This is a genomic window from Bordetella ansorpii (assembly GCF_900078705.1).
Taxonomy (GTDB): Bacteria; Pseudomonadota; Gammaproteobacteria; order Burkholderiales; family Burkholderiaceae_B; genus Bordetella; species Bordetella ansorpii_A.
This window is the reverse complement of sequence record NZ_FKIF01000010.1, coordinates 113,618-228,960: the sequence shown is the minus strand read 5'-3', so window position 1 is coordinate 228,960 and position 115,343 is coordinate 113,618. Positions and strand designations below refer to the sequence as shown.

91 protein-coding genes, 4 tRNA genes, 3 pseudogenes and 1 other annotated feature (2 of these 99 running past the window's edge) are annotated in these 115,343 nt (G+C 67.9%); of the genes and pseudogenes, 33 read left to right on the top strand and 65 right to left on the bottom strand.

The features are described from left to right. Window positions 1-11, bottom strand: partial view of a hypothetical protein gene (locus A6745_RS25505; protein ID WP_066133736.1) — the 5' end (the start) only. Its footprint begins 247 nt before the window's first position; the window shows 11 of its 258 coding nt (coding positions 1-11); it begins with the start codon at window positions 9-11; its stop codon lies beyond the left edge, outside the window. A gap of 158 nt (window positions 12-169) precedes the next feature. Continuing rightward, window positions 170-1,543, bottom strand: a complete 1,374-nt coding sequence (locus tag A6745_RS25500; RefSeq protein ID WP_066133733.1) for an MmgE/PrpD family protein — start codon at window positions 1,541-1,543, stop codon at window positions 170-172. A 172-nt stretch (window positions 1,544-1,715) separates the two neighbouring features. On the opposite strand from A6745_RS25500, the gene A6745_RS25495 reads away from it, so the two are divergent. Next, complete coding sequence (locus A6745_RS25495) at window positions 1,716-2,702, top strand: Bug family tripartite tricarboxylate transporter substrate binding protein (RefSeq protein ID WP_066133728.1); 987 nt, start codon at window positions 1,716-1,718, stop codon at window positions 2,700-2,702. Between the two features lie 605 nt (window positions 2,703-3,307). Here the strand turns inward: A6745_RS25495 and A6745_RS28445 are convergent. From A6745_RS28445 to clpS, 25 genes and pseudogenes are all read right to left on the bottom strand, one after another. Then, a pseudogene (locus A6745_RS28445) lies at window positions 3,308-3,837 on the bottom strand (transposase); the annotation flags it as partial. Next, window positions 3,440-3,554, bottom strand: a sequence feature (AL1L pseudoknot). Its footprint overlaps the pseudogene before it by 115 nt. A gap of 71 nt (window positions 3,838-3,908) precedes the next feature. Then, window positions 3,909-4,082 (bottom strand): annotated as a pseudogene (locus A6745_RS28440) (IS3 family transposase); the annotation flags it as partial. Window positions 4,083-4,743: 661 nt separating this feature from the next. Further along, entirely contained in the window at window positions 4,744-5,025 is a 282-nt protein-coding gene (locus tag A6745_RS25485) for a BrnA antitoxin family protein (RefSeq protein WP_066133725.1), read from the bottom strand. Beyond that, window positions 5,018-5,329: a transcriptional regulator gene (locus tag A6745_RS25480; protein WP_066133723.1), complete on the bottom strand. Its 312-nt coding sequence runs from the start codon at window positions 5,327-5,329 to the stop codon at window positions 5,018-5,020. The genes A6745_RS25485 and A6745_RS25480 overlap by 8 nt, the downstream gene beginning before the upstream one ends. Before the next feature lie 85 nt (window positions 5,330-5,414). After that, a complete protein-coding gene (locus tag A6745_RS29730) occupies window positions 5,415-6,197 on the bottom strand; it encodes an AAA family ATPase (protein ID WP_156513542.1) in 783 nt (260 codons plus the stop codon). 173 nt (window positions 6,198-6,370) lie between these two features. After that, window positions 6,371-7,075: an ABC transporter ATP-binding protein gene (locus A6745_RS25470; protein ID WP_231886108.1), complete on the bottom strand. Its 705-nt coding sequence runs from the start codon at window positions 7,073-7,075 to the stop codon at window positions 6,371-6,373. A gap of 176 nt (window positions 7,076-7,251) precedes the next feature. Further along, window positions 7,252-8,016, bottom strand: a pseudogene (locus tag A6745_RS25465) (ABC transporter ATP-binding protein); the annotation flags it as partial. Between the two features lie 43 nt (window positions 8,017-8,059). Beyond that, window positions 8,060-9,139, bottom strand: coding sequence for an ABC transporter permease subunit (locus A6745_RS25460; protein WP_066133717.1), 1,080 nt, complete (start codon window positions 9,137-9,139; stop codon window positions 8,060-8,062). Continuing rightward, the gene (locus A6745_RS25455) at window positions 9,136-9,987 is read right to left on the bottom strand and encodes a branched-chain amino acid ABC transporter permease (protein WP_407922755.1); all 852 of its coding nucleotides are present in this window, start codon (window positions 9,985-9,987) and stop codon (window positions 9,136-9,138) included. The genes A6745_RS25460 and A6745_RS25455 overlap by 4 nt, the downstream gene beginning before the upstream one ends. 265 nt (window positions 9,988-10,252) lie before the next feature. Beyond that, a complete protein-coding gene (locus tag A6745_RS25450; RefSeq protein WP_066133711.1) occupies window positions 10,253-11,401 on the bottom strand; it encodes a branched-chain amino acid ABC transporter substrate-binding protein in 1,149 nt (382 codons plus the stop codon). Between the two features lie 445 nt (window positions 11,402-11,846). Beyond that, window positions 11,847-12,911 carry an extracellular solute-binding protein gene (locus A6745_RS25445; RefSeq protein WP_066133710.1) on the bottom strand — a complete coding sequence of 355 codons (1,065 nt, stop codon included), beginning with the start codon at window positions 12,909-12,911 and terminating at the stop codon, window positions 11,847-11,849. 164 nt (window positions 12,912-13,075) lie between these two features. Beyond that, window positions 13,076-14,074 (bottom strand): CobW family GTP-binding protein, encoded by a 999-nt coding sequence (locus tag A6745_RS25440; protein ID WP_066133708.1) that lies wholly within the window; start codon window positions 14,072-14,074, stop codon window positions 13,076-13,078. Further along, the gene (locus tag A6745_RS25435) at window positions 14,052-15,665 is read right to left on the bottom strand and encodes an amidohydrolase family protein (protein ID WP_066133705.1); all 1,614 of its coding nucleotides are present in this window, start codon (window positions 15,663-15,665) and stop codon (window positions 14,052-14,054) included. The genes A6745_RS25440 and A6745_RS25435 overlap by 23 nt, the downstream gene beginning before the upstream one ends. 15 nt (window positions 15,666-15,680) lie before the next feature. Then, window positions 15,681-19,499: a trifunctional transcriptional regulator/proline dehydrogenase/L-glutamate gamma-semialdehyde dehydrogenase gene (putA, locus tag A6745_RS25430; protein ID WP_066133701.1), complete on the bottom strand. Its 3,819-nt coding sequence runs from the start codon at window positions 19,497-19,499 to the stop codon at window positions 15,681-15,683. Between the two features lie 7 nt (window positions 19,500-19,506). Next, window positions 19,507-20,754, bottom strand: coding sequence for a metal-dependent hydrolase family protein (locus A6745_RS25425; RefSeq protein WP_066133696.1), 1,248 nt, complete (start codon window positions 20,752-20,754; stop codon window positions 19,507-19,509). A 485-nt stretch (window positions 20,755-21,239) separates the two neighbouring features. Then, window positions 21,240-22,127, bottom strand: a complete 888-nt coding sequence (locus A6745_RS25420; RefSeq protein WP_066133693.1) for an ABC transporter permease — start codon at window positions 22,125-22,127, stop codon at window positions 21,240-21,242. Between the two features lie 10 nt (window positions 22,128-22,137). Further along, window positions 22,138-23,187 (bottom strand): ABC transporter ATP-binding protein, encoded by a 1,050-nt coding sequence (locus A6745_RS25415; protein ID WP_066133690.1) that lies wholly within the window; start codon window positions 23,185-23,187, stop codon window positions 22,138-22,140. A 6-nt stretch (window positions 23,188-23,193) separates the two neighbouring features. Then, the gene (locus tag A6745_RS25410) at window positions 23,194-23,952 is read right to left on the bottom strand and encodes an ABC transporter permease (protein WP_082853339.1); all 759 of its coding nucleotides are present in this window, start codon (window positions 23,950-23,952) and stop codon (window positions 23,194-23,196) included. Window positions 23,953-24,222: 270 nt separating this feature from the next. After that, a complete protein-coding gene (locus A6745_RS25405; protein ID WP_066133687.1) occupies window positions 24,223-24,930 on the bottom strand; it encodes a PqiC family protein in 708 nt (235 codons plus the stop codon). After that, on the bottom strand, window positions 24,931-26,604 hold the full coding sequence (locus tag A6745_RS25400) for a PqiB family protein (protein ID WP_066133685.1): 1,674 nt from the start codon (window positions 26,602-26,604) through the stop codon (window positions 24,931-24,933). A 30-nt stretch (window positions 26,605-26,634) separates the two neighbouring features. Beyond that, window positions 26,635-27,996, bottom strand: a complete 1,362-nt coding sequence (locus tag A6745_RS25395) for a paraquat-inducible protein A (RefSeq protein WP_082853287.1) — start codon at window positions 27,994-27,996, stop codon at window positions 26,635-26,637. Between the two features lie 9 nt (window positions 27,997-28,005). Beyond that, window positions 28,006-30,309 carry an ATP-dependent Clp protease ATP-binding subunit ClpA gene (gene clpA / locus A6745_RS25390; protein WP_066134830.1) on the bottom strand — a complete coding sequence of 768 codons (2,304 nt, stop codon included), beginning with the start codon at window positions 30,307-30,309 and terminating at the stop codon, window positions 28,006-28,008. Window positions 30,310-30,364: 55 nt separating this feature from the next. Then, entirely contained in the window at window positions 30,365-32,476 is a 2,112-nt protein-coding gene (pbpC, locus tag A6745_RS25385; protein ID WP_066134833.1) for a penicillin-binding protein 1C, read from the bottom strand. A gap of 77 nt (window positions 32,477-32,553) precedes the next feature. After that, window positions 32,554-37,818, bottom strand: coding sequence for an alpha-2-macroglobulin family protein (locus A6745_RS25380; protein WP_082853286.1), 5,265 nt, complete (start codon window positions 37,816-37,818; stop codon window positions 32,554-32,556). Between the two features lie 134 nt (window positions 37,819-37,952). Beyond that, window positions 37,953-38,267 carry an ATP-dependent Clp protease adapter ClpS gene (gene clpS, locus A6745_RS25375; RefSeq protein ID WP_066133681.1) on the bottom strand — a complete coding sequence of 105 codons (315 nt, stop codon included), beginning with the start codon at window positions 38,265-38,267 and terminating at the stop codon, window positions 37,953-37,955. A 220-nt stretch (window positions 38,268-38,487) separates the two neighbouring features. Between clpS and A6745_RS25370 the strand changes: the two genes are divergently transcribed. Both A6745_RS25370 and A6745_RS25365 read left to right on the top strand, forming a co-directional pair. After that, window positions 38,488-38,733: a cold-shock protein gene (locus A6745_RS25370; protein WP_066133678.1), complete on the top strand. Its 246-nt coding sequence runs from the start codon at window positions 38,488-38,490 to the stop codon at window positions 38,731-38,733. 207 nt (window positions 38,734-38,940) lie between these two features. Then, window positions 38,941-39,423, top strand: a complete 483-nt coding sequence (locus A6745_RS25365; RefSeq protein WP_066133675.1) for a DUF192 domain-containing protein — start codon at window positions 38,941-38,943, stop codon at window positions 39,421-39,423. 175 nt (window positions 39,424-39,598) lie between these two features. Here the strand turns inward: A6745_RS25365 and pcaF are convergent, their stop codons facing one another. The 4 genes from pcaF to xseA form a co-directional block, all read right to left on the bottom strand. Further along, window positions 39,599-40,804 carry a 3-oxoadipyl-CoA thiolase gene (pcaF, locus tag A6745_RS25360; RefSeq protein ID WP_066133672.1) on the bottom strand — a complete coding sequence of 402 codons (1,206 nt, stop codon included), beginning with the start codon at window positions 40,802-40,804 and terminating at the stop codon, window positions 39,599-39,601. 134 nt (window positions 40,805-40,938) lie between these two features. Next, complete coding sequence (locus A6745_RS25355; RefSeq protein WP_066133669.1) at window positions 40,939-42,348, bottom strand: chloride channel protein; 1,410 nt, start codon at window positions 42,346-42,348, stop codon at window positions 40,939-40,941. A gap of 155 nt (window positions 42,349-42,503) precedes the next feature. Then, window positions 42,504-43,082 carry a superoxide dismutase [Fe] gene (gene sodB / locus A6745_RS25350; RefSeq protein WP_066133666.1) on the bottom strand — a complete coding sequence of 193 codons (579 nt, stop codon included), beginning with the start codon at window positions 43,080-43,082 and terminating at the stop codon, window positions 42,504-42,506. Window positions 43,083-43,236: 154 nt separating this feature from the next. After that, window positions 43,237-44,598, bottom strand: coding sequence for an exodeoxyribonuclease VII large subunit (gene xseA / locus A6745_RS25345; RefSeq protein ID WP_066133662.1), 1,362 nt, complete (start codon window positions 44,596-44,598; stop codon window positions 43,237-43,239). 328 nt (window positions 44,599-44,926) lie between these two features. Here xseA and A6745_RS25340 point away from each other — a divergent pair, with 328 nt between their 5' ends. The 12 genes from A6745_RS25340 (at window position 44,927) to rpsT (ending at window position 54,539) form a co-directional block, all read left to right on the top strand. After that, entirely contained in the window at window positions 44,927-45,556 is a 630-nt protein-coding gene (locus A6745_RS25340) for a MotA/TolQ/ExbB proton channel family protein (protein WP_066133659.1), read from the top strand. After that, entirely contained in the window at window positions 45,553-45,969 is a 417-nt protein-coding gene (locus tag A6745_RS25335) for an ExbD/TolR family protein (RefSeq protein WP_066133656.1), read from the top strand. Before A6745_RS25340 ends, A6745_RS25335 begins: the two co-directional genes overlap by 4 nt. Then, window positions 45,966-47,009 carry a tetraacyldisaccharide 4'-kinase gene (gene lpxK, locus A6745_RS25330; protein WP_066133653.1) on the top strand — a complete coding sequence of 348 codons (1,044 nt, stop codon included), beginning with the start codon at window positions 45,966-45,968 and terminating at the stop codon, window positions 47,007-47,009. The genes A6745_RS25335 and lpxK overlap by 4 nt, the downstream gene beginning before the upstream one ends. A gap of 261 nt (window positions 47,010-47,270) precedes the next feature. Then, window positions 47,271-47,924, top strand: coding sequence for a TetR/AcrR family transcriptional regulator (locus A6745_RS25325; protein WP_066133650.1), 654 nt, complete (start codon window positions 47,271-47,273; stop codon window positions 47,922-47,924). A gap of 190 nt (window positions 47,925-48,114) precedes the next feature. Further along, window positions 48,115-48,444: a hypothetical protein gene (locus A6745_RS25320; RefSeq protein ID WP_066133647.1), complete on the top strand. Its 330-nt coding sequence runs from the start codon at window positions 48,115-48,117 to the stop codon at window positions 48,442-48,444. Window positions 48,445-48,592: 148 nt separating this feature from the next. Further along, the gene (locus tag A6745_RS25315) at window positions 48,593-48,778 is read left to right on the top strand and encodes a Trm112 family protein (protein ID WP_066133644.1); all 186 of its coding nucleotides are present in this window, start codon (window positions 48,593-48,595) and stop codon (window positions 48,776-48,778) included. Between the two features lie 3 nt (window positions 48,779-48,781). Then, on the top strand, window positions 48,782-49,549 hold the full coding sequence (gene kdsB / locus A6745_RS25310; protein WP_066133643.1) for a 3-deoxy-manno-octulosonate cytidylyltransferase: 768 nt from the start codon (window positions 48,782-48,784) through the stop codon (window positions 49,547-49,549). 89 nt (window positions 49,550-49,638) lie between these two features. Next, the gene (gene adk, locus A6745_RS25305) at window positions 49,639-50,295 is read left to right on the top strand and encodes an adenylate kinase (protein ID WP_066133640.1); all 657 of its coding nucleotides are present in this window, start codon (window positions 49,639-49,641) and stop codon (window positions 50,293-50,295) included. Between the two features lie 79 nt (window positions 50,296-50,374). Then, complete coding sequence (locus A6745_RS25300; RefSeq protein ID WP_066133637.1) at window positions 50,375-51,133, top strand: 3-hydroxyacyl-CoA dehydrogenase; 759 nt, start codon at window positions 50,375-50,377, stop codon at window positions 51,131-51,133. 54 nt (window positions 51,134-51,187) lie between these two features. Then, the gene (gene murJ, locus A6745_RS25295; protein WP_066133635.1) at window positions 51,188-52,744 is read left to right on the top strand and encodes a murein biosynthesis integral membrane protein MurJ; all 1,557 of its coding nucleotides are present in this window, start codon (window positions 51,188-51,190) and stop codon (window positions 52,742-52,744) included. A gap of 188 nt (window positions 52,745-52,932) precedes the next feature. Next, a complete protein-coding gene (locus A6745_RS25290) occupies window positions 52,933-53,961 on the top strand; it encodes a FecR domain-containing protein (RefSeq protein WP_231886089.1) in 1,029 nt (342 codons plus the stop codon). 314 nt (window positions 53,962-54,275) lie between these two features. Beyond that, window positions 54,276-54,539 (top strand): 30S ribosomal protein S20, encoded by a 264-nt coding sequence (gene rpsT, locus A6745_RS25285; RefSeq protein ID WP_066133630.1) that lies wholly within the window; start codon window positions 54,276-54,278, stop codon window positions 54,537-54,539. Between the two features lie 190 nt (window positions 54,540-54,729). Here the strand turns inward: rpsT and garL are convergent, their stop codons facing one another. From garL to A6745_RS25260, 5 genes are all read right to left on the bottom strand, one after another. Next, a complete protein-coding gene (garL, locus tag A6745_RS25280; protein ID WP_066133627.1) occupies window positions 54,730-55,497 on the bottom strand; it encodes a 2-dehydro-3-deoxyglucarate aldolase in 768 nt (255 codons plus the stop codon). Window positions 55,498-55,632: 135 nt separating this feature from the next. Continuing rightward, entirely contained in the window at window positions 55,633-56,757 is a 1,125-nt protein-coding gene (locus A6745_RS25275; protein WP_066134828.1) for an Ldh family oxidoreductase, read from the bottom strand. Window positions 56,758-56,837: 80 nt separating this feature from the next. Then, window positions 56,838-57,548 carry a FadR/GntR family transcriptional regulator gene (locus tag A6745_RS25270; protein WP_066134826.1) on the bottom strand — a complete coding sequence of 237 codons (711 nt, stop codon included), beginning with the start codon at window positions 57,546-57,548 and terminating at the stop codon, window positions 56,838-56,840. 163 nt (window positions 57,549-57,711) lie between these two features. Beyond that, the gene (locus A6745_RS25265) at window positions 57,712-58,821 is read right to left on the bottom strand and encodes an SMP-30/gluconolactonase/LRE family protein (RefSeq protein ID WP_082853284.1); all 1,110 of its coding nucleotides are present in this window, start codon (window positions 58,819-58,821) and stop codon (window positions 57,712-57,714) included. Window positions 58,822-58,967: 146 nt separating this feature from the next. Then, window positions 58,968-59,891, bottom strand: coding sequence for a dihydrodipicolinate synthase family protein (locus A6745_RS25260; protein WP_066133624.1), 924 nt, complete (start codon window positions 59,889-59,891; stop codon window positions 58,968-58,970). 209 nt (window positions 59,892-60,100) lie between these two features. Here A6745_RS25260 and A6745_RS25255 point away from each other — a divergent pair, with 209 nt between their 5' ends. The 3 genes from A6745_RS25255 (at window position 60,101) to A6745_RS25245 (ending at window position 63,217) form a co-directional block, all read left to right on the top strand. After that, entirely contained in the window at window positions 60,101-61,105 is a 1,005-nt protein-coding gene (locus A6745_RS25255; protein ID WP_066133620.1) for a Bug family tripartite tricarboxylate transporter substrate binding protein, read from the top strand. 101 nt (window positions 61,106-61,206) lie between these two features. Next, a complete protein-coding gene (locus tag A6745_RS25250; RefSeq protein ID WP_066133617.1) occupies window positions 61,207-62,172 on the top strand; it encodes a Bug family tripartite tricarboxylate transporter substrate binding protein in 966 nt (321 codons plus the stop codon). A 91-nt stretch (window positions 62,173-62,263) separates the two neighbouring features. Beyond that, the gene (locus tag A6745_RS25245) at window positions 62,264-63,217 is read left to right on the top strand and encodes a 2-hydroxyacid dehydrogenase (protein ID WP_066133614.1); all 954 of its coding nucleotides are present in this window, start codon (window positions 62,264-62,266) and stop codon (window positions 63,215-63,217) included. Window positions 63,218-63,254: 37 nt separating this feature from the next. Here the strand turns inward: A6745_RS25245 and A6745_RS25240 are convergent, their stop codons facing one another. Beyond that, window positions 63,255-63,545: a DUF3579 domain-containing protein gene (locus A6745_RS25240; protein ID WP_066133611.1), complete on the bottom strand. Its 291-nt coding sequence runs from the start codon at window positions 63,543-63,545 to the stop codon at window positions 63,255-63,257. Between the two features lie 326 nt (window positions 63,546-63,871). Here A6745_RS25240 and A6745_RS25235 point away from each other — a divergent pair, with 326 nt between their 5' ends. Next, complete coding sequence (locus A6745_RS25235; RefSeq protein ID WP_066133608.1) at window positions 63,872-65,053, top strand: aspartate aminotransferase family protein; 1,182 nt, start codon at window positions 63,872-63,874, stop codon at window positions 65,051-65,053. 59 nt (window positions 65,054-65,112) lie between these two features. Continuing rightward, complete coding sequence (gene argF / locus A6745_RS25230; RefSeq protein ID WP_066133607.1) at window positions 65,113-66,057, top strand: ornithine carbamoyltransferase; 945 nt, start codon at window positions 65,113-65,115, stop codon at window positions 66,055-66,057. Between the two features lie 67 nt (window positions 66,058-66,124). On the opposite strand, the gene A6745_RS25225 is transcribed toward argF, so the two are convergent. After that, window positions 66,125-66,694, bottom strand: a complete 570-nt coding sequence (locus A6745_RS25225) for a DUF4286 family protein (protein WP_066133606.1) — start codon at window positions 66,692-66,694, stop codon at window positions 66,125-66,127. Between the two features lie 319 nt (window positions 66,695-67,013). Here A6745_RS25225 and argG point away from each other — a divergent pair, with 319 nt between their 5' ends. Both argG and A6745_RS25215 read left to right on the top strand, forming a co-directional pair. After that, window positions 67,014-68,366 carry an argininosuccinate synthase gene (argG, locus tag A6745_RS25220; protein WP_066133603.1) on the top strand — a complete coding sequence of 451 codons (1,353 nt, stop codon included), beginning with the start codon at window positions 67,014-67,016 and terminating at the stop codon, window positions 68,364-68,366. Between the two features lie 23 nt (window positions 68,367-68,389). Next, the gene (locus tag A6745_RS25215; protein WP_066133599.1) at window positions 68,390-68,752 is read left to right on the top strand and encodes a response regulator; all 363 of its coding nucleotides are present in this window, start codon (window positions 68,390-68,392) and stop codon (window positions 68,750-68,752) included. A gap of 382 nt (window positions 68,753-69,134) precedes the next feature. On the opposite strand, the gene A6745_RS25210 is transcribed toward A6745_RS25215, so the two are convergent. The 11 genes from A6745_RS25210 to A6745_RS25160 all read right to left on the bottom strand — a co-directional run bounded on the left by A6745_RS25210 (window position 69,135) and on the right by A6745_RS25160 (window position 79,251). Then, window positions 69,135-71,021 carry a potassium transporter Kup gene (locus tag A6745_RS25210; protein ID WP_066133596.1) on the bottom strand — a complete coding sequence of 629 codons (1,887 nt, stop codon included), beginning with the start codon at window positions 71,019-71,021 and terminating at the stop codon, window positions 69,135-69,137. Further along, entirely contained in the window at window positions 71,018-72,142 is a 1,125-nt protein-coding gene (locus tag A6745_RS25205; protein WP_082853283.1) for a sensor histidine kinase, read from the bottom strand. The genes A6745_RS25210 and A6745_RS25205 overlap by 4 nt, the downstream gene beginning before the upstream one ends. A gap of 67 nt (window positions 72,143-72,209) precedes the next feature. Then, window positions 72,210-72,881 (bottom strand): response regulator transcription factor, encoded by a 672-nt coding sequence (locus A6745_RS25200; RefSeq protein WP_066133595.1) that lies wholly within the window; start codon window positions 72,879-72,881, stop codon window positions 72,210-72,212. Between the two features lie 61 nt (window positions 72,882-72,942). Continuing rightward, window positions 72,943-73,425 (bottom strand): ExbD/TolR family protein, encoded by a 483-nt coding sequence (locus tag A6745_RS25195; protein WP_066133592.1) that lies wholly within the window; start codon window positions 73,423-73,425, stop codon window positions 72,943-72,945. Then, window positions 73,425-74,288 carry a MotA/TolQ/ExbB proton channel family protein gene (locus A6745_RS25190; protein WP_066133589.1) on the bottom strand — a complete coding sequence of 288 codons (864 nt, stop codon included), beginning with the start codon at window positions 74,286-74,288 and terminating at the stop codon, window positions 73,425-73,427. The genes A6745_RS25195 and A6745_RS25190 overlap by 1 nt, the downstream gene beginning before the upstream one ends. Before the next feature lies 1 nt (window position 74,289). Beyond that, complete coding sequence (locus A6745_RS25185; RefSeq protein WP_066133586.1) at window positions 74,290-75,099, bottom strand: energy transducer TonB; 810 nt, start codon at window positions 75,097-75,099, stop codon at window positions 74,290-74,292. Between the two features lie 355 nt (window positions 75,100-75,454). Then, a tRNA-Val gene (locus A6745_RS25180) sits at window positions 75,455-75,530 on the bottom strand. 110 nt (window positions 75,531-75,640) lie between these two features. Next, the gene (locus tag A6745_RS25175) at window positions 75,641-75,913 is read right to left on the bottom strand and encodes an HU family DNA-binding protein (RefSeq protein WP_003812968.1); all 273 of its coding nucleotides are present in this window, start codon (window positions 75,911-75,913) and stop codon (window positions 75,641-75,643) included. Window positions 75,914-76,224: 311 nt separating this feature from the next. Beyond that, window positions 76,225-77,469, bottom strand: a complete 1,245-nt coding sequence (locus tag A6745_RS25170; protein WP_066133583.1) for a cystathionine gamma-synthase family protein — start codon at window positions 77,467-77,469, stop codon at window positions 76,225-76,227. Window positions 77,470-77,505: 36 nt separating this feature from the next. Continuing rightward, window positions 77,506-78,243, bottom strand: a complete 738-nt coding sequence (rlmB, locus tag A6745_RS25165) for a 23S rRNA (guanosine(2251)-2'-O)-methyltransferase RlmB (RefSeq protein ID WP_066133580.1) — start codon at window positions 78,241-78,243, stop codon at window positions 77,506-77,508. A 159-nt stretch (window positions 78,244-78,402) separates the two neighbouring features. After that, window positions 78,403-79,251 carry an SDR family oxidoreductase gene (locus tag A6745_RS25160; protein ID WP_066133578.1) on the bottom strand — a complete coding sequence of 283 codons (849 nt, stop codon included), beginning with the start codon at window positions 79,249-79,251 and terminating at the stop codon, window positions 78,403-78,405. A gap of 97 nt (window positions 79,252-79,348) precedes the next feature. Between A6745_RS25160 and A6745_RS25155 the strand changes: the two genes are divergently transcribed. Further along, a complete protein-coding gene (locus A6745_RS25155; protein ID WP_066133576.1) occupies window positions 79,349-79,807 on the top strand; it encodes a winged helix-turn-helix transcriptional regulator in 459 nt (152 codons plus the stop codon). Window positions 79,808-79,900: 93 nt separating this feature from the next. Here A6745_RS25155 and rnr read toward each other — a convergent pair whose 3' ends face one another. Beyond that, window positions 79,901-82,360, bottom strand: a complete 2,460-nt coding sequence (gene rnr, locus A6745_RS25150) for a ribonuclease R (protein WP_156513540.1) — start codon at window positions 82,358-82,360, stop codon at window positions 79,901-79,903. Window positions 82,361-82,548: 188 nt separating this feature from the next. Between rnr and A6745_RS25145 the strand changes: the two genes are divergently transcribed. Then, window positions 82,549-82,633: transfer RNA gene (locus tag A6745_RS25145), tRNA-Leu, on the top strand. A gap of 155 nt (window positions 82,634-82,788) precedes the next feature. Here the strand turns inward: A6745_RS25145 and A6745_RS25140 are convergent. The 4 genes from A6745_RS25140 to A6745_RS25125 form a co-directional block, all read right to left on the bottom strand. Continuing rightward, the gene (locus A6745_RS25140; RefSeq protein ID WP_066133571.1) at window positions 82,789-83,718 is read right to left on the bottom strand and encodes a phosphatidate cytidylyltransferase; all 930 of its coding nucleotides are present in this window, start codon (window positions 83,716-83,718) and stop codon (window positions 82,789-82,791) included. Window positions 83,719-83,734: 16 nt separating this feature from the next. Continuing rightward, window positions 83,735-84,358, bottom strand: coding sequence for a lysophospholipid acyltransferase family protein (locus tag A6745_RS25135; protein ID WP_066133568.1), 624 nt, complete (start codon window positions 84,356-84,358; stop codon window positions 83,735-83,737). Then, window positions 84,355-84,531 carry a hypothetical protein gene (locus A6745_RS25130; protein WP_156513539.1) on the bottom strand — a complete coding sequence of 59 codons (177 nt, stop codon included), beginning with the start codon at window positions 84,529-84,531 and terminating at the stop codon, window positions 84,355-84,357. Before A6745_RS25130 ends, A6745_RS25135 begins: the two co-directional genes overlap by 4 nt. Window positions 84,532-84,597: 66 nt before the next feature. Then, window positions 84,598-85,224, bottom strand: coding sequence for a tRNA-uridine aminocarboxypropyltransferase (locus A6745_RS25125; RefSeq protein WP_066133562.1), 627 nt, complete (start codon window positions 85,222-85,224; stop codon window positions 84,598-84,600). A 130-nt stretch (window positions 85,225-85,354) separates the two neighbouring features. Here A6745_RS25125 and A6745_RS25120 point away from each other — a divergent pair. From A6745_RS25120 to A6745_RS25110, 3 genes are all read left to right on the top strand, one after another. Next, window positions 85,355-85,439: transfer RNA gene (locus tag A6745_RS25120), tRNA-Leu, on the top strand. 371 nt (window positions 85,440-85,810) lie between these two features. Then, window positions 85,811-86,440: a c-type cytochrome gene (locus tag A6745_RS25115; RefSeq protein ID WP_231886105.1), complete on the top strand. Its 630-nt coding sequence runs from the start codon at window positions 85,811-85,813 to the stop codon at window positions 86,438-86,440. A gap of 12 nt (window positions 86,441-86,452) precedes the next feature. Beyond that, window positions 86,453-87,721 (top strand): c-type cytochrome, encoded by a 1,269-nt coding sequence (locus A6745_RS25110; protein ID WP_066133559.1) that lies wholly within the window; start codon window positions 86,453-86,455, stop codon window positions 87,719-87,721. A gap of 33 nt (window positions 87,722-87,754) precedes the next feature. Here A6745_RS25110 and A6745_RS25105 read toward each other — a convergent pair whose 3' ends face one another. Next, the gene (locus A6745_RS25105) at window positions 87,755-87,937 is read right to left on the bottom strand and encodes a hypothetical protein (protein WP_066133556.1); all 183 of its coding nucleotides are present in this window, start codon (window positions 87,935-87,937) and stop codon (window positions 87,755-87,757) included. A 31-nt stretch (window positions 87,938-87,968) separates the two neighbouring features. Here A6745_RS25105 and A6745_RS25100 point away from each other — a divergent pair, with 31 nt between their 5' ends. The 3 genes from A6745_RS25100 (at window position 87,969) to A6745_RS25090 (ending at window position 92,372) form a co-directional block, all read left to right on the top strand. Beyond that, window positions 87,969-89,249 (top strand): arsenic transporter, encoded by a 1,281-nt coding sequence (locus tag A6745_RS25100; protein ID WP_066134814.1) that lies wholly within the window; start codon window positions 87,969-87,971, stop codon window positions 89,247-89,249. A gap of 77 nt (window positions 89,250-89,326) precedes the next feature. Beyond that, a complete protein-coding gene (locus tag A6745_RS25095) occupies window positions 89,327-90,553 on the top strand; it encodes a YeeE/YedE family protein (RefSeq protein ID WP_066133552.1) in 1,227 nt (408 codons plus the stop codon). A 139-nt stretch (window positions 90,554-90,692) separates the two neighbouring features. Next, on the top strand, window positions 90,693-92,372 hold the full coding sequence (locus A6745_RS25090) for an FMN-binding glutamate synthase family protein (RefSeq protein WP_066133550.1): 1,680 nt from the start codon (window positions 90,693-90,695) through the stop codon (window positions 92,370-92,372). Window positions 92,373-92,399: 27 nt separating this feature from the next. Here the strand turns inward: A6745_RS25090 and A6745_RS25085 are convergent, their stop codons facing one another. Further along, on the bottom strand, window positions 92,400-93,788 hold the full coding sequence (locus tag A6745_RS25085; RefSeq protein ID WP_066134811.1) for a phospholipase D-like domain-containing protein: 1,389 nt from the start codon (window positions 93,786-93,788) through the stop codon (window positions 92,400-92,402). A 5-nt stretch (window positions 93,789-93,793) separates the two neighbouring features. Beyond that, window positions 93,794-94,423, bottom strand: a complete 630-nt coding sequence (locus A6745_RS25080) for a hypothetical protein (protein ID WP_066133547.1) — start codon at window positions 94,421-94,423, stop codon at window positions 93,794-93,796. 339 nt (window positions 94,424-94,762) lie between these two features. Between A6745_RS25080 and egtD the strand changes: the two genes are divergently transcribed. The 3 genes from egtD to A6745_RS25065 all read left to right on the top strand — a co-directional run bounded on the left by egtD (window position 94,763) and on the right by A6745_RS25065 (window position 97,341). Next, window positions 94,763-95,728: an L-histidine N(alpha)-methyltransferase gene (gene egtD / locus A6745_RS25075; RefSeq protein WP_066133546.1), complete on the top strand. Its 966-nt coding sequence runs from the start codon at window positions 94,763-94,765 to the stop codon at window positions 95,726-95,728. Between the two features lie 29 nt (window positions 95,729-95,757). Then, the gene (gene egtB, locus A6745_RS25070) at window positions 95,758-97,101 is read left to right on the top strand and encodes an ergothioneine biosynthesis protein EgtB (RefSeq protein ID WP_082853281.1); all 1,344 of its coding nucleotides are present in this window, start codon (window positions 95,758-95,760) and stop codon (window positions 97,099-97,101) included. A gap of 163 nt (window positions 97,102-97,264) precedes the next feature. After that, window positions 97,265-97,341, top strand: a tRNA-Met gene (locus A6745_RS25065). Between the two features lie 56 nt (window positions 97,342-97,397). Here A6745_RS25065 and A6745_RS28855 read toward each other — a convergent pair. From A6745_RS28855 to blaOXA, 8 genes are all read right to left on the bottom strand, one after another. Next, window positions 97,398-97,610: a hypothetical protein gene (locus A6745_RS28855; protein ID WP_156513538.1), complete on the bottom strand. Its 213-nt coding sequence runs from the start codon at window positions 97,608-97,610 to the stop codon at window positions 97,398-97,400. A gap of 19 nt (window positions 97,611-97,629) precedes the next feature. Continuing rightward, window positions 97,630-98,235, bottom strand: a complete 606-nt coding sequence (locus A6745_RS25060; protein ID WP_082853280.1) for an RNA polymerase sigma factor — start codon at window positions 98,233-98,235, stop codon at window positions 97,630-97,632. Window positions 98,236-98,335: 100 nt separating this feature from the next. After that, a complete protein-coding gene (locus tag A6745_RS25055) occupies window positions 98,336-110,953 on the bottom strand; it encodes a filamentous haemagglutinin family protein (protein WP_197488230.1) in 12,618 nt (4,205 codons plus the stop codon). A 249-nt stretch (window positions 110,954-111,202) separates the two neighbouring features. Further along, window positions 111,203-112,192, bottom strand: coding sequence for a FecR family protein (locus tag A6745_RS25050; RefSeq protein ID WP_066134808.1), 990 nt, complete (start codon window positions 112,190-112,192; stop codon window positions 111,203-111,205). 84 nt (window positions 112,193-112,276) lie between these two features. Beyond that, entirely contained in the window at window positions 112,277-112,783 is a 507-nt protein-coding gene (locus A6745_RS25045) for an RNA polymerase sigma factor (RefSeq protein ID WP_066133537.1), read from the bottom strand. Then, a complete protein-coding gene (locus A6745_RS25040; RefSeq protein WP_066133534.1) occupies window positions 112,780-113,484 on the bottom strand; it encodes a secretin and TonB N-terminal domain-containing protein in 705 nt (234 codons plus the stop codon). Before A6745_RS25040 ends, A6745_RS25045 begins: the two co-directional genes overlap by 4 nt. Before the next feature lie 428 nt (window positions 113,485-113,912). Further along, on the bottom strand, window positions 113,913-114,695 hold the full coding sequence (locus A6745_RS25035) for a DNA/RNA non-specific endonuclease (RefSeq protein WP_231886088.1): 783 nt from the start codon (window positions 114,693-114,695) through the stop codon (window positions 113,913-113,915). A gap of 137 nt (window positions 114,696-114,832) precedes the next feature. After that, window positions 114,833-115,343: the 3' portion of a class D beta-lactamase gene (gene blaOXA / locus A6745_RS25030; protein WP_066134802.1), read on the bottom strand. It continues 323 nt past the right edge of the window; 511 of the gene's 834 nt are visible here — the last part of the coding sequence; the start codon falls outside the window, past its right edge; its stop codon occupies window positions 114,833-114,835.

Below are 115,343 nucleotides of genomic sequence, written 5' to 3'. Positions count from 1 at the left end.
TCTTGGTACACGGTGCCTCCTAATCGGTTATCTGATGTGCCCGGCCGAACCCTAGCCGCGCCTTTTTAATTATAGGTGCTATGGTCATACCTTTAGGTTGGTGTTACCTACACTGGCCTGGGACGGAAGTTTGTGTTATTCGAACCCGCGGCCGTCGCGGGCCGCTTGCTCAATCGCGTGCGACCCGTGGAAATGCACGCACGATCCAGCCGGTGTCCTCTGCCGCCGCCAAGCCCTTCAGGCGCTCGGCATAGGTCCCCACGTCGAAGCGCGGAAAGACCGGCGCACATAGCCGATGCAGTTTCCGCCACACCTCTTCGGGCGTGATGGGGTTCCGCGGCGACCCCTTCGGCGTCTGGTTCTCCCTCTGCGCGAGCAGCCTGCCGTCGTGGTCGAAAAGCTCGACCCTGGATTGGTGATAGTGGCTGTATTCCGGCGCCTCGCGCAGTTCTATTCCCGGCATCAGCGCGCTGACGCGACCCGTCAGAAAGCGCTGGTAATCGTCGCTGTGGACGGGCTGAATGACGTCGTCGCCCAGCAATGCCAGGGCAAGACAGTACTGGCTGTGAAAGCGCGCTTCGTTGGCGGTCGCGGGGGGCCTGGATTTCGACACCGCGGGAATGATGTAGGACGCCATGTGCACCTGTATCCTCGCGACCCGGTCGACAAGAAGGCCTTCCTGCCGTAACGCGATGAGCGAATCGATCGCGGAATGCATATAGCCGCAGCATGCGTGCAATTTGCGCCTGGCCGACTCCAGATACCACCTGTCCTTGCGGGTCAGCGGCTTGGTGTCGTAGGAAAGGGCGACGGTTCGCAGATAGCCCATGGGCCCCTCCAGGATCCGCACAGGTCCGGTGATGCCGTGCAGCGCCTGCAGGGCGCCCGCCGTGCCGGCCGCCGCCGGCATGGAGCCGAACAACAGGGGTTTCGCGCTGCCGCCATCGCCGAAGATCACTTCCGCGGGACACCAGCCGGCCTGGGCGAAGGCGTTCGCCATGGCATGCAAGGTATGCGTGGCGTCCATCCCCAACAGCTTCGCGCACGCCGCCGCCGCGCCGGCCGAGCCCGCCGGCCCAACCGAAACCATTCCTACCTCGGTATAGGGTTTCATCGTCGGGTAGAACGCGGAATAGATACGGGACGTGACCTCGATGCCCGTGACCAGAGCGGAGATCAACGCTCGCCCGCTGGCACCCACCGATTCGGCCATTGCAAGGACGGCGGCCACATTGCCTATGCCCGAATGGCCGCACGTCAGGTCGTTGAGCTCGTGGATATCGCCCATATAGGCATTGACGCGCGCGGCCCCTTCGGCCGGCAAGTCCACCGCGCTGCCGATCACGCCGATGTTTCCAGCCCCCGCGCGTTGCCGCTCCGACCGTATCAGCGCCTCGGCTTCCGGCGCGTGCGCGCCGCTCGTCATGCAGGCGACGGTATCCGCCACAGTAAGGACAGCCTGCTCGACCACGGGCTGCGGAATCTGCTCGTAATCGATGCCGTGAGCGTAATCCGCCAGTTCTTCCAGCAACGCGCGGGTCATCCGTGTCTGCCATTGTGTATAGGACCTATGGTTATACCAAATACGATAATACGCAAGTGGTAACTGCGTGTCGGGAATTCCCTAGCCGCTTTCACCTATAGGTAAAATGGTATGATGTTATTGCCTTACTCAAGGATCGCTCATAGACGATCCTCAATCCATTGGAGACACGATGAGATCCCGACATTTACTCAAGTCGCTGTGCCTGGGCTTGGCGATGATTTCGACCGCTTTCACATCCGTGGCCTCAGCCGCGTTCCCGGACAAGCCGATAAAAATCGTCCTGCCCTTCCCGCCAGGGGGTTCCACGGACATCGTCGGCCGTTTGCTGGCCAAACAGATGAGTGAGCGATTGCATCAGTCGGTCATCGTGGAGAACATGCCCGGCGCGGCGGGAACGATAGGCGTACAGAACGTCGTCCGTTCGCCGCCCGAAGGGTATACCCTGGTCTTCACAATCTCGGGCCCCATCACGCTACTGCCGCAGGTCAACAAGAATGTCCGGTACACGATGGACGATCTGCAGCCTGTGGGCATCGTCTTGAAGACCCCATTCCTGCTCGTCGTCCCAGCCGCTTCGCCGTTCAAAACCTTGGGGGACCTGCTCGCAGCGGGCAAGGGCAGCCAGAAGACAGTACCGGCTTTCGGCTCGTCTGGCGTAGGGGCGATATCGCATGTGGCCAGCGAGATGGTAAACATCAAGGCGGGCACCCGGTTCCTGAACATCCCGTACAAGGGAACCGCCGAGACCCTTCAAGCCCTGTATTCCGGCGACGTGCAGTGGGCGCTCATCACCGGCGTCGACGGCAAAGGGCCCATCGGCGATGGACGCCTGCGGCCGCTTGCGTCCTTGAGCCAGGCGCGCTCGCCGACCTACCCGGCCATTCCGACGATGCAGGAACTGGGTGTACCAGGCATGAATATCGATACCTGGTACGGTCTTTTCGCGCCCCGGAATATCCCGCCCGCGAATCTCGAGCTGCTCAGCCAAACGCTGACCGCCATAATCAACCATAAGACGTTCGCGGCGGCTATCGTGCATCTGGGTGGAGATGTACCGTCAACAGACCCATCGCCCAACGCAACCAAATCCATGCTCGCCAAGGAGCACGACCAGTATGCCGCCACTGTCAAATCCCTCAATCTGACGCTCGAGTGACGGCGGGCGTCACCTCCAGCCGAGACGGCCTTTGAGGCCGTATCCGTGAAAAGGCTGGTGGTCGCCTATCTCGCGCCGCAACGGGTCGAGCGGGCTCAAGCATGCATGCGGTTGCAGGGAACTGAAATCCCTGCCCAATTCAGGATTCCTAGGCTTCCCGGTCGCGGTAGGGACGGGGATCACTCCCCGCCCCCTCGCACAGATCCGTACGAGCGGCACTACCGCATACGGCTCCTGCCTCGAGTCATAACGCAAAGCGTTGATGCGGGCACGGAGCGCTCTACCAGCCGTCCGAATCGCGACCAAGGCATACGTCCATGCTGACCACGTCGCCGCAGCATGTGCAGCCATGCCCGTGACACATCTTAGCGGAAGCTGCCCAGGCGGCCCACATTGCCGGGGACAGCGAGGTAGTTGAAGTAGACCTGAACCACGCGCCGCAGCCAGCGACCGACTACGGGGATCGCTTCGTGCATACGGCGCATTAGCGCCTGTCAAATCGCCCTGAGGCGGGCACGCATTCGCTTCGCCGAGGTCAGCCGCTTCAGTTGGAACCACCCGTTCAACCGGGACTTCCCACAGATGTGGCTGAACCCCAAGAAGTTGTCCGCACCGTACACGCGATGGTTCTCCTGCCAGACCCGATGGATTTGTGGCTTCAGATGTTCGTCACGCCGAGCACGGTCGCTGCGCCGCGACGGTTCGCGCAGCCGCGCGGCGTGGCGCCGATAGGCCGACGAGGCAACCTGCAACACCTTGCAGATCGCCTCGACCCCGTAGACACCCGGTGCCGGTCGATGTAGGTGTTTACGACTCAGCTTGCGGTCGAGCTCCGCCTGCGCGAAAAAAGCGCTGGCCGTGCGCAGGATGTCGTTGGCACGGCGAAGCTCGCAGTTCTCCCGCTCCAGCTCCTTGATCCGTTCGCGCTCGCTGGTGGTCATGCCTTCGCGCTGCCCGCTGTCGACTTCATGCCGCTCGACCCAGGTCAACAGCGTCTGAGCCGAGCAGCCGATCTTGGGCGCGATCGACTCGACCGCCATTCACAACATGGATACTCGCTGCGAGACTCCTGCACCAGGCGCACTGCGCGCTCGCGCACTTCAGGGGAAAACTTGTTCGCGTTGTTCTTGCTCATGGCTCACATTCTCTCAAGAGTTGGAGCCTCCGCGAAACTGAACTGACCCCCAAGAGTTGGACGTTGAATCGTTAGTTTTTTCCCGCCCGCATTCGATATGCCGCGGGACTTAGTCCACCAAGTTTCGATTTGATGCGGTGCCGGTTGTAGTAGTCAATGTAGCCCTTCAGTCCTGCCTTCAATGCGTCGACGTCTTCGAACTCGGTGAGATGGAAGTACTCGGCCTTCAGCGTGCCAAAGAAGCTGTACTTGTTCAGCGTTTCAAACTGTCACGATTGAGCCTCGCGCCGACAAATCGAAGTGAAGATCTCCCAAGTTGGCGATCCAGACAATTAGGCTGCGGTTTTCAAGACGAAAGGGTTTCACACAGCCTCGGTCGAAAGCGGCCTTTCACAATCGTCTGTTTTCGTCTCCATGCTGTCCCGCGCATGTCCCGTCTACTTCGCACCGGTGTCCCGCCCTGTCCCCGCTATGTCCCGGCGGCTTCAGAAGATGCAGTACGACCGCTGTATTTTCGCGTCTTGCACGTCAAGTGTATACGCACTGGCGGCCCGGAAAACCCTATGCGGCGCGGGCAGCCTGCCTATACGGTGTTTTTTTGTCTGACGGAGACGGTAAATCGATCGACAAGAAAGCCTATCAAAATCAGAGACATACTGAACCCGCCAGGGTGCGTCATGTGTGAGGCCCTTAAGGGGGGCGGCGATGGCCACGTCGACGGCGACCTTAAGGGCCTGGTGAACGTCCGGGGGACGTTCACAGCGTCATCAGGACGGCCCCGCCGGCGAAGCCGGTGGGGTTGGCCGCCACAACCCACACTGCCCTTTCATCCCAAAGCAAAGGCCGCCCAAAAGGCGGCCTTTGCTTTGGTGCAGGTTTATCTGCGCAGGGGCACATAAAAGGCGATCAGCTCATCTGGTGAGACTTCAGCCAGTCCTTCAACGCATTGTTCATACGGGTCTGCCACCCCTGGCCAGTTGCCTTGAACGCCGCCAAGACCTCTTCATCCAGGCGGATGGTCGTAGCGGACTTACGCACGGCGGCGGTACTACCGACGGGCCGACCACGCCGCCGCACGATCTCATCAGGCGTATGCACTCGGGCATATTGACCGTCAACAGCCTGCTTGGCGCTACGCAACAGGGCTGCTTCAAACTCGGCCATCTCGGCATCTGGTTTCTTAGGCATCAAAGCACTCCTTGAGTTTGGCGAGAAACGACGCGGGCAGGTTATCGAACTTGGCTTTGGCGTACACGATCAGCAGCACCACTTCGCCGCTGGCCAGCCGAAGGTAATAGATCACGCGGGCGCCGCCTCGCTTCCCCATACCGGCGCGGGACCACCGCACCTTTCTGCACCCGCCCGAGCCAGGGATAACATCCCCGGCTTCAGGGTTCGCCGCGATCCAGTCTACGAATGCCTCCCGTTCGGAGTCGCTCCACACCTTCGCGGCCCAGGTGGTGAATTCATCGGTTTCGATAACGGTTAGCATGAATTAATTGTACTAACACTTTATTGGTAGGGCAAGGTGCTTTTTTAGACGGTCGGCCTGGGATGCCCCGACCGGCTCCGCGCGTTTACTGCATTGCGTCGTCCGCGCCTTCTGGCTCGGGATCGGTCAGCAGAGACGCGCCACGCATCAGCTCAGGCACCCATCCCTTGCCGTCGAGCAGCCGCTCGGCAGCGGCAGCGGCTTCCCCCTTCTTCATCGCCAGCAGCGGCTTGGCTTCACCATCGCCCACCACCTCGGCCACGACGGCGGCGATGCGGTCCTTGGACACATGGCTCAGATACGTCTGTGCCGTGGGCGACCACCACTTGGCCATGTCCAGGCCGACCACACCCGCAAGACGGTCCAGGTGTCGGGTATCGGGCGATTGGTTGTAGCCTCGAACGCGATAGACGGTCGCGGCCAGCAACGCGGCCAACAGGCCGAGGTTGTCCGCCTGCGCACGTTCCAGCAACCAGGGCAATACCGCGTCCCGGTCGCCGGGCACGTCCCGCGTGTGCAGCTCCATTTCCTTTTGGACCGCCTGCCAGGCCGTTGCGCTTTCCATGGCGGCATCGGTGCGCTGCTGCGTAGGCTGAACCGTCAAGGGCGTGTTCGGCAGGCGCTTACCCGCCGCCAGCAGCGCGGGCACGTGGTCCGCCATCGCGTGCCGCAACCGGGCCGCGCGGTGCAGGTAATCCGGCAACGCGGCGATCTCGCCGGGATAGAGCGCTGCCAGCCAGGCATCCTCGCTGATCAGCACCGTATGCGGTTGTCCGGCCAGATGCGCGGCCAGCGTGGACTTGCCCGAGCCGATCTTGCCGCACAGCAGGTGCAGCATGGGCGTGGGAAACGAGGTTGACGATGGCATGGTCATCTCCGATGAGTGGGGAAAAACGCCCTCGGAGATGGAAAAACCCGCCTCGTCGGGCGGGTTTGTGCTGGCAATACGGACGCGCGCTAACCCACCAGCGATGGTTGGGTTCGAATAATTCGGGCGATGCGCGCGTGGGCCATGAGAGACAAGATACCACGCACGCGGCGCTACTCGCCCAGATAGGCCGCGCGGACCTTCGGATCGTCCAGCAGTTGCGCGGCGGGGCCGGACAGCGTCAGCTCGCCCGACTCCATCACATAGCCCCGGTCGCTGTGTTCCAGGGCCAGGCGCGCGTTCTGCTCGATCAGCAGGATGGTCACGCCCTCGGCGGCGATCATGCGCACCGCCTCGAAGACCTTTTCCACCATGAGCGGCGCCAGGCCCATCGAGGGCTCGTCCAGCAGCAGCAGGCGCGGCCGGGCCAGCATCGCGCGGCCCATGGCCACCATCTGCTGCTCGCCGCCCGACAGCGTGCCGGCCGCCTGGCGGCGGCGTTCCGCCAGGCGCGGGAACAGCTCGAACACGCGCTCGACGTCGCGCTTGATCTGCTCGGTATCGCGGCGCACGTAGGCGCCCATGGACAGGTTCTCCTCGATGGTGAGCTGGCCGAAGATGCCGCGGCCCTCGGGCACCATCACCAGCCCCTGGCGCACCAGCTCGAACGGCGGGCCGCCGCCGATGGACTGGCCGTCGTAGCGCACCGCGCCGCCGGCCAGCGGCACCAGGCCGCAGATGGCGCGCAGCGTGGTGCTCTTGCCCGCGCCGTTGGCGCCGATCAGGCAGACGCGTTCGCCGGGATCCACGTGCAGCGATACGCCGCGCACGGCGCGGATGCCGCCGTAGGCCACCTGGACGTCGTCCAGGGCCAGCATGGCGTGGGCGGCCCCGGGCCCGGTGGCGGCAGGCGCGGCCGTATTCATCGTTGCCTGGGTCATCGTGCCCCCTCCCGCCGCGATGTCCCGCCGGCGGGAGGAGGCACGGCTGCTGCCGCTGCGCCCGCCGCTGCGCCCGCCGTGGCACCCGCCGCTGCGCCCGCCGTTGCACCCGCCGCCGCGCCCGCCCCCAGATACGCCTCGATCACCCTTGGGTCCTTCTGCACCTCGGCGGGCCGGCCCATCGCCAGCACCTTGCCGTATTCCAGCACCAGCACGCGGTCGCACAGGCCCATCACGAGTTTCATGTCGTGTTCGATCAGCAGCACCGTGACGCCATCGTCGCGGATCTTCTCGATCAGTCCCCTGAGCACGCGCGTCTCGGACGCATTCATGCCGGCGGCCGGCTCGTCCAGCGCCAGCAGCTTGGGATCGGTGGCCAGGGCCCGCGCGATCTCCAGGCGACGCTGGTCGCCATAGGACAGCGAGCGCGCCACGTCGTTGGCCCGCGCGCCGATGCCCACGTAATCCAGCAGCCTGTGCGCATGGGCCTCGATGGCCGCCTCTTCCTCGCGCTGCGCGCGGGTGCGGAACACGGCGCCCAGCACGCCCGCATGCGTGCGCACGTGGCGGCCGATCATCACGTTCTCGATGGCGCTGAGATTGGCGAACAGGCGGATGTTCTGGAAGGTGCGCGCCAGCCCCGCATGCGCCACCTCGTGCGGCTTGCGGCCCAGCAGGATCTCGCCGTCGAACACGCAGCGTCCCGACTCGGGCACGTACAGGCCGGTCAGCACGTTGAACAGCGTGGTCTTGCCCGCGCCGTTCGGGCCGATCAGTCCGTAGATTTCGCCCGCCTGGATATCGAAGCTGACTTCCGACAGGGCCTGCAGGCCGCCGAAACGCTTGCTCAGGTTCTGGGCGCGAAGCAAGGCGGTCATGCGAGCACCTCCCGCGCCGGGGTCCCGACTGCCGTCATCCCGCTCATGCCGCACCTCCTTCGCGGCTGGCCAGCTCGCGCCGGCGCACGGCCGAGGGCCATAGCCCGGCCGGGCGGAACAACATCACCAGCACCATCGCCAGGCCGAACAGCAGCATGCGGATGCCTTCGGGATCCAGCACCACGTCGCCGAACAGCATGCGCTGCGCGGGCTCGACCACCGCGCGCAGGAACTCGGGCAAGGCCGCCAGGATCAGCGCGCCCAGGATCACCCCGGGAATATTGCCCATGCCGCCCAGCACCACCATGCACAGGATGGAAATGGACTCGGTCAGGCTGAAGCTTTCCGGGCTGACGAAGCCCTGCATGGCCGCGAACATCGAGCCCGCCACGCCGCCGAACGACGCGCCCATCGCGAAGGCCAGCAGCTTCACGTTGCGGGTGTTGATGCCCATCGCCTTGGCGGCGATCTCGTCTTCGCGGATCGCCTCCCAGGCGCGGCCGATGCGCGAATTCTGCAGGCGCACGCACACCAGCAGGATCAGCAGCACCATGGCCAGCAGCAGGTAGTAGTACTTCTCGGGCCCCGTGAAGCGGATGCCCAGGATGGTCTGCGCGCGGCTGAAGGTGAACTCGCCGATCATGAAGGGATCGATGCGGTTGATGCCCTGCGGACCATTCGTGATGTTGACCGGCGCGTTCAGGTTGTTCAGGAAGATGCGGATGATCTCGCCGAACCCCAGCGTGACGATGGCCAGGTAGTCGCCACGCAATTTCAAGGTGGGCGCGCCCAGCATCACGCCGAACAGCGCGGCCACCGCCAGGCCGATGGGCAGGATGGCCCAGAACGGCAGGTGCAGGCCGAAGTGCGGCGAGGCCAGCAATGCCCAGGTGTAGGCGCCCACCGCATAGAAGGCGATGTAGCCCAGGTCCAGCAGGCCGGCGAAGCCCACCACGATGTTCAGGCCCACGGCCAGCATCACGTACAGCAGGGCGAAGTTCAGGATCCGCACCCAGCCCTGCCCCGCCAGGCCCAGCACGAACGGCAGCACGGCCAGCACCGCGCCGATCAGGACGATGGCGGCGATCTGGCGCGGCGCCCAGCGTATCGGGTTGGCGGTCATGCGCGATCTCCCACGCGCTCGCCCAGCAGGCCGGACGGGCGGAAGATCAGCACCATCACCAGCACCACGAAGGCGAACACGTCCTGGTAATGGCTGCCCAGGAAGCCGCCGGTCAGGTCGCCGATGTAGCCCGAGCCCATGGCCTCGATCACGCCCAGCAGCAGCCCGCCGACCATGGCGCCGCCCAGGTTGCCGATGCCGCCCAGCACCGCCGCCGTGAACGCCTTCAGGCCCAGCATGAAGCCCATGGTGTATTGCGACACGCCGTAGTAGGTAGTGACCATGACGCCCGCCACGGCGGCCAGCGCCGAGCCGATCAGGAACGCCGCCGAGATCACCGTGTTGATGTTCACGCCCATCAGCCCCGCCACCTCGCGGTTCTGCGCGGTGGCGCGCATGGCCGTGCCCAGGCGGGTGCGGTGCACCACGGCCACCAGCCCCGCCATGATGGCGCCGGCGATCAGCATGATGGCGACCTGCAGCGTGCTGATGCGCGCGCCGCCCAGCTCGAATACGCGCGGCGACAACACCTGCGGGAAGCTCAGGTAATTGCGGCCCCAGACCATCATGGCCACGTTCTGCAGAATGATGGACACGCCGATGGCGGTGATCAGCGCCGCCAGCCTTGGCGCGCGCCGCAGGGGCCGGTAGGCCACGCGCTCGGCGGTCCAGCCCACCGCCATGCACAGCGCAATGGCGGCCGCCAGGCCCAGGCCGATGACGGCGAAGGCCGACACGGAGGGATCGGCGCCGATCAGGGAGGCCGCGATCATGGTGGCCGTCATGGCCCCCAGCATGACCACGTCGCCGTGCGCGAAATTGATCAGCCCGATGATGCCGTAGACCATCGTGTAGCCCAGGGCGACCAGCGCGTACACGCTGCCCAGGGTCAGGCCGTTGATGAGTTGCTGCGTGAAGATATCCATGGGGCCTTTGGAAGGAACGGCTCGGGCGCGAGGGCCGGAGCATGCAGGCCGGACCTTGAAGGCCGTACCCCGCGCGCGGTTGCGTGACCGCCGCGCAGGTCGTCCTTCCAGGCCGCGCCGCGCCAATCGGGCGGCAGTGTAAACCGCCGGCGCACCCTCGCCGGCGATACGCGAAGGCCGCGGGCCTTTACTGGTTGGCCTGGCTGACCATGGTCTGGACCATCTGCCACTTGCCGTCGCGCACCTGGTAGATGGTGACGGAGATTTCCTTCAGGTCGCCGTTCTTGTCGTAGGCGATGTGTTCGCTGGTGGCGCCCTTGCGCTCGATCCTGGCCAGCGCCGGCAGGTACTTGGCCGGATCGGCCGACCCCGCCTTCTGGATGGCGTCGATCATGGTCCAGGCGCCGTCATAGGCATAAGGCGCGTACACGCCCGGCGCCTTCTTGAAGCGCGCCTCGTAGCGCTGCGCGAATTCCTTGCCGGCGCTCATCTGCTCCAGCGGCACGCCGGCCAGCGAGGCATAGGTGCCGTCGGCCGCGTCGCCCGCCAGCTTCAGGAAGGTGTCGCTGCGCGTCATCTCGCCCGACACCAGCGGCGCCTTGATGCCCAGCGCCACCAGCTGGCGCTTCATCGGACCGGACTGCGCATCCAACCCGCCGTAGAAAATAGCGTCCGGCGCCGCGCCCTTGATGTTGGTCAGGATCGCATTGAAATCCGTGGCCTTGTCCGTGGTGTACTCGCGGCGCGCGATGGTGCCGCCGGCGGCCTTCACCGCCTTCTCGACCTCGTCGGCCAGGCCCTGGCCATAGGCCGTGCGGTCGTCGATCAGGGCGATCTTCTTGGCCTTCAGGTTCTCGACCATGAACTTGCCGACCGCGGCGCCCTGCTGGGTGTCGCTGGTCATCATGCGGAACGTGTTGTCGTAGCCCTGCTTGGTGTATTCGGGCGAGGTCGCCATGGCGATCTGCGGCAGGCCGGCATCGTGATACACGCGCGAAGCCGGAATCGTGGTGCCCGAATTGAAGTGGCCCAGGATGCCGTTGACGTCCTCGTCCACCAGTTGCTGCGCCACCTGCACGCCCACGCGCGGATCGGCCTGGTCATCGCGCGACACCAGCACGAAGCGCGCGGCCGAGCCGCCCACCTTGATGCCCTGCTTGTTGGCCTCTTCGATGGCCAGCGTCAGGCCGTTCTGCATGTCTTCGCCATAGTGCGCCTGCGGGCCCGTCAACGGAGCGGCAAAGCCGAACTTGATATCGGCCGCGTGCGCCGCACCGCCAGCCAGGCAGGCCGCGGCAACGCCGGCGGCCAGGATTTGTCGAGGAAAAGCAAACATCGAAGAGCCTCCAGGGGTCTGAGGGAGGGTACAGGTCGTCCCGCCACTTGTGGTGCGGCCGCCAGGCTGACCAGGGCGGCCAGTTGCACCGGAATTTTGCCCTTGGGTAAAACCGCATCGATATTGGCGATAACCCGTGCAGACAAGGGGGCTGGATGTGTGCGCTGAAATGGTGCCTGTCTGCTGCCCTCGGCACCAAGGCATCCGATGCATGAATCCATCGCGAGCCCCGGTGCGCTCTGTTGGGCTCGGCCCGGCCAAGTCGCTCGGCTCGGGCGCGCCACCAGGCGCCCTCGGCCCCGCTGCGCGGGGCTGCCCTCCCTCCAATTGGCCGGGCCGAGCCCAACAGAGCGCAGCGGGGCGCCAATAGCACACACACAAGCACCGAAAAAAAAGGCGGCAGGATCTTCATCCCACCGCCCTCATATGCAAAGCGAGGCTCGCTCTACAGATCGGCCTTGAACGACTTCGTCCAATATTCGAGGAAAGCAGCCTTCTCCTTGGTCAGCTTCGGCAGATCGTACTGGCGAATGCGCTTCAACTCCGCTTCCGTGAAGCTCACGCGCTTGCGCAGGTCCTCGGGCAGGTCGGCGTTGCGCACCGTCGGGGCATAGCCCATGGCGCGCGCGAAGTTGACCTGGCCGGCCGGGTCGAGCATCGCGTTCAGGTAACCCCATGCCGGTTCGCCATTGCGCGAGTTCTTGGCCACCGCGCCTTCGAACACCACCGGGATGCTGCCTTCCTTGGGGATCACGAAGTCCAGCGGCAGGCCGGCATCGCGCCATTGCAGCGCACGGGCCTTCCACATGGCGGCCACCCAGATCTCGCCCGACTTGAACGCGGCGGCCACGGCCTCGTTGGACGGATACACGCGCGGCGAATTCTTCTTCAACTCGGCCAGGAACTTCTTGCCAGGCTCGTAGCTGTCGAACTTGTCGCCCGCACCGCCCGCGCCCACGAACACGCCGTTGTATTGGTAAAGGATGTCGGAAAAACCCACGCGGCCCTTGTTCTTCGGGTCCAGCATGACGTCCAGCGAATCCGGCGCGGTCGGGAACTTCTCGGTGTTGTACACCAGCACCATCGCGCTGAAGATATGCGGGATGGAGTACGGCGTGCGGAACTGCTCGAACACGTTGCCCAGGTTGGGCAGATACTTGGCGTTTTCCTTCACCGTGGCCAGCGCGCCGGCCTGCGCGGCATCGTACATATCGACCTCGCCCAACAGCGCGACGTCCATGCTGCCGCGGCGGGCATTGCGCTCGGCGCGCAGCTTGGTCACGCGGGCCACGGCGCTGCCCGTGTCGAACGTGACGTCGATGCCCGCCTTCTGCGCGGTGGGCTCGATGTACTGGCGCAGCAGGTTCTGGTAGTCGCCGCCCCAGGTGCCCACGACCACGCTGCCGCCGGCGGCGTGAGCCAGGCCCGGGATCATCGGCAGCGCGGGCGCCAGCACCAGGCCGGATGCGGTTTTCAGAAAGCTGCGGCGGTGCATTCCCCGTGAATTCATATTTGTCCTCTTTGCGTGCATGGGTACTACTGAAGAAGTGATTGAACTGCCTGACGTGCTGCTGCGGTGGGTTTCGATGACCTGTGCAACCATATTCTGCCCGTGGTGAAACCCCCCGGGTACTACCGATAACCCCTACTGGTGATACGCGCCGCGCGGGCCTGCTACGGCAGCGCCCGCAATTGCACCGGCGCGTCGGGCGCCATGGCCCGCAGGTCGGCCAGCTCCAGGTCGCGCGTGATCACCACCAGCACGTCCTGGCCGGCGGGCGCCGACGCCATGCGGCGCGGCATGCCGAAGGTGGTGCCGACGCCCTGGATCAGGATCGGTTCCGCGCAATCGGTGACGCGCAGCAGCGCCTTCACGCGCAGCAGGCGGTCGCCGCAGAAGCCAGCCAGGTCGTCCAGCCACATCGAGAAATCGGTCCAGCTGATGTCGCCGGTGGCGCCACCCGTCCAGACGCGGATGCGCGGATGGCGCAACGGTCCGGCCGTGCCCGCTTCGCGCAGCGCCCGCAGGGCCAGGTCGACGGCCTGCGCGCCCGGCAGCGCGGCGAAGGCCTCGCGCACCGCGCAGGCGCGGTCGGTGCCGGCCACGATGCGCGCCAGCGGATTCAGCGCCTGCGCCCGCGCGCGATGCGCGCCGAGTTCGCCCTCGGTCACCAGGTCGGTCTTGGTCAGCACGATGCGCTGCGCGGCGGCGAACTGCGCGGCCGCCTCTTCGAACTGCTGGTCGCCCAGCGCGCCGGCCGAACAATCATAGGTGGTGACCACCGTCAGGCGCAGGCCGCGCGCGGCCAGTTCGGGATCGGCCAGCGACGCGATGATGGGACCCGGCTTCGACAGGCCGCTGGTCTCCAGGATGATGCGCCTGATCGGCCCATGTCCTTCGGGACGCGGCGCGTCCAGCAGCGCGTTGACCGTGTGCACCAGGCTGCTGCGCAACGAGCAGCACACGCAGCCGTTGGCCAGCAGCGTCATCAGCACGTCGTCCTTGCTGTCCGCGACGATGGCGCCGTCGATGCCGATCTCGCCGGCCTCGTTGACGATCACGCCCGTGTCGGCCGCGTCTTCCCCTTGCAGGAAATCGACCAGCAGGCTGGTCTTGCCGCTGCCCAGGAAGCCCGACAGGATGACCAGGTCAACGGGTGTGGGGGGGACCATCCGGATCTCCATCCCAGCTGCCGCGCACCAGTTCGCGCACGTCGGCCAGCAGTTGTTCGGTGTCGTACACCACGCCGCTCTTGATGGTGTGGCGCAACGCGCGCTTCCATTCGACTTCGCCGGTGTCGTCGTTCAGGCGCATGGCGCCCGTGCCGAACAGCAGCTTGAAGTCCTGCAGCGGGTTCTGGTCCAGGATCAGCAGGTCGGCGCGCTTGCCCACGTCCACCGAGCCCGTGTCCTCTTCGATGCCCAGCAGCTCGGCGCCCAGCGAGGTCGCCGCGCGCAGCACTTCCAGCGGATGGAAGCCGGCCTCCTGCAGCAGCTCCAGTTCGCGCACGAAGCCGAAGCCGTAGATCTGGAAGATGAAGCCCGAGTCGCTGCCCGCGCAGACGCGGCCGCCCAGGTTCTTGTACTCGTTGATGAACTGCATCCACAGGCGGTAGTTCTGCTTCCACTCGATCTCGTTGGTGGTGCTCCAGCGGTACCAGTAGGCGCCGTGGCCGCCGCGCTGCGGCTGGAAGTACTTCCAGACGGCCTTCCAGGTGTAGTCGTCGTGCCAGTCGGCTCGGCGCGCGCGCATCAGGTCGCGGTTGGCGTCGTAGATGTTGAAGGTGGGCACGAAGGTATGGCCCGCCTCCAGGAAGCGGTCCATCACCTCGCGCCACTTGGCGCTGCCGGGCTGCGCGGCCTGCATGAAAGTCTGGCCGGCCAACGAGAAGCGGTAGTACTCGTCGCTGTAGTTGTAGTCGGTCGGGAAGTCCTGCACCACGCGCGTCTCGAACAGCGCCTCGGGCAGGCCGTAGTAGTGCTCGGAACTGGTCAGGCCCCATTCGGCCGACTTCAGCGCATTCACGCGCGTCACCGCCATCTGGGCATGATGGCAGCCCGAGCGCAGGCCCAGCTTGCGGGCTTCGTCCAGCGCGGCCTGCATGATGGCCGGCGGCGCGCCGAAGAACTTGATGCCGTCGGCGCCGCGCGCATGCAGCTTGCGCACCCACTCGCGGCCCTGCTCGGGCGTGTGGATGGTCTTGACGCGATCGTTGACCGCCGGGAACACCACGTGCGCCACGATGTTGGGCGCGGCGATCTGGTTGCTGGCGGCCAGCCGCTTCTGCTCCAGGTTCCAGCCCAGGCCATTCATCGACCCCATCTCGCGGATGGTGGTCACGCCGTGCGCCAGCCACAGCTTGTAGATGTAGTCGGCGGGCGGCACCTCGCCGCTCATGGAGTGGTACGGCGTGCCGATGTGCGCGTGCGAATCGATGAAGCCGGGCGTGACGTACTTGCCATGGCAATCGATCTCGTGCTCGCCCGCGGCCGGACGGCGCGCCGGGTTGATGGCCTTGTGCGGCGTGCCCACGTTGACGATGGCGACGATGCGATCGCGCTCGACCACGATGTCAACGGGCCCCCACGGCGGCGCGCCGGTGCCGTCGATGATGGTGGCGCCGCGCAGCACGAGGCGCTCGTAAGGGCCGTCGCCACGGTCGCGCGCGCTGGCCGCGTGCGGCGGATGCCAGCCCTTGGCGGCGTTCAGGTCGCGCGACTCTTCGCCGACCTCGGCATTGGCATGGGGATTGTCTGTGGACATGGAATCGCTCCTCGGTCAGCCGATGGTCATCAGGCTGGCGTTGCCGCCTGCGGCGGCGGTGTTGATACTGAGGGAACACTCGGTCAGCAGGCGCTCGGGCACGTAGGCCGCGCCCGCCGCCAGCGCATCCGGCGTCAGCCCCTGCACCGACAGGATCGGGCCGGGGCGAGCCGCCACGCGGCGGTTCAGTTCACGCAGCGCATCGCTGTCGCCTTCGAACAGCACCGCGCCGTACTCGGCGCTGTCGATGTCAGCCTCCTGAGCCAGCTCGATACGCTCGCGCGCCGCGGCATCCTGCCTGTCGCGCCACTGGCGGGCCAGGGGCGTATCCAGCAGCAGCAAGGCATTGCCGGTGAGCTGCACGGCGGCCCATTGGGCCTGCACGCCGGTCTCGGTCGCGGCCACCCCCAGCACGCGGCCGCGCGGCAGCAGGCGGTAGGTGTTCTGCTCGCCGGTGGGGCCCGGCAGCGCGATCGCCAGCGGCTGGTCGTGCGAGGCCTCGGCCCAGGCCGGCAGGCCCGTGGGACGCACGGCCAGCAGGCGGTACAGGTACAGCGGGCCGCCGGCCTTGGGGCCGGTGCCGGACAGGCCTTCGCCGCCGAACGGCTGCACGCCCACCACCGCGCCCACGATGTTGCGGTTCACGTACATATTGCCCGCGTGGACCTTGCCGGTGACCTTGGCGATGGTCTCGTCGATGCGCGTATGCACGCCGAACGTCAGGCCATAGCCGGTGCCGTTGATCTGGTCCAGCACGCCGTCGAGGTCATCGCGCGCATAGCGCAGCACGTGCAGCACCGGGCCGAACACCTCGCGCGTGAGCTCGCCCAGGTCGTTCAGCTCGATCAGCGTGGGCGGCACGAAGGTGCCGTAGCGGGTGCGCGGGTCCATCTCGATCTGGTCCACGCGGCGGCCCGCCGTGCGCATGGCCTCGATGTGGCGCTGGATGCCCGCGCGGGCCTCCGCGTCGATCACCGGGCCCACGTCGGTGGACAACTGGTCGGGATTGCCCACGCGCAGTTCGCGCATGGCGCCGCGCAGCATGGTCAGCACATGATCGGCGCTGTCCTCCTGCACGCACAGCACGCGCAGCGCCGAGCAGCGCTGGCCCGCCGAGTCGTAGGCCGAGTTCAGCACGTCGGCCACGACCTGCTCGGCCAGCGCCGAGGAGTCCACGATCATGGCGTTCTGGCCGCCGGTCTCGGCGATCAGCGGAATGGTGCGGCCGGCGTCGTCCAGGCGCTCGGACAGGGCGCGCGCGATCAGGCGCGCCACCTCGGTCGACCCCGTGAACATCACGCCGTGCACGCCCGGGCTGGCCACCAGTTCGGCGCCGACGGTCTCGCCCCGGCCCGGCAGCAACTGCACCGCGCCGGCCGGCACGCCCGCCTGGCGCAGGATCTCGACCGCCTGCGCGGCGATCAGCGGCGTCTGCTCGGCCGGCTTGGCGATGACGGTGTTGCCCGCGGCCAGCGCGGCGGCCACCTGGCCGGTGAAGATGGCCAGCGGAAAATTCCACGGGCTGATGCACAGCACGGTGCCCAGCGGACGGTGCGTGTCGTTGCCGAACTCGCGTTCGATCTGCTGCGCGTAGTAGCGCAGGAAGTCGACGGCTTCGCGCACTTCGGCGATGGCATTGGGCAGCGACTTGCCGGCCTCGCGCACGATCAGGCCCAAGAGGCCCTGCATGCGTTCTTCCAGCAGTTGCGCGGCCCGGCGCAGGCACTGCGCCCGCGCCTCGACGGGCGTGGACTGCCAGATCGGCGCGGCGTTGGCGGCCTCGCGCAAGGCGGCCTTGACCTCGCCGGCGTCGGCCTCGATGACGCGCCCCACCACGTCGCGGTGATCCGCGGGATTGCGCACGTCGGCGGCGCGCTCGTCGTTCCACGCGGCAGCCTCGCCCAGCATCGGGCCGGCCCGCCAGGCGGTGGCGGCGCTGGCCAGCAGCGCGGCCGACAGCGAACTGAGGCGATGCTCGTTGCTCAGGTCCAGGCCGGCCGAGTTGATGCGCTCGCCCTTGGAGGCCTGGCCGTACAGTTCGCGCGGCAGCGGAATCTTCTCGTGCGGGGCGCCCAGCGGCACCACGCGGGCGGCGGCCTCGGCCGGATCGGCCACCAGTTGGTCGACCGGAATGCTTTCGTCGCCGATCAGGTTCACGAACGAGGTATTGGCGCCGTTCTCCAGCAGCCGGCGCACCAGGTAGGCCAGCAGCGTTTCATGCGTGCCCACCGGCGCGTAGATGCGGCAGGGGCGGTTCAGCTTGCCCTGCGCCACCGCGCCCACCACCTCTTCGTACAGCGGCTCGCCCATGCCGTGCAGGCACTGGAACTCGTACTGGCCGGGATAGTAGTTCTGGCCCGCCAGCTGGTAGATGGCCGCCAGCGTGTACGCGTTGTGCGTGGCGAACTGCGGATAGACGGCCTCGGGCGCGCCCAGCAGCTTGCGCGCGCACGCCAGGTACGCCACGTCGGTGTAGATCTTGCGGGTATAGACGGGATAGCCTTCCAGGCCATCGACCTGGGCGCGCTTGATCTCGGTATCCCAGTAGGCGCCCTTGACCAGCCGCACCATGATGCGGTGGCGGCTGCGGCGCGCCAGGTCGATCACGAAATCGATGACGAACGGCGCGCGCTTCTGGTAGGCCTGGATGACGAAGCCGATGCCGTTCCAGCCGTCCAGCTCGGGCGTGTGGCAGAGCGCCTCCAGCAGGTCCAGCGAGATCTCCAGGCGGTCGGCCTCTTCGGCGTCGATGTTCAGGCCCACGTCGTAGCCACGCGCCAGGATCGCCAGCTCGCGCACGCGCGGCAGCAATTCGGCCATGACGCGTTCGCGCTGGGCGCGCGCGTAGCGCGGGTGCAGCGCCGACAGCTTGATCGAGATGCCCGGACCTTCGTAGATGCCGCGCCCCGCGCCGGCCTTGCCGATGGCATGGATGGCCTGCTCGTACGAGGCGTAGTAGCGTTCGGCATCGTCGGCCGTGGTGGCGGCCTCGCCCAGCATGTCGTACGAATAGCGGAAGCCGCGGGCTTCCATCTTGCGGTTGTTGGCCAGCGCCTCGGAGATGGTCTGGCCCGACACGAACTGCTCGCCCATCATCCGCATCGCCAGGTTCACGCCCTTGCGGATCAGCGGCTCGCCGCCCTTGCCGATCAGGCGCGTCAGCGCGCGCGACAGGTTCTGCTCGCTGTTGACGGCGACCAGCTTGCCCGTCAGCATCAGCCCCCAGGTGGCCGCATTGACGAACAGCGACTGGCGTCCGCCGATATGCGACTTCCAGTCGCCGCGGGCCACCTTGTCGCGGATCAGCGCATCACGCGTGGCGCGGTCGGGAATGCGCAGCAGGGCCTCGGCCAGGCACATCAGCGCCACGCCCTCCTGGCTGGACAGCGAGAATTCCTGGATCAGGCCCTCCACGCCGCCGCCCGTGCGCTTGCCGCGCAGGGCCTGCACCAGGCCGGCGGCCATGGCGTGGATCTTCTCAGGGTTGGGCATGCGCGCCTGGCCCAGCAGCAGCGGCACGCATTCGGGTTCGGGACGACGGTAGGCGGCCGTGATGGCCGCGCGCAGCACGGATTGCGGCTGCACGTCCTGGCCGAACTCGAAGAAAGGCGGAGTGGCGGCCGAGGCCGCGAGGTCGGTGTCCTCGCCCACGGCCTCGTCGGCCGCCAGGTGCGCCATCTCGGCGGGCAACTGCCCGCGCTCGATCTTGTCGAGATAAGACAGCAACGCCTGCTTGTGCAGCCAGTGCGGCGTGCAGTTGAGCTTCTGCGCGGCCGCTTTCAGGCGGTCACGCAAGGCGTCGTCCACCTTGACGCCAAGAGTTGTACTGACCATGACGGATTCAGGCCTTGAGTTCGTTGTGATGGATCACGCCGTCTTTCATCACCAGGGGAATGTGATCGCCCTGGCCCAGCAGGCACGACACATCGCGGTACGGATTGCCGTCGACCACCAGCACGTCGGCGGTCGCGCCCGGCACCAGGCGGCCCAGGCGGTCTTCCATGCGCAGCACTTCGGCGGCCGTGGTGGTGGCGCTCTGGATCACTTCCCAGTTCGACAGCACTTCGGCGCGGATGCGGAATTCATCGCTCTGCAGGCGCTGCGACGGACCCAGCAGGTCGGAACCGAAGCCCATCTTCACGCCGGCCTTCTTGTAGATGTCCAGCGACTGCAGGCCGGCGGTGCGCACCGTGGCGATCTTGGCGACGCTATCGGGCGGCAGGCCGTAGTCGGCGCCCTCGTTGGCCAGGGCCTCGTACGTGACCAGCGTGGGCACCACGTAGGCGCCCTTCTCGGCCATGATCTTCGCCACGCGCTCGTCGACCAGGTTGCCGTGCTCGATGGTGCGCACGCCCAGGCGCACGGCGCGCTCGATAGCGTCGGCGGTGTACGAGTGCGCCATCACGTAGGTCTGGCGGCCGGCTGCTTCTTCCACGATGACGCGGATTTCATCTTCGGAATAGCCGAACGAGGCGATGGGATCGGTGGGCGATGCCACGCCGCCCGAGGCCATCATCTTGATCTGGTCGGCGCCCATCTGCAGTTCCTGGCGCACGGCCTTGCGCACGTCCTCGATGCCGTCGGCCACGCGGCCGATGTCGCCGGCACGGAAGCAGCAGCCGCAGAAGCTCATGGGACGCAGGTGGTCGGAACGCGGACGCGGATCGCCGTGGCCGCCCGTCTGGCTGATGGCGCGGCCCGAGATGAACAGGCGCGGGCCCGCCACGACGCCCTCTTCCACGGCGCACTTCAGGCCCCAGCCGGCACCGCCGGCATCGCGCACGGTGGTGAAGCCGCGACGCAGCATGGCCGACATGATGGGCACGGCGCGCATCATCACCAGCGCGTCGGGCAGCACGCCCTGCGAGCTGAGGTTCAGCTGCGTGGCCATCACGTGGGCGTGCAGGTCGATCAGGCCGGGCATCAGCGTCTTGCCGGCCACGTCGATCACCTGGGCGGACGAGGCCGTGATCGGCCTGTCGGACACTTCCCTGATCTTCCCGTCCTCCACCAGCACATGGAAGCCCTCTTGCAATTCGGGCTGCGTGGGGTCGAGCAAGGCGGCGTTCTTGAACAGTACAGCGGTCATCGGGATTGCTCCGTGCGTGTCGTTAGTATCGTGAATGTGGGAAGGATTGCCGGTTTAAGTTTTCTTCTGGCGCAGTTGGGTTCTTGAGACGCCCGTGTCTGCCGGAGAGGCCGCGTCGGCCAAGTCGTCGGGCTCGCAACGTCTCCCGTTCCGAAGGACTCTCGCCCCGCATCCCGCAGTAGCAAGCGATAGCGGCCGGTGCAGGCCGCAAACAGAGTTGCTGCAAAGCTGTCCATCGGCGGCTGTGCCGCGGGGCAGCGGCATGTTGCTGGCGTGAGTCCTCGGTGAGGCTGGGGCGTGCGGCCCGGCCAATTGGAGGAGGGGCAGTCCCGCGCAGCGGGACCGAGGGCGCCTGATGGCGCGCCCGAGCCCGACGACTTGGCCGGGACGCGCGCCCCAGCCTCGCCGAGGACGTCCCACGAAGATCCCCCTCCCCTGACCAGGAGCGCTCCACAAAGGCCTCTCCAAAGGAATCAGACACAACATCACCCCCCCATCGTCTTGACGTAGCGGCGATGGATGAGCCAGTTGGAGAAAGTGGCGATCAGCAGCGTGGCGCACACCAGCACCAGCGCCAGCGCCGAGCCGAACGGCCAGTTCGAGGCGCGCGTGATCTGGTCGTACAGCGCCGGGGCCATCATGGTCAGGCCGGTGCCGCCCAGCAGCACGGGCGTGGCGTAGGCGTTCATGCACAGGATGAACACCAGCATGGTGCCGGCCGCCACGCCGGGCGCGGCGATGGGCAGGATCACGCGGCGGAAGGTGGTGAAGAAACCGGCGCCCAGGTTCTGCGCGGCCTCTTCCACCGAGAAGTCGATGCCTTCCAGCACGCTCTGCAGCGTCAGGATCAGGTACGGCATGACCACCGCGGTGGTGCCGATGACCACGGCCGTGGGCGTGTACATGAACTTCATCGGCTCGCTGGTCAGGCCGATGCCCATCAGCAGCGCGTTCAGCGCGCCGGCGTTGCCCAGGATCACCATCCAGCCGGCCGCGCGCACCACGTTGCCCACCATCAGCGGAAACACCAGCAGGATGATGAACAGGCTCTTGAAGCGGCTTTGCGTCTTGGCCAGGAAGTACGCCACGGGAAAGCCCAGCACCAGGGCCAGCACCGTGCACAGCCCCGCCACCCACACCGTGTTGAAGAACACGTCGCGGTAGTAGGGATCGGAGAAGAAGCGCACGTAGTTCTCGAACGTGAACGCCTCCTGCATCATCTGCTGCGGGTCGAACCGGTTGAAGCTGTAGCGGAACAACAGCAGGATCGGCACCATGATGATGAGCAGCACCACCAGCGAGGCCGGAAAGGCCATGCTGGCGCCGAGCAGGCGCGAGTCGCGGCTGGGCCGGGCGATAGCGGTCGTCGTCATCGCGGCCCCATCATTCCGAGAACAGCACGCAGTCCGCGGGCTGGAAGCTGGCGTATACGCGGGTGCCGGTGGCGATGGGCAGGTCGCCGCGCGCGGCGCCGTTGGGCACCTGGCTGGCGATGGTCTCGCCGCTGTCGAGCTTGACGCGCACTTCGAGCAGCGAGCCCAGGTACACGGCCGACTCGACCACGCCGGGCAGGGAATTGCCCTGCCCCGGTTGCACCGTGAGGTAGACGCGCTCGGGACGCACGCCCAGGTGGCGCGCGTTGGCCAGGCCGCCCCGCGCATCGAGGCGCGTGCCCTTCTCGGTGGTGAAGGCCGTGCCGTCCAGGCCGCCGCCGAAGAAGTTCATCTTGCCCAGGAAGTCGGCCACGAACAGGTTGGCGGGGTGCTCGTACAGCTCCTGCGGACCGCCGACCTGCTGCACCTTGCCGTCGTGCATGATGGCCATGCGGTCGGCGATGGCCAGGGCTTCTTCCTGGTCGTGCGTGACGAAGATGGTGGTCAGCCCCAGGCGCTGCTGCAGCGAACGGATTTCTTCGCGCACCTCGACGCGCAGCTTGGCGTCCAGGTTGGACAGCGGTTCGTCCAGCAGGAACACCTTGGGCTGGATGGCCAGCGCGCGGGCGATGGCCACGCGCTGCTGCTGGCCGCCGGACAGCTGGCGCGGATAGCGGTCGCGCAGCTCGGTCATGCGCACCATGTCCAGCACCGTGCGGATGCGCGTATCGCGCTCGGCCGCGGGCACCTTGTGCATTTCCAGGCCGAAGGACACGTTCTGCGCCACCGTCATGTGGGGGAACAGCGCATAGCGCTGGAACACCATGCCGGTATTGCGCTTGTGCACGGGCAAGGGCGTGACGTCGGTCTCGCCGATGCGGATCGTGCCCGCCGTGGGTTCGATGAAGCCCGCGATCATGCGCAGCGTGGTGGTCTTGCCGCAGCCGCTGGGGCCCAGGAAAGCCACCAGTTCGCCGTCCGCGATGTCCAGGGTGAAATCCGAGACGGCAACCGAGTTGCCGAATTGCTTCTTGAGTCGTTCGATGCTGACCTTGGCCATTTTTTCTTAAACCACCTGGCTGAGTTTCACGAAGCGGTCGGTCACCAGCATGACGATGCCCAACAGCAGGATCTGGACCGACGCCACCGCCGCGATGGTGGGATCCAGATTGAATTCGAGGTATTGCATGATCGCGATGGGCAAGGTCGTATGGCCCGGGCCCACCAGGGAAAGCGACAGTTCGAGGTTCTCGAACGAGACGACGAAGCTGAACAGCGCCGCCGCCACGATGCCCGGCCGCAGCATGGGCAGCGTGACGCGCAGAAAGGCCGCGCGGCCGCTGGCGCCCAGGTTGCGCGCCGCCTCTTCGATGGAAGGATCCAGGCCGGCCATGCTGGCCGACACCAGGCGCACGGTCCAGGGAATGGTCAGGCACACGTGGGCGATGACCAGCCCGCCGTAGGTGCCCACGATGTCCATGTCCAGGAAGTTTTCCGCCGCCAGGTAGAACAGGTAGATGGCGATGCCGGCCACGATGCCGGGAATCAGCAGCGGCGACAGCAGCAGCGTATTGACGGTGCGGCCGCCCGCGAACTTGTAGCGGACGATGCCCAGGGCGGCCAGCACGCCCATCACCACGCCGGCCACGGCGGCCAGCACCGCCACCTGCAGGCTGAACAGGAACCCGTTGGCGAAGGCGTCGTTGTCCCAGGCCTTCAGGTACCACTGCGTGGTGTGGCCGGACGGGGGGAAGAAGAGGATGGCGTCCTTGAAGAAGCTCAGCCACACCACGAAGATCAGCGGGCAGAGCATGAAGAAGTACATCAGGACGACGAAGGCGCGATGCAGGATGCGCGCCAGGGGAAAGCGGCCTCGCCGGACGGGAGCCGGCGCATCGGCGCCCGGAGCGGGCGTAGCGGTGATTGCCAAGACACTTCCTTAGTAAGACGTCGCGCCACGGAAGACCGTGCAAGGGAACGCGATGTATCTATCGGTAAACCGGGATACTAAGGAAGTTGCAACCTCTTTGAAATAATGGTTAACCTTTAGGGGTTTACCCTTGAAAATATGATCGAAGCCTGAATCCTACAGGCCTCAATCGTTCACGCAGCCCAGCACCTGCACCCGCCCGGATGCCGGCGTGGCCGACTTGCCCTGCGCGCGAATGGCCGAGGCGATGGTATCGCCCAGCAGGGCCACCGCCTGCTGGTGCGCCTGCACCAGCTCGGCCTCGGCCCGGCCGCCCGCGGCCTCCGGACCGAGGCCGCCCGCGACGGGCACGTCGACCCGGCTGCGGCACAACAGGCCCGAGGACCTGTCCCGCGCATCGCGCCGCACGCGCCAGGTGGCCTCGATCACCGACGAGACGCCCGGCGTGGACTCGAAACGCTGCACGTCCACCAGCACGCGCCAGATGGGAGTATCACCCAGCGGCTTGACCACGCGCACGTCGGGCACACCCAGGCGGCGCGTCAGCACGTCGGACAGCGCATCGCGGAACTCGTCGGGCAGCGGCGAACTCCAGCGGTCGGAGTACTGGGCCGTCAATTGGCCGGTGCCGCTGCGCAGCATGAGCTGCGGCTGGTCGACCTGCGGCGGCACGCTGACGGACAGCACCTCGATCATGTAGCCCGCCGGCGCCGTGGCCGTCTGCGGCGCGGTACTGGCCGAGGGCGGCGCCACCAGCGTGTAGTAGCGCACCGGCGGCGAGCCGGCGCAGCCCGCCAGGACGGCGGCGGCCAGGGCGGCGGTTCCGGCCAGGCGCGACGCGCCCGGCAGCGAGGAAAGGAAGCGTGTTTTCATCTAGTTCCTCACGGGGCCGGCGCCCGGAATGGGGTCCTCGCCGCGCCCGCGCAGCAGCGATTCGGGGTTGGTCTGCAGGAATTCCGACAAGGCCCGCAGCGAACGCGCGGCACGCGACAGTTCCTGCATGGCGCGCTCGGCGTTGACCGGCAGCGAGGCATCGGGCGCCAGCATGCGATCGACCCGCTGCAACGACTGCTGGGCCTGCTGCAGCACCTTGCGCGCGTCCGGCGCCAGTTGCTTGTCGATCTGGTTGACCACGCGCGAGGTGCTTTCCAGCGTCTTGTGCAGATCCTTGCCGATCTGTTCGAACGGAATCTTCTCGATCTTGCTGACGATGCTGCCGATCTGCTCCTGCAGTTGGTCGAGCTGCCCCGGCATGGTCGGTATCATGGCCGGATCGCTGGGCACGAACGCCACCGGCTTGGCCTTGGGGAAAGAGTCCAGCACCACGTACAGTTGGCCGGTCAGCAGGTTGGCCGAACGCAACTGCGCCCGCAGGCCGTACTTGATCATCGTGCCCAGCAGCCTCTGCCCGGCCTCGATGCTGCCGCCCGTCTCGGCCTGCAGCTTCTCATAGACGCGGCCCAGGCGCTCGGGATACAGCGTGGCGTCGGCCAGCGCGTAGAAGCGCTTCTTCTCGGTGTCGAAATCGATGGTGACCGCGGTGACGTCGCCCAGAGTGATGCCCTGGAAGTCGACCGGCGCGCCCACCGCCAGCCCGCGCACCGATTGGTCGAAACGCATGCGGATGCGGAACGGCGTGCCATCGGGATTGGCCTTGGCCTCGGCCTCGCCGCCAAACAGGTCGAACTGCGCATCGGCCTTGGCGGGCTTGGACTGCCTCGTGGACAGGTGCTCGAAGGCAATGCCGCCGATGGCCATCGACACCAGCGACTGCGTGCGCATCTTCAGGCCGTCGGCATTGACCGAGACGTCGATGCCGCTGGCATTCCAGAACCGCGTGCCTTCCGTGACGAAACGGTCGTTGGGCGCATCGACGAAGATCTCGATGTTGACCGCTTGTCCGTCCTGGTCCAGCGCATAGCCGACGACGCGGCCGACGTTGATGCGGCGGTAATAGACCGGGGACCCGATGTCCAGCGACCCCAGGTTGCTGGCCTTGAGCACGAAACGCTTGCCGGTGCGGTCATGCGTGACCGCGGGCGGCGTCTCGAGCCCCACGAAGCTGAGCTTTTCGGGCTTGCCTTTCTTGTCGGCCACCCCTTCGGAAGCATCCACGCCGATGTAGGCGCCCGACAGCAGCGTGCCCAGGCCCGATACGCCGGTAAAGCCCAGGCGCGGGCGCACCACCCAGAAATTGGTGCCCTCGCGCGCCAGGTCGGCCACTTCCTTGGACAGCGCCGCCTCGACCACGACCTTGCTGCGGTCTTCGTTGAACCGGATGCCCTTGACCATGCCGATGACGACGTCCTTGTAGCGGACCTGGGTCTTGCCGACCTCCAGTCCCTCGGCCGTCTCGAACTGGATGGTGATCTCGGGCCCTGCCTGCATCCAGGTGCGCACCACCAGCGACAGGCCCGCGATGGCGGCCACGATGGGCACCAGCCAGATCCAGGACAGGCGGCGCTTCTTCTTCCGGACGACGTCGGGCACGCCTACAGGGGGCTGCCGCGTGGGCTCGGTCGTCGGGTCGGGCGTCGGATCAGCCATGGCTGCGAGAACTCTTGGTCTTGAATGGAGTTACATACTACCGGAGCCCGGCCCGCCCCGCCCTGCGGGCGCCGTTACAGCTGCCACCGGTTGTACCGGATGCAGCGCGTGAGGCGCCACGGCGGCATCGTCCGGATCGGGCTCGTCGTCGGCCCCGGCGTGATCCCAGCCTCGGCGCGGATCGAAACTCATGGCGGCCAGCATGGTCAGGATGACCACCATGCCGAAGGCCGCCGCGCCCGGCCCCGCGCTGATGGCCATCAATCCCTGGAAGTCGGCCAGCGCGGCCAGCACGATGACCACGAACACGTCCAGCATCGACCACTGCCCGATGAACTCGACCATCTCGTACATGCGGGTGCGCGGACGCAGGTTGCCGGTGCGGCGCCGCTGCGTGGACCAGGCCAGGATGGCCAGCGCCAGCAGCTTGGTCAGCGGCACCATCACGCTGGCCACGAATACGATGATGGCGATGTCATAGGAGCCGCCGTTCCAGAGTTCCACCACGCCGCCCAGGATGGTGTGCTCGCTGTCGCCCAGCAGCGAGCTGATGTTCATCACGGGCAACAGGTTGGCGGGGAGGTAGAGAATCGATGCGGCGATCATCAGCGCCCAGGTGCGCGCCAGATGATCGGGCTTGCGCACGTGCACCACGGCATCGCAGCGCACGCAGCGATGCGGATCGCCGGCGTGGTCGGCGTCGCCGGGCAGCGCCTGGACCTGGCCGCAGACGTGACAGCCCGCCAGCACCTGGCCGGGCCCGGCATGCGGAACGTGCACGGGCGCCGCCCCATGCGTCTCGGCCAGCCGCCACAGCGCATGCGGCGACAGGCGGCCCAACGTGGTCAGCAGCAGGGTCAGAACGAAGAAGCCGCCCAGCCCGATCTCGGGATGCACGGCGGCCATGCCGGCCAGCTTGACCACCGACACCAGCACGCCCAGCAGGAACACCGGCACCATGCTCCAGGGCCGCAGCCACGACAGCACGCGGATGGCGGTGGCCCGGCCGATCGCGGCCCGACCGCGTGACAACGGCGCCAGCACCCATCCCAGCAGCAGCAATTCGAGCAGGGGCAGCACGAAGCCGGCCAGGCCGGTCATGAGGGCGACCGCCTGATGTCCCTGCCGCCAGGTGATGGAGATGGCGTCCAGCAGCGTGGCGCGCTGCTCCACGCCCTGCACGCTGAGGCTGGCCACGGGGTAGGCGTTGGCCACCACGAACACGACCAGCGCGGCAATGACCAGCGCCAGCCAATCGGCTGGCGTCAGGCGGCTGAACCGCCACAACAAGGTGCCGCACCGCCCGCAGACCGCGGCCTCGTCGCGTTGCAAGGCGCGCCGGCGATAAACGCTGGCGCAGTGCTCGCAGGCGATGAGCGGCTCGCGATCCAAGGCGTGCGTTTACTCGGCCAGCGCGACTTCCTGCCGGGGCGCGGCGTCGCCGTCGGGCTTGTCCTGGTCGAAGCGCAGGACGACCTTGTCGTCTTCCACGTCGACCGTGACGTTGCCGCCATCGACCAGCTTGCCGAACAGCAGTTCGTCGGCCAGCGCCCGGCGGATGGTGTCCTGGATGAGGCGCTGCATCGGCCGCGCGCCCATGACGGGATCGAAGCCGGCCTTCGCCAGGTGCTCGCGCAGGGCGTCGGTGAAGACGGCCGCCACGCGGCGCTCGTGCAACTGGTCTTCGAGCTGCATGAGGAACTTGTCCACCACGCGCAGGATGATGTCGCGCGTGAGCGCGCCGAACGGGATGATGGCGTCGAGGCGATTGCGGAACTCGGGCGTGAACATGCGGCGGATTTCCGCCATTTCGTCACCCGCGACCCGGCTGTTGGCGAAGCCGATGGAAGGACGGTTCAGCGTCTCGGCGCCCGCGTTGGTCGTCATGACGATGATGACGTTGCGGAAGTCCGCCTTGCGGCCGTTGTTGTCCGTCAGCGTGCCATGGTCCATGACCTGCAGCAGGATGTTGAAGATGTCCGGATGCGCCTTCTCGATTTCGTCGAGCAGCAGCACGCAGTGCGGCTGCTTGGCGATGGCTTCGGTCAGCAGGCCGCCCTGGTCGAAGCCGACGTATCCCGGCGGCGCGCCGATCAGGCGCGAGACCGCATGGCGTTCCATGTATTCGGACATGTCGAAGCGCAGCAACTCGACGCCCAGCGTGAAGGCCAACTGGCGCGCCACCTCGGTCTTGCCCACGCCGGTGGGGCCCGAGAACAGGAAGGCGCCGATCGGCTTGTCGGGCTTGCCCAGGCCGGAACGCGCCATCTTGATGGCGGCCGCCAGGGCCTCGATGGCCTGGTCCTGGCCGAACACCACCGTCTTCAGGTCGCGTTCGAGCGTGGCCAGCTTGCTGCGGTCGTCGTTGGAGACCGACTGCGGCGGAATGCGCGCGATCTTCGAGACGATGCTTTCGATGTCGCCCTTGCCGATGACCTTCTTCTGCTTCGAGCGCGGCAGCAGCCGCTGCGCGGCGCCGGCCTCGTCGATGACGTCGATGGCCTTGTCGGGCAGGTGGCGGTCGTTGATGTAGCGCGCGGACAGCTCGGCGGCGGCGCTGAGCGCGGCGGCCGAGTAGCGCACGTTATGGTGCTCTTCGAAGCGGCTCTTCAGGCCGCGCAGGATCTGCACGGTCTGCTCGACGCTGGGTTCGGGCACGTCGATCTTCTGGAAGCGGCGCGACAGGGCGTGGTCTTTCTCGAACACGCCACGGTATTCGGTGTAGGTGGTGGCGCCGATGCACTTGAGCTGGCCCGACGACAGCGCCGGCTTCAGCAGGTTGGACGCATCGAGCGTGCCGCCCGACGCCGAACCCGCGCCGATCAGCGTGTGGATCTCGTCGATGAACAGGATGGAATCGGGATTGCTGCGCACCTGCTTGAGCACGCCCTTCAGGCGTTGCTCGAAGTCGCCGCGGTATTTGGTGCCCGCCAGCAGCGCGCCCATGTCCAGCGCGTAGACCTGCGCGGCCTGCAGCACCTCGGGGACCTCGCCGCGCGTGATGCGCCAGGCCAGGCCCTCGGCGATGGCGGTCTTGCCCACGCCGGCCTCGCCCACCAGCAGCGGGTTGTTCTTGCGGCGGCGGCACAGCACCTGGATGACGCGCTCGACTTCCTGCTCGCGTCCGATCAGCGGATCGATGCGGCCCGCCAGCGCGGCGGCGTTGAGATCGGTGGCGTACTGGTCGAGCGGGGACTGGCGGCTTTCGCTCTGCTCCTCCCCGTTGGTTTGCTGCTCTTTCTGCACGGCGGAGGTCTCCTCCTGCGGCTGCTTGGTAATTCCGTGGGACAGGAAATTGACCACGTCGAGCCGGGTAACGCCCTGCTGTTGCAGGTAGTAGACGGCGTGCGAATCCTTCTCGCCGAAAATGGCCACCAGCACGTTGGCGCCGGTGACCGGCTTCTTGCCGGTGCCGCCCGCGGACACGTGCATGATGGCGCGCTGGATGACGCGCTGGAAGCCCAGGGTGGGCTGCGTGTCGACCTCGGCGCCGCTGGGAATGACGGGAGTGTTTTCAGTGACGAACTGGCGCAGGTTGCGGCGCAGGTCGTCGAGGTTTGCAGCGCACGCGCGCAGCACTTCCACAGCCGATGCATTGTCCAGCAACGACAGCAGCAGGTGCTCCACGGTAATGAATTCATGCCGGGCAGAGCGAGCCTCGACAAACGCCATATGCAGGCTGACTTCAAGCTCTTGGGAAATCACGCTTCCTCCGTAACGCATCGAAGCGGTCACGTACACGTTTCATATTCTATGCCGATCATGGCGTAACGCCAGCGATTTCAAATTCAAGACCGGCATACCGGCCCTGCTCGTCCATGACGGTCAATGCGTACCGTCCATTACGCGACAGGGACAAACTTTGCTGCTGGCCGGCTGCGCCCCGTCGGTGCACCCGGCCGTCCAACATCCACCATACCTCACCCCGCGCCCCCGACACGCCGACGTCCAGCGTGACGCCGTGCTGCCCCGGCACCGGGCGCAGGACGGACCCCTCGGCCACGCCCTCGATCCGCAACGGCCCTTGCGCCACATCGACGTAGCCGGGAAACGAAGGCGGGACGGTATCGTCCAGCGCCCAGGCGCGCCGCGTTTCGGGGCAACGTCCATCAGGCGAACTGCCCTGCCGCCATCCCAGCGGCCAACACGTGACCACCGCCTTGACCGAAGCCGGCTGCGGACGCGCCATCGGCGATCCCGCGGGCAGCGCCTGCACGATGTCGTGCAACAGCGGCGCGGCCACGTTGGCGCCGAAGAACCCGGGGTTGGGCGTGCCGTCAGGGCGTCCGACCCAGACCCCGATGGTCCAGTGGTCGGTGACACCGACGGCCCACGCATCGCGGAAACCGAAGCTCGTGCCCGTCTTCCATGCCAGCCGCCGTCCCGGCGCGCCGCCCTGGAAAAAAGGCCTGTCGGGATCGCCCCCCGCTTCGAGGATGTCCCGGATGATCCATGCCGCGCCGGCACTCATCATACGGGACTCGACACGCGGATCCGCAGGGTCCAGCCGGGGCTTGCCGGCCAAACCGCCACGGGCCAGCGCACGGTAGGCGCCCACCAGTTCTTCCAATGTGGTGCCGCCCCCGCCCAAAATCAAGCTCAGGTTCGGCTGGGCGCCCGCCGGCATGCGCAGGAAGACACCGCCTCCCAGCATAACCGATGCGAACCGTGCCGGTCCGACACGATCCAGCAGGTCGACGGCGGGCACGTTCAGCGAGCGCTGCAAAGCTTGCGCCACGCTGACAGGGCCGGAGAAACTCGCCTGGAAATTGCCCGGCGCATAGCCGCCGAACGACATGGGCGCGTCCATCAGCAGGCTTTCGGAATGGACCAGGCCGTCGTCCAGCGCCAACCCGTACAGGAACGGCTTGAGCGTCGAGCCCGGCGAGCGCACCCCGCGCACCATGTCCACATGGGCATATCGGGAATCATCGGAAAAATCCGCCGAGCCGGCATAGACCTTCACGGCGAGGCTGTCGTTGTCCATCACCAGCACCGCCATCGACACCTTGGGCGGCAGCGCGTCGACGCGGTCCAGCAGCATCTGCTCGACCACGCTCTGCATCTCGGCATCCAGGTTCGACCGCACCAGCGTGGTGTCGGCGGTGCGGTGCCGCGAGGCCATCAGGCGTTGCGCGGCCAGCGGGGCCAGCCAGCGGGCGCGCAGGGGCGGCGCCATCACGTTCTCGATCTTGGCGTCGGCCACGGTCTCGCGCGTCCAGGCGCCCAGCCCGGCCATGCGGTCCAGCACCTTGTCGCGCGCGGCCTGGGCGGCCTCGGGATGGCGGTCGGGCCGCAGCCGGGACGGCGCCTGCGGCAGGGCCACCAGCAATGCGGCCTCGGCGCGGCTCAGTTGGGAGGCGGGCCTGCCCAGCCACAGCCGCGCGCCCATCTCGGCGCCCTCCACGATGCCGCCCATGGGCGCGTGCGTCAGGTACATGGACAGGATCTCGTCCTTGCTGAAGTGCAGCTCCAACTGCACCGCGCGCCAGATCTGGCGCAGCTTGGCGGACAGGACGCGCGAGGGCTGCCCGGCCAGCGCCGGATCGGCCAGCCGCGCCACCTGCATGGTCAGGGTCGAACCGCCGGACACGATGCGGCCGGTGGTGGCCCACTGCCAGCCGGCGCGCGCCAGCGACAGCGGATTGAAGCCCGGATGCCAGTAGAACCAGCGGTCCTCATACGTCAGCAGCGCCTGCAGATACAGCGGGGACACCTGCGAGGGCCGCACCGGATAACGCCAGGCGCCGTCCCGGCTGGGATAGGTGCGCAGCGGCGTGCCGTCCCCGGCGACCACCACCGCCGCGCCCGCCGCGCCGATGCGCGGCAGTGGCATCAGGCGGTCCAGCACCAGCACCGCCGATACCAGCATCAGCAGCGTGCCGGCCGCCGCGATGGCCGCACGCCTGGCGCGGCGGCGCCAGGCAGCGCAACGGCCCGACTGCTGCCTCACGATCCCGGCGTTCCCCGATCCAGGATCTGGACGTCGCTCCACGGCGTATCCACGCCGCGCACCTCGGGGCGGTACATGTCCTCGGCCACGGTGGAAGGCACATGGAAACGGCCCGGCGTCACCACGCGAACCAGGTAGAACACGTCGACCTTGCCACGTCCCAGCGAAACCGCGGCCACGTAACGGTCGTCACGGAACTCGCGGTGCTTGATGTTCGGATCGGACAGCGCATCGGTGACGCGGCGGCCGCCGATGGTCCAGTCTTCCGTGTCCTGGGCCTGCGACAGGTTCAGGTTCTCGACCTCGAAGCCGGCCGGCACGCGGTCGACGATCAGGCCATCGGGCACCAGTTGGCGGCTATCGGCCTCGATGCGCACCACCATCATGTCGCCGGTGCGCAGCGTGCCGCCGTTCCACAGCTTGCCTTCCGGCGTGTACCAGCTGCGCTTCAGCCGGATCACGTCGCTGCGCGGCGCGGGCGGCTGCAGCGTGGTGCCCTGGATGTCGAGCTCGGCGTACAGCGGCTGGCTGCCGGTGTTGCGCACCTGCAGGCTGGCCAGTTCGGCCGGCGTGACCGACACGGTCTGGTCGGCCTTGCCCGTCAGGGCCTGCTCGCCGGCGCCGGCGGCACGGCTCAGCGCCGCCTGCCACGGGCTGCCGTCGCCCGCGGAACGCGCCGCCATCAGCAAGGCCATCTGCTCTTGTGTGGACAGGTACGAACGCTTGTCCAGGCGCGCGGAGACCTGGTCCAGCAGGTTCTCCGAACGCGTATCGCGCAGGCCGTACTGCATGGCGATGGCATAGGCCAGCGCATAGTCGCGCACGCCGCTGCCGTAATCGCCCAGCCAGTCGTCGTAGTACGAGTTCTGCCGGCCCAGGCCGTACGGACGCGTCATCGCCGCATCCAGCGCCGACTTCATGCGGCCCTCGTCGCCCATCAGCTTGAAGGCCGCCGCCAACTGCACCAGCGGCAGCGGCGAACGGGCGCGCTCGCCATAATTGTCGTACAGCAGGCGCAAGGCGGACAGCGGCACCTTGCCGTCGCGCGCCAGCACCAGCGAGGCGGTGGCCAGGCCGGCGAAACGCTGGTGGTCGCGGCGCAGGATCTCGGCGTCGTTGCGGTCGAAACGGCCCGTGGACACATTCTGCTTGAGGTTGGCCGACCACGTGCCGAAGTTGCCCGAGGCCTGCTGCACCTGCGTCAGCAGCCAGTTGCGCGAGCCCTCGAACGTGGACTGCGGCACCTCGAAGCCCTGGTCGCGCGCATCCTGCATGAAACCCACCGCATAGGCGGTCAGCCACACGTCGCGCGACGAGGCGTCGCCCCACAGCGAGTAGGCGCCCGTCGAGCCGCGCATGCCGGCCAGGCGCTGCAGCGCGCCGGACACCTTCTTCTGGCGCGCCTGCATCGTCAGTGCCTTCAGGCCGAAACGCTTGGCGGTGGCTTCGTCGATCAGGACCCACGGCAGCGTGGCGCTGATGGTCTGCTCGGTGCAGCCATATGGATAGTTCAGCAGGCCCTCGACCAGCCGGTTCACGTTGAACGGCGGGCGGTTGGACAGCGTCAGGCTGACCGTCGCCGAATCCGGGTAGTAGCTGCGGATCCAGTCGGCCTGGCCCGCCAGCGTCTCGCCCGGCGCCAGGCGCAGGCGCCGCACGTTGCGTTCGGGCGAATGCGCGGGCTGCACCTGCAGCACCGATTCGCGCACGATGCGGATCGGTTCGGGGCCGCCGTCGGCGTTGACCGACAGGCGCATCATCCCCAGGCCGTAAGAGCCCGTGGTCGTGGCGGTGAAGCGCACGGTGGCGCGCTGCTTGTCGCGCAGCGTGACGGTGCGGATGCTGTCGGCGATGGCCAGCGGATCCAGCGCCTGCAACGTCACCGTGACCTTCTGTGGCGCGCCGCTCAGGTTGGTCAGGTCCAGCGCGATGGCGGCCTGGTCCCCCGGCGTGATGAAGCGCGGCGTGTTCAGCTCGGCCACGATGGGCGCGGCCACGACCATCTGCGCGTCGGCGCTGCCGTAGCGCTCGTCGTCGAAGGCCACGGCCATCAGGCGCAGCGTGCCGTTGAAGTCGGGCACGTCCAGCGGGATGTCCGCCTCGCCCCTGTCGTTCAGCTTGACCGGGCCGGAGTAAAGATCCACCAGCTTGACCTTCTTGGGCAGGCTGCTGGTGTTGCCGCGTCCGGCGGCGTCGCCGCCCCACTTCAGGCGGCCGGCCGTGCCGTCCATCTTCTCGATCAGCTTGCCGTACATGTCCAGCAGATCGGGCGCGTAGCGGTGCTTGCCGAAGAAGAAATCGAACGGATCGGGCGTCTTGTAGTTGGTGATGTTGAGGATGCCGACGTCGACCGCCGACAGCGTCACCATGGCCTGGCCGCCCTTGGCGCCATCCACCTTGACGCGCACCATGGCACGCGTCTCGGACTTGATCCTGGCGGGCGCGGTCAGTTGCACCGACAGCTTGCGGTCGTCATTGTTCAACGGCAGGTACACCAGGCCCACGGCGCGCGCCGGCGTGACGCGGTCGCCCTGGCTGCCCGGCCGCAGCACGGTGGCCGAAACATAGAGGTCGTTGCGCTTCCACGAGGGATCGAGCGGAATCTCGACCTCGGTGCCCGCGGTGCTGGCGGACACCCACTTGGACCACAGCATGCGGTCGCCTTCCACCGTGACCAGCGCCTGGCCGTCGTGCGGCGGCACCAGCGTCACCTTGACCTTGCCGCCCAGCTTGGCGGGCACGCCCGACAGCTTCATCTGCACGCGGTCGGGACGGTTGCCGGCGGTCTCGGCATCCTGCGCGCCCCAGCCCGCGTAGAAGCGGTAGCGGGACATCATGCCGGTTTCGGGGTCGGTGATTTCCAGGCGGTACGTGCCATAGCCCACCGCCAGCGTCAGCGCGGTGCGGCCGCCGATGTCGAAGCTGCGCGAATCGGTCAGTTCGTCGTTGACGACGTAGCCGCTGTTCCAGCCGCGCTGGTCGTCGTAGCGCCAGTAATAGCGGCGGTCTTCGCGGAACAGGCGCATCTTGGCCTGCTTGACCGGCATGTCCTTGCCCTGGGCGTCCACGCGGATGATCTCGAAGCCGGCGGGCGCGCCTTCGCGCGCCACCTCTGCGTCGAACAGCGGACGCAGGCCGATCATCTTGTCGGTCGGCCAGACCGTGCGCTGCAGCGAGCGGACCACCGGGCGGCCGCCCGACTCCAGCAGGCTGGCGACGACGCTGACCCGCATGGGCGACTTGGCGCCGCCCGTCAGTTCGGACAGGTCCACGTCCAGCGAGGCATGGCCCTGGTCGTCCATTTCGGTGTCGGGCAGGCTCACGCGCTTGAGCGTGGCGTCGTCGCTGAAGTCGCCGAAGATGAAGCCCGGCCATTGCTGCGGCAACGCCACGCGCTCGCGGCGCGCCACGACGTTGGACAGCAGGCGGTTGCCCGCGGCGGGCGCGCCGTACAGGTAGTCGCCCTGCACGTCGACCGTCAGCGGCTGGTCGGGCGGGACCACGTCCGGCGCCGTCAGCGCCAATTTCATGCGCTCGGGCAGGAACTCCTCGACGTTGAACCACCAGGTTTCGTCGGCGGCGCGGCTGGACGGATCGACCCGCAGTTCCAGCGACCAGGCGCCGGTCTGGGCGTCGACGGGAATGTCGATGCCCTGCTCCAGGTAGTTCGGCACATTGGCGTCGGGATGCCATAACGCCGTGCGGGCCACGCGGCCATCGGGACGCTTCAGGGTGGCCGTCAGCGGCGCGGCGGGCAGCGGCTTGCCGTCCGGATCGCGCGGCAGCACCGACACGGTGAAGCTTTCGCCCGGACGGTATAGGTCGCGGCCGGAATAGACGAACAGGTTATTGTTGCGCGACGGATGGCCGCCGATGTCGAACTCGGACAGGTCCAGCGAGGGCTCGCCCAGCGCCAGCACGGTCATCTCCTGGCCGCGCGAGGCCCGGATCAGGCGCGCCGACAGATGATTGCCGTCGAAGCGCACGTGGCCGTCGCCATCGGCGGCCGCCTTGGCCAGCACCTTGCCTGCCTGGTCGACCAGTTCGACCTGCGCGCCGGACACCGGCTGGCCGGTCTTCAGCGACACCGTGTAGCCCTCGATGCGGTCCGGATAACGGCGCACCATCAGGCCCATGTCGCTGACGTAGAAATACGTGACCTGCGATTCGTAGCGGAAACGGCCGGGCTGGCTCATCACCGCGACATAGATGCCGGGCTGCTTCAGTTCGGCGATGCTTTCCACGGGCAGGAAGGTGACGTGGCGGCGGTTCGGCGTGGAATCGGTGACGAAACGGCCCTGGTAGACGCTTTCCGTCAACGAGTGCAGGCGGTCCAGCTCATAGTTGCCGATGGAGCCCTTCAGGCTGCGGTTGTCCGAATAGCGCCAGTCGTCGTAGTCCTGGCCCTCGCCATCCGAGTCGTCGCCGGCGTCGTCGTTCTTGGCCCCGGGCGGGCCGATGCGCAGCACGTTGCCGAAGAACTCGGGCATGCGCTCTGGCGGCACGCGCAGGAACTGCACGTCGACCTCGGGCTGGTTGACCGTGACCACCGGCAGGCCGCCGTTCTGGCCGGCCGGCAGCACCACGCCACGGCTGGCGAAGTAGTAGGACGGCGGCATGGCCTGCGTGCTGACCTGGCAATAGCCGGCGGCGGGCAGTTCGGTCTTGGCGGTCTCGGCCGGCAGGCCGGCGCGCAGGCGCACGGTGTAGGACTTCTGCGGCTGCACGTACGGGAAGAACACCACGCGCGGGTTGTCGCCGACCACCCAGCGGCCCTGCGCAGTCTTGCCCTTGACGCCGGGGTCGCCCGACTTCACGGCGCCCGCCTCGGCCGACGCGCCCGCGGCGGCGGCATCGGACGCCTGCGCCGCGGCGGCAGGATCATCGTTCTTGCCGGCCGTGCCGGTCTCGATGACTTCGAGGAAGGAATCGAGGTTGGCGCGGCGGTCCACCGGCTGCGTGAAAGTCACGGCCAGCGCGGGAGAATCGCCGTATTCGCGCTCCTGGCAACTGAGCGCGGAGAAGGGATCGGCCTGGCCGACCATGGCGCTGGCCGGCAGGGGCGCCGGTTGCGGAACCGGGGTGGGCGCCTTGACGGGGGCGGGCGCGCCCGAAGCCTGCTGCGTGGCCGCTGGCTTGGCCGGCGGCGGCGCCGACGGCGAACCGCTGCTGCGGCCCGCGAACCACCCCGCCGCCGCCGCGGCCACGACGACCACGGCAGCGCCCAAGGCCAGAACGGCCCCATTCCTCTTTCCCGACACAGCTCACCTCACGCGACTTGGATTCTGATTCTCGCGTCAGCCGGCTTGCCCGAGGCTGCGCGCCGCTTTAATACCACTTGAAAGGCAACGCTATTGGGCCCCATAACGCAAAAGGCCCCGGGGCCTGCCGACCCCTAAACAGGCTCCATCACGCACTGCAGCGGATGTTGCCGCGCGCGGGCGTACTGCGCGACCTGGGCAATCCGCGTGGCCGCGACGTCGCGCGGATACACACCGCAGACGCCCCGGCCTTCGTGGTGGACCTGCAGCATGATCCGGGTGGCTTCTTCATGGCTCTTGCCGAAGAATTTCTGCAGGACCTTGACCACGAACTCCATGGGCGTGTAGTCGTCATTCAGCAGTAAAACCTGATACATGGGAGGCGGCGCTGCCTTTGCAGCGGCCTTCTCCACGACCTGATCGTGCTGGGTATCCAAGGTAGAACTCATAGGGCGGCTATTCTAGTTAAACGGCGCATCGTGTTCGCTGCAATTACGCAAAATTACATGCAGACATGCGTAGTTTCCATACTTGACGTGACAAAGAAAAGCAGCGCATTATCAGCGCATTCGGGAGGCTTACAAAACGCTGTTGGCCGCACCGGACGCCTGGGAGGGAAGGGGCTATATCGGCTCTTCTATCAACATACGATTCAATGAGGCAGTCCGCATGTCTGATATGACCGCTACCGCTGTCCAAGGGGACAATCCTAAATCGACGGGTACCGTCAAATGGTTCAACGACGCCAAAGGTTTTGGGTTCATCACCCCTGACGATGGCGGAGAAGATCTGTTCGCACATTTCTCGTCCATTCAAATGAACGGCTTCAAGACGCTCAAGGAAGGCCAGAAGGTCTCGTTCGAGATCATTCAGGGCCCCAAGGGCAAGCAGGCGCTGAATATTACGTCAGCCTGATCGTCCACCGTTCGGTTTCAGCGAAACCGCCACACCGGCGCGATGCGCCGGGTATCATGCAAGGCGGGTCGAAACCCGCCTTTTTTGTCGCCGGGCCGCCCCAAGGGCAAAGCCTATCCTCTCTTGTGTGGCGACACGCCGAAGGCGCAGCGTGGCCGCCCGTCATCGTTGTCCGTCGCCCGTCTATTTTCCGCCGTTCCCTTCCCCATGTCGAACCTCCGTGCGCGCCTGTCGCCCCGCCTCATCGCCCTTCGCCTGGCCGCCCTGCTGACGCTGGCCCTGCCCTTAGCCGCCTCGGCGCAAGGCCCCGCCCCCGCCGGTCCCCAGGAAAAACTGGCGGTCACTCCCCTGTCGATCGGCATCCATGCCATCCAGGCCGAAGTCGCCGATACCGAGGAAGAACGCCGCATCGGCCTGATGTTCCGCGAAACCCTGCCCGGCAACGAAGGCATGCTGTTCGTCTTCAATGCCCCCGACGTCCAGTGCTTCTGGATGCGCAACACCCTGGTGCCGCTGTCGGCCGCCTTCATCTCGGACGACGGCACCATCGTCAACATCGAAGACATGGCGCCGAAGACGGACACGCCCCACTGCAGCCGCAAGCCGGTGCGCTACGTGCTGGAAATGGCCCAGGGCTGGTTCGCCGAGCGTGGCCTGAAGGCCAATGTCAAGGTCGACGGCCTGCCGTAGTACCGGCATTCTTTCTTGAAGCAAAAAGGGAGTCCAGACATGGACTCCCTTTTCTTTTTCATGGCCTGCCGCACGGCGCGGAAAACCGCGGGCCGCATTGACGGGCGTGGCGCCTGGGCATGAGCGCGGAAGAAGGCTTACGGCCTACCGCACGATCATGCCCAAGCGTGCGCGGTCACACGCGCTCGATCACCAGCGCGATGCCCTGGCCCACGCCGATGCACATCGTGCACAGCGCATAGCGGCCACCCGTGCGGTGCAGTTGGTTGACGGCAGTGGTGACCAGGCGCGCGCCGCTGGCGCCCAGCGGGTGGCCCAGGGCGATGGCGCCGCCGTTGGGATTGACGCGCGCGTCGTCGTCGGCGATGCCCAGTTCACGCAGCACCGCCAGGCCCTGCGCGGCGAAGGCTTCGTTCAGTTCGATGACGTCCATCTGCGCCAGCGTCAGGCCGGTCTGCGCCAGCACCTTGCGGGTGGCCGGGGCCGGGCCGATGCCCATGATGCGCGGCGGCACGCCGGCCGTGGCCATGCCCACCACGCGGGCGCGCGGCGTCAGGCCGTGGCGTGCGGCGCTCTGCTCGTCGGCCAGCAGCAGCGCGGCGGCGCCGTCGTTCACGCCCGAGGCGTTGCCGGCGGTGACGGTGCCGCCCTCGCGGACCACGCCCTTGAGCCTGGCCAGCGATTCCAGGCTGGTTTCGCGCGGGTGTTCATCCTTGGACACGATGACCGGATCGCCCTTCTTCTGGGCGATGGACACCGGCGTGATTTCCGCGTCGAAGAAGCCCGATTGCTGCGCGCGCACGGTCTTCATCTGGCTGGCCAGCGCGAACTTGTCCTGGTCTTCGCGGTTGATGCCGAAATCGTCGGCCACGTTCTCGGCGGTCTCGGGCATGGAGTCCACCCCGTATTGAGCCTTCATCAGGCGGTTGACGAAGCGCCAGCCGATGGTGGTGTCGTAGATGGCCGCATCGCGCGCATAGGCGGTGTTGGCCTTGCCCATGACGAAGGGCGCGCGGCTCATGCTTTCGACGCCGCCCGCCAGCATCAGGTGCGCCTCGCCGGCGCGGATGGCGCGCGCGGCGCTGCCCACGGCGTCCAGGCCCGACCCGCACAGGCGGTTCAGCGTGGCGCCCGGCACGTCGACCGGCAGGCCGGCCAGCAGCGTGGCCATGCGCGCGACGTTGCGGTTGTCCTCGCCGGCCTGGTTGGCGCAGCCGAACAGCGTGTCGTCGAGCTGGTCCCATTGCACGCCGGGATTGCGCGCCATCAGCGCCTTGAGCGGAATGGCGGCCAGGTCGTCGGTGCGCACGGAGGCCAGGGCGCCGCCGTAGCGGCCGAAGGGCGTGCGGATGGCGTCGCAGATGAAGGCATGCAGGGTCATGGAGTGTCTCGTCTCGTCTGTTTAGGAAAAATTCTGACAGCCATCGATGGTATCGCAGGGCAGGAACAGCCAACGGCGGCAAGGCAATGGAGTCCACTAGATGGACAGCCATTGCGTTCACGAGACGGACGAAATCAGCCGGCGGCCGCTCGCGCGCTACGCGCGGCATCCAGCGTGGCCTGGCGCCGGAAACGTCCCGCCGCCAGATGGTAGAACGGCTGCGGGCAGAACTGGCGCGCCACCACGGAAGCGCTGAGCGACGCCGCCAGCAGCCAGAACAACAGGGGCTGGCTGCCCGTCATCTCCATCACCACCACGCTGGCGGTCAGCGGCGCCTGGGTGGCGGCGGCCAGGAAGGCCGCCATCGACAACAGCACGATCAGGCGCTCGTCGAGCGCCCCGCCCGTCCATTGCCACAGCTCGTGTCCGATGCCCGCGCCCGTGGTCAATGCCGGGGTGAAGATGCCGCCCGGGATGCCGGCCCAATACGACGCCACCGTGGCGGCCAGCTTGGCCAGCCCGAAACCCGGGGCGGGCGCCGCGTCTCCGGCCAGCAGGCCGGCGGCGGTCTCGTAGCCGGTGCCGTACACCGCCCCGCCCGTCAGCATGCCCAGGCAGGCGAGGAACAGGCCCAGGCCCGCCGCGGCCAGCACGGGATGGCGCCGCAGCCGATCGCGCCACGCCAGGGGCGCCACGCCCGGCAGGCCCTTGCCCAGCAGCCGCGCGAATACGCCGCCCAGCACGCCGTTGACCAGGCCGCACAGCAGGACCCACAGCAGCATGTCGGAGCCGGAGGCCTGCCCGGTGAACTGGCCGAAATAAGGATTGTTGCCCGCCAGCGCCACCACCATGAAACCCGAGGCCAGCACGCCGATCAGCACCAGCCGCTGCCAGCGCAGCGACGTGCCCCGGCCCAGTTCCTCGATGGCGAACACCACCCCGGCCAGCGGCGCATTGAAGGCCGCCGCCAGGCCGCCGGCGGCGCCGGCGGCGATCAGTTCACGGTGCCGCAGGCCCTGCATCGGCGCGCCCAGGCGCTCCCACAGGCGGCCCCAGGCCAGCATCACCGCCGCGCCCACCTGCACCGACGGCCCTTCCCGGCCAACCGACGCCCCGGCCAGCATGCCCGCGAAGGTCAGCGGAATCTTCCAGAGGGTCTGCCGGATGGACACCAGGTTCGTCTGGGCGGGCCCCGCGGGCAGCGACAGCGCGCCGATGACCTGCGGGATGCCGCTGCCGCTGGCATTGGGCGCCACGCGCTGCGTCAGCCAGCGCAGCCCCCCCAGCGCGGCCGGCAGCACGATGAAGGCCAGCCAGCCGTGGCTGGCCGTCCACTGCCGGTTCCACTCCAGCGCCGCGTCGGCCAGGCGCGCGAAGCCCAGCGATACCAGCGCCACCAGCGCGGCGCCGCCCAGGGGCAGGCCCAGGTACAGGCTCTTGCGCGACAGCCGCCGTGTCTGCCGCCACTTGCGCCGCGCCGCCAGGCGCAGGCGCGATGCCGGAGAGTGAGTGGAGGTGGGAGTGGTGGGCGGAAGATCGGCCATGAGCGGCGTGGGGAAGTCTCGGGTAGGACTGCTCGGTCAAACCTGACAGGTTACGCCATGACAGCTTACAAGCACCAGAAAGCACAAGCCCCCCACGCGGGAGGGCTTGTTTCAAGCATCGGGCTCGAACCCCGGACCACGGGGCCCGGCGGGGATCAGCCGAAGTTCTTGGCCGCGAACTCCCAGTTCACCAGCGCCCAGAAGTTTTCCAGGTACTTGGGACGGGCGTTGCGGTAGTCGATGTAGTAGGCGTGTTCCCACACATCACAGGTCAGCAGCGGCACGTCGGCGGTGGTCAGGGGGGTGGCGGCGTTGCTGGTGTTGACGATGTCCACCGAGCCGTCGGCCTTCTTCACCAGCCAGGTCCAGCCCGAACCGAAGTTGCCGGCGGCCGACTTGTTGAAGGCGTCCTTGAAGGCGTCGAAACCGCCCCACTTGGCCTTGATGGCATCCGCCAGCGCGCCGGTGGGCTCGCCGCCGCCCTTGGGCGACAGGCTGTTCCAGTAGAAGGTGTGGTTCCAGATCTGGGCCGCGTTGTTGAACACACCGCCCGAGGACTTCTTGACGATGTCTTCCAGCGAGGCGTTTTCGAACTCGGTGCCCGGGATCAGGTTGTTCAGGTTGGTGACATACGTCTGGTGGTGCTTGCCGTAGTGGAACTCCAGCGTCTCTTTCGAGATGTGGGGAGCCAGGGCGTCCATGTCGTAAGGCAGGGGGGGAAGAGTATGTGCCATGTGTCGGTTCCTTCTTGGTTGGGTCTACGCGATCAAGCCAGGACATTGTATCGGCTGTCGAGGGGCCAACCGGCCTAACCCCGAGGCAACATGGGGTTAAGAGAAGCAACACGATACGCCCGGAACGGGCGTGTTGCGACTCATTCGTTTTCGCTCAGTCGTCCTGCTCGCGGACTTGCGCGACGTCGACCGTGGCGCCGCCCCGCGCCAGGCTCAGGTCGAGCCGCTGGCCGGGAGCCAGTCGCGCCGCGTCGCGCACGATGGCGCCTTCGGCGTCGCGCACGATGGCGTAGCCGCGCGCCAGGGTGTGCTGCGGATCGAAGGCGCGCAGTTGCGCGGCGGCGCCCTGCAATGCCGCGCGGCGCGCGGCCAGCAGGCGCGCATGGGCGCGGCGCAGTTGCTCGGCCAGCGTCCGCACCCCCTGCTGCGCCGGCGCGGTGCGCGGGGCACGGTGGACCAGGCGCTGCGCCAGCAGTTCGACGCGCGCGCTGCGCCGGGCCTGCGGCGCGCGCCAGGCGGCCAGCAGCCGGTGGCGCAGCGAGGCCAGGCGTTCGCGCTGGTGCGCCAGGCGCTGCGCCGGCGACACCATGGCGGCCGCGGCGCGATCCAGCCGCTGCGCGGCCTGGTCCAGGGCGCGGCGCTGCGCGCGGACCAATGCCTGGGCTTCCTGCCGCACGGCGCGCAACAGGTCGGCGCGCGGCACGCAGGCCAGTTCGGCCGCCGCGGTGGGCGTGGGCGCCCGCACGTCGGCCACGAAGTCGACGATCGTGAAATCCGTCTCGTGCCCCACCCCGCTGATCACGGGAATCTCGCTGGCGGCCACCTGGCGGGCCAGCGTTTCATCGTTGAAGCTCCAGAGGTCTTCGATGCTGCCGCCACCGCGCACCAGCAGCAGCGTGTCGACCTCGGCGCGGGCATTGGCGCGGACCACCTGCGCGGCCAGGCGCGGCGCGGCGTCGGCGCCCTGCACCGGCGCCGGATAGATGATGAGGGGGACTTGCGGCGCGCGGCGCGCCAGGGCGGACAGCACATCGCGCAAGGCGGCGGCATGCAGGGAGGTGATCACGCCGATGGCGCGCGGCAGGCGAACGGGCTGGCGCTTGCGTTCAGGGTCGAACAGGCCTTCCTCGGCCAGTTGCGCCTTCAATCGCAGGAAGGTTTCGTACAGGTTGCCGACGCCGGCGCGGCGCATGCCGTCGGCCTGCAACTGGAAGTCGCCACGGGCCTCGTACAGCGACACGCGCGCCCGCACCTCGACCTGGTCGCCCGGCCTGGGCACGAAACCGACCAGGCTGGCGCGGCTGCGGAACATGACGGCGCGCACGGCGGCGCGGCTGTCCTTCAGGGTGAAGTACCAGTGGCCGGAGGCGGCCTGGGTGAAGTTGGAGACCTCGCCGCGCACCCAGATGGCCGGGATGCTGCGCTCCAGCAACTGGCCCACGGCCTGGTTCAACTGGGCAACGGTAAGAATATCCCGCGCGAATACGTCGTTCATGACGGAAACTCCAGTTGTCATGAGGCTTTCCGGGGAATATATGTCCACAGGCCGCATGAAGCGGGGCTGAATGATACAGCAAAGCCCAAAGCATGCAAGCGCGCCTCGCAAAGCCAATAAATTCGATATAAGCCCATGATTTTTATGGATAAACATCAGATACACAATTGACCGTCATTTGACCGATCAACCGGGGAACCAATGCAGGACGGGCTTTCCGCCGATTTCTACACAGGATTATCCACAGATTCTGTGGATAACTGGCCCGGCTTGTCACGGCCGGATTGCGCCGTTACAGTCTCGCCCTGAAGCGGCGGCCAACGCGCCCCGCCCCTCCCGGAGCACCGTCTTGCTAGCCATCATCCAAGCCGCGGGCTGGCCGATCTGGCCCCTGCTGGCCACCTCGGTCCTGGGCCTGGCCCTCATCGTCGAACGCCTGCTGTCGCTGCGCCGCAGCCTGGTCCTGCCCCGCGGCCTGAACGAGCAGGTCGCCGAAATGCTGCGCACCCGCCAGGACACGCCCGAAGCCTTGACGCGGCTGGAACGCAATTCGCCGCAGGGCCGCGTGCTGGCGGAAGTGCTGCGCCAGCGCCACCTGCCGCGCCCCGAACTGCGGGCCGCGGTGGAAGACGCCGGCCGCGCCGTGGCGCACGACCTGAACCGCTACCTTCCCGCCCTGGGCACCATCGCCATGGTGGCGCCGCTGATGGGCCTGTTCGGCACGGTCGTCGGCATGATCGAGATCTTCGGCGCCTATTCGCCGACCAGCAGCGACCCGGCGCAACTGGCGCATGGCATCTCGGTTGCCCTGTACAACACCGGTTTCGGCATCCTGATCGCCATCCCGGCCATGATCGCCCACCGCGCCCTGCGCGCCCGGGTCGACGGCTATCTGGCCGCCCTCGAGCAGATGGCCGGCCGCCTGGCGCGCCACGTGGCCGCGGAGCCGACCGCCCGCGCCGCGGAGGCCCGCGCATGAACTTCCGCGGCGGACGGGATCCGGGACGCGACGAGCTGGACATCAACCTGATCCCGCTCATCGACGTGCTGCTGGTGATACTGATCTTCCTGGCGGCCACCACCTCGTTCGCGCGCTACACCCAGCTCAAGATCACGCTGCCGCAGGCCGCGGCCGAGCAAGAGGCGCCCGCCGCCATCGAGGTCGCCATCAGCCAGGACGGCCATTACGCGCTGAACGGCGTGCTGATGGACGCATCCACCCCGGCCGGCATCGCCGCCGCCCTGGCGCAGGCCGCGCAGGGCAAGTCCGAGGCCGTGCTGGTCATCAACGCCGACGCCCAGGCCACGCACCAATCCGTGGTCAATGTCATGGAAGCGGCGCGCCAGGCCGGAATCGGACGCGTCAACTTCGCCGCCCAGACCGCGCGGTGAACACCTCCTCCTTCCTGCTGGCCTTCCTGCACCGGCAGTGGCGCCACGGCGGCTGGCTGTCCACGCTGCTGACGCCGCTTTCGGCCCTCACGGCCCGCGCCGTGCGCCGCAAGCGGGACGACTACCGCGCAGGCCGCCGGCAGGCCTGGCGCGCCCCGGTGCCCGTCGTGGTCGTGGGCAACCTGTACGTCGGCGGCACCGGCAAGACGCCGGTGGTGATCGCCGCCGTCGAGGGGTTGCGCGCCCGGGGCTGGACGCCCGGCGTGGTCAGCCGCGGCTACGGCGTCGAACCGGGCGCCACGCCGCGCGTCGGCCAGGGCGCCTTGTCGCCCCGCGAATTCGGCGACGAGCCCGCCCTGATCGCCCGCGCCTCGAACGCCCCCGTGGCCGTGCATCCCAAGCGCGCGCTGGCCGCGCAGGCGCTGCTGCAGGCCCACCCCGAGCTCGACGTGATCGTCTCCGACGATGGCCTGCAGCACCTGCAACTGGCCCGCGACATAGAGATCGTGGTGCAGGACGAGCGCGGCACGGGCAACGGCCGGCTGCTGCCCGCCGGCCCCCTGCGCGAACCCGCCTCGCGGCTGGGCGAGGTCGATGCGGTCATCACCAACGCCGCCGCCGATGGCGCGCCCGCCGGCGCCGCGACCGCGCCGCGTCATTTCCGCATGCGCCTGGCTCCGGTCGGCGCCTGGCGGTTGACGGATGGCCGGCAGCAGCCGCTGGCGTGGTTCGCGCAGCCGCCGCAGGCCGGCCGCGTCGCCGCGGCGGCGGGCATCGGCAACCCGCAACGCTTCTTCCAGACCCTGCGCGAGGCGGGCATCGAGCCCGCCGCCGAACTGTCCCTGCCCGATCACTACGACTACGCCCGTTCGCCCTTCGGCGACCTGCCGGGCGAACACATCCTGGTCACCGCCAAGGACGCCATCAAATGCGCGGCGCTGGACGAGCCTCGCCTGTGGGAGGTGCGGGTCGCCGCGCGGTTCTCGGGCGACTTCGCCGGCTGGCTGTCCACAGCCCTGGACGCCGCGAAGCGCCCCTGAGCGCGGCGCCATGCCCGCCGGCGATCGGCCTGGGCACCACCGTCATGCGCCGTTCCCATCCGGCATCCCCTCTTGCCGATCGCCCCGCCGCCAGGCCGCCGGGCGCGCGTTCGGGTGCGGGCATCGCCGTCGAAACGCGGCCATTCGAGCAAAATCGCATTCCTGCGCACGGAGAGGGAACGATCCGCACGCTTGACCGACTGTCACTTAGTGACATACCATACGATCAACCTGTCACTAAGTGACAAGGCGAGCAGATTCATGAACGCAAGCAAGGACGATGCAAAGCTGGAGGTTTCCCGGCATGCCGGGCGGCTCTTCCTGAAGCACGGGGTCGCCGGCACCAGCGGCGACGACATTGCGGAGGCGGCGGGCCTGTCGAAACGGACGGTATGGCGCTACTTCCGCAACAAGGAAAGCTGCGTGGAGCCGTTGTTCCAGGCGACCTCGCTGCGGTTCATCGCCATGCTGCGGCAGTGGCCGCGCAATGTCTCGATCGAGGCACACCTGCGGCACTGCGTGGCCCGGGAGGTAGGCGATCCGCAGCACGCGGCCGATGGCCTCCTGGCCGTGCAACTGGTCGCGATGCTGCCGGAAGAGCCCGCGCTTCGATCGGCGTGGCTGATGGCCGCGCAGGCCGGCGAGGAAGCCCTGGCGGGCGTCATCGCCGACCGGCTGCGGCGCTCGGGCGATGAGGCCGAGGTCCGGTTGTGCGCCGCCACGGTCATGGCGGCGATCCGGGTGGTCGACGAAACCGTCAGTTTCGCCGCCATCAAGCAGGGCCGGCAGTTCTCGCTGCAGGAAGCCATCGACCAGCAGGCGCGCGCCATCCGCGCCGCCTGCACGCTGCCGATCTGCGATCCGCTCGCCGACGGCGAGGCCTTGGCCCCCACCGCCTCGCCCCCCTGCGCCTGAGCGCCGTGCCTGTCTTCCAGCCCCATGCACGGCGCATTGCAATCCGACGCGTGGCAATGCCACGCCGGGCATGGATCAGGCCGCGTGGCTCCCGTTTCCACGCATGCCTATAGGTGGGCGCCGACGCCCATCGGGCGGGGCCGGTCGAGGATCGGCTCCGGAACCACAACCTCCTGGAAGGATGAAACGCATGAAGACATTTCCCTCGAAGACGATCGCCCGCCTCTGCCTGTCGGCCGCCGCCGCCTCGCTCGCCACCGCGATGATGGCGGGCTGCGTGTCCGCCGGCGAGCAGCGCCGGGCGGACCTGGACCAGGACCGCGGCACCTGCGCCGACTACGGCGCCCAGCCCGGCTCCGCCGGGTACACGCGCTGCATGCTGCAACAGCAGCAACGGCGGGATCACGAGCAACTGCTCAACGCCGAGCGCGGCCGGATCTCCGCCGAGACCGCGCGCAACAACCTCGAAACGCTGCGCTTGATCCGCAAGAACCGGGAAGACCGCAAGAACGACGATTGACCGGCACGGCAGGCGGCGCAGGTCCGCCGCCGTCCGCCGCGATGCCCCCGCGGGCCGGCGGGACACCCGCGGCCGCCTCGCGCCAAGGCGCCAAGGGTGCGACATTCGGACCATCGCCCGTTACCGCGTTCTGTTCTAGAATCGCGGCATGGAATCCCGCCTGCTCGACATCCTCGTGTGCCCGCTGTGCAAAGGCCGGCTCGACTACGACCGCCCGAACGCCGAACTGATCTGCAAGGCCGACCGCCTTGCCTTCCCCGTGCGCGACGGCATTCCCGTCATGCTCGAATCCGAGGCGCGCGACCTCGATCCCGCCCAGGCCGCCGCCAGCTGAGCCATGAGCTTTCTGGTCCTGATCCCCGCGCGCGCCGCGTCCACCCGCCTGCCCGACAAACCGCTCGCCGACATCGCCGGCAAGCCCATGGTGGTGCGCGTGGCCGAACGGGCCAGGCTGTCCGGCGCCAGCGCCGTGCACGTCGCCACCGATGACACCCGCGTGCTCCAGGCCGCCGAGTCGCACGGCCATTCCGCCCTGCTGACGCGCGCCGACCACGCCACCGGCACCGACCGCCTGTCCGAGGCCGTGCGGCAGCTCGGCCTGCCCGACGATGCCGTCGTGGTCAACGTGCAGGGCGACGAGCCGCTGATCGAACCCGAGCTCATCGATGCCGTGGCCGCCAAGCTGCTGGCCGCGCCCGATGCCGACATCGCCACCTGCGCCTGCCCGCTGGCCGACGCCGATGCGCTGTTCAACCCGAATGTCGTCAAGGTCGTCCACGCCGCCGACGACCGGGCCCTGTACTTTTCGCGTGCGCCCATTCCGTGGGCGCGCGACGCGCTGGCCGGCGGGGGGCGGGTGCTCGCCCCAGGCCTGCCCGCATGGCACCACATCGGCCTGTACGCCTACCGGGTGTCGTTCCTGCGGCGTTTTCCCACGCTGCCGCAAGGCGCGCTCGAGCGCTTCGAATCGCTCGAGCAACTGCGCGCGCTCGAGCACGGCCACAGCATCGTCGTGCATCGCGCCAGCCAGCCGCCAGCAGCCGGCGTGGACACGCCCGCCGACCTCGAACGCGTGCGCGCGTGGTTCGCGGATAATCGGTTATAAGAGGTCTTTTCCTCGCGCCCGGCAGCACATGCTGCATTGCGGCATAATCGCCCCCGACCACAAAAACTAAACATTCTTCTGGAGCATCTATGCGTCTCATCCTGCTCGGACCTCCTGGCGCCGGCAAAGGCACCCAGGCCGCCTTCCTGACCCAGCATTACGGCATTCCGCAGATCTCGACGGGCGACATGCTGCGTGCCGCCGTGAAGGCCGGCACGCCCCTGGGCATCGAAGCCAAGAAGGTCATGGACGCGGGCGGCCTGGTATCGGACGAAATCATCATCGGCCTCGTCCAGGACCGCCTCAAGCAGGACGATTGCGCCAAGGGCTACCTGTTCGACGGCTTTCCCCGCACCATCCCGCAGGCCGACGCGCTGAAAAGCGCGGGAGTGAAGTTGGACTTCGTCGTCGAGATCGAAGTTCCCGACTCGGACATCATCGAACGCATGAGCGGCCGCCGCGTGCATCCCGCCAGCGGCCGCACCTACCACGTGCGCTTCAATCCGCCCAAGGTCGAAGGCCAGGACGACGCCACCGGCGAACCGCTGGTGCAGCGCGACGACGACCGCGAGGAAACCGTGCGCCACCGCCTGTCGGTCTACCAGCAGCAGACCCGCCCGCTGGTCGACTACTACGCCGGCTGGGCCCAGCAGGATGCGTCCGTCGCCCCCCGGTACCGCAAGATTTCGGGCGTGGGTTCGGTCGAAGAGATCAAGTCGCGCCTGGCGCAAGCCCTGCAGCACTGACGACGCGGGCCACGCGCGCCATCTGCCCGTGGCCCGGGCCGCACCTGAATCCCCAAGCCGCGAGAGCGGGAGAGTAGACATGGAAATCGCGAACAAGGTATTTATCGTGACCGGCGGCGCGTCGGGCCTGGGCGCGGGCACCGCGCGCATGCTGACCGAGCACGGCGCCAAGGTCGTCATCGCCGACCTGCAGGACGAGCCCGGCCAGGCCCTGGCCAAGGAACTCGGCCAGCGCTACGTGCACTGCGACGTCACGCAGGAAGCCGACGGCCAGCGCGTCGTGGCCGAGGCCAAGTCGCTGGGCGCGCTGTTCGGCCTGGTGAACTGCGCGGGCGTCGCCCCGGCGGCCAAGATCGTGGGCAAGAACGGCGCGCACGCGCTGGACCTGTTCCAGAAAGTCATCTCGATCAACCTGATCGGCAGCTTCAACATGATGCGCCTGGCCGCCGAAGCCATGAGCGCCAACGAGCCCGAGCCCACCGGCGAGCGCGGCGTGCTGATCAACACGGCCTCGGTGGCCGCGTTCGACGGCCAGATCGGCCAGGCCGCCTACGCCGCCTCCAAGGCCGGCGTGGCCGGCATGACGCTGCCCATCGCCCGCGACCTGTCCAAGGTCGGCATCCGCTGCATGACCATCGCCCCGGGCATCTTCGGCACGCCCATGATCTTCGGCATGCCGCAGGAAGTCCAGGATTCGCTGGCCGCCAGCATCCCCTTCCCCGCCCGCCTGGGCCGCCCCGAGGACTACGCCAAACTGGTCCACAGCATCGTCACCAACGAGATGCTGAACGGCGAAACGATCCGCCTGGACGGCGCGATCCGCATGCCGCCCAAGTAAGCACACCGCTGCAAACGCGGCGGCGCCCGCCGCCGCGTCCTCCAAGAATTCCACATGGCTTTGTTCCGATCGGCCGCCACCATCAGCGGCTTCACGCTGCTGTCGCGCATCACCGGGCTGGTCCGGGACATCCTGGTTGCGCGCGCGTTCGGCGCCGGCCCCCTGACGGACGCGTTCTGGATCGCGTTCCGCATTCCCAATCTGCTGCGCCGGCTGTTCGCCGAAGGCGCCTTCGCGCAGGCTTTCGTGCCCATCCTGGGCGCCGTGCGCAACGACCGCGGCGAAGAAGACGTCCGCCAGTTGCTCGACCGCGTGGCGATCCTGCTGACCGTCGCGCTGATGCTGCTGACCGTGATCGGCATCCTCGCCGCCCCGGTCATCGTCACCCTGATGGCCAGCGGGCTGAAAGACAGCGGCGGCGAATTCGACAGCGCGGTGACGATGACGCGGATCATGTTCCCCTACATCGTCTGCATGTCGCTGATCGCCTTCGCGTCCGGCGTGCTGAACACCTGGCGCCGCTTCGCCGTGCCGGCCTTCACGCCGGTGCTGCTGAACCTGAGCATGATCGGCGCCTGCATCTGGCTGTCGCCGCGCCTGGAGACCCCGATCTACGGCCTGGCCATCGGCGTCATGATCGGCGGAGTGGCGCAATTGGCGGTGCAGTGGATCGCACTGGTCCGGCTGGGCATGGCCCCGCGCGCCTCGGCCAGCCCGCGCGCCGCCTGGAGCGACCCCACCGTCAAGCGCATCCTGAAGCAGATGGCGCCCGCCACGCTGGGCGTGTCGGTGGCGCAGATTTCGCTGCTGATCAACACCAACATCGCGACCTGGCTGACGCCCGGCAGCGTCACCTGGCTGTCGTTCGCCGACCGCCTGATGGAATTTCCCACGTCCTTGCTGGGCGTGGCCCTGGGCACCGTGCTGCTGCCCAGCCTGTCGGCGGCGCATGCGCGCGCCGACCAGGCCGGTTACAGCGGCCTGCTGGACTGGGGCCTGCGCCTGGTTCTCCTGCTGGGCCTGCCGTCCAGCCTGGGGATGATGCTGCTGTCCGACGGACTGGTGGCCACCCTGTTCCACTACGGCGCCTTCCAGGCGCACGACGTGCAGCAGACCCGCCTGGCGGTGGTGGCCTATTCGGTGGGCCTGATCGGCCTGCTTGCCGTGAAGATCCTGGCCCCCGGGTTCTATGCCCGGCAGGACATCCGGACACCGGTCAAGATCGCCATCATGGTGCTGGTGCTGACCCAGTTGCTGAACGCGTTGCTGGTGCCGGTCCTCGCCCACGCCGGACTGGCGCTGGCCATCGGCCTGGGCGCATGCATCAACGCCGTCTCACTGCTGGCGGGCCTGCGCCGCCGCGGCGTCTACCACCCGGCGCCGGGCTGGGGCCGTTTCCTGCTGCGCATGCTGCCCGCCCTGGCCGCCCTGGCCGCGGTGCTGCTGTATGCCGGCGCGCACATCGATTGGATCGCCCTGCAAGCCCACCCGGGGTTGCGCGCCGCCTGTCTGGCCGGCGTCCTGGCGGCCTGCGGCTTCGCCTATTTCGGCGCCCTGTTCGCCTGCGGATTCCGTCCGCGCGACTTCGGCCGGCGCGCAGCCCAGCCCTGAATCGAATAAATCTCGTTATTTCGTCCAATTGGGGGCCAAATCCTGGCTTCCGGGGTCGACAATTGCCGTTGCTTTAAGGTAAATTTTCGTAAAGTTACGTATTTACTCACCTTCTGCAAAGAAAGCAGACGGATTTTCACGATTAGGCAATTGTGTTGCTCGCAACCCAGGTCCCTTCAGGCTCAAGCGTGGAACCCGAATTCAGCGCCAGCCCCCAGCCCCCCTTGTCCGACCAGGTCGTGACTTGGCTCGTGCTGCTGCGCTCGGGCCGGGCAACCCCGAAGGACTATGCCAACTTCCTGGCCTGGCGCGACGGCAACCCTCTCCACGAGAGCGCCTGGCAGCAGCTCACCGGCACCCTGAACAGCGCCACGCTGGGCCGCCTTGGCGACAACTACCCCTCCGGCTACGAAGGCGACGTCGTCGCCTCCCCCGACATCCCCTCGATGCCCGCCGCCGCGGCAGCCGCGGCCAGCGTGTCGGTGTCGCTGGGCCGCCGCCATTTCGTGGGCGGCGCGCTGGCCCTGGGCGTCTGCGCCGTCGGCGCTGCCTACGTGGGCAATGCCTATTACCCGCTCAATGGACTGACGTCCGACGCCGCCACGCAAACCGGCGAACGCCGCCGTTACATGCTGGCGGACGGCAGCCAGCTGCTGCTGGATGCCCGCAGCCGGGTCGACCTCGAATACACACCCACCTACCGCATGCTGCACCTGCTCGAAGGCGCCATTTCGGTAGACGTGCAGGCCGACCCCACCCGCCCGTTCCTGGTGCGTACCGCCGAAGGCGTGGTGCGTTCGCTCGGCACGCGTTACATGGTTCGCCAGCAGGCGCGCCGCACGCTGGTCGTGGCGCACGAGCACGAGGTCGAAGTCGAGACCATGGCGGGTTCGCGCATGGCGGTGCCTTCCGGCACCGGCACTCGTTTCGACAACGCCCGCATTGGCGTGCCCCGCTCCGACCTGGTGCCCGACGCGGCCTGGGAACATGGCTGGATCGAAGCACACGACCGGCCCCTGGCCGAGATCGTGGCAGCCTTGCGCCCCTATCGACAAGGCACGCTGCGCGTGTCCATGGCGGCGGGTGGCCTGCCGGTGCGCGGCACTTATCCGCTGGACGACTCCGATGCCGCCCTGCGCGCCCTGGAAAGCAGCATGCCCATCCAGGTCTCGCGCCTGACGCCCTGGTTCGTCTCCATCAACGTGCTGAGCACCTGATCGGCGGCCGGCGGCCCCGGGCAGAACCAGCGGCCGGATCCGGGATGCGGCAAACGCGCCACGCCCCCCATCACAAAGCTGTTTCCCTTGCAATCGCAGGCAAAGCTGATACAATCTTGGACTTTGCCGAATTCACAGGCTGGCACTGCGCGCGGGTATGCCTTCATACCCATGCCATTCCCGGCGGCTCCGGTCGACAGACAGGTCCGGATACGAGATAAATAACGCCTGAATCCAGGAATAAAAACTCGGAGCCGAAGGTAAAGCCCCCAGCCAGACCCGAACCTAGTCATCAAGTAAGAGTCCTATTCCTTATGGCCAATACCGCCCAAGCACGCAAGCGCGCCCGTCAATCGGTTGATCGCAACAAGCACAACTCCAGCCTGCGCTCCATGCTGCGCACCGCCATCAAGCGCGTTCGCCAGTCGATCGCCACTGGCGACAAGGCTGCCGCCGCTGAAACGCTGCAAAAAGCCACCAGCATCATCGATCGCGTGGCTGACAAGAACATCATCCACAAGAACAAGGCCGCTCGCCACAAGAGCCGCCTGTCGGCCGCCGTCAAGGCGCTGGCCTGATACCGGCAGCGGTCCGGTTCGCCGGGCCGCGTGGCGCGCACCCCGGTGCGCGCTTGGCGCCAAGGCGCCATTCGGCTTCATCGCCAAGCCTGCTTCCAGGCTGCCTGTGAATCACGGCAAATAAAAAGGATGCCCACCGGGGCATCCTTTTTGCGTTGGGCCGGCACGCCACCGGCCCGTGCCGCCCTCCTCAGCTTGGAAACGCCTCGCGCAGGTTGAACACCGCCTGCTTGAAGAGGCCCAGGTCCGTGCCCACGGAGACAAAGTGCATGCCCATGTCCAGGTAGCGCCGCGCATCGGCCGCCACGGGCGCCAGGATCCCGACCGCCTTGTCCTGCGCGCTGATGCGCGCATGCAGGTGCCTGATGGCGTCCTGCACTTCCGGATGCCCCGGATTGCCCAGGTGGCCCAGCGCGGCCGCCAGGTCCGAAGGACCGATGAACACGCCATCCACGCCGTCCACCGCGGCGATCCGGTCGACGGCGTCGACGCCCGCTCGGCTTTCGATCTGCACCAGCACGCAGATGTTGTCGTTCACCTCGCGCAGGTAATCGGGCACCGTCCCATAGCGGTTGCTGCGCTGCAAGCCCGCCACGCCCCGGATGCCGGCCGGCGGATAACGCGTGGCCGCCACGGCGCGGCGCGCGTCCTCTTCCGACTCCACGAACGGAATCAACAGGTTGTAGAACCCGATGTCCAGCATGCGCTTGATCTCGACGGGATCGTTCCATGAGGGCCGACCCACCGCGGCGCAGGCGCTGCCCTGCACCGCCTGCAACTGTTGCACGAACAATGGGATGTCGTTGGGCGAGTGTTCGCCATCGAACAGCATCCAGTCGAAGTTGGCCAGGCTGGCGACTTCGGCCGTGATGTGGCTGGTCAGGCTCAGCCAGAGCCCGATCTGGCGTTCGCGAGCCAGGATGCGTTGGCGAAAACGATTGGGAAGGGGGGATGTCATGAAGGGACTGGCCTCAGGGGGAAACAAGCACCCGGGGCAGCGCCGGACAACGGCGCCGCCCCGGGAAGGAATCGCGAAGAAAGGGGTGGGCGGCCATGCGAGGCGCGCCCCCCGCCCGATCGGCATGCATCATCGTCACTGCGGCAGCACGTATGGCACGCCGCAACGTTCGCACAGCGGCTTGAGCACGGACGCCAGCGCCTGCGCGATCGGCACGCCGTCGCGCAGGCGGCGCGCGCGCTCGGCCATCTCGGGATCGCCCGGCACCAGCACGGGTTGCGCGGGGTCCGCGGGCGGCACGGCATGCATGGTGTCGATCAGCTCGTCCATGTCCTGCGTGAAGCTGCCCGCCTCGCGAAAAGCGGCGGGATCCAGCGCCAGGAAGAAATGGCCGATGTCGTCGGGATCGCCAGGGCCGCGGCGCGTGGCATGCCTGGCGGCCAGGGCGCTGCCGCCCAGCGTGCCACCCAGGACCTGCGCCATCAGCGCCAGGCCATAGCCCTTGTGGCTGCTCATGGCGGCCGTGCCGCCCAGCGGCGTCAGGCCGCCTTCGGCATGCTTGAAGATGTAGCGCATGGCCTCGGCCGCCTCGGTGACGACGCCACCCGCGCCATCCACCGCCCAGCCCGCCGGCAGCGTCTTGCCGTGGTAATCGTAGACCTTGACCTTGTTGGCGGCCACCGTGGTGGTGGCCATGTCCAGCACCAGCGCGTCGTTGCGTTGCGCCGGCGCGCCGAAGGCGATGGGATTGGTGCCCAGCACCGGCATCGCGCCGTGCGTCGGCACCATGATCAGCGTGGTGGCGCTGCTGGTCACCAGGCCCACCAGCCCGCGCTGCACGGCCAGCCGCGCGTACACGCCCGCGGCGCCGAAGTGATGGGAATTGCGCACGGCCACGGCACCCACGCCGTGCGCCCGCGCCTTGTCGATGGCCATCGCCATGCCCTGCGCCGAAACGGGATGGCCCAGCCCGGCGCCGCCGTCCAGCAGGGCGCTGGCCGTGCCGTCGCGGGCGACCCGGGGACGCGCATCGATGCGCAGCGTGCCGGCGCGCAGCTTGTTCTCGTACGAAGGCAGCATCGAAATGCCGTGCGAATCCACGCCCAGCAGGTCAGTCTCGGCCATCAGGCCGGCGGCGCTGTCCGCCAGGTCTTCGGGCATGCCCCATGCCCGCAGCACCAAGAGTATCTGTTCGCGCACCTGCCCGATCTGCGCGGGTACCGTCCTTGCCGAATCGCCTGCCACCGTCTCGTCTCCCATGCGGGTCGTCGCCCGCGGTTCTTTGCGTGTATCCGCGATGCGCATGCGCAGGCCGGGCATCGCAGGTGATCGAAACCCTGCTAGCCGTCGCGCTCGCGGTCCAACAGGCGATGCAGGGCCTGGCCCAGATGGAACTGCATGGTGATCCGGGCGCGTTCGGAATCCTGCTCGCGGATCGCGATCAGGATGGCCTCGTGCTCATCCGCCACGCGCTGCGCGCGCTGGCGTGAACCCGTGCGCGTCAGGCTCAGCGTCAGGCGCATGAAGCCGTTGATGGATTCGTGGATGCTTTCCAGCATGCCCAGGAAATAATCGTTGCCGCTGGCCTCGGCAATGCTGGCATGGAACGCCAGGTCGGCGGCCGGCGACACCTCGCCATTCTGCAAGGCCTGGACGAATGCCGCGTGCGCCTGCTCGATGCGGCGCAGTTGGCTGTCGGTACGGCGCAGCGCGGCCAGTCGGGCGGCATCGGCCTCCAGGGCCAGCCGGACCTCTTGCGCGCGCAGATAGGCCGCCACATTCTGCACCCCATCGAAGGTCTTCAGGCGCGGCGCGGGCTGATGGCTGACGAACGTGCCCAGCCCCTGGTGCGCCATCACCAGGCCATCGGCGCGCAGGCGCAGCAGCGCCTCGCGCACCACGGGCCGCGACACGCCGTATCTCTCGCAGATTTCATGCTCGGAAGGCAGCTTGTCGCCGACGTTCAGGCGGCCGGCCACGATCTGGTCGAAGATCCGGCCATACAGCTGGTCCGCCAGGCGCACCCGCTGGCCACGTTCGAGAGACGGCAGGGCTTCTTCGCGCCCCGGCTCCGGGGGCGGCGTCGCAGTCTGCGCTTTCCTGGGTGACAACTGGACTCCTTTGCCGCACGCGGCTGGCTGGCGCGCCGCCCCATCGATACGACTGGCTCGTTTCGCCAAGAGCGGCGACGCGAAACGCCTATGGTATCGCTTATCAGCCGCCCGCCACGCCCTGCGTATTGACGTACACCGCATAGATCGAGCGGCTGGCCGCCATGAACAGGCGATTGCGCTGCGTGCCGCCGAAGCAGAGATTGGCGCAGCGCTCGGGCAGCTTGATGTGGCCCAGCAGCTTGCCCTGCGCCGATACGGCCATCACACCGTCCTTGCCCTCGCCCATGCCCCAGCCGCACCACAGGTTGCCGTCCACGTCGCAGCGCATGCCGTCGATGGTGGCGTCGACGGCCTCCAGGAACAGGCGCTTGTTGGCCAGCTTCCTGCCGCCCTCCCGCACGTCGTACACGTGGATCAGGCGGTTGGGCGTGGCGCGGCCCTCGATCACGTAGAGCTTGCTTTCGTCGGGCGAGAAGCACAGGCCGTTGGGCCCCTTCAGATCGGTGATGATGGCGGCGGCCTCGCCCGTCTCGCCGTCGACGCGGTACACCGACTGCGGCAGCTCGGACGCCGCCGGCCGTCCTTCGTAGTTGCCGCCGATGCCGAACGGCGGATCGCTGAACCAGATCGAGCCATCCGAGCGGCAGACGATGTCGTTGGGGGAGTTCAGGCGCTTGCCTTCGTACCGGTCCAGCACCACGCTGATCGTGCCGTCGTACTCGGTGCGCGTGACGCGGCGCGTGAGATGCTCGCAGGTCAGCAGGCGTCCCTGGCGGTCGCGCGTGTTGCCGTTGGAATGGTTCGACGGCTTGCGGAAGATGCTGACCGCGCCGGTCTCTTCTTCCCACTTCATGATGCGGTCGTCGGCCACGTCGCTCCACAGCAGATAGCGGCCATCGCCGACCCACACCGGCCCTTCGCACCAGCGCATGCCCGTGGCCAGGCGCTCGACGCCGGCATTGAACAGGCGGTACTTGTCGAAGGCCGGATCCAGCGACACGATGGCCGGATCCGGGTAGCGCTCGGCAGGCTGCCAGGCGCGCGCCACGCCGGGCAGCCAGGCGGCCGCCCCCGCCGCCCCGGCCGTGCGCAGCCATGAGCGCCTGCCCGTGTCCACATGGCGGCCCGCGCGGCCGGACTCGCCGCCATGCGCGCCGCTACGCCCATCACCCTCCAGCGCATCGCCGGCCCTCCGATCCGCATCCCGCATGCCCGTCTCCCAGTCTTTGCGCCGGCGTCATCGCGCCGATCCGTTCAAGGGCCCGCGGCGTAGGCTGCGGGCCAGGAAATCCGGGTAGCGCCGCCGCGGCATGAACACCCCGCCGGGCCACCCCCACCGCACGGTACACGGCGCCGTCAGTCCACCGTCCGATCCCACTGCAGCAGCGCGCGCGCCACCGGCGCCACCTGTTCACGTTCGGCGGGCTCCAGGCCCGTCAACAGCGGCAGCATCGGCCCCATGTCGGCCACGCCGGACAGGGTGACGGCATCGTGCAGCACCCGGATGGGGCTGATGCCATCGCGGCAGTCCTCCAGCGGCAGGTAGCGCTGGCGCACCTTTTCGGCCTCGTCGTAGCGGCCCTCGCCCAACAGGCGCAACAGGCGCATCGAGCCGCGCGGGGCAATGCACACCGAACCCGACGTGAACGCCTTCAGGCCGAACGCGCGGCAATGGTCGATGGCGGGGCGCTCGCCGATGCCGCTGACGATCCATTTCGCGTCCACCGCCTCGCGCAGCGCGGCGAGGTAGGGATCGTCGGTGGGATCGGGACGCACGGCGGCGTACTTCAACGCGGCGATGCGGCCTTCCTCGATCAGGCGCGCCACGGTGGCGGGCGCCAGGTAATCGAGGTTCTTGATATAGACCACGGCCGGCTTGCCCAGCGCGTCGCTGAAGCGGCGCACGCCGTCGGCCAGGCCGGCGTCGGTATACGGGAACGACATGGGCAGCAGCATCGCGGTGGGAAAGTCGCGCGAACGCAGGATGGCGGCCTGGTCCATCAGCTTGCCGTAGTCCGGTCCGGCCGAAGGCAGCACCCAGGTGTCCGGGCCCGCGGCCTCGGCCAGGAAATCCACGATGCGGGCGTACTCGCTGACGCCCACGTTGTAGAAGTTGGCATTGCCGCCGTACATCACGTTGCGCACGCCGCCGTCTTCCAGGTGGCGCAGCAGCGCACGGTTGGCGGCTTCGTTCAGCGACAGATCGGCATGGCGCGCCAGCGGCGGCACGGCCATGACGGAGCGCTGCAGGTCGGCGGTGGTGACCGGGGTGGTTTTCATGGAAAAGCTGTCTCCTGGGGCTCGAAGGGGCGTGGCGGACCTGACGACTTGTACGATGAGCTATCAGCTTGGTTGACAAGTAAAAACTCTATACCTATATTGTCTTACAAGCAAGCATACACACCCCGGCTGCGACAGGGCCAGAATCCCTGGGCAGCCAGCCGTTCCCACGACAGATGCGCGGTTACGCGCACACCAGGAGACTTCCCATGCTTGTCGTACCTCTACGCCTGCGCGCGGCTTGCGCCGCTCTCGTCGCCGGCGCCTGCCTGGCCCTTCCCGCGCATGCCCGGGATGCTGGCGGCTACCCCGGCCGCGACGTCCGCCTGCTCGTGCCCTTCCCCGCCGGCGGCACCGCCGACATCGCCGCGCGCGTGGTGGCGGCCGAACTGGGCAAGGCCTGGGGCAAGGCCGTCGTCGTCGACAACAAGGCGGGCGCGGGCGGCAACGTCGGCACCGCCGAGGCGGCCCGCGCCAAGGCGGATGGCTACACCCTGCTGATGGGCACCGTCAGCACGCACGCCATCAACCAGTCGGTGTACTCGCAACTGCCCTACGACCCGGTCAAGGATTTCGCGCCCGTCACGCTGGTCATCCCCGTGCCCAACATCCTGGAGCTGAATCCGGCCTTCGCGGACAGGCACGGCATCCGCAGCGTGGCCGACCTGATCGCCTACCTGAAAGCCAACCCCGGCAAGGTCAACATGGCGTCCACCGGCAATGGCACCTCGACACACCTGTCGGGCGAACTGTTCCAGGCGATGACGGGCACCCGCATGACCCACGTGCCCTACAAGGGCAGCAGTCCCGCGCTGACCGACGTGATGGCGGGTTCGGCCGACCTGATCTTCGACAACCTGCCCTCTTCCATGGGCTTCCTGAAGGCGGACAAGCTGCGCCCGCTGGCGGTGACCACCACCGCCCGCTCGCCCGCCCTGCCGGACGTGCCCACGATGGCCGAGGCCGGCGTGAAAGGCTACGAGGCCTCCAGCTGGTTCGGCCTGCTGGCGCCCGCCGGCACGCCGCCGGCCATCGTCGACAAGATCCAGCGCGACGTGTCCCGCGCGCTGCAACAGGACAGCGTGAAGCAGCAATTGCGCGCCCAGGGCGCGGAGCCGTCCGGCATCCCGCCCGCCGAATTCAAGGCCTTCATGGCGAAGGAAACCGAGAAGTGGGCGCGCGTGGTGCGCCAGTCGGGCGCCAAGGTCGACTGACCGAGCATCAGGGCCGCGCCGGCGGCGCGGCCACACGGACGCCTCCGCGATGCGCGGCCGGCGGCGGCTGCCATAACGACACACGCGCACCAGGAGACACCGTGTACAGACTGACCTGCGTCATCGCCGTGGCCTGCTCCCTGCTGGGCGCGGCCGCCCACGCCCAGCAGTATCCCGACAAACCCGTCACGATGATCGTGCCCTTCGTGCCCGGCGGTTCGTCCGACATCACCGCCCGTTCCGTCACGCCCGGCCTGTCCAGGCTGCTGGGCCAGACCTTCGTGGTCGAGAACAAGCCCGGCGCCAACAGCGCCATCGGCGCCCAGGCGCTGTCGCGCGCCACCGCCGACGGCTACACCATGATGGTGGGCTCGATCGGCACCTTCGCCATCAACGAGGCGCTGTACAAGAACCTGTCGTACAACCCCAGCAAGGACTTCATCTACCTGACCCAGGCGGTGCGCAATCCCAATCTTCTGGTGGCGCCTCCCGACTTCCCCGCCAGCACGGTGGCCGAACTGGTCGACTACGCCAGGAAAAATCCCGACCGGGTGTCGTACGCCTCGTCCGGCACGGGCTCGTCCGACCACCTGTCGGCCGTGCTGTTCCGCCAGCGCACGCACACCACCGGCGTGGACGTGCCCTACAAAGGCGGCGGCGCGGCCATCGCCGACCTGATCGGCGGCCAGGTCAACGTGTCGTTCCAGAACCTGGGGGCCGTGCTGAACCACGTGAAGGCCGGCAAGCTGAAGGCGCTGGCCGTGACCGGCGACACGCGCGTGCCCGGCCTGCCCGACGTGCCGACGCTGGCCGAGGCAGGCATCGCGGACATGGTGGTCTACTCGTGGCAGGGCTTCGCGGTGCCCGCCGGCACGCCCGCGCCGGTGGTGAAGAAACTGTCCGAGGCGTTGCGCGCCACCTTGCGCGATCCGCAGGTGGCCAGGACCTTCGAGACCCAGGGCTTCGAGGTCGTGGCCAACACGCCCGAGGAATTCACCAAGTTCCAGCAAGGCGAAGTGCGGCGCTGGAAGGACGTGATCCGCCAGGCCAACATCGAACTGCAGTAAGACGTCCGACGCGTTCCCCGGCAGACATGTCGTACAACTGCCGCGGAATCAAGTAGCATTTGTTTCACGATCAACCCGACACCCCCTGACGATGACCAAGCCCCGCATCCTCCAGGTCGGACCGCTGTCCGGCTCGCCCTCCGCCAACGCCCGCCTCGCCGACGCCTACGACGTGTTCGAACTGTGGAAGCACGCCGACCGTGACCAGGCGCTGGCCGAACACGGCAAGGACGTCGTCGCCATCGTCACCTCGGCCACCCTGGGCGCCAAGGCCGAACTGATCAACGCCCTGCCGGCGCTGAAGGCGATCTGCAGCTGGGGCGTGGGCTACGAGACCATCGACCTGGAAGCGGCCCGCAAGCGCGGCGTGCTGGTCAGCAACACGCCCGACGTATTGACGGACTGCGTGGCCGATCTGGCCTGGGGCCTGCTGATCTCGGGCGCGCGCCGCATGAGCCTGGGCGACCGCTTCGTGCGTGCCGGCCAATGGGGCCAGGTGCACGGCAACATCCCGCTGGGCACGCGCGTCAGCGGCAAGAAGCTGGGCATCGTCGGCCTGGGCCGCATCGGCGACGCCATCGCCCGGCGCGGCACGGGTTTCGACATGGAAGTGCGCTATCACAACCGCCGCGCGCGCAATGATGTGCCCCATGGCTACGCCGCGTCGCTGGTCGAGCTGGCCGAATGGGCCGATTTCCTGGTGGTCGCGACCGTGGGCGGCCCGGGCACGCGCCACCTGGTCAACCAGGCCGTCCTGGAAGCGCTGGGCCCCAAGGGCCTGATCGTGAATATTGCCCGCGGCCCCGTCATCGACGAGGCCGCCATGGTCGCGGCGATCCAGTCGGGCAAGCTGGGCGGCGCGGCGCTGGACGTCTTCGAGCACGAGCCCAAGGTGCCGGAAGCGCTCAAGCAGAACGGCAACACGGTGCTGCTGCCGCACATCGGCAGCGCCACCTACGAGACGCGCATGGAGATGGAAAACCTGATGCTGGAAAACCTGCAGGCGTTCTTCGCCACCGGCCGCGTCGTCACACCCGTCGAATAAGGCGTCCGGGCGGATCCGGCGATCCGCCCACCGCGCCTCAGGCTTCGCGCTCTTCGGTCTTCAACTGGTTGTCGCGCGCGAAGTCGACCACGAACTTGTAGGCCAGGGGTTCGAGTTCGCGCAGGCGCAGGTCGACCACGATGCCGCGCACGCCATCGATGACCACCGGCAACACGTACGGCGAATACGTAAGATGGTTGCCGCCACTGCCGGGCGGCTTGAACTGGGACATCACGCCGGCAAGGCGCTCGGCCCAGTCGCTGGGACGGAATCGCGAACCGCTTTCGGTAACGCCGTGGATTATGAATTGTCTGACAGGATTTGCCATGGATTCTTCACTGCGGGCTGCACACTGACGCCGGGATCGGCCGCGTCTGACAAGAAAACCCCGCAACACGCTTCCGGGCCTGCCACCGCAGCAAATGCAATGCCGGCCCGAGGAGCGGAGCGGCGCTGAAAAAGCAGCCCGCGCCGCGAATTGTATATGATTGATCCTTTCGCCCCTCGCGTCGTTCCCCCAATAATCCGGAAACCCGCGGACGGCCCCGGTGCGTCCCCTCCGCTTTTCGCTGCCCGCACCCCTGGTGCGCAGCGTGGACGCGGCGGCGGCAAGCCCAGGGCCGCACGGGGCCTTCGTCCACTGGAGCACCCGCGATGCCGTCGCCGCTGATCAACATCTATTCCCGCCTGCCGGTCTCGTTCACGCACGGCCAGGGTGTCTGGCTGTTCGACGCGCAGGGGCGCAAGTACCTCGACGCGCTGGCCGGCATCGGCGTCTCGTGCCTGGGCCACAACCACCCGCGCCTGGTGAAGGCCATCGCCGACCAAGCCGCGCGCGTCATCCACACGTCGAACATCTACGAAGTCCCGCAGCAGGCCGAGCTGGCGCAGCGCCTGGCCGCGCTGTCCGGCATGGAGGAAGTCGCCTTCGCCAACAGCGGCTCCGAGGCCAACGAAGGCGCCATCAAGCTGGCCCGCTACTACGGCCACAAGAAGGGCAACGACCTGCCGCACATCATCTCGATGGATTCGTCGTGGCACGGCCGCACGCTGGGCACGCTGGCCGCCACGGGCAGCGAGAAAGCGCGCAAGGGCTTCGACCCCCTGCCCGCCGGCTTCACCCAGGTGCCGTACAACAGCCTGGAAGCCGTGACCCGCGCGGGCGACGCCGAACCGCGCACCGTGGCGGTGCTGCTGGAAGTGCTGCAGGGCGAAGGCGGCATCCGCCCGTCCGACCTCGACTACGTGCGCGGCCTGCGCGAGCTGTGCACCGCGCGCGGCTGGCTGCTGATGATCGACGAAGTGCAGTCCGGCATCGGCCGCACCGGCAAGTGGTTTGCCCACCAGTGGGCCGACATCCGCCCCGACGTGATGACGCTGGCCAAGGGCCTGGCCGGCGGCGTGCCCATCGGCGCCGTGCTGGCCGCCGGCCCCGCCGCCGGCGTGCTCACGCCCGGCAGCCACGGCACCACCTTCGGCGGCGGCCCGCTGGCCTGCGCCGCCGGCCTGGCCGTGATCGAATCCCTGGAACAGGAAAACCTGCTGCAGAACGCCGAGGCCGTCGGCGCCTACCTGCGGGACGCCCTGTCCGCCGAGCTGGCCGGCGTGGCGGGCGTGGCCGAAGTGCGCGGCCGCGGCCTGATGCTGGGCATCGAACTGGACCGCCCGTGCGGCATCCTGGCCACCCGCGCCATGCAGGCCGGCCTGCTGATCAACGTCACGCGCGAACGCGTGGTGCGCCTCTTGCCCCCGCTGATCCTGTCCCGCGACGAGGCCGACGAGGTCGTCCGCCTGCTGGTCCCGCTGATCAAGCAGTTCCTGGCCGACCAGGCATAATTTTCCGCGCGGGCGGGCGCCACGAGCGCCGGCCCGCCTCCCAGCCCCGCGAAACCATCATGACTCCTCCTGCGAATCAAAACGGCCCCTTGCGGCATTTTCTGCAATTCAAAGACCTGTCGTCCGCCGAGCTGCACTACGTGCTCGACCGCGCGCGCATCATCAAGGACAAGTTCAAGCGCTACGAGCCGCACATGCCGCTGCACGACCGCACGCTGGCCATGGTGTTCGAGAAGGCCAGCACGCGCACCCGCGTCTCGTTCGAGGCCGGCATGTACCAGATGGGCGGCTCGGTCATCAATCTCACGTCCAACGACTCGCAGCTGGGCCGTTCCGAGCCCATCGAGGACACCGCGCGCGTCATCTCGCGCATGGTCGACATCGTCATGATCCGCACGTTCGAGCAGACCCGCATCGAACGCTTCGCCTCGCATTCGCGCGTGCCGGTCATCAACGGGCTGACCAACGAATTCCACCCCTGCCAGATCCTGGCCGACATCTTCACCTACATCGAGCACCGCGGCCCCATCGCCGGCAAGACGGTTGCCTGGGTGGGTGACGCCAACAACATGTCGTACACCTGGCTGCAGGCCGCTGAACTGCTGGGCTTCACGCTGCACGTGTCCACGCCCTCGGGCTACGAGCTGGAGCCGGCCCGCATCGGCACGCCACCCGCCACCACGCTGCGCCAGTTCAAGGATCCGATGGACGCCTGCCGCGGCGCGCACCTGGTCACCACCGACGTGTGGACGAGCATGGGCTACGAGGCCGAGAACGAAGAGCGCCGCGCGGCCTTCGCCGACTGGTGCGTCGACGCAGAGATGATGGCGGTCGCCGACCCGCAGGCCCTGTTCATGCACTGCCTGCCCGCCCACCGCGGCGAGGAAGTCACCGGCGAAGTCATCGACGGCCCGCAAAGCGTGGTGTGGGACGAGGCCGAGAACCGCCTGCACGCGCAGAAGGCGCTGATGGAGTTCCTGCTGCTGGGACAGGTGTCGGAGTAGCCTGCGACCAGGGGCCGGCCGGCTCCGATCCTTGCCTGATCGCGCCCCGCCTGGGGCGCGGTGCGTTTCAGGCCAGGCGTTGGAACATCGTCCGCTTGGTATTGCGGAACGCCGGCCGCACGCGGCTGCTCCAGTCGGTGGCGCGCACCGCCAGCCAGGGCGGGCTGCCGAAGGTCTGCCGCGTATGCAGGTCGTAGCAGGCGTGATAGCGCGGCGAGCCGTCGCGGCACAGATAGCGGCCGGCGCGCACCGTGCCCGGCACCGCGGCCAGGCCAGGCAGGTGTTCCTGGTCGTACCAGGCGTTCAGGTCGTCTTCCTGCTCGGGCAGCACGTCGGTCTCCACGATGTAGTGCCAGGGCGCGTCCTGGCCGCGCGATGCGCCGTCCAGCAGGCAGACCGGCTCCAGCAGCCGCGCATGGGCGCGCGGAAAAAGCGCCGGAATGCGCGCCTGGACCTGCTGCAGCGCCAAGGCCGTCGCCGCGCGGCAGTACACATAGGATTCATCGAGCTCCAGCGCGGCGTACGCCGAGACGGACACGCCGCCCAGCGACTCCAGCTCGCGCCTGGCCGCCTGCGCGGCCACGCCATCCAGCCGGGCCGGCACCTTCACCAGCAGTACGTTCCGATAGGTCTCCATCTGTCCTCCAAGTGCCAGGCTCGTCCGGCGACGGCCCGCCGCCAGGGTTGCCGCGAATCGCCCGTTGCGCATCGCGTCCTCCGCCCGTGCAGCCGGTCCCACGCGCGCGAGGCCGCGAAAAACACATCATCGGCGCACGGCCCGCGCCCGCCAATGCGCTGCCTGATATTTCAGATATAGACAAAACGAATACCCTCGCCGCCCGCCCTGCCAAACGCGCTAAAATCCAGGGTTGCATTCATATGAACCCGCGGCCCGCCGCCGTTTCATCCCAGGCGGCCCCGCCGCCGCCTTTTCGTTGGCGTCCACAGTCGAAACAATGACCACTATTCTCCCGAACCTTCCCTCCGGCCAGAAGGTCGGCATCGCCTTCTCCGGCGGCCTGGACACCAGCGCCGCCCTGATCTGGATGCGTGAGAAAGGCGCGATTCCCTACGCCTACACCGCCAACCTGGGTCAGCCCGACGAGCCCGATTACGAAGACATCCCGCGCCGCGCCATGCAATACGGCGCCGAGAACGCGCGCCTGATCGACTGCCGCGCGCAACTGGTCGCCGAAGGCATCGCCGCCCTGCAATCGGGCGCGTTCCACATCTCCACCGCCGGCATCACCTACTTCAACACCACCCCCATCGGGCGCGCCGTCACCGGCACCATGCTGGTGGCCGCCATGAAGGAAGACGGCGTCAACATCTGGGGCGACGGCAGCACGTTCAAGGGCAACGACATCGAGCGTTTCTACCGCTACGGCCTGCTCACCAACCCCGAACTGAAGATCTACAAGCCCTGGCTGGACCAGCAATTCATCGACGAACTGGGCGGCCGCTCGGAAATGTCCGAGTACATGCAGCGCGCCGGCTTCGACTACAAGATGTCGGCCGAGAAGGCGTACTCCACCGACTCGAACATGCTGGGCGCCACGCACGAAGCCAAGGATCTCGAAAGCCTGAGTTCCGGCATCCGCATCGTCAAGCCCATCATGGGCGTGGCGTTCTGGCGCGATGACGTGGCCGTGCCCGCCGAGGAAGTCACGGTGCGCTTCGAGGAAGGCCAGCCCGTCGCCCTGAACGGCGTCGAGTTCTCCGACCCGGTCGAGCTGCTGGCCGAGGCCAACCGCATCGGCGGCCGCCACGGCCTGGGCATGAGCGACCAGATCGAAAACCGCATCATCGAGGCCAAGAGCCGCGGCATCTACGAGGCCCCGGGCCTGGCGCTGCTGTTCATCGCCTACGAGCGCCTGGTCACCGGCATCCACAACGAAGACACCATCGAGCAGTACCGCGAGAACGGCCGCAAGCTCGGCCGCCTGCTGTACCAGGGCCGCTGGTTCGACCCGCAGGCCATCATGCTGCGCGAAACCGCCCAGCGCTGGGTGGCCCGCGCCGTCACCGGCGAAGTCACGGTCGAGCTGCGCCGCGGCAACGACTACTCGATCCTGAACACGGTCTCGTCCAACCTGACCTACGCGCCCGAGCGCCTGTCGATGGAAAAGGTCGAGAACGCCCCCTTCACGCCCGCCGACCGTATCGGCCAGCTGACCATGCGCAACCTCGACATCGTGGACACGCGCGAAAAGCTCTTCACCTACGTGAAGACCGGCCTGCTGGCCCCGTCGGGCGGCGCCGCCCTGCCCCAACTGCAGGATGGCGCCTCGGGCAAGAAGAAGCCTTGAGCCCGACGGAAGACGCTGTCGCCATGACGAAAATCCTCATCGTGGACGACGAGCCGCTGATCGCCGAACTGCTGCAGGACCGCCTCGAAGCCGAAGGCTTCGAGGTCGTCACGCAGCACAACGGCCTGGACGCGTTGCAGACCATGCTGACGCTGCGCCCGGATCTGGTCATCTCCGACCTGATGATGCCCAGCATGGGCGGCGTGCCCATGCTGACCGCCATGCAAGAGAACGCCTACCTGGCCGACACGCCCGTCATCCTGATGAGCGGCCGGCCGGAAGACGACGTGCCGCAGGATTGCCGCAACTACAAGGCCTTCCTGCGCAAGCCGATGAAGCTCGACGACGTAGTGGAGACCGTGCAACGCGTCACCGCCGGAGGGTGATCGGCGGGCTTGTCGATGGTTTGCAAGATCGGGGGGTTGAGACGGCTGCGTTCGGGGCGTTTCAACCCCCCGAGTTCTTTTGGGCGCCTGCGTATTGGCGCTGCTCTGCGAATCAGACTTCTTCAGACGCCTGCGCAGGCCGCTGACTCCGTTGCTGCACAGCTACCCAGCAGCGGCCATGCCGTCTGAGTTGCGCATTCTTGGTATGTGAGTCCTCGGCGAGGCTGGGGCACGCGCGCCGGCCAATTGGAGGAAGGGCAGTCCCGCGCAGCGGGACCGAGGGCGCCTGATGGCGCGCCCGAGCCTGACGACTTGGCCGGCGCGCGTGCCCCAGCCTCGCCGAGGACGCCCCACGAAGAAAAAACAAAGATCCAGCCAGAACCTACAACTCGACCTGCATCCCCATCTCGACCACGCGGTTCGGCGGAATCTTGAAGAACTTGGTGCTGCGCGTGCCGTTGCGCGCCATGAAGGCGAACACCGCGCGGCGCGACGCCCACATGGCCGGACGATGGCCCGCCACCACGGTTTGCCGCGACAGATAGAACGAGGTGCGCATCGGCTCCAGATCCAGTTCGGGATAGGCCTCGGCCACGTCCCGCAAGGACTCCGGAATATCAGGGTCTTCCTTGAACCCGTAGAACACCGTCAGTTGCCAGCTGGAGGGGCTCAGGCGCTTCAACGTGAACCGTTCGTCGGGTGCAACGTGCGGCACGTCGGCCACGCGTATCGTCAGGAACACCACCTGGTCGTGCAGCACCTTGTTGTGCTTGAGGTTGTGCAGCAGCGCCGGCGGCACGTAGCCCGAATTCATCGTCATGAAGATGGCCGTGCCGTGCACGCGCGCCGGCGGGTACTCTTCCAGCTGCACCATGAATTCCCGCAGCGGCTGGCGATCGCGCGCCTGCAGGTCGGCCAGCAGATGGCGGCCGCGCCGCCATGTCATCATCAGGCCGAAGATCACCACGCCCACGGCCAGCGGCAGCCAGCCGCCCTCGTGCAGCTTGAGCACGTTGGAACTGAACAGCAGCACGTCCACCACCAGCAGCACGCACAGCAGGGCCAGCCACAGCGCCCGGCGGCCGCCCATCACCGTGGGCAGCACGCAGAACGCCAGGATGGAGGTGGTCAGCATCGTGCCGGTGACGGCGAAACCGTAGGCCGCGGCCAGGTTCTCGGAATTCTGGAACAGCAGCACCAGCACCAGCACCGCGCACAGCAGCAGCGCGTTGACCTGCGGCAGATAGATCTGGCCTTTCTCGAGCGCCGAGGTGTGCAGGATCTGCATGCGCGGCCAGAAGCCCAGTTGCACCGCCTGCCGCGTGACCGAGAAGGCGCCGGAGATGACGGCCTGCGAGGCCACCACGGTGGCGACCGTGGCCAGCGCCACCAGGGGCACCAGGCCCCAGTCGGGCGCCATCAGGAAGAAGGGATTGCGCAAGGCGGACGGATCACGCAGCAGCAATGCGCCCTGCCCGAAATAGCAGGCCGTCAGCGCCGGCAGCACCATCCAGAACCAGGCCGTGCGAATGGCCGGACGGCCGAAGTGGCCCATGTCGGCGTACAGCGCCTCGGCGCCGGTCAGCGCCAGCACCACCGCGCCCAGCAGCAGGAAACTGGCACCGGGATAGTCGATGACGAAGCGCACGGCCAGCAGCGGATTCAGCGCGGCCAGCACCTCGGGATTCAGGATGATCTGCCACAGGCCCAGCGCGGCCAGCGTGCCGAACCACAGCGCCATGATGGGCCCGAACAGCTTGCCCACGGTGCCTGTGCCGCGCGACTGGATGGCGAACAGCAGCACCAGCACCACCAACGCCAGGGGCACCACCCAGCGGTCCAGGCGATGCGAGACCACGCCGATGCCCTCCAGCGCGGAAAGCACCGAAATGGCGGGCGTGATCATGCTGTCGCCGTAGAACAGCGCGGCGCCGAAGATGCCCAGGCCCACCAGCACGGCGCGCGTGCGCCCCTGGCGGCCGCGCACGGCCAGTTCGAGCAGGGCAAGCGTGCCGCCCTCGCCGCGGTTGTCGGCGCGCAGCACCAGGGTGACGTACTTGAGCGACACCACCAGCATCAGCAGCCAGAACAGGATCGACAGGATGCCCAGCACGTGGCCGGGCCGCACTTCGTCGAAGGCGGTCAGACAGGCGCGCAGCGTATACAGCGGGCTGGTGCCGATGTCGCCGTACACCACGCCCAGCGCACCCAGCACCAGCACGCGCCGGGACGAGGTTTCGCCATGGCCAGGATGGGAGGTCGCGCTCATGAGGTACGTTCGTTACGGGTCAGTTGCGTGCCCTTGCGCGGGCCGGGAAACACCACGGAAAGCCGGGTGCCAGGATACTCGGGCCGGCTGGCCAGCTTCCACCAGGCGCCGTGCGCGTGCGCGATCTCGCGCACGATGGCCAGGCCCAGGCCCGATCCTCCCGCCGCCGCGGTGGGCGAACGGTAGAAGGCCTCGAACACGCTCTCGCGCTCGTCAGGCGTGATGCCGGGGCCGTCGTCCTCGACGGTCAGCGACGGCGGATTGGTGCCGACGGTCAGTGTGATGCGGCCCTGCGGCTTGCCGTAGCGCAGGGCGTTGTCGATCAGGTTGCCCAGCAGTTCATCCAGCAGCAGCGGATCGCCGTCGACCCACACCGGCAGGTCGGGCGCGGCCAGGTCGATGTCGACCTGTTGCGTACGGGCGCGGGGAATCCATTCGGCGCCGCTGGCTCGCACCCATTCGCACAGATCGATGCGCACGAAACGGTCTTGCGGCTGCGCATCGGGGTCGGCGCGCGCCAGCACCAGCAATTGCTGGCCCAGGCGGATCATGCGGTCGCTGACCACCTTGATGCGTTCGGCCCGCACCCGCACGTCGTCGGGCAGCGGCCGGGCCAGCATCAGTTCGGATTCGAGGCGCAGTCCGGCCAGCGGCGTGCGCAACTGATGCGCGGCGTGGCCGATGAAGCGGCGCTGCGCCTTCAGCGAGGCATCCAGGCGGCCCAGCAGATCGTTGATGTGCGTGACCAGCGGCGCGATCTCGGCGGGCAGGTCCGCCACTTCCATCGGCTGCATGTCATCGATGGAACGCTGGCGGATTTCCTCGGACAGGTCATTGACCGAGCGCAGCCCGGAACGCACGCCCTGGATGATGACGCCCGCGAACAGGATGATCAGCAAGACCTGGCAAACCACCATGAGCCAGAAGAAATCCTCCAGCATCCACAGCGAGAGCTCGATCTTGTGCGTGATGACCCAGGTGGCGGCCAGGTCGAGCAGCACCAGCACGAGGATCGGCGGCATCAGCCGCACGACCAGGTGGCGCGCCAGGGAGCCCGTGGGCAGCCAGCGGCGATCGACAGGAGGCTCGACCGGCGGCGTGGCGGAAGGATGCTGAGGCATGTCGGATCGGGATCGGCAGGTGAAGGGGCCTACCGGATGGCCGCGGCGTTGCGGGCCAGGTGGCGCGTCACGCCGCTTCCACGTCCAGCAGGTACCCGAAGCCGCGCACCGTCTGGATGCTGGCGCCGGTGTTTTCCAGGCGCTTGCGCAAGCGGTAGACGTAGACTTCGACCGCGTTCTCGCTGAAGTCGGCATCCCAGGCGGACAGGGAATTGACGATCTGGCGCTTGGTGACCACGCGGCCGACGCGGGCCATCAGCATCTCCAGCACCGAGAGTTCGCGCACGGACAGCGACAGGCGCTGGCCATTGACGCGCACTTCGCGGCCGACGGTGTCGAACACCAGCGGACCGACTTCGATGAAGGGCTGGGCCTGGCCGCTGCGGCGGCGGGCCAGCGCGCGAACGCGGGCGGCCAGCTCGGGCAGGTCGAAAGGCTTTGTGACGTAGTCGTCGGCGCCGGCATCCAGGCCCGCCACGCGGTCGTCGAGACCGTCGCGCGCGGTGAGGATGAGCACCGGGACCTGATTGCCATCCAGGCGCAGTTGCCGCAACACCTCGAGGCCGCCCAGGCCAGGCAGATTCAGATCCAGAAGGATCAACTCGTACGACTGGCCGACCATGGCGCCTTGGACTTTATCGCCCTCGGTCAGCCAGTCGACCGCGTACCCCTGGTCGGACAGGAACTCCTGGAGAGCATGCCCCAGGGTGGTGTCGTCTTCGATGACTAGTACTCGCATGGCGCGATTCTAGCGCGATCCCGGCCCGCGTGGGGCCGGTTTCTCACATGTCAGGATAGCGTCAGCGCGGGGCACTTGCGGCACCCTGCCCCGCCGGTGCGGCAGAGGAAGGGATCGGGGGCACGCCGGGCGCCGGCGTGGTCACGAAACCGATGCGCCCCATGCCCGAGCGGCGCGCCGAGGCCATGACCTTGGCCAGCGTCTCGTAGCGGGTGGCCTGGTCGGCGCGGATGCGGATCTCGGGCTGCGGCTTGTCGTGCGCGACCGACAGGAAACGGTTCGGCAGGTCATCGATGTCGACCGGCTGCTCGTTCCAGAACAGGGCGCCGTTGGCGTCGATGGCCAGGTCGATCGTCTTGGGATCCTCCTGGATCTGCTCGGCGCTGACCTGCGGCATGTTGATCTTGATCGAGTGGGCCAGCAGCGGCGCCGTGATGATGAAGATCACCAGCAGCACCAGCATGACGTCGATCAGCGGCACCATGTTGATGTCGGATACCGTGTGGCTGCCCGAGCCTTTGTTGTCGAAGCCGCCGAACGCCATTATTCGCTCCGGGCGCCGGCGACGGGCGCGGCGCGGTGCAGCGGACGCACCTTGCCGCTGGGCATGGCGACCTGCTGGCCGGTGGTCAGGAACGCGAACAGGTCATGCGCGAAGGCATCCAGGCGCGACAGGTAGACGCGGTTGTTGCGCACGAAGGCGTTGTAGGCCAGCACCGCGGGAATGGCGACCGCCAGGCCCAGCCCCGTCATGATCAGGGCTTCGCCCACCGGACCGGCGATGCGGTTGATGGTGACGCCGTCGGACAGGCCGATGCCCACCAGCGCGTGATACACGCCCCACACCGTGCCGAACAGGCCGACGAACGGCGCGGTGGAACCCACCGACGCCAGCACCGTCAGGCCATTCTCCAGTTTGGCGGTTTCTTCGTCGATGACCTTGCGCATGGTGCGCGTGACGAATTCGCCGTTCGAGCCGACCTCTTCGAGCTTGGTGGCGCCGAAGCGGGCATGGTGATTTTGCGCATGGATGGCATGGCTGGCCAGGTGCGAAAAGGGATCGCGCGCGCCGTGCGTGGCGATCTCGTTCTCGACCTGCGCCAGCGAAGACGCGTTCCAGAACTTGTTCAGGAACGCGTCGGTGCGGCGGCGCATGCTCATGTTGCCGAAGGCCTTGACCACGATCAGGTACCAGGTGACCAGCGACATGACGATGAGGATGATGAACAGCGCCTTGCCGACGAAATCGGCCTGCGTGACGAAGTGCATGAAACCCATGTCGGGCACGGGCAGCGGCGCATTGGCGGCGGCCGAGGCGGCGGACTGCATGGGAGCGGCGGCGGGCGCCGTGGTTGCGCCGGTCGTCGCCTGAGCCACCAGGGTGGCGGATTGAAGCGTGGTGGACATCTCAGTTCCTCATGGTGAATACGTACGGCAGCCTGGCACGGGCCGGCATGGCTACCCCATTTCGCATGTATGGCGTGAAACGCTGCTTGCGCGCGGCCTTCAGGGCCTCTTCGTCCAGGCGGGGGAAGCCAGAGGATGCATCGATGCGCGCGCTGTCGACCAGCCCCTGCTTATTGATGTCGACCAGCACGACCACGCGCCCTTCCTCGCGCATGCGGCGCGATATCGACGGGTAGTTCGGCATGATCTGGCCGCCGGCATACTGCACGTTGCTCAACATCTCGGGCTCGGACGGCTCCGGCGCCTGACGCGGTGCCTGCGTCACCTTCTGCTCGCCCACGGGGCTGGGCGGCGGCGGCGTTTCGGGCTGCGGCTTGGGTTCCGGTTTCGGTTCGGGCTTGGGCTGCGGCTTGGGTTGCGGCTTGGGCTTGGGTTTGGGCTTCGGTTTGGGCGCGGGCTCGACCGGCTTCTCGATAATGGGCTCGGGCTCGGGTTCCGGCTCGACCTCGGGTTCCGGCTCGGGGGGAGGCGGTTCTTCGACCGGAGGCGGGGGCGGGGGCGGTTCCTCGACGGGCGGCGGCGGAGGCGGCTCGGGCTGGGCTTGCGCCAGTTGCGGCTCGGGCGCCTCGATCACGCTGACCATCACCGGCTCTTGCTCGAGCATCTGGGGCGGCTCGGTGTCGCCGAAGTAGTAGGCAACGGCGACGACGCCTACGTGCAGGGCAAGGATGACCACACCCGCCGCGCCGCGCCACAACAAGGAAGACAGGGAGGAAGAGGAAGCGTACCGACCGTATTGAGGGCTAGGCATGAATCAGCCGAGGAACTATCTGTGGACTATCAGCCGGCCAGCCGCGCGTCGAACAAACGCGCGCACCCCGCCGACGGCTTCGGAATCCGATACGATATATTAAATGCGAATTATTCGCAAGTTAAGTGGCGGCAACCATTGCGGCAACCATTGCGGCGACGTTTCCGGACGTATCGACGTCTTGCCAGACCCGCCGGATCAGGACAACCCGAACAGGGCACTGGCCAGTATGTGCAGGGGGAAGGACAGCCGGAATGAACGAGCCTGGGCTGCCTGACGATGCCAGCCGCTGCGAGGCGCTTCTTCAATGGAATCCGGAGTGCCGCGGGGCGGGCGATCGGGGATGAGAATGCGGTGGTGGGTGCTACAGGGGTCGAACCTGTGACCTACGCCTTGTAAGGGCGCCGCTCTACCAACTGAGCTAAGCACCCCTTGTGGTGGGGAGCCACTGCGCAATGCGGACCGCAGTATAGCGGAGCGCCCGAGGGCCGGCAAATCGAGGGCAGCGCCCCCGCCTTTGCCGCTGCCGCCATGCCGTCCATCAGTTGACGGCGTCCTTCAGGGCCTTGCCCGGACGGAACTTCGGCACCTTGGCCTTCTTGATCTTGATCGTTTCGCCGGTGCGCGGATTGCGGCCGGTGCGAGCGGCACGGGCCGAGACGGCGAACGTGCCGAAGCCCACCAGCGTAACCGTGCCGCCCTTCTTCAGGGTGGTCTTGACGGCACCGATCAGTGCATCCAACGAACGGCCGGCAGCCGCCTTGGAGATGTCAGCCTTGCTGGCGATGTGATCGATGAGTTCGGTTTTGTTCATGCAGGAATACCCCTCACAGAATATAGGCCCGCCGCGCACGCCGCAAAGATTGCATGCCGTGCGCCGGTGGCGGTAGAACGAGTGGATGTCTGATTCTTGCGCTGCAAAGCACAACTTGTGAACGGCTACGTCGCGAATTGCTTCACGTCTGAGCGCCATGCGGGCCGCTGCGGCGTAGAGACGTTATTAGGCATCCGGCCCGGGCGACTGTCAAGCCCAAACCGGGTTACAAGCCGCGCCAGCATTGGCTCTGGCGCATGGCATCCCCTTTTTGGCGGACGCCCGCGGCGTCCGTCCGGAGGGACGCTTGCTCATGCCTTCATGCAGCCTTGCAGGGCCTGGTCGAAGTCGTGCAGCAGATCGGCTTCGTCCTCGATACCCACGGACACGCGGATCAGGCTGTCGGCGATGCCCATCTGCCTGCGGCGCTCGGCGCCCATTTCGTAGTAGATGGTGTGCGCGGCGGGCAGCGCCAGGCTGCGCGTATCGCCCAGGTGCGTGGCCATCAGCACGATGCGCAGGCGATTGAGGAAGTCGAAGCAATCGATGCCGTCGGCCAGCTCCACGCCCAGCAGGCCGCCGAAACGGCCCTTGAACAGGCCCGCGGCGCGCGCGTGCTGCGGATGGGATTCCAGGCCCGGATAACGCACCCTGGCCACGCCGGGGTGCTTTTCCAGGAAGCGCGCCAGCGCCAGCGCGTTGGCGCAATGGCGGTCCATGCGCAGCGCCAGGGTCTCGGCGCCGATGGCGATACGATGCGCGGGCTCGGCGGCCAGCGTGCCGCCCATGTCTCGCAGGCCCTTCTTCTTGATCTGCGTCAGGCCCCAGCCGGTGGACGGGCCCTTCTTGTACGAATCGTAGATGTTGCCGTAGTTCGCCCAGTCGTACAGGCCCGTATCGGTGATCGAGCCGCCCAGCGCGTGGCCGTGGCCGGCGATGTACTTGGACAGCGAGTTCATCACCAGCGAGGCGCCCATCTCGCGGCCCTGCAGCAGCCAGGGCGAGGTCAGCGTGTTGTCGATGAGGTAGACCAGGCCATGGTCGCGGCACAGATCGCCGATGCCCTTCAGGTCGGCGATCTGCGTGCCGGGGTTGGCGATGGTTTCCGTGAACACCATGCGCGTCTCGGGACGCAGCGCGGCGCGCACCTGCTCGGCGTCGGTGGCGTCGACGGTGGTGACCTGCACGCCCAGATCGGCCAGCGTGCCCAGCAGGCTGTTGGTGTTGCCGAACACGTACTGGCTGGAGACCAGGTGATCGCCACGGCGCAGCAGCGTGCAGAACACCGCGGCCAACGCCGCCATGCCGGTGGCGAAACTGACGGAGTTCTTGCCGCCTTCCATCAGCGTGATCTTGGCTTCCAGCGCGTTGGTGGTCGGCGTGCCCTGGCGCGCATACGTGAAGCCCGCCTTGCCCTGGAACACCGCGGCCAGCTCACGCGCGTCTTCGTAGGCGAACTCGGAAGACGGGTGCATCGGCTTGTGCACGGCGCCGTGCTCGACGGACTGGCTGCGGTCGGAGTGGAGAATGCCGGTGGTAAAGCCGTTCTGATGCATGGTCTCGGTGTTTCAGGAAAGAAGAGGGGAAAAGGCTCAGGCCTGGCGCTGCCGCACGGTTTCGTACAGGCACACGGCGCTGGCGACGCTGACGTTCAGGCTTTCGACGGAACCCAGCATGGGGATGTTGACCAGTTGGTCGCAGGTCTCGCGCGTCAGGCGGCGCATGCCCTCGCCTTCCGCGCCCATGACCCAGGCCATGGGCTGGCGCGCGTCGACGGCATGCATGCTGTCGGTGGCCTGGTCGTCGGTGCCGACCAGCCAGACGCCGCGCTCTTTCAGGCTGCGCATGGTGCGCGCCAGATTGGTGACGGTGAGGTAGGGCACGGTGTCGGCCGCACCGCAGGCCACGCGCTGCACGGTGCTGGTCAGGCCCACCGCGCGGTCGCGCGGAGCAATGACCGCGTGCACGCCGGCCGCGTCGGCCGTGCGCAGGCACGCGCCCAGATTGTGCGGGTCGGTGACGCCGTCGAGGATGAGCAGGAAGGCCGGACCCTCGATGACGTCGAGCACTTCGTCGACATCGACGGCCAGTTGGCGTTCGTCGGCCAGCGCCACCACGCCTTGATGGCGCGTGCCGCGCGACAGGCCATCCAGCCGGTCGATGGCGACGGGGTGCACGCGCCGGCCGGCGCGTTCGGCCGTCTCGATCAGGCTTTGCATGCGCTTGTCGCGCCGCGAAGCCTCGACGTAGATTTCCTTGATCGATTCGGGAGCATGGCGCAGCCGCGCGATGACCGCATGAAACCCGGCGAGGACTTGGGCCGAAGCCATAGAGCGTAATACCTTTTGATGAGCGAGGGGCGCACTGGCCGAGGGTCCGCATGAGCGGACGGCGGCGGCGCCGATCCCGCCATGTTACCGCCGCGCGCGCCGCGATGGGGCCGGCAGGGGCCGCAACGCCGGCCCCGCGCCACGCTCACCGCCGCCGTCTCAAGCCTTCAGCGTGGCGTCGACGGTGGCGGCCAGCGGCGTGGTCGGACGGCCGATCAGCCTGGACAGCGCACCGCCATCGTCGAACAGCGCGCCCTGCGAGGCGCCCACGTCCCACGAGGCGATGCCTTCGGCCAGGAAGTCCGGCAGGCCGAGCTGCTTCAGGATGGCGGCGTACTCGGCCTGCGGCAGGTCGTTGTACGGGATGTCGCGGCCGGCATGGCGCGACAGCAGCGCGGCCAGCTCGGCCATCGTCCACGCGGTATCTCCGGCCAGTTCATGGATCTTGCCTTCGTGGCCCGCGCCCGTCAGCACGGCCACGGCGGCTTCGGCATAGTCTTCACGCGTGGCCGAAGAGATCCTGCCGTTGCCGGAGCTGCCCACCAGGGCGCCATGCGCCAAGGCGCCGCCGAACGAACCGGCGTAGTTCTCGGTGTACCAGCCGTTGCGCAGCACGGTATACGCGATCCCCGACGCCTTCAGCAGCTTCTCGGTGGCCACGTGCTCATCGGCCAGGCTCAGCGGCGAACGGTCGGCATGCAGCAGGCTGGTGTAGACGATGCGCTCGACGCCGGCGCGGCGGGCGGCCTCGATCACATTGCGATGCTGGGCGACGCGCTGGCCGACTTCGCTGGACGAGATCAGCAGCAGCGTCTGCACGCCGGCCAGCGCGGCATCCAGCGAGGCGGTATCGGCGTAGTCGGCGGCGCGGGCGGACACGCCCAGGCCAGCGGCCTTCTCGGGGCTGCGCACGAGTGCCACGATATCCGCGGCGGGCACTTTCTGCTTCAGCTTGTCGACGACGATGCGGCCCAATTGGCCGGTGGCGCCGGTGATGGCGATGGTCATGGCGGAACTCCTGTTCTTGGTTTCCAGGGAAAGGAGCGCTAGACTCTACGCTTCATACTAATTTTTTGTAAGTACGCACAGAAAGGTAAGTATCGACATGAAGGCCGACCCCGCCCCCGCCGATCCGCCCGCCCGCCCGGCCTCGCTATCGGAAAAAATGCAGCGCGGCGACCTGATGGCCGTCGCCTGTCCGTCGCGCGAAGTGCTCAAGCACATGACCAGCCGCTGGGGCGTGCTGGTGCTGATCGCGCTTTTGCCCGGCACGCAGCGTTTCAGCGACCTGCGCCGCACGGTCAGCGGAGTCAGCGAGCGCATGCTGGCCCAGACGCTGCAGTGGCTGGAAGGCGACGGCATCGTGCGGCGGCGGGCCTTCAAGGTGGTGCCGCCCCACGTGGAGTACTCGTTGACGCCGCTGGGGCGCGAGGCGGCCGAGCGCGTGCAGGGCCTGGCCGACTGGATCGAAGTGAACATGCCGGCCATTACCGCGCATTGGGAAGCGGCCGGCGCGCGGCCCGAGCCGGAAAAAAGCCGGCCCGAAGACCGGCTTACTGCCTAGGCGGCGTATCGCACGGAAGGCCCCTGGCGGCGCCTCGGGCAGCGGCATCGAACATTGGATTCCGTCCGCGAGGCCCGCCGGATGGCAGACGCGCTATCGCGCGCGCGGCACCTTCTTCGCGGGCCGCGCCGCCGTCTTGGCCGGCTTGCTGGCGCGCTTGGCTTCGGCGCGGCGCTGCTTGGCCGTCTGCCCCTTCAGGGCGGCAGGCTTGGGCGCGGCGGCGCGCTTGACGCGGCGCGGCGGCTCGTCGGGGTTCTTCGCCGCCTGCTTGCGCAACGCGTCGAAGCTGGTGCCCTTGACCAGGCGGAACTCGATGCGGCGGGCTTCCAGGTCCACGCGCGCCACCTGCACCTGCACCTTGTCGGTCAGGCGGTAGCGCATGCCGGTGCGCTCGCCACGCAGTTCGTGCAGCCCGTCGTTGAACTGGAAATACTCGCCGCCCAGCTCCGAGACGTGCACCAGGCCCTCGACGTGCAGCGTATCGAGCGTGACGAAGATGCCGAAGCTGGCCACGCCGGTGACGGTGCCGCTGAAGTCCTCGCCCACGCGTTCCTTGACGAACCAGCACTTCAGCCAGGCCTCGACGTCGCGCGAAGCCTCGTCGGCGCGGCGCTCGCGGGACGACAGCAGCAGGCCCATCTTTTCCCAGATGTCGTGCTCGTGCTCTTTCTGGCTGGCGCCCACGGCCACGGGCTGGTCTTCCAGCTTGGGCACGTAGCGGTCGCCCGCCAGCAGGGCCTTGATGACACGGTGCGTCAGCAGGTCGGGATAGCGGCGGATGGGCGACGTGAAGTGCGTGTAGCCGGGATACGACAGGCCGAAGTGGCCGACGTTGTCCGGGCTGTAGATGGCCTGCTGCATCGAGCGCAGGCACATGGTCTGCAGCAGCGGGAAATCCGGACGGCCGCGCACGCTGTCCAGGAATTCGCCGTAGTCGCTGGCCGTGGGCTCTTCGCCGCCGCCCAAAGACAGGCCCATGGTGCGCAGGAATTCGCGCAGCGACTTCAGGCGCTCGGGCGTCGGGCCTTCGTGCACGCGGTACAGGCCCGGGTGCTTGCTGCGCAGCATGAAGTCGGCGGCGCAGGTGTTGGCCGCCAGCATGCATTCTTCGATCAGCTTGTGCGCATCGTTGCGCACCGAGGGCACGATCTGTTCGATGCGGCCCAGCTGGTTGCAGACGATCTTGGTCTCGACGGTATCGAAGTCGATGGCGCCGCGCTTGCGGCGCGACTGGACCAGCAGCTGGAACAGCTCGTACAGGTGCTGCACGTGCGGCAGCACGCCGCCCAAGGCCGCCGCGGCCGGACCGGTGGGCTGCTGCAGCGCGGACCAGATGTTGGTGTAGGTGGTGCGGGCCTGCGAATGCATGACCGCGTTGAAGAACTGATAGGCCGTGACCGTGCCGGCCTTGGCGCCCGTGGCCGGAATGACCATGTCGCACACCAGCACCAGCCGGTCGACGTTCGGGTTCAGCGAGCACAGGCCGTTGGACAGCGACTCGGGCAGCATGGGGATCACGCGGCGCGGGAAATATACGCTGGTGCCGCGCTCGAAGGCATCCACGTCCAGCGGGTCGTCGCTGCGCACATAGTGGCTGACGTCGGCGATGGCCACCAGCAGGCGCCAGGCGGGACGCTTGCGCGTGCCGGTGCCCAGATCCACGGGTTCGCAATAGACGGCGTCGTCGAAGTCGCGGGCGTCTTCGCCGTCGATGGTGATCAGCGGCACGTCGCGCAGGTCGACGCGGCCCTTCAGGTCGCTCTTGCGCACCACGTCGGGCAGGCGCGCGGCCTGCTTGGTCGCGGCCTCGCTGAAATCGACCGGCACGTCGAACTTGCGCACGGCGATCTCGATTTCCATGCCGGGATCGTCGATCTCGCCCAGCACCTCGTACACCCGGCCCAGCGGCTGCGTATGGCGGGTGGGCTGCGCCATGATCTCGACCGACACCACCTGCCCGTGCTGGGCGCCGTTGGTGTCGGCCGGCGGAATCAGGATGTCGTGCTTGATGCGCTGGTCTTCCGGCACCACGATGGACAGGCCATGTTCGTGCAGGAAGCGCCCCACCAGCTTGTTGGTGCGCCGCTCGATGACCTCGACGATGGTGCCTTCCGGCTTGCCCCGGTATTCGCCCGTGGGCTTGACCAGCACGCGGTCGCCATGCAGCACCTTGGACATCTCGCGGGCAGCCAGGAAGATGTCCGGACCGCCGTCATCGCGTTGCAGGAAGCCGAATCCGTCGCGGTGGCCCAGCACCTTGCCGGCCACGAAATCCAGTTTGGTCGCCAGCAGCAGCACGCCCTTGCGATTGGGCATCAGTTGGCCGTCGCGTTCCATGGCCGCCAGGCGGCGGTCGAAGCCGACCAGCGTGGCTTCCCGCTCGACGCCCATGCGCTGCGCCAGTTCTTCCGGCGACAGGGGCGCCGCGGCCGAACGCAGGGCCGTCAGGATGGCTTCGCGCGAGGGGACGTCGGGATCGAAATCGGGCGGCGCATCGGGCAAGACAGACGTGGATCGGTTGTTATTCGAGTCGTTATTCGGTCGTTTTGCCAAAGGTGAAAATCCCGTATATAATGCACAGCTTCTGTTCGCCGTAGCAATTTTTGACTCCGGCGGCTTTGCCGGATCATATTGCTGAATTAAGCAACTTCGGAAAAGCGTATCACAAAGCCGGTGCGGCGCTATTGCACCAAGGCCCCGAGAAAACAGAAGTCGCAGCAAAGAAGTCGCTGCAAAGCAGTGCCCAGGTGGCGGAATTGGTAGACGCGCACGGTTCAGGTCCGTGTGCCGCAAGGTGTGGAGGTTCGAGTCCTCTCCTGGGCACCAAGCATTTCAGTCGAAAGGCGGCTGCCAACGGTTCATGAATATGCGCCGCGCCTCTCGAAAGCCAGCTACTGGCTAGCCACCGGCAAAAGCCCGCACATGCGGGCTTTTTGTTTTTTCGGCGGCGGCTTGCCGTCCCGCTCCGGTACGGCCGACCCTCACGCGTACCAGAATCGCGTCAGGTGGAAAAAGATCGGCGCGGCGAACGCGATCGAGTCCATCCTGTCCAGCATGCCGCCATGCCCCGGAATGCTCGCGCCCCAATCCTTGGCGCCCAGCGACCGCTTCACCGCCGACAGCACCAGCCCGCCGATCACGCCCGACACCACGATGGCCAGGGCCAGCAGGCTCGCCTGCCAGGGCGGGAACGGCGTGAACGAGTACAGCGCCGCCCCCACCCCGGTGGCCAGCAGGCCGCCGCCGATCAGGCCTTCCCAGGTCTTGCCGGGACTGAGCGCCGGCGCCAGTTCGCGCCGGCCCAACAGCTTGCCGCACACATACTGCAGCACGTCGGAAACCTGCGTGACCAGCAGGAAGAACAACAGCAGCACGCCATCGGCCGCGTCATGGCCGGGAATCTCCAGGGCCATCAGCGCGGGCGCGTGGCTGATGCCGTACACGCACACCATCACCGACCACTGGATCTTGGCCGTGCGTTCCAGATAGTGCCGGGTGTCCTGCGCCACGGCCGTCATGGCCGAGATCACCAGGAAGCCATACACCGGCAGGAAGATCGCGAACAGGCCATACCAGTTGACGCCCACCAGCACGTACTGCACGGGGATCGCGACGAAGAACGCCGCGAACAGCGCGGGCCGGTCGCCTGGCCGCGTGGGCGTCAGCGACAGGAACTCCCGCAGCGACAGGAAGGACGCGCAGGCGAAGAGCACGATGGCGGGCACGCGTCCCGCCGCGATCACCGGAATACCGATGCCCACCAGCAGCCACCACGCATCCACGCGCTCGGCCAGGTTGCGGCTGGCGGCGCTGCCGCGCCCCACGCGCCAGACCAATACATGGCTGACCACGGTGGACGCGGCCAGGAAAGCGATGGTGCCCAGGGCCAGGCGCCAGAAATCGAGGTTCATGGATGGCGTCCCTGCATCAATGGCCGGGCGACAGGCGGCTGACGGCCTGGTGGGCGCGCGCCAGGAAGTCGTCCCTGGTCTCGTCGCCCACGCGGGCCAGCACCGGACCGAAGTGCACCTTGTTGATCAGCGGCAGCGGCAGCAGCGCCCCCTTGGGCAGGATGCGGTGCAGGTTCTCCAGATAGACCGGCGCCAGGTTCAGCGAGGGAAACTCCCGCGCCAGTCGGAACAGGCCGCTCTTGAAGGCGCCGGGCAACTCCTGGTCGCCGCGCGTGCCCTCGGGAAAGAAGATCAGCGACGCGCCCTCTTCCAGCGCCTGGCGCACGGGCGCCAGCGGATCGCCGCCGCCGCGCTGCCGGTCGATGAAGACCACGTTCAGGATCTTCTCCGCCACCCAGCGGCGGCTGTCGGTCTTGCACCAGTAGTCGCGCGCGGCCACCGGCCGAACCCGCGACCGCGCACGCAGCTTCAGCGCGGCCAGGATCACCAGGGTGTCCAGATGGCTGGTGTGATTGGCGAAGTAGAGCGTCTGCCGGTGGCCCGGCGGCATCTCGCCGCTGGGGTAGGCCCCGACCAGAAAACGCACCAGCCCGCACAGCAGTTCGCGCAGCACGCGATAGGTCCGCCCGCGCTGGATCATTGCGGCCCCTGCCGCGCCAGGTCGATGGCAATGGCGCGGGTGCGCGCCCAGCCGGTCGAGCCCGAGCCCGAGCCCGAGCCGACGGCGATCGGGCCCTCCGGCACGCTGGCCAGCCGCCGGGCCACCGCCTGGACGAGGCGGTCAGACCGTGAAGACACTGCCCTGCGTTCCATGCCCGCCACCTCCTCCATGCCAACGGATTCGCGAAGCATTATGCCGATGCGGGCGCGGCCTCACAATTACCGCGAACGCGGGCCCTGCCTGCGCACATGATGGCGTTCATATCGATCCTGGCCCATCGCGGCGATCTGCGCCTGGATCAGCGCGTCGAACGGACGCAGCAGCGCATCGAACGCGGCGGGCGGCTCCAGCCCGTTCAGCGCCTGCACGATGGCCTCCAGCGTGGACAAGGCCCCGGGTTCGCGCGCCCGCCGCACGCGATAACGCGATACCGAGCCCTCGGGCAGGGCCAGGCGCGGCAGCCCGGCCAGTCCGGGGTTGTGGCGCAACAGGGCGCGGGCATGGCGCCAGGTGCCATCGGGCACGACCAGGAGGCAAGGCATGCCGGAAGGCTCTGCGGGCGGCCGCCCGCCATCGGCCGACAGCACGCGCGCGCCTGGGCCGGGAAACAGCAGGTGCGGCGCATGGCCGGGCGCCTGCCACTGCTCGGGCGCGAAACGCTCGCCGACCAGCAGTTGGGCGTTGGGCAGGCCCAGCACCGCCAGCCGCGCCGTGTTCAATGCGTGGCGCGCCTCGTCGGGATGCTGCAGCACCACCACCCGCGTGGCGCTGGGCAACGAGGGAATCAGAGGACAAAGACAGTGGGCCAGTGGCCTCGTGCAGCGGGGGCAGACAGGTCGACTCATGGGCGAACTATAAATATTTTAAAAAAGTCGCCATCGACTTGCACAAACCCAAAAACACATGCATAATCTCGTTCCTCTGCTGCTGACACAGCGAATCGCGAAAAACGAGACGCTTGCGGAAACAGACAATGCCCAGGTGGCGGAATTGGTAGACGCGCACGGTTCAGGTCCGTGTGCCGCAAGGTGTGGAGGTTCGAGTCCTCTCCTGGGCACCACCGCTTTAGTACTCGCAGCATGGCTGACACTACCAAGTCAGCAAACGCAGGAAGCCACGCAATCGCGTGGCTTTTTTGCTTTCCGGCTCGGATATGTCCTATCCGGCAGCCGTCTGTGGCCTGCAAAGCCCGGCCCATCGCCATCGCCCTTCTGTACCGACCCCGACCCGCCGTCGTATGCTTGCATCCGGCAGATCCCATTCCACGTCCGCTCCCCGGCGCACGCCATAACGACAAAGCCGATGCCGAACGCCTCCTGTACGCCCCGTGCCGCGCGCCGTCGCGGCAGCACGCCGCTGGTGGGCTGCGCGCTTGCCGCGCTCGCCATCCTCATTCTTTGCGTCCCCACGCACGCCGCCGAACCCGCCGCCATGCAGCCTGGCACCATGGCCGCCCGCGTGGCGGCCTGTACGGCCTGCCACGGCGAGCAGGGCCGCGCCGGCAACGATGGCTACTATCCCCGGCTGGCCGGCAAGCCGCAGGACTACCTGTATCACCAACTGCTGAATTTCCGCGATGGACGCCGGCAGTACCGGCCCATGCAGCATCTGCTGGCGAACCTGCCGGATGCCTATCTGCACGAGATCGCCGGCTACTTCGCCGAGCAGCACGTGCCCTATCCGCCGCCCTCGCCGGCCAGCGTGCCCGCGGCACAACTGGAACAGGGCCGCAGGCTGATCATGCAAGGCGATCCCGCCCGCGGGCTGGCCGCCTGCGCGGCCTGCCATGGCGCGGGCCTGGGCGGCATGCTGCCCGCCATTCCCGGCTTGCTGGGCTTGCCGCGCGACTACCTCGTATCGCAGATAGGCGGCTGGAAGAATGCCCGCCGCCAGGCCGCCGCGCCGGATTGCATGGCCGACGTGGCCGACAAGCTGACGCCGGAAGACATCAGCGCGGTCTCCGCCTGGCTGGCCTCGCAGCCCGTGGGCGCCGCCTACGCGCCGCAGGCCGCCGGATCGGCCGCCCTGCCCGCCCAGTGCGGCAGCCAGTCACCTCGCTGAACGGGATCATCCATGAGACGGATTGCACGCATCCTGCTGGCCTTGCTGCTGCTGTGCGCAGGGTCCGCCGGCATCACGCACTGGCTGGGCACGCGCGAGGACGCCGGCCCGGCCGCGATCGCCGCCACCGACCCCGCCGCCCAGCTCGACCGTGGCCGCTATCTGGCCTCGATCGGCAACTGCATGACCTGCCACACCGCCCGCGACGGCAAGCCCTACGCCGGCGGCGCCCCGGTGCCCACGCCCTTCGGCACGCTGTACGGCCCCAACATCACCCCCGATCCCCAGACCGGCATCGGCGCGTGGACGGCCGACGATTTCTGGAACGCCCTGCACAACGGCAAGTCGCGCGACGGCACGCTGCTGTATCCGGCCTTTCCGTTCACGGAGTACACGAACGTCTCGCGGGCGGACTCGGATGCGCTCCATGCCTACCTGCGCACCGTGCCACCCGTGAGCCAGCCCAGCCGCCCGCCCGAGCTGCGCTTTCCGTACGACCAACGGCCGCTGCTGGCGGCATGGCGCGCGCTGTATTTCACGCCCGGCACGCCGGCCGAAGACAGCGGGCAATCGCCGCAATGGAATCGCGGCCGCTATCTGGTGCGGGGCCTGGGCCACTGCGCGGCCTGCCACGCGCCGCGCAACGGCCTGGGCGCCACGATGGACGGCGCGGGCCTGGGCGGCGGCCTGATTCCGATGCTGGACTGGTATGCCCCACCGCTGAACGGCGCGCCCGCGACCGGCCTGGGCAACTGGCAGGCCGAAGACATCGCCGCGCTGCTGCGCACCGGCATGGCGGCGCACTCCACCGCCAGCGGCCCCATGGCCGAAGTGGTCCAGCGCAGTACGCAACACCTGAGCGCCAGCGATGCCTCAGCCATCGGCGTCTACCTGAAAAGCCTGCCCTCCGCCGCGCCGCCGGCCCGCCATCCCCCGCCGCCCCAGGCGTCGCTGGATGCCGGAGGCAAGCTGTACGCCCAGCACTGCGTGCAATGCCACCAGGCATCGGGGGAAGGCCACACGCGGGCCTGGCCGCCGCTGGCGGGCAATCCCACCGTGACCGCGGCCTCGCCCATCAACGCCATCCGCATGGTGCTGGACGGCGGATTCGCGCCGGCCACCGCGGAAAACCCGCGGCCGCACGGCATGCCGCCGTTCGGCCAGATACTGAATGACAACGACGCGGCGCTGCTGGTGACCTACATCCGCAACAGCTGGGGCAACGCGGCCGGGCCGGTGACGCCGCTGGAAGTGAAGCGGGCCAGAGCCTCGGCGAACTGAACACCGGACGAAGGCCCGGGCACGGCGCACGGTTCAGTCCGGCATCCCGCGCATCGACACCTGCGGGATGCCCGCCTCGATGAATGCCTCGCCGCACACGGCATCCATGTCGTCGATCTCCGGCGGCGCGGATTGCTGGACATGCGGCTTCCTTCCCATATGGCCGCAAGCGCGCGATTCCGCCAGCGATCCGCAGCCCGGGAAACAGGCTACCATCGCGGCTTTCCTACCCTTGCAACGCCGCACCATGCCGCTCGCCGCCGCCATCTTCGCCCTGACCCTGGTGCTCGTCATCGCCCAGCCACGCGGCCTGGGCATCGGCTGGAGCGCCTGCATCGGCGCGGCGCTGGCCCTGCTGACCGGCGTGGTGCACTGGACCGACATCGGCGCGGTCTGGCACGTCGTCTGGAATGCCACCGCCACCTTCATCGCCATCATCATCACCAGCCTGGTCCTGGACCGCGCCGGTTTCTTCGAATGGGCCGCCCTGCACGTGGCCCGCTGGGGAGGCGGCAGCGGCAGGCGCCTGTTCGTGCTGATCGTGCTGCTGGGCGCCATGGTCACCGCCCTGTTCGCCAACGACGGCGCGGCGCTGATCCTCACGCCCATCGTCATGGAAATGCTGCTGGCGCTGGGCTTCGCGCCGGCCGCCACCCTGGCTTTCGTGATGGCGGCGGGCTTCGTGGCCGATACCGCCAGCATTCCGCTGATCGTCTCCAACCTGGTCAACATCGTCTCGGCCGACTTCTTCGACATCGGCTTCGGCCGCTATGCGTCCGTGATGGTGCCGGTCAACTTCGCCGCGGTGGCCGCCACGCTGGCGGTGCTGATGCTGTTCTTCCGGCGCGGCATTCCCGCGCGCTACGACGTGTCGCAATTGCCCGAGCCGCGCAGCGCCGTGCGCGATCCGGTCACGTTCCGCGCCGGCTGGGTAGTGCTGACGCTGCTGCTGGCGGGCTTCTTCGTGCTGGAACCCCTGGGCATTCCGATCAGCGCCATCGCCGCCGCCGGCACCGCCGGACTGCTGCTGGTGGCGGGACGCCAGCACATCGTCGGCACGCGCCGCATCATGCGCGAAGCGCCCTGGCACATCGTGGTGTTCTCGCTGGGCATGTACCTGGTGGTGTATGGGCTGCGCAACGCCGGCCTCACCGCCTACCTGACCACGGTGCTCGACCGCTGCGCTGAACACGGTGTGTGGGGCGCGGCCATGGGCACGGGCCTGATCACCGCGCTGCTATCTTCGGTGATGAACAATCTGCCCACCGTGCTGGTCGGCGCGCTGTCCATCGCCGACACCACGGCCACCGGCGCGGTGCGCGATGCCATGATCTACGCCAACGTGATCGGCAGCGACCTCGGCCCCAAGATCACCCCCATCGGCAGCCTGGCCACGCTGCTGTGGCTGCACGTGCTGGCGCGCAAGGGGCTGACCATCGGCTGGGGCTACTACTTCCGCGTGGGCATCGTGCTGACGCTGCCGGTGCTGGTGGTGACGCTGGCCGCGCTGGCGTGGCGGCTGTCCTGATTTCTTATTTCCATTGGAAATTAAAAAATCAAGATTGATTATTTTGAGAGATTAAAAGCCATCGCTAGACTGCCGCGATGCGTCAAACCGCCCCCATCCTGCCCTTCCCTTCGGCGCTTGCGCCGATCCGTATCAATCGCAAGCCGCTCTGGATCGCCTTGCTGCTGGTCCTGGCCGGCGCGGCCTATCTGCTGGAAACCGTCGGCTGGCGCCAGAGCGCGCTGTGGATCACCGGCGCGCTGCTGGGCATCACGCTGTACCACGCCTCGTTCGGCTTCACGCAGGCCTTCCGGGTCTTCGTCTCCGACCGGCGCGCAGCCGGCCTGCGCGCACAGATGATCATGCTGTCGGTCGGCGTGCTGCTGTTCTTCCCGATCCTGGCGGGCGGCTCGCTGTTCGGCCAGCCGGTCAATGGCCTGGTGTCGCCGGCCGGCGTGTCCGTGCTGCTGGGCGCCTTCCTGTTCGGCATCGGCATGCAGCTGGGCGGCGGCTGCGCGTCCGGCACGCTGTTCGCGGTCGGCGGCGGCAACACCCGCATGATCGTCACGCTGCTGTTCTTCATCATCGGCTCGGTGCTGGGCACCGCGCATTTTCCCTGGTGGTCGGCCCTGCCGGCGCTGCCGCCCACCTCGCTGGTCAAGTCCTGGGGCGTGCCCGCCGCGCTGGCCGCCAACCTGGCCGTGTTCGCCGCCATCGCCGGGATCTCCACCGTGCTGGAGAAGCGCCGCCACGGCCACCTGGTCTCCACCTCGACCGGCACCGGCACGCCCGCCTCGCTGCTGCGCGGTCCCTGGCCGCTGGTCTGGGGCGGCATCGCCCTGGTCGTTCTGAACCTCGCCACACTGGCCCTGGCCGGCCGCCCGTGGGGCATCACCTCGGCCTTCGCGCTGTGGGGCGCCAAGACCCTGGACGGCCTCGGCATGGACGTCGCCAGCTGGACCTACTGGACCCGGCAGCAGGCCTCGCTGGCCGCGCCGCTGCGCCAGGACGTCACCACCGTCATGGACATCGGGCTGATGCTGGGCGCGCTGGCCGCGGCTTGCGCCGCCGGCAAGTTCGCCCCCGTCTGGAAAGTGCCCGCCCGGCAACTGGCGGGCGCAGTGGTCGGCGGCCTGCTGCTGGGCTACGGCGCCCGCCTGGCCTACGGCTGCAACATCGGCGCATACTTCAGCGGCATCCTGTCGGGCAGCCTGCATGCCTGGCTGTGGCTGCCCGCCGCTTTCGTGGGCAACGTGATCGGCGTGCGCCTGCGCCCCGCCTTCGGCCTGGCCGTCGAGAAGACTCCGGCGCCGTCGAGCTGCTGACCTTTCCGGCGGCACGCCAGCCGCCGCCCATCATCTCGGGCGCGCCGCCGCTTTCCGGGCACTGAACGGCGCCGCCCCGCGGTATCAGCGGTGATGCGCATCTGTTATGGTGCCTCCATCCTCGATCAGGAGAGATGGGATGAGTTGGATTGCCGGCCGCTTCACGGCCTTTGCATTGATGATGATGGGCGCCGCGATCACGCTGGCGCTGGCCGCGGCGGTATCGGCCTGGTGGCTGTTCGCCGCCCTGCCGCTGACGGCGCTGGCGCTGCTGGGCGTCTACGACATGATCCAGACGCGCCACGCCATCCGGCGCAACTACCCGGTGCTGGGCAACCTGCGCTTCCTGTTCGAATTCATCCGGCCCGAGATCCGCCAGTACTTCCTGGAAGACGATACCCAGGCCGCGCCCTTCTCGCGCGCGCAGCGCTCCATCGTCTACCAGCGCGCCAAGGAAGAGATCGACAAGCGTCCCTTCGGCACGCAGGAAGACGTCTACGGCGACCGCTACGAGTGGATCAACCACTCGATGACTCCAGCCCACGTGGCCGATGCGGATTTCCGCGTGAGCGTCGGCGGCCCCGACTGCAAGCAGCCGTACTCCATGTCGGCCTTCAACATCTCGGCCATGAGCTTCGGCGCGCTGTCGGCCAACGCCGTGCTGGCGCTGAACGAAGGCGCGCGCCAGGGCAACTTCGCGCACGACACCGGCGAAGGCGGCATCAGCCGCTACCATCGGCAGCCGGGCGGCGCGCTGGTGTGGAACATCGGCTCGGGCTACTTCGGCTGCCGCGACGAAAACGGCGGATTCTCGGAAGAAGCCTTCGCGCGCAATGCCGCCCTGCCACAGGTGAAGATGATCGAGATCAAGCTGTCGCAAGGCGCCAAGCCCGGCCATGGCGGCATCCTGCCCGCCGGCAAGGTCACCATCGAGATCGCCGAGGCGCGCGGCGTGCAGCCCTGGCGCGATTGCAATTCGCCTTCCAGCCACAGCGCCTTCAACTCGCCCATCGGCCTGATGCACTTCATCACGCGGCTGCGCGAGCTGTCCGGCGGCAAACCCGTGGGCTTCAAGTTCTGCATGGGCCACCCCTGGGAATGGTTCGCCATGGTGAAGGCCATGCTGGAAACCGGCATCACGCCCGACTTCATCGTGGTCGACGGCGCGGAAGGCGGCACGGGCGCCGCGCCGGTCGAATTCGTCGACCACGTCGGCACGCCGCTGCGCGAAGCGCTGCGCCTGGTGCACAACACGCTGATCGGCGTGAACCTGCGCGACCGTATCCGCATCGGCGCGTCGGGCAAGATCATCACCGCCTTCGACATGGCGCGCGCCATGGCCCTGGGCGCCGACTGGTGCAACGCCGCGCGCGGCTTCATGTTCGCCATCGGCTGTATCCAGGCGCAGGCCTGCCACACCGGCAAGTGCCCCACCGGCGTCACCACGCAGGACCCGCTGCGCCAGCGCGCGCTGGTGGTGCCGGACAAGGCACAGCGCGTGGCGCACTTCCACCGCAACACGCAGCACGCCCTGGCCGAACTGATCGGCGCGGCGGGCCTGACGCATCCCAGCCAGCTGCGTCCGCATCACATCGCGCGGCGCGTGTCTTCTTCCGAAGTGCGCCTGCTGTCCGCGATCTTTCCCGAACTGGCGCCGGGCGAACTGCTGCGCGGCGAGTTCCGCCACGACGTCTATCGCGTGGGCTGGGGCATGGCGCGCGCCGATTCGTTCCAGCCGGCGACCGACATCACGTCGGCCCTGGCGCAACTGAACCGGCCCGACCAGCCGACGGAACCGCTGCAACCGGCGGCGGCCTGAGCTGGAAGCGGCCGACCGGAGACTTCATCACAACCAGCGCTCGAACAGGCGCGACACGCCTTCCATCACGCGCTCGCCCACGCCACGGTCTTCCCAGGCCTGCAGATCCACCGCAGTGGCGTTGGCCACGTCCTGCTTGAACATGGCCTCCATCTGATTGCCGAACTCGCTGCCAAGGATGACCGCATTCACCTCGTAGTTCAGCGCGAAGCTGCGCCAGTCCATATTGCTGGATCCGACGGTGGACCAGACGCCATCCACCACCGCCGTCTTCGCATGCAGCAAGGCGTCGCGCCGCTCGTAGATCTTCACGCCAGCACGCAGCAACTCGCCATAGTGGGATTGCCCCGCATACAGCACCAGCGATGAATCGCTGAAGCCGGGCAGCACCATCCGCACCTCCACGCCGCGCCGCGCCGCATCGGCCAGCACCTCGACGAACGCGGGATCCGGCGCGAAATACGCCATGGTGATGTGGATGGAGCGCCGCGCGCTGGCGAAGGCCGACATCATCGTCAGGTACACCGTATATCCATCGGCATCGTCGGGCTGGTTGGCCAGGATGCGCACCGCCAGGCCACCCTGCCTGGCGGGCGGCGCCAGCGTGATCCATTCGGTCAGCGCAGGGCCCTTCTGCGAGGCCCAGCCCTCACGGATCACCTGTTCCAACTGCGCGACGCCGGGTCCGCGGATCTCGACGTGCGTATCGCGCCACGGCGCATCGCCCTTCCCGTCTCCACCCGAGGCCGACGCGCTGCTGGCGCGCGACGAATACACACCGCTGATGTTCATGCCGCCCAGATACCCCACCTGGCCGTCCACCACCAGCACCTTGCGATGGTTGCGCTGGTTCGGCGACCATCCCGCGCGCGCCTCGACCGGGTTGAGCGGATTGAACACCGCCACCTGCACGCCGGCGTCGCGCAACTGCTGGAACATGGCATCGGAAGTGTCCATCGTGCCAACGGCGTCCACCATGAGCGCCACCTCGACGTGGCGGCGGCTGGCGGCGATCAACGCTTCGACGAATCGCTGTCCATCCTCGTCATCGTCGAAGATATAGCTTTCCATGTGGACGTAGCGCCGCGCCTGGCCGATCGCGCGCAACATGGCGTCGTAGGCCGTGGGGCCGTCCTCCAGCAGCTCGACCCTGTTGCCGGACGACAGGGGCGTGCCGCTTACCGCCTGTTCCACTTCCAGATGGTAGGCGAGGAAGTCATGCTGCGAGGAGTGCTGCGCGGCCAGGTCCTGGCCGCGCTCGTAGCTTTGCCAACCGAGGTCGGCCGACCGCGCGGACTGCTGCCCGCGCTCGCGCAATAAGGCGGTGTCGGGAACGCTGGCGCAGGCCGCCAGCAGGACGGCCAGCCCCGCCGCGCCGGCGCGCGCCAGCCGCGTCAGGAGGGGAAAGGCACGTATCGCATTCAAGGCTGCCACTGCGTGCGGCGCCCGGCGGGAGCGGGCCGTGCCCCGGCCGTGCGGGCGGCGGCCACGGTCAGCCAGGTACGCGGCTGCGCCAGGGGCTTGGGCGCGGGAGCCCAGTGTTCGGACACCTGCCACGGCCCACGCGCCTGATCCACCTGTACTCCGCCCGCGTCACGCAGCAGCGCCGTCACCATCGGCACTCCGGCCGGATGCACCTGCACCGCCACCAGGATGGCTTTGCCGAACAGGCCGCTGTCCAGGCCACCTGCCTGTCCCGGCAGGCCGCCCACCATCCACAGTCCACCCAGCAATGCGCCGATGTAGCCCCCCGCCGCGCCGCCGGCGGCCAAGGCCATGCCGTCGCTCCACTCGGGCAGGGAGAACAGGGCGGCGCCGATCAGCGCGCCCAGCGCCGACACCGCGGCCAGGACGGACACTGCGCCCTTGCGCCCGACCACCGACCCCAGTTCGGGGCCGCCTCGCAAGCCATGCTCGCCGAGATCCCCCAGGGAGGAATCCCCGTGGAACATGCTGACTGCCTCTTCCGCGAAGCCGTCCGCGACCAAGGCGTGCGCCGCGCTGCGGGCGGAAGCAATACTATCGAACCGGGCAACGACGATGGTGGACATACGAGCCTCCTGGCAGGTGCGGCTGCAACAGCTCGGACTGTTGCAACACGATGGCCTTATTCTTACCAAAGCGGCCTGGGTGCGCCCTGAGGATTGGCAACGGGCCGTAGCACGGTATGTCTGTCGGGTGAAAAACCAGCCTCCACGCCGCATTTCGTAAAAGTCGTTTGCAATCCGGCAAGGCTTGCTTGACACCCCCTGCGGGCCAGCAGGCACAATAAGAAAAAAGAATAAGAAACCACCCGCAGGGCATGAAAAGTCGGTCCGCCAGGGTAGAAAAAAGCCTAACGGCTCGCACAGCGCTTCCCCCTTCCCCCACTTCAGGATGGACCCGAACGCATGGCACGCTCCCTGACCTCCCTGGCGCCGGATTCCGCCGCCCCCGCTTCCCGCACCGGTTCCGCCGCCGACGAGTTGCGGGCCGGCCTGACCGCCGCCGCCGCCACCATCAGCCCGAAATACCTGTATGACCAACTGGGTTCCAGCCTTTTCACGGCGCTGACCCTGCTGCCCGAGTACTACCCCACCCGCTGCGAGGCCGAGATCCTGCGCGAGCAGGCCGCCCATATCGCCCGCCAGGTGGGCCGCGTCGAATCGCTGATCGACCTGGGCGCGGGCGACTGCGTGAAGGCGGAGAAGCTGTTCCCCGTGCTCAAGCCCGCGCGCTATGTTCCCATCGACATCTCGGCCGACTACCTGAACGATGCGGTGGCGCGTCTGCGCCATGCGCATCCCGGCCTGGACATCTGCGCACTGGGCCGCGACTTCTCGCATGCCTTCGAACTGCCCGAGGCGGTGCCCGCGGAAGGCCGGCTGTTCTTTTATCCTGGCTCCAGCATCGGCAACCTGACGCCCGACGAAGCCCTGGGCCTGCTGCAGCGCATCCGCGCGCTGTGCCCGGGCGGCGGCCTGCTGGTGGGCGTGGATCGCGTCAAGCCGCGCAGCGTGCTCGAACCCGCCTACGACGATGCGATCGGCCTGACCGGCGCCTTCAACCTGAACATGCTGCGGCACGTGAACACGCTGCTGGGCAGCAACTTCCGTGTCGAGGACTGGCGTCACGAAGCGCATTTCAACGAGACCGAATCCCGTGTGGAAATGCACCTGCGCGCCGCCTGCGACGTGCTGGTGAAGTGGCCGGGCGGCGAGCGCCGTTTCGCTCGCGGCCAGAGCATCCATACCGAAAGCTCGTACAAGTACACCGTGGAAGGCTTTGCCTCGCTGCTGCGCGAAGCGGGCTTCGATGAAGTGCAACACTGGTCCGACCGGCGCGACTGGTTCTCCGTCTTCAGCGCGCGCGCCTGATGCGAGTCTTACCCTTTCCAGGAGTCCCGATGGACCCCTCCTGCCTGTTGACCCATCCGGGCGCGGCCGCGTCCGCCCTGCCGCGCGCCGAACGCACGGCCTCGCAGCGCTACGAGGGCGTGCGCGGCCAGAGCGTCGCACTGGCCGCGCCGCTCAGCCCGGAGGATTGCCAGGCGCAATCCATGCCGGACTGCAGCCCCGTCAAATGGCACCTGGCGCATACCACGTGGTTCTTCGAGACCTTCGTCATCGGCCGTTTCGATCCTGGCCGCGCGCCCTTTCATCCGCAATACCGGATGCTGTTCAACTCCTATTACAACGCCATCGGCGACAAGCATCCGCGTCCGCAGCGCGGCCTGCTGACGCGCCCGCCGCTGGCCGACGTGCTGCGCTACCGCGAACACGTCGATGCGGCGATGCACACGCTGCTGGCGCGTCACGCCGGCGATGCGGAATTCGAGGCGTTGGTCATCCTGGGGCTCAACCACGAGCAGCAGCACCAGGAATTGATCCTGACCGACCTGAAGCACCTGCTGTCGTGCAATCCCCTGCGGCCGGCGTACCGCGAGGAATCCCCCGCCGGCAGCCTGCCGCCTGGCACGCGGGCAGGATGGACACGCTACGACGGCGGCATCGTGCGGCTGGGCCACGAAGGCGCGGGCTTCGCGTTCGACAACGAAAGCCCCGCCCACGACGCGTTGCTGCGCCCCTATTGCCTGGCCAACCGGCTGGTCACGCAGGGCGAGTATCTTGAGTTCATGCTGGACGGCGGCTATCGGCGTCCGGAGTTCTGGCTGTCGCTGGGCTGGGACATGGTCAACAGCGCCGGCTGGCGCGCGCCGATGTACTGGGAAGGGCAGAAGCGCGACTGGCAGGCTTTCACGCTGCATGGCATGCAGCCGATCGATCCGCACGCGCCGGTCACGCATGTCAGCTATTTCGAGGCGGACGCGTATGCTCGCTGGGCTCGCGCGCGATTGCCGCGAGAAGGCGAATGGGAACACGCGGCGCGACTGCGCGACGCGGCCTTGGCGGGTACGGGCAGCGCGCAGTCCGAAGGACGCGCCAACATGCTCGAAAGCGGCCATCTGCAGCCCCGCAGCGCCCCGGCGGGCGACGGCGCCGGCCCCAGCCAGATGTATGGCGACGTGTGGGAATGGACGAGCAGTTCCTACGATGCCTATCCCGGCTTCATGCCGCCGGAAGGCGCCGTGGGCGAATACAACGGCAAGTTCATGTGCAACCAGTACGTGCTGCGTGGCGGATCGTGCGCCACGCCCAGGGACCACATCCGTGCGAGCTACCGGAATTTCTTTCCGGCGGATGCGCGGTGGCAGTTCTCGGGAATCCGGCTGGCGTTGGATGCCTCGTAGCGGCCGAGGCGAAGATCGATGTTCTTTTTGGATGACGCTTGCGCGACAGAAATTTATTGTGCTAGAATTTCGTTCTTCGCTTGACGCAGCTTAGCAAGACAAAGCGCGCCAAACGAAGCAGCATCGACGAAGAAGCGACGAAAAGCAATCTTTTAGATGCGTTGGCGCATTAGCTCAGCCGGTTAGAGCGACGGAATCATAATCCGCAGGTCCCCTGTTCGAATCAGGGATGCGCCACCAGGAATTATCAAGGGCTTAGCGATGACTCGCTAAGCCCTTTTTCACATCTGGCGGCCTCAAATTCGACTGCTGTCCGAATCGGACCGGCAGGCGGCATGGACCGAGGCCTGACCGATGCCGCTGCCGGCCGCATCAAGACCTTTGATGCGGCTCATCGCACGGGGCGCGACAGCGGCGACGGGTCGATGTGGACGCGCTCGGCGGCGCGGCCGAAGTGCAGTGAGTGCTTCGGCCAGGGCGAGGAAGTCGCGCAGATGGCGGATGTCCATGCCCAGGCCCCTCCAAGGTTCAGACTGCCCGCTCGCGGTGCGGGCGTCCCCGCGCGCCGGACTCGGCCATCGCGCCGGCGCAGCAGGCCAGCGCCTGGCGCAATACGGTGTCCAGGGTGTGCAGGGAAAGGCCATAGGTCGCCGCCACCTGGGCGCGTGTGCGGCCTTCGGCGTGCAGGTCGAACAGCACGCAGCGGTGCCGGAACGGCAGGCCGTGCAGGGCCTCGTCCAGCCGTGCCAGCAGAGAGCGTGCCTCGGCGGCCCGCTCCGGCCCCGGCTGCTGGTCAGGCAGATCAACGTCGCTGTCCACGACGGACAGCGCCACGGTGCGCGTCTCGCCGCGCAGGCGGTCCACCGCCGCGTTGCGCGCAATGCGGTACACATAGGCGTTGGGATTCTGCACACGCGCCGGCAGCGCCATGTTGCCCAGCCGCAGCCAGGCCTCGTGCAGGCTCTCGCTGGCCAGGTCGGCGCAGCCCAGATCATGCGCCAGACGGCGGTGCAGCCCGCCGTAGTGACGCACCAGGTGATGGCGCAGCGCGGCCGCGCTGCCGCCTTGGGACGCGCCGACGGCATAGCCTGCCTCGGCGGCGAACTCGGCGTAGAACGGAACACTCATATCCATGCGGATACCCTCGTCGGTACTGGCGTTGCCGATTGTTCGGCGTAAGCCGTCCCTGCCTGTCCCGCAAGGGACAGGCAAAGGGAGTAACGGGAATGGACTGCTATTGGGCTTGCTGCAAATCGCGCCGCTGGCCGTCGGTCACGTACCGGGACTGCCGCGGGTAGACTTGCCGCTGTTCGCCGACGACCTGCAACACGTCCGGCGACTCGCCTGGCAGGCTGCTTTGCGGCATTCCCGGCAAACTGGGAGCGGGCCTGTAGCTGCCGTCATCGTGCAAGGCTTCGTTGCCGAAGCCGACGATCCGTACCGTAATGATCGCCGGCAGAGCATCACGCGCTGCCGCGCGCTGCTTCTGGATCGTCTGCTGCGCCGCCGTGGCCGCCGACGACGATGCAGCGCTGGCACTCGTCAGGGCCGAAACATTGACCGCCGCGATGGTGGGCACGCCAATCGTCTCGCCCTGCGCCTGAATGTTGGCCGCATTGACCACCTGCAAGGCCGCGACGTTGACGCTGCCCGAAGACCGGATGCCCGCTTCACCCGCGTCGATCGTGCCTAGCGGTGCGATCAGGTCGATGTCGCCAGCCGGCACTTCGGCGATCGGCGCCAGCGTGGCGATGCCCGCGCCGGTGCTGGGTACGTCCGGTGAGATCGTCACATTGGCCCAGGCGTCGTAGACGCGACGCGGTGGGGTATAGATTACCGTCGTCCGCGCCCCCCTGCCCGCGTTGATGTCGCCTTGAGCGGACCAGGCAAAGACGTTGCCACCGAAAGTCGTCATGATGCGGCTTTGGCCCAGCAGGATGCTACCCGCTGCATAGAGTTGAATGCTGCCTCGCCCCTGGGTGATGACACCAGCCGTGGACGGCGGCGCCTCGCCTTCGATGCCGAACACCTGCTGGCCACCCGGAGTGAGCAACTGGATGTCACCGCCGAAGTTGGTATGCACTCCGGCGCCGCCATACATGATGATGTCACCGCTGTAACGGATTGGATTACCAGCGGCATCGTGCTCGGGGAACAGCGCAGCGATAGCGTTGCGCCCGCGCAGGTAGCTGCCCTGGCGCAACCCACCGGCCTCGTTATACTCGCGGCCACCGGCCCTGAGCTCGGCGAAGTACACCTCGCGGGCAAAGATCCGCTGCTGCTCGGCCGGCAAATCGGCGAGGAATTCCCGCGCCTGCTGGCCGTCGCCGCTGAAGCCGTAACGCCCGGCCAGCCATTCGACCAGATCGCTTTCATAGGTCCGCACTACCTTGCCGGGCTGCTCGGCCAGGGGCGCTCCCGCCCGCGCCAGGCTGGCGGCGTCCAGGTAGCGCTGGAGGAAGCCGGAAATGTCCGCCTGGTTGGCGCCTGCCTGCAGGACCACGCTGGCGCCAGAGCGAGCGTCGCCCGGGGCGACCGCCCCCAGGCTGGTGACCGCCACCTCGTCGTCCATCAGCAGATTGCGTCCGGCGCTGATCTCCAGGCTGCCCGGCCCGGCGACGTTGAAGTTGCCGTAGAGGATGTCGCGCCCCGCCCGCACCAGCGACACGTCGGTAGCCGAGGTATTGACGAACAGATTGCCGCTGCTGGCGTAGCTCCCCATGCTGTCAAACACGGTCCGCTCGACGCCCAACCCGGTGCCACTGCTGACGATGTCACGGCCGGCGATCATGCGCACCGCGCCATGGCCCTCGTAACGTAACTGGCCGAAACGCATATCGCTCGTCTCGGTGTAGCGCAGCAGCCGGCCACTGTCGACACCGACCAGATCGCCCGCAAGGGCATAGAAGCGCGACGGTTCCAGCGCCGTGCCCCTTTCGCCAGAGACGCTGTTGGCGCCGAAAGCGAACAACGGGAAGTGATCCTGGTTGGCGCGGCTGCCGTCGCTGGACAGATTGTCGACCTGCCGCGTGATCCCGGTGTAGCCCTGGTAGCTCGGATTCAGCGGCGTGGCCAGGCTGCCGGTGCTGGCGCCGGAACGGCTGATGCTATAGCCGCCGGCGTAGATGGAGTCGCCGGCCAGCAGGTCGAGACGGCCCTGACTCGACGGCGCCAAGACCAGCGCGGTTCTGTCGCTGCGAGCGTTTGAGCGGAGTGTCGCGTTGCCATAATAGAGGCTGCCGGTCAGCGCCACGGCCGACAGCTTCGCCGGATAGACCAGCGCGGAATCGGTCTCCTGTTCCGTCCTGCCTAGGGAAACCGGGGTCAGGTTGCCTCCCGCCGACGTCAGGTCGATCGCCGTGCGTTCGGTCCACAACGAGAAACCGCTCAGGCCGTACCCCTCGACACCGCTGGCGCTGGTATAGGGGGTGCCGTTCATCAACGGCGTCCGCCCGGGATCGACCACCCCCTGCAGCACCAGGTCACTCAGGCTGTTCAGGCTGAAGGTGGCGTCGCCCGGCACCAGTGTCGGCCCGCCGTTGGCCAGGCCGAGGGTCGAGACGAAGGGATCGTAGGCGCGCCGTTCGCCCGGAACCTGCAGGTCATCCAGACGGCCATAGATCAGATCGATACCGCCCAGGCTCGTCGCCCGGAGCTGGGCATTGCCGCGCAGGTTGACCATCGCGCCGTACAGCGAACTGCCCTGATCGAAGGGCGTCAACGGGTTGAGCGCGCCGCCGATGCGTACGTCCATGTCGCCGCCGCCGCTCAGGGTCAGTTGGCCATCGGCGCCCACCCGGCCGCTACCGCCCACCGCCAGCACCAGCCCCTGACTGCGAACGCTGGACGTGCGCGCCTCGATGACGCCCGCATCGCCCGCGACCTTCAGGCTCAGGTCTCCACCACCCAGAGTGCCGATGCCGGTGAAGCCCACCTGCTGCGTGGCGGCAGCCACTCCATCGCTGCCTTGCTGGCGGGCATAGGTACCGAAATTGATCCACCAGGCGGTGGCGTCGGCCGTACCGGCGGTCGAACCGCTGCCCTGGCGCCAGAGCCAGTTGCCGGCGGCGGCCGAGTCGTAGCCGGTGTTGGGTACGGCGCCGGACAACCGGCCCAGCACATCGCCACGCAGATCGCCACCGACCGCCAGCGTCAGGTTGCCGCCCAGGGTCGGGTACCAGGCGCTGTAGAGGCTCTGTTCGCCGCCGTCCACCCATTGCTCGTAGCCGCCCAGCGCCGAATCGCGCAGGACGCTGCCGCCGTCCCTGGCACGCGGCAGGTTGTAGCGGGAATCGACCGCGCTCGCGGTACCGGCGGTGTAGACCCCGAACGGCGAATCCATGCGCAGGTTGCCGGCGGCGTACAGATCGAGATCGCCGGTGCCGGTGCGCAGCACGCTGAAACGTGAATCGTATGGCCCTACCTCCAGAGCATAATCCTCGCTAGCGGCAGCACACCATGTGGGGTTTTCATCGCACATCGTTGGCCAACCCAGACTTTCGGGATCGACTGGCGCTCCGGGATAGACGCTGGTGTCTCCAGGGTCACCCCACCCGTCCACCCCTTCCTGGGTCCATACCATGCCGCCCGAACTCGCTGCACACCAGGTTGGGAAATCATCGCAAATAGTCGGGTAGCCCAAAGCCTCCGGATCCAGTGGGTCACCAGGTTTGATGCTGGGGTCGCCCCATTCATCCACCCCTTCCTGGGTCCATACCAGCCCACCACCTGCTGCCGGTATGCGGCGCATGCCGTAGTGCGTATCGGCGAGGCGCATCTGTCCGCTGGAGCGCGGATCGGTCAGCCGCGGATCGGCCGCCTGCAGGTCGGCGCCGGCCACCAGGCGCAGGTTCCAGGACTGCGAACCGGCCGCCAGCATCGGCGAGATGGCCCAGTTGCGCGACACCGCGCCGGCCGGGCGTACGTCCACCGAGGCGGCACCATCGGGCAGGCGTATGTCGCTGCCGGCCGGCAGGAAAGCCCCGGCGCGCAAGGCCAGCCCGCCAGCCAGGCGCACGCCGTCGGCTTCGCCGTTGGCCAGCGTCGCACGGCCAGGTAGCGGCACGCCGCCCGGCCAGGTCATCCCCGTCACGGGCACCGCCAGCGGCAGACGGCTGCCGGCGCCGAGGCGAGTGCCGGCGGGCAGGCTCAGAGCCTCGCCGAGCAGGCTGCCGGCCGGCCGGAGCAGGTTGCCGGCGGCATCCCGCAACGCCCCCTCGAGCACCGTTCCCGCCGGCAGTTGCAGCGGCTGGCTGAGCACCGCCTCGACCGGCAGCCGGGTACCGGCGGCCAGGGTCATGGCCTTGATCGGCAGTTCGAAGTTGAGCGTCTTGCCGGCCGGGAAGAAGCTGCCGTCGTCCAGGCGCACGCCAGCCCTCGGCACCACCCGATCGCCACCCAGGCGATCCTGGCCGGCTAGCAGCAACCAGCCCTGGTCGTCGTCGGTTTCCGGGGGCGGGGCGAAACCGTCGGTGACGCTGCCGTAGATGTTCAGGTCGCCGCCGGCGCGGATCGCCAGCGAACCTGCCTCGCCGGAGCCGTACACCGGGGTTTTCGCCGTCCGCGGATTGAGGCTGGCATAACGATAGCCAGACAGGTCCAGGTCGCCCTGCACCACCAGGTCGCCATCAGCCGTAGCGCTGACGATTTCCAGTCCCGGGCGCAGATGGAAAGCTTCCGCGTAGGTCGCATTGTTCAAGCCGGCCAGCTTGCCGTCGAGCAACGCGGTATTGGCTAGCGCCGCCTGCATGAACCGTTCGCTCTGCTGGTGCTTGCCATCCAGGTAGGCCTGGGTGATCTCCTGGTACGGCCGGCCGTTGCTCGCCGGCTGCGCGGCGCTCGGCGCGTCGTCGTAGCGCTGCACGGCGCTGAGGGTGATGGCACGGGCACCGAGGATCTGCAGCGCCCCCCCGGCGTCGATGGCGATGTCGCCCGCCGTCGCCCCGCCCAGACGCGGCGCGTACAGGTCGAGGGTGCCGCGGGCGACGCCGTCGTTCTGCCCGGGCGCGCTTCCCGCGGCCACCTCGGTGCCGTGGCGCAGGTCGATACGGGCGCCGACGCCGAGGCTGAGCAGCCCGTCTCCGGCGTTCAGTTCGATCAGCGCGCGGTTCGGGGAATCGATGATCTTGCCGTAGCTGTCCACCCGCAGACGCCGCCCATGGGCATCGAGTAGCGCCTCACTGCCGATGCGCAGGCCCTGCTTGCCGGCCAGGCGGATGCTGCCGACCTGCTCGCCGCTGGCGTCGAGGACGCCATTCACGCTCAGGTGGCCGCCATCCAGCGACACCTCGATCGTCGAGGCCTTGACGTCACTGCCGATGTTCAGGTCGCCTTGCTTGATCTGGAAACTGCGCGCGCCGAACACCTGGCCGGCATTCAGGCGCTGGTTGAGAGCGGCGAACCGGCTGTCAGGCGTACCGTCCTCGCCCAGCAGCTGGGCACGGATCTCGACGCTGCCCGCGGCATACGGCACCAGCGTCCCGCCGGCATCGTACTCGCCGCTGCTCGCCGCCAGGATCTGCCCTTGCAGGTCGACCACGCCGGCCGCGCTGTCCAGCGCGACCGCCGTCAGGCGACCGGCCTGGTTGTGGCTCGCCGACAGGTCGATGCTCGAAGCGCCGGCCTGGCGGATGTCGCCGCCGTGGCTCAGCAGGTTGACTTCGCCGCCCCAGCTGTAGCGGGTCACGTCGTCGAAACGCAGCGCGCGCCCGGCCAGATCGAGCTGGGCGCCGGCACCCAGTTCCAGATCCTGCTGCGCGGTCAGGTTCAACTTGCCGCTGGGCAGGCCGACACGGCTGTCCAGCAGCAGGCTGGCGCCTTCCAGAGACAGCTCCGCCCCCAGGGCGCCACTGGCCAGTCCGACCGGCATAGAAGCCGCGCCATCTGCCCCGGCACGAACCTGCAACGCACCGCCCGCCACCAGGCTGTTGCGCGAGCCCGCTTGGCCGGTGAGCAAGGGAGTGATCAGGTTGAGGTCGCCACCGCTGTATGCGTAGCCACTGCCGGCCTGGTACTCGCCCCTGCTTTGGTAGACCGAGAGGCTGCCCTTGTGGTTGGCGGTGATCCGCTCGCTGGCCGCCAGGTTGACCGTAGAGAAGCCCAGCACCAGACGCTGGTAGCTGTTGATGGAACTGGGCTGGCTGAAGGGACCGTAGCCAAACTCCAGGCGTTCACTGCGGATATCCAGCGTGCCCCGACCAGTGCCTGCGCCGCCAGCGACGACTCCCAAAGGTGGGGTCTGCGCCCCGTTCCAGATCAAGTTGGAGGTACGGATCGAGGCAACGCTGCCGCTATCGCCGTAGCCATAGATCGCCGGCGTGCCCAATACCAGGCGCGACAAGCGGGAACGGCCTGTCGCCGGATCGTAGGAGTCGAGGCTGACGTCGCCATAGAAGCTGAACGCATCGCGGGCGTTCAGCACCAGCGTTTCCAGGGCCGGAGCGCCCACCGAGGTATCGCCCTGCAGCAGGCGGTCGAGCAGCCCCTGGTCGAACGCCAATCCTGTCGGCAGCACACCGCGCTGGGCCAAGTCGGTCAGCAGCGCCTGATCGCCCACATTGAAGCCGCCCGCCGCCAGGGTAAGGTTGCGCGTGCCGTAACGCACGCTGCTGTCGAGCACGAAGCGCTTGTCGGTGGCCGCGACCAGCGTCCCCTCGGAATACAACCGGGTTTCGCCCTCGACAGCGCCGGCAGCCGGAACGCCAAGCAGGATGTCGCCGGGACCCTCTTCCGGCGTTCCGGCTGTCGGCGGCAAAACGTTCAGCACGCCGTTCGACAAGGCGAGCATGGAACGGCTCCCCGGCGCATACAGGAAGCCATCCCGCGCATCGTAGGCCGCGGCCCCCTTCCCCAGGGTGACGATGGCGGCGCCTTGTTCAAGGCTGATCGCCTCCTCCCCCGGCCGGCTCGCCAGGAGAAACACCTCGGGTGCGGCCAGTTCGGCGCCGTTGCGCAGGACGATGCTTCGGACGGTATTGGTGATGTCGAAAGTGACATAGTTGCCGTCCTGCCCGTAGAGAACCGTTGGCGTCGAGCCGATCACCATGCGTGCCGCACCGAAGGCATTGAGATCGTCGGCCCGCAGCGTTACGCCCTCGAAGCCCTCGCTGGCCTGCGCGCGGGCGCCGACAATCTCGATTCGCTGCCTATCCGCCGTTACCACCAGGCTACCGCCGTAACCGCCGCTGGCGGCTTGGAACAATCCCGTGCCGTCGAACGCCAGCGCATCGGCGCCGCCACCTGCGCTCAGCTTGAGACGCAGGCTGCGCGCATCCACCGGCAGCATCGGCCGTGGGATGCCGCGGCGGGCGGCATCGGCCCTGGCAAAGTCGCTGTAGCTCGTCTCGTTGTACTGGGAATGACGCCGCAGCGCATCCGCCGGGGTCAGCAGTACCTGACGGTACAGCTCGTCGCGCACCCCAGTGCCGGCCAGGGACAACTGCCCGGCCAGGGACCAGGAGCCGCTGCGCATGAGCTGGGTGGGTGCCGCCCGGCCCAGCCCGGCCTCGCCGTTGAGTTCGACCCGGTACGCGCCGGGCAGCAGAGCGTAGGTCGACGGCAGCAAGGTGTAGGTCCCGGCCGGCAGGCCGGGCACGCCGCTGCCGATGCTGATCTGCTGGCCGACCAGCGGGTCGACAGCCCCCTCTTCAGCGGCCACCGGCGAGGTGCGCTGGACGCCGGGTACGATGGCGTAGATCGGGTTGTCGGCCAACCCCGGCAGGCTGAAGCGGCCGTCCTTGTCGACACGCACCAGCGGGTTGTAGCGCGCGTCCGTGGAGCCGCCGCGACCAGAGATAAAACCTGCGCCGCGCAGTTCGCCGCCGCCGGAAAGATCCAGCGTCGCGCCGGATGCCACCCGCACGGATACGCCGCCCAGATCGACTCCGGTTTCCAGCACTCTGCCGTTGGAACTGCCGCCCACGCCGGTCAAAACAACGTCCTTCCCGGCATAGCGCCAGGCCTGCCCATCCACCGTGCCACCGTAAGGCAGCGTCAGGCCAGCGCCGCTGACCGAGGTAAGACTGCCGGGCAACAACTCTACCCTGCCGGTCGTGCCGGTGGTTCCACTGTTCTGGCCGATTTCCAGATAGCCCAATGGGGCACGCACGACGCCGCCCTGAAAGACGTTTGCCGCCCCCAGCGACAAGCGTCCGAAGACCGCCAGGGGTTGCTCCGGCGTCATCGCGCCGTTGCGCTCGATACGCAGGCTGCGCGCCGGGTCGAACGCCGGCGCGGCGCCATCGGCCTGGTATCCGTAGCCGGCGAAGATGCGCGCGCCCGCCCCCGTGCCGGGATAGAGTTGCGCCACGCGGATCAGTAGATCGCCAGCGCTGAGCACCTGGGTATCGATGCGCTCGACAGGCATCGCGTTCCCCGCCAGCATGCGCATGTCGCCCGTGCTGGACAGCTCGACACGGTCGAAGCCACGCCGGTCGATCGTCTGCGTCCCGCCCTCGGCGTCGCGGAAACTGCCGCGCGAGCCGAAGACCAGACTGTCGCGAATATCCAGCACCTGCCCGCTGGCTTCGAAGAGCGCCTCGCTGGGCTGCCTGGAAACCAGGAACAAGCGGGTTGGCAGTGGCCGTGTTTCGTTGTTCTCCGTGATGTCGTCCCAGGCGAACGCTCCGGCCAGCAGCAAGGAAGGCGCAGACAATCTGACCCGGCTGTTGCCAGCGGCATGTTCGCTCAATCCCAATGCGCCGCTGTAAAGGCGCAGACGCTGTCCAAGGCTCAAGTCCAGGTCGCCGGCGAAAGTCAGCAGGCCGTCGCTGAAAAGGGTGAGGTCACCGAAGCCGCCGCCCTTCACTTGGCTCGCCGCCAGGCGGCCATGGCCATAGACATAAGAATCCGGGCCGCCCTCGACGACATCGCGCTGCTGGCCCACGATCAGTTCGCGTGGCCGCAGCACCTTATTGGTCGCCAAGTTGGCCAGATAGTTGGGCGTGGCCAGCGCCACGGTCAGGCTGCCGGCCGCTGCACCGTCACCTCCTGCGAAGGCGCGCAGGTCGCCGTCCAGGTAGAGTCCGTTGGCCGACGCGAGGGAAATACTGCCGCCGGCGCTATTGACCAGGGTTCGCCCCAAGCCAGGCACATCCAATTGCGCCTGGGCGCCGGAAGCATCCAAGAGGCTTCCCGGCCGCAGGTCGATGAACAGTTCGGCGGCATCGGCCTTGCCGATGGCATGCTCGACCGAGCCCCCGATGACAATGCTGCCGCCATCGGCCACCAGACCGTAGCGTCGTCCCCGGAAGTCCAGCGCGGTCTCGGCGCGCGCCGCGACATCGAGTACGCCCCGCTCGCCAACGCGGATGGCGCGCTGGTGCCCCACGCTTTCAGTCTGATCGCGCACCGGATCGGGTAACGCCACGCTGCCCAGTTCGATCGATCCGCCCCAGGCATTCAACCGTCCGTCCACGTTCAACTGGCCGACGCTGCGCAACTCGATGCGCTGCCCGGGATCGACTTCCAGCAGGCTCCCGCGGGCGATGTCGAGCACGATGCCGGTTTCTTGCCCGGCGCCGGTCTGACGTGTGCCGGCCTGCAGAAACAGGCTCGCACCAGGACGCTTCGCCAATTCGCCGCTGACCGGCCGTTCCTCGTACAACGGCGCCAGCCAGGGCTCCAGCGCGAGCTGCCGGCGAATTCCGCTGGCCGTACGGAGGACGTCTTCATGGAAACGGTACAGCGGGCGTCGTACCTTCACCTCGGTACCTTCAGCCACTTCCAGCCCCTGTTCCCCGATCACCCGGTAGCTGGCGAAACCCGTGTCGAAGAAATCCGCTGACAACACCAGCGCATTGTCCCGTGACTGCGAGCCGATGCTCACGCGTGGTGCCTGGATGGTCAGAGTACCAGCGTCAATGACGCCGTATCCGGCCAATGCTCCCTCCAGTTGCAACCGGGCGTCCGCAGTCGCCGACGCGGTCTCGACTGCCAGCATCAAATCCCCCCCCGTTCCTGCGGCTATGCTGCCGTCGGCCTGCAGGGTCACGCCCGATGAAACATCGATCAGCGATCCCGTTGCGAGTACCGCTCCCTCGCTTGAACGAATGGCTACCGTGCCGCCATCGACATGGGCTGAATCGCCGTTGCTGCCGGCACCGCCGCGCAGATCCGTCATCAGGCCCTTAGCGTCCAGTACGGCACCTTCCCGCACCAGCACGCCGCCCCGGGCGCCAGGGGGCACGGACACGCTCACATCCCTGAGCCCATACGTCACGCCGTCTGCCGACACCGTCGCGTACGGTTGTGCCAATACATTTCCCAATCGGATCGTGCCGCTGCGCGCCGTGAGGTCCGCTGTCACTTCCACCTTCGGCGCGTACAGCAAGATCTCGCCGCCTGGCGCCACCGTCAATGCACTCTCGACGGAAACGCTTTCCTTGGCGGCGATGCGCACCGCGCCCAGCCCTCTGTCGTTCAGCATGCGGGCATCCAGCACCAGCTTTCCCTGGCGGTCCTGCGTCACCGCATCGTTCAACTGCAAGCCATCCGCGATGCGTTCGTCCACTTCCGCCAGCTTTACACTGTCGAGCATGGGCGTCAGTCCAAACTGCAATAGCCTGGCATCTGCGTCGTAGATCGGGTCGTATTGCCCCACGATCAACTGCCCCGCCCGCGCGACCGCCCACTGCGACTGGTAGTACCCGTCCAGGCCCACCTGCACGGCCTGCGCTTGGCGCGGGCCTTGGTATACGTCGCTGGCGATGTTGCCTTCGAGTACGGCGTTGCGGGTGGCGGCCACCAGCTTGCCGGCATCGCGGCCCACCGTGTAGCCGCCTTCCCTTCGCCGAGCCGGCCCGATCAGCGGGCTGTGGAAGTATTGGGTCGCGCCCCAGCGCTGGCTGGTCAGTTCGTAGCCACGATAAACACCGGTGTACAGCAAGTCCCCCGGCGCGCGGGACACTTCGTACAAACGCCCGTCCGCGCCCCTCAGCCAACTCTGGTTGATGTAGCCGGTCGCCACGTCCAGTGTGCCGCCGGACAGGTTGATGTTCGATCCCGCGCGCGTGACCAGATCGTTGCCCGTGACGGTGACCGTGCCGCCCTGGGCCATCCATTCGCCTACGCCGCGGCCATCGGTCGCCAGGTAGCCGCTGACTTCCAGCAGGCCGCCAGCGGTGTACCAACGGTCTGCCTCGTACCCGTTGGTGCCAGCCGGTACCAGGACCAGGCCGCGGCGATCAACCCAGATATCCAGGTTGTTCAGGTTCCCGCTCTCGCGATTGACCGGCGCATCTCGTTGCTCGTTGCCCTGGACATTGATCTTGAGGTTGTTCGCCTCCATCGCCACCTGCACGCCCACGGCGCCGGACACGTCCAGCGTTGCGCCCGCATCGACGAGCGTGCGTTGCCGGGCGTGCACAGCGATTTCGCCGCCGGTGGCCAGTGTCGTGGAATCGCCCTGGAAAGCCACGGTGTTGCCGCTGACGATCTCGATGCGCGAGAGGTCGGTACGGTCCGTGATCGTGCTCAGGTTGTCATAGACGCCGGTGACGTTGTTGGTCATCGTCGTACCCAGCTTCTCCAGGGCGGCATCGCGCTGGCTGTCGAGTGCGGTGGTGTCCGACAGGTCCAGCAGCGCGGCGGTGGTGCTGCCCTCGGCCAGCGTCACGGTGCCCGTGGCGTCGCTGGCGCGCGTGGACAGATGAAGGGTGCCGCGCTGGCCGATCGAAGTCGTCACCACGGCCACGCCGGCCTGAGTCACGTCGTGGCCCGTCATCGTGATGTCGCCCGTGGCGGCGGTAATCAGGCCGGTATTGAGGACCGTGCCGGCAGCGCTGTCTGCGGCGCGGGCGGTAGAGATTTCGCTGCCGGCCGTCGTGGAGGTAGCGTTGCCGTTCGTGCCTGCGCCCCTGCGGATATAGAAGCTGTCGCCGGCGGCCAATGCCGTCTGGCCCTTGGGCGTGGCGATCTCGCCCGCGTTATGCACCTCGCCGCCGAGAAGCAGCACGTAGCCGCCGCGGACGGTGGACGACGCCGGTGCGGCGGTGGCGATCTGCGCGCCTGCCTGCACCTCGACCTTGCCCAGCGCCCCGGTGAAGGTCGGCTGCGTGCCGTTGCTGTCCACGTACAGGCCGCGGTTGGTGAACTGGTCATCCGTGATCGTGGCCGCGGCCACCACCAGGTTGCGCACATTGGCCTGGCTGCTGCCGGTAAATATCACGCCGTTGCGGTTGGCGATCATCACCGTGCCGTCGGCCTTGATCTGGCCCTGGATCTGGCTGGGGCGCGCCTGCGGATCGTTGACGCGGTTGAGCACCGCCCAGTCCCGGTTCTGCTGGAAATTCACCGTGGTGTTCTTGCCCACGTTGAAGGTTTCCCAGTTCAGGATGGCGCGGCCGGCGGTCTGTTCGATGTTGACGTGGGTGCGGCCGCCAGACGTGCTTTGCACAGGCGACCTGGCGTTGAGCCAGCCGGCGGTCAGGGAGTTCGTATCGACCTTCAGGCCGCCTTCGGCCAGGCCATCGGGCACCGAAGCGCCGCCCGCCAGCGCCGATTGCCGTGCCTCGCGCTGGATTGCCTGCTGCGCGGCGATGGCCTGGGCCGCGCGGTTCAGGTTGCCGATCGAGGTCTGGAGTTTCTGCCGGGCCGCAGCCGACTGGCTTGCCGGGCTGTTGCGATTCGCCAGGGCGGCAGCCCCCGGCGACGGGCCGTTCTGGCGGACGGCCTGCTGTGCGCCCTTGGCGGCGAACCAGGCGCCACCGAATGCTTGTTGAGCATGGACGGTCCCGACCATGCCGGTGGCGGCCAGCGCCAGCGCCACGGGCGCCAGCGCAAAACGCCCCGGTTTGTTCCTACGCTTTGCTTGGTATCCCTGCCCCTGCGTGCTCATCGCTATCTTTTCCTTCATCGCGCGTGTCCCGGGCCGCCTACGGACGACCGCATCCATGATCCATGCAGAAGGCTTGCTGGCGGAAGCGGTCGGCCACCCCGCCAGGATCCCTCTGATATAGATACACGTATGAGCAGGCCAAGCTATGCAGCTTTTTTTACCGCCGGCCCCCAAGGCGGATAGCGCACTGCCGGGATGGCAACGGCCCGTTGGGCCTGCGTGCAGGGCGATGAGCAGAGCCCGAGCCGGCGGGGGTACGCGGCCCGTCTAGCTCAGGATCAGCACGCCGCCCAGGGATCGGGCGCGTAGATGAAACATGTATTGCAACTGAGCGATCGCCTGGTCAGGTGCGCTGATCTGGAAGTTGCCGCTGACCCGTTGGCTTCGCAGCGCGTCGTTGGCGAGGACCACGCGGCCGGGCCGGTAGCGGTTTATCTCGGCAATGGCCTCGTCCAGCCGGGTCTGGTCGAAGATCAGCAAGCCGCGGCGCCAGGCCGATACCACCTTGGGATCGATCCGGGCGACACCGCCGATGGCCTGGTCGTCGTAGACGGTCTGCTCGCCCGCGGCCAGTTGCCGGGTGGCGGCGGAGTGCTCGACGGCGACGGCACCTTCCAGGCAGGTGACGCAGACCTTGTCGTACAGGTACCGCACTTCAAGCCGGCTGGCCTCGGCCACGCTGCTCCCGGCGCCGGCGCGTACCGTGAAGCGGTGGCCGCCGGCCAGGTCAATGGCGGTCTCGCCCGAAAGCAGATTCAGCCCTACAAGCTGTCCGCCTGCGGTCTGCCGGCGCACACTGGTGCGGGTATTGAGCGTCACATCCACACCCTCGGCCAGGGCCAGGGTGCGCTGCTCGCCCGCGTCGGTTCGATAGTCGGCGCCCCATTCGGCAAGCGAAGGCCAGAGCCCCAGGGGCGGATGCAGAACGGCGACGCCAGCGCTGGCCGCGGCAGCCGCGCCCAGGCCCAGCACGGCGCGGCGCGTGCGCCGGCGGCTGCGCTGGGCGCCTTCATAGTTGGCGACGATACCCGGATGGGCGCGCGCCACTCTGCCGGCAGAGGGCTTGAACGCGTCCCAGACGGCCTTGGCCCTGCGGTAGGCCGCGCGGTGCGCCGGGCTTGCGGCCACCCACTGCTCGAACTCGCGCAGTTCGGCCGCCGTCGCCTCGTTCGAGGTCAGCCGGCGCAGCCACGCCAGGGCCTGGCGCTCCAGCGCCTCGACCGAAACCGCGTCCTCGTGGTCGGAATAGGAAGCCATCGTCAGGGGCATGCGCGGCAGACGGCGCGTTCAAGAACCTTGTCCATATACACGTATGACGGGCGGCGGCTATGCAGGTTATTTTCAGGGTTCACGGAAAAACTCGGCTAGGCGCTCGTGGGCGCGCTGCAATTCTGTCTCCAGCGTACGCCGCGAGATGCCCAGGCGCTGGGCGACTTCGTTGCGCGCGATGCCTTCCCAATGGACCATGATCATGATGACACGCCGCCGCTCGGGCATCCGTTCGACCAGTTGCGTCAGGATGTCCAGGTCGATGCGTGCCTGCGCGGCCTGGGCCGGGTCCGGGCCGGAGTCGGCCAGGCGCTGCAGCGCGGCCTCGACCTCTTCACCGGAGACGGTGTGACTATCCTTGCGCTGCATGTCCCGCGCGATATTGGTGGCCACTCTGACCAGGTACGCCCCTGGCTGCTCCCGCTCGGGCAGCGCGTCCATACCCTGCAGGCGGATATAGGTGTCATGCAGCGCGTCGCTGGCCAGGTCCGGGTTGCCCAGCCGGCGGGTCAGCAGGGTTTTCAGGCTGGCGTAGCGTTGGGTCAGGTAATCCAGCACGGTGGGCCGCGGGAAGGTCATGGCGCGCCGCCAGCAGCAGACAGACAGGGCGATGGGGCGCCGGCGGGCGCCGGCCGCAGCGTGAACAGGTACGGCACATGCGCCGAGGCCGGCGGCGGCGGGCCGGTCCGCACCTGGCGCAGCCCCGCCAGCAATGCCGCGTCACGGCGCGCATCGCCCGAGGAACTGATCACCGCCACGGCGGCAGCGCCGCCCGTTTCATCGACGGCTACCTCGAACATCGATCCATAGCTGCCGGGCGCGGTCCGCCCATCGCCGCAAAGAACCTGCATCACCGCAGCCTGCAGCCGGGGCAGGTAGCCGGCTGCGCCGTTTGCGCCAGCCGCCGCGCGATTGCCCGTCTTCTGGGCGGCGACCGGACGGGTCAGGCGGAATACCTCCCCGTGCGGGGTGGCCGCCTTGGCCAGCACCAGCCCCGTGCCGCGCAGCAGGCGCCGCAGCGCTTCTTCCGGGGCATAGCGTCCATGCACAGGCGAGGAGCGCAGGCCCAGGGGCAGGTCGCTCGGATACAGGGCAGAGAGTCCGGCGGTTTCCCCGTAGCGGTTGAGGGCCTGGTCCAGCGGCTGCGCCGGGATGTCGAAGTCGATCAATTGGCCAACGGGTGTCTGCGCGCAGGCCGCGGCGCTGGCCCAGAAAACCAGTGCCAACGTCCACCACGCCAAGCCGCCGGCCTGGCGGCCATCGTTCAGCCGGGACGCCACGAATCGCGTCCTTTGCCAGACCGCCGGGTATCGCAGGGCGCGCGCCGTCCGCCGCGAGCCAGTATCTCGCGCCAGGCGATTGATCGGCAGATTAGGACGGCGGGACGCGGCACTAAACAGGCACCAAGTGGGGAGGGATGCATGATGACGGCGTGACGTGACATGAAAGTTACCAAGGCGTGACAGACTGAAATACAGACAGCCGCCGGCGCCGGCTTATCGCCCGATTCCCCGTTCCCACTCGAACTCCCAGGCCCCCCTGCCCGGACCGCCGCCGCTACCGGCTGGCCCCGGCGATGCTCGACGACGGGCCGACACCGCACCAAGGTGAAGCCCCAAGCCGTCGTCTCTTACTGGGACGACGCGGACGAACCGCAGGCATGACGCCGGGCCGAGGCATCAGGCCTCAAAGCTGAAATTCTGGTCCATCAGCGAGGCGGCACGCCAGGCAGCACCTTCAATCCCGTCCTGCGCACGAACTCGCCATAACTGATCGGCGCCCCCGCCCGCGCATCCGCCTGGTTCCCCTGCCAATGCACCCACGCCTTGCGCGTCGTGGCGTCGTACACCACCTTGTAGACGTAGCTCGGCACCGCCACGCCCGCGCCGATGGTCTTCGGCCTGCCCTCATACACCGGCCCGGTGATCACGTACACATCGCCCGCCGCGCGCATCACGTACTTGCGCGTGTCCTGCTCGATGTGGTTCCACGGCCCGGAGTTCTGCGTGGGGTTCTGCGGCACGATGTTGGCCAGCGAGAAGCTCTGCGCCATGGCCTCTTCCGTGGCCATGTCTGCCGCCGGCGCCATGTGCCCGCGCGCATAGCCCGACCCGCGGTAGTCGTCGAGCTGCGCGCGCTCCCATGCCGGCAGGCGCGCTTCGGCGTAGAAGCGGTCGGTGCGCTCCAGGTCCTGGCCCCTTGCCAATGACTTGCGGTTCAGGCGCTCGGCCACGAACACGGGCGTCTTGCGGCCGCCGTCGTACAGCACGGCGAAGCCGGAGAAGCACAACTCCCGCCGCCCGCCCGCTTCGGGCACGATGGGCGGCGTTTCGGCGGGGAAGAACTGGCGGCAAGACGCAAAACGGGTCTGCGCCTGCGCACTGACCGGTGCATCGGGGAAGGACGATCCCGGGACGGGAAACCAATCCGGAAACCCTGAATTCAGGTAGTACGTTGCCGCGCTGAAGGAGACGGTCGCGGAGGCGACCAAGGCGCGCAGGAACCTTGCGGCGGAGCCTGCCTTGCGCGAGCGGGGCTTTCGGGTGGGACGACGTCTGGACACGGGGACGGATTGTACGGGAGCCGCGCGCATCGGTCCGTGCGCCTGGCCAACCCGCGCCCCCTGCGCTACGGCCTGGCGGAAGCGGCCATCATGCCCGCCCACTGGCTCAACATCTGATCCCTCGCCCGCAGCCCCGCCGCCGGCGCCGTCGCCTTCTCGTCCTGGATCAGGCGCGCGAACACCACCTGGCGCCCGTCCTTGCGCGCCCAGCCCACGAACCAGCCATAGGCATGCTCGCGGTCGTATCTGCCGTTATCGCCCGGAGATCCCGTGCCCGTCTTGCCGTAGACATGCCATCCCTCGCGCGACGGATCGATCTCGAACAGCGGCTCGACCATGCCATAGACCTCGGGCCTGACCGGCAACCGCCGGTTCACCAGCTTGCGCAGGAAACCGATCTGCTCCATCGGCGAGACGCGCAGCGACGATACGATCCACGCGCCATCCAGGCCATTGTGCTTGCCGGCGTCGCCTGACACGTCTTCGTTGCCGTACTGGAATGCCGTGGTGTATTGCTGGAAGCGCTTCTGACCCAGCCGCCTGGCGACCTGCTGCGAATACCAGACGATGGAGTAT

Coding starts and splice junctions, on each gene's coding strand:
- A6745_RS25500 (WP_066133733.1), bottom strand. CDS start 1,543: ATGACCCGCGCGTTGCTGGAAGAACTGGCGGATTACGCTCACGGCATC.
- A6745_RS25495 (WP_066133728.1), top strand. CDS start 1,716: ATGAGATCCCGACATTTACTCAAGTCGCTGTGCCTGGGCTTGGCGATG.
- A6745_RS25485 (WP_066133725.1), bottom strand. CDS start 5,025: ATGCCTAAGAAACCAGATGCCGAGATGGCCGAGTTTGAAGCAGCCCTG.
- A6745_RS25480 (WP_066133723.1), bottom strand. CDS start 5,329: ATGCTAACCGTTATCGAAACCGATGAATTCACCACCTGGGCCGCGAAG.
- A6745_RS29730 (WP_156513542.1), bottom strand. CDS start 6,197: ATGCCATCGTCAACCTCGTTTCCCACGCCCATGCTGCACCTGCTGTGC.
- A6745_RS25470 (WP_231886108.1), bottom strand. CDS start 7,075: ATGCTGGCCCTGGACGACGTCCAGGTGGCCTACGGCGGCATCCGCGCC.
- A6745_RS25460 (WP_066133717.1), bottom strand. CDS start 9,139: ATGACCGCCAACCCGATACGCTGGGCGCCGCGCCAGATCGCCGCCATC.
- A6745_RS25455 (WP_407922755.1), bottom strand. CDS start 9,987: ATGGTCTACGGCATCATCGGGCTGATCAATTTCGCGCACGGCGACGTG.
- A6745_RS25450 (WP_066133711.1), bottom strand. CDS start 11,401: ATGTTTGCTTTTCCTCGACAAATCCTGGCCGCCGGCGTTGCCGCGGCC.
- A6745_RS25445 (WP_066133710.1), bottom strand. CDS start 12,911: ATGAATTCACGGGGAATGCACCGCCGCAGCTTTCTGAAAACCGCATCC.
- A6745_RS25440 (WP_066133708.1), bottom strand. CDS start 14,074: ATGGTCCCCCCCACACCCGTTGACCTGGTCATCCTGTCGGGCTTCCTG.
- A6745_RS25435 (WP_066133705.1), bottom strand. CDS start 15,665: ATGTCCACAGACAATCCCCATGCCAATGCCGAGGTCGGCGAAGAGTCG.
- putA (WP_066133701.1), bottom strand. CDS start 19,499: ATGGTCAGTACAACTCTTGGCGTCAAGGTGGACGACGCCTTGCGTGAC.
- A6745_RS25425 (WP_066133696.1), bottom strand. CDS start 20,754: ATGACCGCTGTACTGTTCAAGAACGCCGCCTTGCTCGACCCCACGCAG.
- A6745_RS25420 (WP_066133693.1), bottom strand. CDS start 22,127: ATGACGACGACCGCTATCGCCCGGCCCAGCCGCGACTCGCGCCTGCTC.
- A6745_RS25415 (WP_066133690.1), bottom strand. CDS start 23,187: ATGGCCAAGGTCAGCATCGAACGACTCAAGAAGCAATTCGGCAACTCG.
- A6745_RS25410 (WP_082853339.1), bottom strand. CDS start 23,952: ATGTACTTCTTCATGCTCTGCCCGCTGATCTTCGTGGTGTGGCTGAGC.
- A6745_RS25405 (WP_066133687.1), bottom strand. CDS start 24,930: ATGAAAACACGCTTCCTTTCCTCGCTGCCGGGCGCGTCGCGCCTGGCC.
- A6745_RS25400 (WP_066133685.1), bottom strand. CDS start 26,604: ATGGCTGATCCGACGCCCGACCCGACGACCGAGCCCACGCGGCAGCCC.
- pbpC (WP_066134833.1), bottom strand. CDS start 32,476: ATGCTGGTATCGGCGGTGCTGGTGCTGGACCGCCTGATGCCACTGCCG.
- clpS (WP_066133681.1), bottom strand. CDS start 38,267: ATGAGTTCTACCTTGGATACCCAGCACGATCAGGTCGTGGAGAAGGCC.
- A6745_RS25370 (WP_066133678.1), top strand. CDS start 38,488: ATGTCTGATATGACCGCTACCGCTGTCCAAGGGGACAATCCTAAATCG.
- A6745_RS25365 (WP_066133675.1), top strand. CDS start 38,941: ATGTCGAACCTCCGTGCGCGCCTGTCGCCCCGCCTCATCGCCCTTCGC.
- pcaF (WP_066133672.1), bottom strand. CDS start 40,804: ATGACCCTGCATGCCTTCATCTGCGACGCCATCCGCACGCCCTTCGGC.
- A6745_RS25355 (WP_066133669.1), bottom strand. CDS start 42,348: ATGGCCGATCTTCCGCCCACCACTCCCACCTCCACTCACTCTCCGGCA.
- sodB (WP_066133666.1), bottom strand. CDS start 43,082: ATGGCACATACTCTTCCCCCCCTGCCTTACGACATGGACGCCCTGGCT.
- xseA (WP_066133662.1), bottom strand. CDS start 44,598: ATGACAACTGGAGTTTCCGTCATGAACGACGTATTCGCGCGGGATATT.
- A6745_RS25335 (WP_066133656.1), top strand. CDS start 45,553: ATGAACTTCCGCGGCGGACGGGATCCGGGACGCGACGAGCTGGACATC.
- A6745_RS25325 (WP_066133650.1), top strand. CDS start 47,271: ATGAACGCAAGCAAGGACGATGCAAAGCTGGAGGTTTCCCGGCATGCC.
- A6745_RS25320 (WP_066133647.1), top strand. CDS start 48,115: ATGAAGACATTTCCCTCGAAGACGATCGCCCGCCTCTGCCTGTCGGCC.
- A6745_RS25315 (WP_066133644.1), top strand. CDS start 48,593: ATGGAATCCCGCCTGCTCGACATCCTCGTGTGCCCGCTGTGCAAAGGC.
- kdsB (WP_066133643.1), top strand. CDS start 48,782: ATGAGCTTTCTGGTCCTGATCCCCGCGCGCGCCGCGTCCACCCGCCTG.
- adk (WP_066133640.1), top strand. CDS start 49,639: ATGCGTCTCATCCTGCTCGGACCTCCTGGCGCCGGCAAAGGCACCCAG.
- A6745_RS25300 (WP_066133637.1), top strand. CDS start 50,375: ATGGAAATCGCGAACAAGGTATTTATCGTGACCGGCGGCGCGTCGGGC.
- murJ (WP_066133635.1), top strand. CDS start 51,188: ATGGCTTTGTTCCGATCGGCCGCCACCATCAGCGGCTTCACGCTGCTG.
- rpsT (WP_066133630.1), top strand. CDS start 54,276: ATGGCCAATACCGCCCAAGCACGCAAGCGCGCCCGTCAATCGGTTGAT.
- garL (WP_066133627.1), bottom strand. CDS start 55,497: ATGACATCCCCCCTTCCCAATCGTTTTCGCCAACGCATCCTGGCTCGC.
- A6745_RS25275 (WP_066134828.1), bottom strand. CDS start 56,757: ATGGGAGACGAGACGGTGGCAGGCGATTCGGCAAGGACGGTACCCGCG.
- A6745_RS25265 (WP_082853284.1), bottom strand. CDS start 58,821: ATGCGGGATGCGGATCGGAGGGCCGGCGATGCGCTGGAGGGTGATGGG.
- A6745_RS25260 (WP_066133624.1), bottom strand. CDS start 59,891: ATGAAAACCACCCCGGTCACCACCGCCGACCTGCAGCGCTCCGTCATG.
- A6745_RS25255 (WP_066133620.1), top strand. CDS start 60,101: ATGCTTGTCGTACCTCTACGCCTGCGCGCGGCTTGCGCCGCTCTCGTC.
- A6745_RS25245 (WP_066133614.1), top strand. CDS start 62,264: ATGACCAAGCCCCGCATCCTCCAGGTCGGACCGCTGTCCGGCTCGCCC.
- A6745_RS25240 (WP_066133611.1), bottom strand. CDS start 63,545: ATGGCAAATCCTGTCAGACAATTCATAATCCACGGCGTTACCGAAAGC.
- A6745_RS25235 (WP_066133608.1), top strand. CDS start 63,872: ATGCCGTCGCCGCTGATCAACATCTATTCCCGCCTGCCGGTCTCGTTC.
- argF (WP_066133607.1), top strand. CDS start 65,113: ATGACTCCTCCTGCGAATCAAAACGGCCCCTTGCGGCATTTTCTGCAA.
- A6745_RS25225 (WP_066133606.1), bottom strand. CDS start 66,694: ATGGAGACCTATCGGAACGTACTGCTGGTGAAGGTGCCGGCCCGGCTG.
- argG (WP_066133603.1), top strand. CDS start 67,014: ATGACCACTATTCTCCCGAACCTTCCCTCCGGCCAGAAGGTCGGCATC.
- A6745_RS25215 (WP_066133599.1), top strand. CDS start 68,390: ATGACGAAAATCCTCATCGTGGACGACGAGCCGCTGATCGCCGAACTG.
- A6745_RS25210 (WP_066133596.1), bottom strand. CDS start 71,021: ATGAGCGCGACCTCCCATCCTGGCCATGGCGAAACCTCGTCCCGGCGC.
- A6745_RS25205 (WP_082853283.1), bottom strand. CDS start 72,142: ATGCCTCAGCATCCTTCCGCCACGCCGCCGGTCGAGCCTCCTGTCGAT.
- A6745_RS25200 (WP_066133595.1), bottom strand. CDS start 72,881: ATGCGAGTACTAGTCATCGAAGACGACACCACCCTGGGGCATGCTCTC.
- A6745_RS25195 (WP_066133592.1), bottom strand. CDS start 73,425: ATGGCGTTCGGCGGCTTCGACAACAAAGGCTCGGGCAGCCACACGGTA.
- A6745_RS25190 (WP_066133589.1), bottom strand. CDS start 74,288: ATGTCCACCACGCTTCAATCCGCCACCCTGGTGGCTCAGGCGACGACC.
- A6745_RS25185 (WP_066133586.1), bottom strand. CDS start 75,099: ATGCCTAGCCCTCAATACGGTCGGTACGCTTCCTCTTCCTCCCTGTCT.
- A6745_RS25175 (WP_003812968.1), bottom strand. CDS start 75,913: ATGAACAAAACCGAACTCATCGATCACATCGCCAGCAAGGCTGACATC.
- A6745_RS25170 (WP_066133583.1), bottom strand. CDS start 77,469: ATGCATCAGAACGGCTTTACCACCGGCATTCTCCACTCCGACCGCAGC.
- rlmB (WP_066133580.1), bottom strand. CDS start 78,243: ATGGCTTCGGCCCAAGTCCTCGCCGGGTTTCATGCGGTCATCGCGCGG.
- A6745_RS25160 (WP_066133578.1), bottom strand. CDS start 79,251: ATGACCATCGCCATCACCGGCGCCACCGGCCAATTGGGCCGCATCGTC.
- A6745_RS25155 (WP_066133576.1), top strand. CDS start 79,349: ATGAAGGCCGACCCCGCCCCCGCCGATCCGCCCGCCCGCCCGGCCTCG.
- A6745_RS25140 (WP_066133571.1), bottom strand. CDS start 83,718: ATGAACCTCGATTTCTGGCGCCTGGCCCTGGGCACCATCGCTTTCCTG.
- A6745_RS25135 (WP_066133568.1), bottom strand. CDS start 84,358: ATGATCCAGCGCGGGCGGACCTATCGCGTGCTGCGCGAACTGCTGTGC.
- A6745_RS25130 (WP_156513539.1), bottom strand. CDS start 84,531: ATGGAACGCAGGGCAGTGTCTTCACGGTCTGACCGCCTCGTCCAGGCG.
- A6745_RS25125 (WP_066133562.1), bottom strand. CDS start 85,224: ATGAGTCGACCTGTCTGCCCCCGCTGCACGAGGCCACTGGCCCACTGT.
- A6745_RS25115 (WP_231886105.1), top strand. CDS start 85,811: ATGCAGCCTGGCACCATGGCCGCCCGCGTGGCGGCCTGTACGGCCTGC.
- A6745_RS25110 (WP_066133559.1), top strand. CDS start 86,453: ATGAGACGGATTGCACGCATCCTGCTGGCCTTGCTGCTGCTGTGCGCA.
- A6745_RS25105 (WP_066133556.1), bottom strand. CDS start 87,937: ATGGTAGCCTGTTTCCCGGGCTGCGGATCGCTGGCGGAATCGCGCGCT.
- A6745_RS25100 (WP_066134814.1), top strand. CDS start 87,969: ATGCCGCTCGCCGCCGCCATCTTCGCCCTGACCCTGGTGCTCGTCATC.
- A6745_RS25095 (WP_066133552.1), top strand. CDS start 89,327: ATGCGTCAAACCGCCCCCATCCTGCCCTTCCCTTCGGCGCTTGCGCCG.
- A6745_RS25090 (WP_066133550.1), top strand. CDS start 90,693: ATGAGTTGGATTGCCGGCCGCTTCACGGCCTTTGCATTGATGATGATG.
- A6745_RS25080 (WP_066133547.1), bottom strand. CDS start 94,423: ATGTCCACCATCGTCGTTGCCCGGTTCGATAGTATTGCTTCCGCCCGC.
- egtD (WP_066133546.1), top strand. CDS start 94,763: ATGGCACGCTCCCTGACCTCCCTGGCGCCGGATTCCGCCGCCCCCGCT.
- egtB (WP_082853281.1), top strand. CDS start 95,758: ATGGACCCCTCCTGCCTGTTGACCCATCCGGGCGCGGCCGCGTCCGCC.
- A6745_RS28855 (WP_156513538.1), bottom strand. CDS start 97,610: ATGGACATCCGCCATCTGCGCGACTTCCTCGCCCTGGCCGAAGCACTC.
- A6745_RS25060 (WP_082853280.1), bottom strand. CDS start 98,235: ATGGATATGAGTGTTCCGTTCTACGCCGAGTTCGCCGCCGAGGCAGGC.
- A6745_RS25055 (WP_197488230.1), bottom strand. CDS start 110,953: ATGAAGGAAAAGATAGCGATGAGCACGCAGGGGCAGGGATACCAAGCA.
- A6745_RS25050 (WP_066134808.1), bottom strand. CDS start 112,192: ATGGCTTCCTATTCCGACCACGAGGACGCGGTTTCGGTCGAGGCGCTG.
- A6745_RS25045 (WP_066133537.1), bottom strand. CDS start 112,783: ATGACCTTCCCGCGGCCCACCGTGCTGGATTACCTGACCCAACGCTAC.